The following is a 114,013-nucleotide window of genomic DNA, read 5'->3' on the forward strand; positions in this document are numbered from 1 at the left end:
TCCGGTCGGCGATGTCTCCGTCACCTGCCGGCCGCTGGTCGCCCCGGTCACGGCTGCGGAAGCCCGCTAGCGCCGGTTTCTTCCTCCAGGCCGGCCAGGAAGGCGTGCACGATCGCGATCCGACGTTCGCCCAGCGCCCGGCCGGCGGCAGTGTTCATGGTCGCCGGCAGCTTGACGATCTTCTCCATCAGATGGTCCGCCGACCACGTGACCTCGTCCACCGGGCGGCTTCGCGCGGCGGGGTCGGTCGGGTGGAACAGCGGCCGGCCGAGTTCGGCGCCGACCGCGATGGTCCGCGCGAGGCCGATGGCGCCGACCGCGTCGAGCCGGTCGGCATCCTGCAGGATCTTGGCCTCAAGCGTTTCCGTCGGAATCCGTGCCGAGTAGCTGTGGGCGGCGATGGCGTGCGCGACGGCTGGAATCTTTGATTCCGGGAAGCCGATGCTGTGCAACAGTCCGCTTGCCCGTTCGGCGGCCATCCGGGAGGCGCGCGGCCGGTCCGGTGAGCTCTTCGGCACCGCCACGCAGTCGTGCAGGTAGGCGGCGGCCAGCACCACCAGGGTGTCGACACGGTCCCGGTGTTCCGGAGCGGCCATGATCGTGCGCGCGTTGGCCCAGACCCGGTCCAGGTGATGAATGTCATGGGCGCTGTCGGCGCCCGGGTCTTCTGCCACCAGGTCACGCAGCCGAGCGGTCCATTCGGTCTCGATGTCGTCGTGCGGCTGCGAAAGCATCCGATTGGAACCCCTTGGCATGACAAACCCGTGGAAGGGTGTTTAGCATTCCGGCCCGCGCGGTCCAGTTCTAGGATCAGCCGCGTTCCCGCCACCGAGATCGAATAGAACCATGACCGTCCGATTGCTGTACTTCGTTCCCGCCCATGCCCCCCTGCGCGCCCTGATCGAGGCTGAGCGGCCCGAGGGCTATGAGATCGTCTACCTGGAGAGCGACGACGAGGCCGAGATCCGCGCCAAGCTGGCCGATGCCGAGGTGGTGATGGTCGGGGCCAAGGTTCTGTTGCCCTGGCATGTTGAGGCGGCGCCGAAGCTGCGGCTGGTGCTGCACCAGGGTGTCGGGTACCACGATACGGTCGCGACCACGGCGTTGCGCGATCGGCAGATCCCGTTGGCCATTACCCCTGGCGGTACGCCTGAAGGGGTGGCCGAGCACGCCATCATGATGATGCTGGCGACCGGCCGCCGGTTGGCCTGGCAGGACGCAGAGCTTCGCGCCGGCCGCTGGCATTCCAACACGGTACGGGCCGAGGCGCGTGGCCTTGGCGGAGCCCGCGTCGGAATCATCGGTCTCGGCCGGATCGGCAAGCAGGTGGCCAAGCGTCTGATCCCGTTCGAGTCGGTTCTGGCCTATCACGATATCCTGGAGATGGACCCGGCGGTCGAGCACGCGCTGCGGGTCGAGCGGTTGCCGTTCGACGAGTTGATCGCCACGTCGGATTTTATCACCCTGCACGTGCCGTTGACCGACTTGACCCATCACATGATCGGCGAGAAGGAAATCGCCGCGATGAAGGACGGGGCCATCCTGATCAACTGCGCACGGGGGCCGGTGGTCTCGGAGCCCGCGCTGCTGGAGGGACTGAAGTCCGGCAAACTCGGTGGTGCGGGTCTCGACGTATTCGAGATCGAGCCGGTGGTCGGCCCGTCGCCGTTTGCCGAGTTCCGTAACGTCGTGCTGACGCCGCACAACGCACCGGGCACCCGGGACATCATGCAGCAGAAGTTCCAGCAGATGTTCGCCAACGCAAAGCGCTTCTTCAGCGGCGAGTCACTGGCCGACAAGATCGACCTGTAACCGGAGGACGTCATGGCCACCTTCACCGAATACGCCGATCACGACGGACTCGGCCTTGCCGAGCTGATCACCCGGCGCGAGGTAAAACCGGAGGAGGTGCTGGAGGCGGCGATCGAGCGGGCCGACACGGTCAATCCGACGATCAACGCCATCGTGCACCGGATGGACGCGGTTGCCCGTGGCCGGGTGGCAGCCGATCTGCCGACCGGGCCGTTCGCCGGCGTGCCGTTCCTGCTTAAGGACCTCTATGTGGGCTACGAGGGCTCGCCCGTCAGCAACGGGTCGCGGCTCTGGAAGGACTACATCTCGCCGACCAACTTCACCTATACCGAACGCTGCCGCGACGCGGGATTGGTGGTCTTCGGCCGGACCAACAGCCCGGAGCTCGGGATCGCCTGGACCACCGAGCCGGTCGCCCATGGTCCGACGCGCAATCCGTGGGACCTGGAACGCTCGGCCGGCGGGTCGTCGGGCGGGGCGGCGGCGGCGGTGGCGGCGGGCATCGTGCCGATCGCTCATGCGACCGACGGCGGCGGCTCGATCCGCATTCCGGCTGCCCAGTGCGGCCTGTTCGGCTTGAAGCCGACGCGCGGCCGCAACCCGGCCGGCCCCTATATCGGCGAGGGCTGGTCGGGCCTTGCGACCGGTCACGTGGTCAGTCGCAGCGTGCGCGACAGTGCGGCGATGCTCGACGCCACCTCCGGACCGGCCCCAGGTGATCCATACGCGGCACCGCCCCCGGCGCGGCCGTTCCTGAACGAGGTCGGCGCCGATCCCGGGCGCTTGCGGGTGGCGCTGCACACCACCGGCCTCGACGGCCGACCGCTCGACCCGGAGAACGCCACGGCCGCGAACCAGGCGGCACACACGTTGCGCGAGCTTGGGCACGAGATCGACGAGGCAATGCCGGTGTTCGACCTGGCGGCGCTCAACAAGGCGTTCCGGGTGATCATCGCCGGCAATCTCTGGAACGCCGTGTCGATGCGCTACGCCGCCCTCGACCGTGATCCGGACGGCGAGGGGCTGGAGAAGGCGACGTGGGCGTGGGCGCAGGAGGGCCGGACCTTCACCGCTTCGGATTACGCCGCCTCCCTGACCGCCATCCACGTGGCCGGCCGGCAGTTGGCGGAGTTCTTCGAGAACTACGACGTTATGCTGTCCACCACCATGCGCGAGCCGCCGGTCAAGCTCGGCACGCTGCGCCAGAATGAACAGGGCCTTGACGACTACATTCAAGACCTGATGGGCGAAATGCCGGTGACGCCGCTGTTCAACTCCACCGGCTGCCCGGCCATGTCGGTGCCCCTGCATTGGACGGCCGGGGGCCTGCCGGTGGGCATTCACATCGGCGCGGCCTTTGGTCGCGAAGACCTGCTGATCCGCCTGGCATCGCAACTTGAGCAAGCCAAGCCCTGGTTCGACCGACGGCCTGACCTCTAGGGTTCGCGAACCAGGGTCATTGAGGGATTTCGAACGATGGGTGGCTTCGGCGACTACGGACGGTACGACGCGCTTGGTCTCGCCGAGTTGATCCGTTCCGGCACGGTCTCGGCGACGGAGGTGCTGGAGGCGGCGATCGCCCGTGCAGATGCCGTGAACCCGTCGGTCAACGCCATTGTCCGCCGCCTTGACGACCGCGCGCGCGCTGCGATTGCGAGTGGAATCGGAAGTGGCCCTTTCGCGGGCGTTCCGTTCCTGTTCAAGGATCTCTACGCCTGGGAGGCCGGTGTACCGACTGGCAACGGCTCGCACTTCTGGGACGGGTTCGTGGCACCGGTCGACTTCACCTATGTCGAGCGATGCCGGGCCGCCGGACTGGTGAGCTTCGGGCGGACCGCGACCTCGGAAGAGGGTGTCAGCATCTCCACCGAGTCGGTCGCGACCGGGGCCACCCGAAATCCCTGGAACCTGGAGCGCACGGCCGGCGGTTCGTCCGGCGGCGCGGCGGCGGCGGTCGCAGCCGGCATCGTGCCGATGGCGCATGGCTCCGACGGCGGCGGTTCGATCCGCATACCGGCGGCCCAGTGCGGCCTGTTCGGCCTGAAACCCAGCCGCGGCCGCATGCCGATGGGACCATTCGTCGGCGAGGGCTGGGGCGGCTTGGCCACCGGGCATGTGGTGAGCCGCAGTGTTCGGGACAGCGCCGCCATGCTGGACGCGACGGCCGGGCCTGCCCCGGGCGATCCCTACGCGGCACCGGCACCGTTGCGTCCGTATCTGCAGGAGGTCGGTGCCGATCCGGGCCGGTTGCGGGTGGCATTGCATCTGGATGGGCTGGACGGCCTGCCGCTCGATCCGGAAAACCGCCGGGCGGTGGAGGAGACGGGCCGGCTGCTTGAGAGCCTTGGCCACGTCGTCACCGAAGCCCGACCGGCGATCGACGCGGCCGCCCTGAACCGGGCGATCATGGTGATTGTCGCGACCAACTCATGGAACACGCTGGCATTCCGTAGCGCGGAACTGGGCCGGGCACCGGACGGTGCCGGCTACCAGCGCTCGACCCGGGAGATCGCCGAGGCGGGCCGCACTCTGACTGCGACCGAGTACGCGGCGTCGGTGACGACGTTCCACCGGGCCGGACGGGTGTTCGGGCAGTTCTTCGAGGCCTACGACGTGCTGGTATCAACCACCATGCGGCGCCCGCCGTTTGCACTCGGTACAATGCTGGCGGACGAGACCGGCGGCGAGGAGTTCGGCCATCGCTGCCAGGCCGAAATGCCGGTTACCCACCATTTCAACATGACCGGCTGCCCGGCGATGTCGGTGCCGTTGCATTGGACGTCCGACAACTTGCCGGTCGGCATCCACGTCGGTGCGGCGTATGGTCGGGAGGATCTGCTGCTGCGGCTCGCCGGACAGCTTGAACAGGCGCGTCCATGGTTCGACCGCCGCCCCGATTTGTGAGGTTGCCCATCCGATGACCGGTGTATCGCTGCTCACCGAAGATCAGAACTCTTTGGTCGAAGCTGTTGGAAAAATTGCTGATCGGTTCGACGACGACTACTGGCGCAAGGCCGACGAGACCGCGAGATTTCCGCACGAGTATACCCGGGCGATTGCCGAGGGCGGTTGGCTCGGCATCGCCATGCCGGAGAGCGTCGGCGGCGCCGGCCTCGGCCTGACCGAGGCCGCGCTGATGATGGAGCGGCTGGCGAACTCTGCCGGCGCGATGGCGGCGGCGTCATCGATCCACATCAACATCTTCGGCCTGCACCCGGTTGTGGTGTTCGGCACCGAGGACCAGCAGCAGCGTTTTCTGCCGCCGCTGATTGCCGGTACTGAGCGCGCCTGTTTCGGGGTGACCGAGCCGGATGCCGGGCTGGACACCGGGCGCCTGAAGACCACGGCGGTGCGCGACGGCGACATCTACCGGATCACCGGGCGCAAGATCTGGACGTCGACCGCCCAGGAAGCGGACCGGGTTCTGATCATTGCCCGGACATCGCCGCTCGAGGCGACGCCAAAGCCGACCGACGGGCTGACCCTGTTCTACGCGCCGCTCGATCGCTCCAAGGTCGAGGTCCGGGCGATCCACAAGATGGGCCGCCATGCGGTCGATTCCAACATGCTGTTCATCGACGGGCTGGAAGTGCCGGTCGCCGACCGGATCGGCGAAGAGGGGCAGGGTTTCCGCTGCCTGCTGCACGGACTGAACCCGGAGCGCATCCTGATCGCCGCCGAGGCCATCGGCGTCGGCCGCCAGGCGCTGGCGCGGGCCGTGACCTACGCCAAGGAACGGGTGGTATTCGGTCGGCCGATCGGCCAGAACCAGGGCATCCAGCATCCGTTGGCTGAGAACTGGATGGAACTGGAGGCTGCGTGGCTGATGGTGTTGCGGGCGGCCGCGCTGTACGACGCCGGCCAGCCGTGTGGGGCCGAGGCCAACTCAGCCAAGTACCTGGCCGCCGAGGCGGCGTTCCGGGCCTGTGAGCGGGCGGTCATGACCCTGGGCGGCATGGGCTACGCGGCGGAGTACGGGGTCGAGCGGCTGCTGCGCGAGGTCCTGATCACCCGGATCGCCCCGGTGTCGCCGGAACTGATCAAGTGCTTCATCGCCGAGCGCGTGCTCGGCCTGCCGAGGAGCTACTGATCGTCAGAACAGCCGAGAACCGGCGAGGTCCGCGCCCTCGCGCAGGCTGCGCAGCTTGGCCCAGACCACGTCTGAGGTGAGCCGGCCCATGCCGGCCGACGTGTCGAAGCCGCAGTCGGTGCTCGCCATGATGCGGGCCGGATCGCCGATCATCTCGGCGGCCCGTTCCAGCCGGTCGGCAACCACCTCCGGATGCTCGACGAATGACGAGGTGGTGTCGATGCATCCGACGATCAGGGATTGATGCTTTGCGAGAGGTATATCCCGGAATACCTTGATTTCATGTTGATGTCTGGCGTTTGCGAAAGGCATCATGATGGCGCTGACGTTGGCCTCCCGGATCGCCGGCAGGATGTCGCGCAACGCCACGTCCTGATCGTGCGGTGCCTCGTAGTTGCCCCAGCAGACGTGCAGGCGAACCCGCTCGCGCGGCAAACCGGCGATTGCCTTGTTGATGGTCGCGACCACCCGTTCGACGAACGCCACGAAATCCGAGACCGGTCGATCGGCGTAGGTCAGGTGCCGTTCCAGGGCGAGATCGGGTGCGTCGATCTGCAGGATCAGGCCGTGCCGGATCGCCGCTTCGTACTCGACCTTCAGCGCCTCGGCGACCGCGTCCAGATAGGCCTGATCGTCGGGGTAGTACTGGTTCTTCATGGCGGTGGCGACGATGCCGGGCGAGGGAGCGGTCATGAACGCGTCGGCGAAGCCACCGCCGACTTCGGCCAATGCACTCTTGAACCCGGTGATCTCCGCTTCGTTGGCGGCCCTGTCCTCGTAGACGATCGGGCCGATTGCCATCGGCGGGGTGAAGTTCGAGACGGCGGTCTTGGTCGCCAGGGTCTGGCGCCGGGCCTCGGCGAACTCCGGGTAGTTGTCGAACTCCCGGGATCCGGTGCGGGTCCACTTGCTGCCGAAACCCGACATCCGGCGCTGGACGTACAGGAAGAAAGCCTCGCGGACCTGTTCGCCGTCGCTCGGTATGTCGATGCCGGCCTCGTGTTGCCGGGCGACAACGTCACGCGTCGCCGCCTCGCCCTCGGCGGCGATCCGGGCCTCGTCGACCGGCTCGCCATTGACGCGGTGGGCGTACAACTGCACCAGCCGCTGCGGACGGGGTAGGCTGCCGGCGTGGGTCGTCAGGATCCGTCGGACCGGCGCCGTTACCATGTCGGGACCGCCGAGAAGGTCGCCGGTACCACGGCGGTCTTTTTGACGGCGGCGGCCGCCGAGCGCTGGCGGAGCTGGTCGTAGAACGCCCAGCCGTATTCGTTGGCAACGTACATGACGGTTTCACCCACTGCGCTGAAGATCGTGAAGCCGGCGGCCGCGATCGGGTCACCTGTAAAACCGTAACCGACGGCGAAGGCGCGTGTCGAGCTTGCCAGGCGAAATGTGGTGCCCTTCAGGATGTTGGTGCGGGCGTCATACTCTTCGGTTGGCGGTCCGAGGTAGCCCCAGACCACCTCATGCCCGTAGTACATGGCAGCCGCTGCAGTGGCATTCACGGCGAGGAATGTCGGGCCGACATACAGGTGACCGCCGAGCACGCTGGCGAACAGCGCCAGATCCAAGGCGTTCGTGCCGGCTTCGAACACCAGCATCTTGTAGAGCGAGCGTTCCAGCACGGCCGGTTCTTCCGCCCGGAGCGGGGCCGGTGCCGGATCCTGGGCCGATGCCGGGGCGGACAGGGCTGTGACGGCGACGGCAGCGACCCCGACGATCGTCGGACTGAGCCCATGACGCTTCGGTCGGTACCGCAAACCGGATCTCCTCAACCATGCGTGAAGCGGCTAAGCTTCGTCAGCCGATAGAGTGACACTCACAGCGCCGTTCGTCAGGCCCGTTTCTGGACGGGGGGCGGCAGGGGGCGGCCATGGGCATGACGGACGTGCTGATCGTGGGTGCCGGACCCGTCGGAATGGCGGGGGCGATCGAACTGCACCGCCGCGGCGCCTCAGTGCGGATCGTCGATCGCGAAGGGGCCCGCACCAAGCTGTCGAAGGCGGTCGGGATCAACAGCCAGACCCTGGAACTGCTGGAGCCCAGCGGCCTGACCGAGCGCCTGCTGGCCGCCGGGATCAGGATCGCCCGCGCGAACCTGCATTTCGACGGCAAGCCGCTGGTGACGCTCAACCTCGACCGGGCCGATCACCGATTCAACTTCATCCTGGCGCTGCCGCAGAGCGCGACCGAGGGCATTCTGGAAGCGGCCCTGGCCGAACGAGGGGTCACGGTCGAACGCGAGACCGAGATGGTCGCGTTCTCGCGGCACGCCGACTCCGTGACCGTCAGCCTGCGTGGTCCAAGCGGTGAGGGGGAAGCCATCGCCGGTCGGGTGCTGGGCGCCGACGGGCCGCGCAGCGCGATCCGACAGGGGTTGGGCATCCCGTTTACCGGCGCACGCTACGAAGAGACCTGGAGCCTGGCGGACGTCACCCTCGACTGGCCCTACGGCTACCGAGAGGTCAACCTGTTCCTGCATGCCAACGGCGCGCTGCTGTTCACCGTGCCGATCGCGCCCGACCGGATCCGCGCCATCTCGCAGACCGACAACGCTCTGGCGTTGCTGCCATCGGGTTCGGTCGTGCGCGAGACCCACTGGCAGTCGACTTTCCACGTGGCGCTGCGCCAGGCGGAACGGTATCAGGACGGCCGCTGCTTCCTGGCCGGCGATGCGGCGCATGTCCACTCGCCGGCCGGCGGACGCGGCATGAATCTCGGGATCTGGGACGCCTGCGCGTTCGCGTCGCGCCACGCGGCAGGCACGCTGGACGGCTACACGGCTGAACGGCACGCGATCGGTGCCCGCATCCTCGCCATCACAGACCGGATGTTCCGGGTGGCGCGCCTGAAGCCCGGCATCGCGCAGTCGGCACGCAATCTGGTGATGCGCCATGTGGTGCCGATACCGGCGATCCAGCGGAGAATTGCGCCGCAACTGCTGGGTATCGAACGGTAGCGGCCTCAGCCCGATTTGTTCTTGTCGCCCATCATCTCACGGCGGAGCGCATCGAACGGGTCTTCGTCGGCGGGCTTCTTGCGGCTTGACCGATTGACGGGGTCTTCGGGGATCTTCTGCCAGTCCCAACTCTTGTCGGTGGCCTTCGCCTTGCCGGCATAGGCCGTGCGCGCGCCGGATCCCGGCTTCTTGGACGGCGCCGGCGGCGGGGTGCCCGGTCCTGTCTTACCGGCCTTCGGCGGCGATGCTTCGGCTGGGCCCGCGGTGCCGCGCGGCTTGGGAACTGGTGGCACGGCGGCAGGATCGGTCGCCGGGCTGTGGTCGCGGATCAACGGCTGCCACTCCAGCGTGTCGTCGACCTTTGGCTTCGTCGGGGCGGTCGGCTCAGGCGGCGAGATGCTGCCCCTGAATCCGCTTGCCACGTGCTTCTCCGCCTGCTTTTCGGCATGGGTGCCGATACGGCGGCGCTCGATCGCCGGCAACGAGTCGAACGATCGTTCGGCCTGGCGGTAGTCGGACGGGTCGCCGGTTCCCGCGGCCTTTTCCAGGCGCTCGGCGATGCGGGCGTTGTTCGGGCCGGAAGCCTTGGTGCTGCTGGCCAGGATCTTCATGCTGCGCCGGTCGACCGAACTCAGCCGCTTGCTGTCGCCCGTCATGCTGGATTACTCGACATGCCGTCTCCCCTTGCCCCACAAGTCATGCCAAGCACACTCGATTCTACATCAAATATCCCCTAACTGCCGGTGCCGGTCCAGCGATCCGCGCGCTGTGTCGGGCGTTTGCCGAGTTATCCACAGCTAACCCACGCTGGCGAGCGGGGTATTTCCGATGCCGTTCGGCATGGTGCGCTACCGCGGGCGAGACGCTCGGCACGGTGGTGGCGGGTCGAATCGCCGGTGCCGAACACCGGGGTTCGCTCAGAACTCGATGCCGGCCTGGGCCTGGAATCCGCTGCGGAACGGGTGCTTGACCATGGTCATGTCGGTGACCAGGTCGGCGGCCTCGACCAACTCGTCCTTGGCGTTGCGGCCGGTGACGATGACATGCAGGTCGGGACGCTTGGCCTTCAGGGTCCCGACCACCTCGGCGATCGGCAAGTAGTCGTACCGCAGGACGATGTTCAACTCGTCCATCAGCACCATCTTGATCTCCGGGTCGGCCATCAACTGCTTGGCAGCCTCCCAGGCGGCGCGGGCGGCGGCGACGTCGCGCTCCAGGCTCTGCGTGTCCCAGGTAAAGCCTTCGCCCATGGTGCGGATCGACACCAGGTCCGGGAACGCGTCCAGCACCTTGCGCTCGCCGGTTTCCCACTTGCCCTTCACGAACTGGACGACGCCGACCTTCATGCCGTGACCGATGGCCCGGCAGACCATGCCGAAGGCGGCGGTCGACTTGCCCTTGCCCTTGCCGGTGTGGACGATCAGCAGGCCGCCGGTCTTGTCCTTGGTGGCCATGATCTTGTTCCGGGCGGCGCGCTTTTTCGCCATCTTCTCGGCGTGCCGGGCGGCGACCTCGGGGTCGATGTCGGAGCTTGTGTCGGTCATTGCGGGTGTCCCTTCGTGATGGCCGCCAACCTATCCTGCACTGCGTTGCGCCGGGGGTGCCAGAGGTCGCGGTCGATGGCCTCCTGGAACCGTTCGGCGATCTCCTTCAGCGCCGCCGGGTTCTTGTCCTCCAGGAACTCCCGAACCGCGTCGTTCTCCAGGTAGGCATCGAACAGCTGCTCGAAATGGTGGTCGTCGACGCAGCGCGCGGTGGCGGCGAAAGCGAACAGGTAGTCGACGGTGGCGGCGATCTCGAAGGCGCCCTTGTAGCCGTGGCGCATCACGCCGGCGATCCACTTCGGGTTGGCGGCGCGGCCGCGCACGATGCGGGCGATCTCCTCGGCCAGGGTGCGGACCTTCGGGCTCTCGGGTCGGCTCGAATCGGTGTGGAACACGGTCGGCTGGACGCCGGAGAGGTGACGGACGGCGGCGGTGATGCCGCCCTCGAACTGGTAGTAGTCGTCGCTGTCCAGAAGGTCGTGCTCGCGGTTGTCCTGGTTGTGTACCACCAGTTCGGCCCCGGCGAGCCGGGCGCGGAACAGGTCCGGTTCAGAGGCGCCCTCGGCACCCTTGCCATAGGCGTAGGCGCCCCATTCCAGGTAGGCCTCGGCGAGGTCGGCCTCGTCCTGCCAGATCCGTTCGTCGATCAGCGCCTGCAGACCCGCGCCGTAGGCGCCGGGCTTGGAACCGAACACCCGGAAGGCGGCGCGCGATCGGGCGACGGCCGGTTCGATGCCGGCGGCTTCCATGCGCTTGGCGTCGTCGGAGACCCGGGCGGCGATCGGGTTCAGCGCGGCCGGTTCGTCCAGTTCCGCAACGGCGCGCACCGCGCTGTCGATCAGGTCGACCTGGTGCGGGAACGCATCCCGGAAGAAGCCGGAGATCCGCACCGTCACGTCGACCCGCGGCCGGTCCAGCACGGAGAGCGGCAGGATCTCGAACCCGGTGACCCGGCCGGAGACCGCCTCCCATTGCGGCCGCACGCCGAGGAACGCCAGGATCTGCGCGATGTCGTCGCCGCCGGTCCGCATGTTGGCGGTGCCCCAGGCCGACACCGCCAGCCGCTTCGGCCATTCGCCGTTCTCCTGGCGGTAGCGGTCGAGCACCAGCCCAGCGGATTTCAGGCCCAGCGTCCAGGCCGCCGCCGTCGGCACCGCGCGGGTGTCGACCGAGTAGAAGTTGCGCCCCGTCGGCAGCACGTCCGGTCGGCCGCGGCTCGGTGCACCGGACGGCCCCGGCGGCACGAACCGGCCGTCGAGTCCGCGCAGCAGGTTGGCGATCTCGTCGGGCCCGGATTGCAGGACCGCCGGGCGCAACCGGGTTTCGACCTTGGCGAGCACGGCCGTGGTGCGCGGCCAATCGCCGGGGCAGGGGGTGTTGCCGGACACCAGCCGGCTGCTGAGGATCTCCAGCCGCTCCACCGTGTCACCTTCGGTGCGCCAGGGGGCAGCATCGATCCCGGCCAACGCCGCGGGGCGCGCACCGTTCCAGGCGTTCGCCGCGGCAGGATCGAGCGGGTCGAATCCGTCGAGGCCCAGGTCGGCGGCCAGCGCGCGCTGCAGCGAGGCGTCTGCGCCTTCGCCTCGGCCGCGTGGTACCCGGGCGAGCGCTACCAGCAGGTCGGTCATCAGGCGGCCCTCCGGCGCGGTGCCGAAGATGTGCAGGCCGTCGCGGATCTGCAGTTCCTTCAACTCGCACAGATGGTTGTCGAGCTTGCCAAGCGCGACCTCCTCTGCCTCGTCCGGGTCGATGCCGACGTCCTTGTCCAGGCCGGTGCGCCGGGCGGCGTCGAGAATCCGTTCCGACAGCAGTGGCAGGCGGCGCGGATCGACGCCCATGGCCTGGAAGTATTCGTCGACCAGCGCCTCCAACTCCTGCAGCGGGCCGTGCAGTTCGGCGCGGGTCAGCGGCGGGGTCAGATGGTCGATCACCGTGGCGGCGATCCGGCGCTTGGCCTGGCTGCCTTCTCCGGGATCGTTGACGATGAACGGATACAGGACGGGCAGGGGGCCGAGTGCGACCTCCGGGAAGCAACTCGCGGACAGCGCCAGCGCCTTGCCGGGCAGCCATTCCAGATTGCCGTGCTTGCCGACGAACACCACGGCGTGGGCGTCGAACGCGTTGCGCAGCCAGGCATGGAACGCCAGGTAGCCGTGCGGCGGCGGCAGGTCGGGGTCGTGGTAGCTGGCCTTCGGGTCGATGTGGTACCCGCGCGCCGGCTGGATCGCGACCGCGACGTTGCCGAGCCGGTGGACCGCGATGCGGAACCGGTCACCTTCGACGTAGGGGTCGGTCTCGGGTGCGCCCCAGCGGTCGATCACGATCGAGCGGGCCGCCTCCGGAACCGCATCAAGGAAGCGGGCGTAGTCGGCCAGCGGCAGGTCGACCCCGCCAACCTTGCCGGCACGGCCGACGAGCGCGTTGGTCGGACCAGCCGACAGTCGGTCCATCAGGGCATCGCCATCGGCCGGAACGCCGTCCACCGTGTACCCGGCTTCCTTGAGCGCCCGCAGGATCGCAACGGTTGCCGCCGGTGTGTCCAGGCCGACGCCGTTGCCGAGCCGGCCGTCCTTGGTCGGGTAGTTGGCCAGCACCAGGGCGATCCGCCGATCGGCCGGCGGGGTGGCGGCAAGGCGGGACCAGGCGGCGGCCAGATCGGCGACGTGGTCGACCCGGTCGGCCACCGGCTCGGGGGCGACGATCGGGCATTCGGTCGCCTCGTCCCACCGCCCGTCGCCCTTGAACGACACCGCACGGGTCAACAGGCGGCCGTCGATCTCCGGCAGGGCCACATGCATGGCGATGTCGCGCGGCCCGAGGCCGCGGGTTCCGTCGGCCCAGGCGTCGTGGGCGCCGCTGGAAAACACGACCTGCAGCACCGGCCGGTCGCTGGCGCTGAACGGCCCATCCACCGCCTTGCCGGGCTGCGAGACCGCGAAACTGGTGGCGTTCAGCACCACGGCGGGCGGGCAGTCGGCGAGAGTGTCGGCGACCAGGGCGGCGGAGGTCGGCTCCTTAAGGCTCTGGGCGTAGATCGGCACCGCACCCAGGCCGCGCGCCGCCAGTGCCTCGATCATGGCGTCGACCGGCGCAAGCTGTCCGGCCTGAACCAGGGCGCGATAGAACACCAACGGCACCGCCGGGGCGTTGGCCGACGGCCAGCGGGAACGGATTGCACCGAGGTCCGGCCGGTCCAGGTCTGGCCAATACAGCCCGGCCCGGGGGATCGGCGCCGGCTCGCGCCACTCCGCATCCCGGCCGATGCAGGTGTCGGCAAAGGCCAGCAACTGGCCGGCGTTCTCAGGCCCGCCCTCCTGCAGGTAGCGCCAGATCCGGTGCACCGCTTCGGCCGGCAGGGTCGAGCGACCCATAAGATCGGCGTCCGGGGTGTCGTCGCCGGGCACGCAGGCCAGGGCGACGCCGTTCTCGCGGCACGCCGCCGTGGTCTGCTCGATGCCGTAGGGCCAGTAGGCCACGCCGCCGATCAGCCGGACCACCACCAGCCGGGCCTGACCGACGATCTGTTCGGCGTACAGGTCGACCGACAGGTGGTGCTGCAACCGCATGATGTTGGCCAGCCGCAAGCTGGTTGCATCCGCCGGCCGTCGAGCACGCGCCGTCGCCAGTCCGGCGAGGTCGGTGTCGGCGGCCGATAGGACCACCACCTCGCCAGAGGTCTGGCCGAGGTCGACCGCCTCCGATCCGTCGTCGACGGCGCCCGACCGGGTGGCGAGCAGGTGCATCAGGCGCGCAGTTCGGCCGTCACCGCCTCGGCGTCGAAACCGGTCTGGCCGATCACCACCAGGCGCGAGGTCCGAGCCTCGCCCGCTTCCCACGGACGGTCGAAGTACCGCTGCACCCGGTCGCCCACACCCTGGACGATCAGACGCATCGCCTTGTCCGGAACCGCGACGAAGCCCTTGACCCGCAGGATGTCGTGGCGGGTCGCGACCTGCTTGATCCGAGCCTCCAGGGCCGCCGGGTCGGCAATCTCGCCAAGGTCGACAACGATGCTGGCGAAGTCGTCGTGGTCATGCTCGTGGCCGTCGTCGTGATGCGACGGCCGGGTGTCGAGATCGTCCTCGGCGGCGAGGTCGAGGCCGAGCAGCACCGCGGGGTCGAGCGCGCCGCTGACCGAGGTGACGATCCGCACCGCCGGGCGCAGATGCGGCGCCATCTCGGCCTTCACCCGCGCCAACGTGGATTCGTCGACCAGATCGGTCTTGTTCAGCACCACCACGTCGGCGCTGCCGAGCTGTTCCTCGAACAGCTCTTCCAGCGGACTCTCGTGGTCCAGATTCGGGTCGGCTGCACGCTGCGCGTCGACCGCGGCGGGGTCGGTGGCGAACAGCCCGGCAGCGACGGCCGCGACGTCGACCACCGCGATTACCCCATCGACCGTGGCGCGGGTGCGCACCTCCGGCCAGCCGAACGCCTTGATCAACGGTTTCGGCAGGGCGAGGCCCGAGGTCTCGATCACGATGTGGTCCGGCGGGTTCGCCCGGTCGAGCAGGGCGGCGATGGTCGGCAGGAAGTCGTCGGCGACGGTGCAGCAGATACAGCCGTTGGTCAGTTCGACGACGTCGTCGTCCTCGCAGCCCTCGATGCCGCATCCGGTGATCAGTTCGCGGTCAACGCCGAGGTCGCCGAATTCATTGATGATGAACGCCAGCCGACGGCCGTTGGCGTTCTCGATCATGTGGCGGATCAGGCTGGTCTTGCCGGCTCCCAAAAAGCCGGTAACGACGGTGGCGGGAATCTTCTGCGCCATGCTGGCCTCCATCGGGCGACTCGGGGGAGCGGCCCTTGTGCACGCGTGGCGTCGCCGGGGAAACCCCGCGCTCCGACCTCACCCCGGGTCGAAACGGGCGACGGTCGACGGCAGGTCTCCTGGCTCGCGGGTCTCGGCTCCGGGCTGCCTTCCCGTCCCGAATCCGATTCGGAACAGTGGCTTTGTCACCCGTCGCTCGCCGCTTACAGTTGCGGGGGCAGCCGTGGCTTCGCGCGCCTCTTCGGACGCGCGCTCCACGTTCCCTTTGAATCCCCTGATTGGGGAACCGTCGACCTGTCGCTTATCGGTTTCGTCAGCAGGCGTGTCAAGCTTGGCGGGCCGGCAACCGTGGGGCTTGCGCGCCGTTGCCTTGTGACGGTCACATATCGCGGGTATTTGGAACAGGTTGCAGGAAACCGAAACGGAGGACGGGCATGCGTCGTTTGGCGAGCGGGGTCGTCGCTGCAGGACTGGCGATGGGGCTTACGGCGGGAATGGCGTCTGGTGCAATCGCGCAGGACAAGCCGGCAATCTCGATCGAGTTGAACAAGCTCGAACCGCTCGAAGGCAGCTGCCGGGCGTATTTCGTGGTTCGTCCGGCCGGCGCAACCGAGTTCAAGGAATTCAAGATGGAACTGCTGGTGTTCGACACCGGCGGGGTCATCCAGAAATGGCTGGCGATCGACGCCGCCCCGCTGCGCGCCGGCAAGACCTCGGTCAAGCTGTTCGACGTCGCCGGCGTGAGCTGCGACAAGATCGGCTCGGTGCTGCTGAACGATGTGACGGCGTGTGCCGATACCACCGGCGACCTGACCGGCTGCGTCGACCGGGTGACGCCGTCGTCGAAGGCGAAGGCCACCTTCTACAAATAGCAGTCGGGTCGCATCGTGGCGGTACCACTCGATCTCCTCGTCGACCGTCTGGCAACGCCGATCGGCGAACTGGTGGTGGTCGCCGATGAAGCAGGGCATCTGCGCGCAGTCGATTGGAGTGACTACGAGGATCGAATGCGCCAGCTGCTGCGGCAACAGTATGCCGGGCATGAGGCCCGCTTCGCGCCAGTGAAGAACCCGGGCGGACTGACCAAGGCGTTCCAGGCCTACTTCGCCGGCGACCTCCGGGCGATCGATCCGTTACCTGTGACCACCGGCGGAACGGCGTTTCAACGCTCTGTGTGGGAGGAACTGCGGCGGGTTCCGTGCGGCGAGACGATCTCCTACCGGACCTTGGCAACCCGGATCGGCCGGCCGACGGCAGTTCGCGCCGCCGGTCACGCCAACGGCTCCAACCCGATCAGCGTCGCAATCCCCTGCCACCGGGTGATCGGTACCAACGGTTCGCTCACCGGCTACGGCGGTGGCATCGAGCGCAAGCGCTGGCTGCTGGCCCACGAGGGCTGCACGGTCTCCTGAGCGGCTCGACTGTCCTGGATGTGGGTTCAGTTGGCCGGATCGGCGATCGGAACCACGTCGACCGAGACCTTCACCTCATGCTCGCCGCCCCCAACGATCGCCCCCTTTACCGGACTGACATCGCCGTAGTCACGGCCCCAGGCCAGGGTCACGTGTTCGGTGGTGGTCATCTTGTCGTTGGTCGGGTCCAGGTCGACCCAGCCATGACCGGGCACCCGTACCGAGACCCAGGCGTGGCTGGCGTCCGAGCCCTGGAGCTTCGTGCCGCCGGGTGGCGGATAGGTCAGCAGGTAGCCGCTGACATAGCGCGCCGGCAAGCCGATGCCGCGCAGCCCGGCCAGCATCAGGTGCGCGAAGTCCTGACACACGCCGCGGCGGATGCGGAACACCTCTGCGACCGGCGTCGACACGGTGGTGGCGGCGGGATCGTACTCGAACCCGGTATGGATGCGATGGTTCAGTTCCAGCGCGGCTTCCAGGATCGGCCGGCCGGGCGCAAACGATTCCTGCGCCCAGGCCCAAACCGATTCGCCGGCTCGGGTCATCGGCGAGTCGTATGCGAAGGGCTGGGCCGCCAGGACCTCCGGATCCTTGGCGATCGAGCCGTTCACGCGGGCCTGCTCCCACGGCGGTGTCGCCGATGGAACGACCGCCGCCGGTTCCTCGACCACCAGGGTGCCGCGCGCCCGGATCACCAGCTTCGAATGCTCGTCCTGGAGCGTCAGATGCTCAACCGGATTCCCGAAGAAATCGACTTCGGTCCGTCGCACCGCCGGCGCCGGCGAGAGGGCGACCCGCCATACCTCAGTGCGCTGGTTCTCGGTCGGACGTGGCGTCAGGTGGAGCAGGTGGTGCGAGATCGAGACCGGCGTGGAATACAGGAAGTCCGTCCGGTGGCGGACGTCGTAGCGGATCACGGCTCGAAGAACCGCCGGAGCGAGGCAGCCTCCGTGTGTCGGCCAAGGTCGGCGTGGCTGAAATAATGCCGCCCGATGGTTTCCGACAGATCGTTAAGGGCGGACGTGACGCGGGCCAGCAGGGTGTCCAGTTCGGCGCGGCGACCTTTGGGATCGGCGTGCGCCAGCGCCCGGACGTTGGCCAGGCGGATTGCTGCCTGACAGGACAGAATCTGCCGCTGCTCCGGCGACCGGTCGAGCGCATCGTTGAACCGCGGCAGGCGCGCGGCGTGCTGTTCCAGCGCGTCGAGCTGGAAGGCGACCGAACGCGGGTTGCTTTCGTCGACCAGCAGAAGGTCAAGCACGGGAACCAGGCGCGGCGCGCTGACATAGCGCGCGCGGTAGGTCATGAAGCTGTCGGCCAGCTCCAGGAGCCGGTCGAGGAATCCCTGCCGTTCGGGGTCGCCGGTCGACAGCAGCCCACGGAGCAGGCCGGCCATGGTGGTCGCCCGCTCAATGCGCCGACCCATATCGAGGAACCGCCAGCCCTGGGTGCGGGTGGTGTTCTCCATGCCGAGGCCGGAGAAGGCCGACATGGTGCGCAGCATGTCGTTCAGTACCGCTGACGCGTCGCCGATGTCGAGCCAGACCCGCGGGCGCTGCCGCAGGGCGTCCTGGTGCAACTGGTCCAGGGTGCGCCAGGCGTCCAGGGACAGCCGGTCCCGGGTCAGGGCGGCTGCCCGGTTCACGGTGTGAATGAGCTGCGGAATGCCGTTCGGCTCGGCCGGATCGAACAGATAGGCCTGGATGCGCTGCTCGATCCGCGCGGCCGACAGGGTCCGGCCGCGCCGGCGCATCAGCCCGTACACGTCGCCGGGATGGGCAAGCATGTACAGCAGCTTCTGCACCGCGAGGTTGGCGTTGGCATCGTGGACGGGATCTTCGGCCAGGCGGGTCAGCAGACTGCGCAGCAGCCGCATGGCGTTCTCGGTACGCTCGGCATAGCGGCCGAGCCAGTACATGTTGTCGGCCGCCCGGCTCGGCAGGTCGTCGCCGGCGCGGCGGAGGACCGGCGACGATTCCTCGTGACGAAGCAGGCTGAAGCTGTCGACCGGAGCCGATGACAGCACCCAGGTGTCCTTGGAGCCGGAGCCGCGCTGCATCGACATGGCGCGCGTTGAGTTGTTCTCCGAGATCCGGGTCAGGCCGCCCGGCATGACCACGTAGTCGTCGGCGAGCGCGGTGGCGTACATCCGCAATGCCATCGGCCGGGCCACCAGACGGCCTTCGTCCCAGGCTGGCGCCGTGGAAAGCGTGATCGGCTCCTGGCCGACATACTCGTAGCCGCGCTGGCGAATCCGCGCGATCAAGACTTCCCGATCGACCGCCGACAACTCCGAGCCCAGCACTTGGCCGGCGTCGGCGGATACCAGGGTCGGGGTTCGGAAGGTCCGCGCCACCACCATGCTGTCCAGGTTGGCGATGACGTACTCCCGCGCGCTTTCCTGGCCGCACCACCAGGTGGCGATGTGCGGCAGGATCAGTTCCTCGCCCAGGAGGTGGGTGCACAGGCCGGGCAGGAAGCCCATGAGCGCAGTGCATTCCACCAGACCAGAACCCAGCGCGTTGGCGATCGTGACATTGCCGGCGCGCGCGGCTTCGACGAGCCCGGCGATCCCCAGCGCCGAGTCCGGCCGCAGCTCCAGCGGATCGCACCATTCGGTGTCAACCCGACGCAGGATGACGTCGACCGGCTGCAGACCGCCTACGGTCTTCAGGTAGACCCTATTGTCGCGCACCGTCAGGTCCGGCCCCTCGACCAGCGGGTATCCGAGATAGCGGGCGAGGAACGCGTGCTCGAAATAGGTTTCGTTCAGCGGGCCGGGGGTCAGCAGGACGATGCGCGGGTCGTCCTTGCCGGACAGGGCCCGAAGGTTCTCCCGCAGCGCCTGGAAAAAGTGGGCGAGCCGGTGCACCTGGCCGTCGCGGAACAGGTCGCTCAGGCACTGGGCCGTGATAACCCGGTTCTCCAGCGCATAGCCTGCGCCCGACGGTGCCTGGGTGCGGTCGTTGAACACCCACCATCGGCCGTCGGGCGCCCGCGCGAGGTCGGCGGCGTAGATCTGCAGGAAGGTCTCGTAGGGTGGGACGATGCCGTGGCAGGGCAGGTGAAAATTCGGGTTGGCGTAGACCAGCGCAGCCGGCAGGACGCCGTCCTTGATAAGCGTCTGCGGGCCGTAAATGTCGGCCAGGATCGCGTTCATCAGCGTCGCGCGCTGCTTAAGGCCGCGTTCCAGCAGCAACCACTCGTGCTCGGGGATGACCAGCGGCAGCGTGTCGAGCTCCCACGGACGCTGTTCGCCCTTGGGGTCGCCATAGACGTTGTAGGTGACCCCGTGCTGGCGGATCAGCCGCAGGGCGGTTTCCGAATGCTGAGCGACCTCGTCCGGGGGCAGGGCCTGCATGCCGTCGATGAAAGCCTGCCAGTAGCCCCGGTTCCGCCCATCGGCGCCCACGAGTTCGTCGTAGATTCCTTCGACCGTCCGGTACTCGGACAGGAGGCCGTCGGGATCGTCGAAGGGAATGGAGGCACTCAGCGACATTCTGTGTTCCGCGCTCAAAAGAGACGCGACGCTACCATGCAGCGGTCGCTTACGTCAGACGAAGGTCCAACGTATGCGGAAACTCCGGGTTATCAACCACTTGTCGACCCGATGACGTTCGGCCCGGCGTGTGCCCGATGGTTTCGAACCGCGCGAGTCGCCGGCCCTCGGCCTCGAAGGAATTGATCGGCGATGTCTCGTGCGCCCGCCCGCCGGGGTGGCCGACATGGTAGACGCATCCCGCAACCGCGCGGCCGGTCCAGTCGTCGATGACATCGAAGGTCAGTGGTGCGTGCACGCCGATGCTCGGATGCAGTGCCGAGGACGGGTGCCAGGCTCGGAATCGTACGCCGGCCACTGCTTCGCCGATCCGTCCGGTGCCGGTCAGCGGCAGATCGTAGCCGTTGCAGGTGACGCGGTAGCGGGACGCATCGAAGCCGGTGACCCGGGCCTGCAATCGTTCCAGTGAGGAGTCGACGTAGCGGACCGTGCCGCCGATCGCGCCTTCCTCTCCCATGACATGCCACGGCTCCAGGGCCGTCTGGATCTCCAGCGTCAGGTCCCGCCAGCCGACACGGCCCATGGTGGGGAACCGGAATTCCAGATGCGGGCGGTACCAGTCCGGCTGCATCGGGTAGCCGGCACCGCGCAGATCCTCCAGTACGTCCTCGAAATCCTGCCAGACGAAATGCGGCAGCATGAACCGGTCGTGCAGCGCGGTGCCCCAGCGTTTCAGGCGACCCTTGTACGGAGTCTTCCAGAACCAGGCGATCAGGGCGCGAAGAACCAATGCCTGGGCGAGGCTCATGTGCGGGTGCGGCGGCATCTCGAAACCGCGGAACTCCACCAGCCCGAGCCGTCCGGTCGGTCCGTCCGGCGAGTACAGCTTGTCGATGCAGATCTCGGTGCGGTGGGTATTGCCGGTGACATCGATCAGCAGGTTGCGGAAGATCCGGTCGACCAGCCACGGCGCGATCTTGCCGTCGCTCGGGTCCGGAACCTGCCGGAAGGCGATCTCCATTTCGTAGAGCTGGTCGTGGCGGGCTTCGTCGATCCGCGGCGCCTGGCTGGTCGGGCCGATGAACAGGCCGGAGAACAGGTAGCTGAGCGACGGATGATTCTGCCAGTAGGCAACCAGGCTGCGCAGCAGGTCGGGCCGGCGCAGGAACGGGCTGTCGGCCGGCCGGGCCGCGCCGATGACGACATGGTTGCCACCGCCCGAGCCGACCGCCTTGCCGTCGACCAGGAACTTCTCGGTGCCGAGGCGGGTCAGCCGGGCTTCCTCGTAGACGGCCTCGGTAATGGCAACCTGCTCGTCCCAGTTGTGGGCCGGGTGAATGTTCACCTCGATCACGCCGGGATCTGGGGTCACCTTGATGACGTTCATTCGGGCGTCGTTCGGTGGGGTGTATCCCTCCACGTGTACCGGCGTGCCGAGTTCGATGGCGGCACCCTCGACCGCACCAAGCAGATCGACGTAGTCGTCGACCGAGCGGGTCGGTGGCAGGAACACGCACAGGCGGCCGTCGCGTGGCTCAACCGCCAGCGCGGTGCGGACCGCCCGGTCGGAATCGCCGCCAGGCAGTTCCTGCGGCTGGGTCTCCTGGCGAACGTCGGCCTCGTCTGGCCGCTTGGCAAGCGACGCCTGCTCGGGGCGCGGTTGCGGCAACGCGCCGACCTCCTCGAACGGATCGGCCGGATTGAAGTACGGGTACTGCGCCGGCGAGACGTAAGGCAGTGTACCGAGCGGCAGGCGCAGGCCGACCGGAGAGTCTCCCGGTGCCAACAGGATGCGGCCGCGCCGGGACGTCCAGACCTCGGTCAGCCAGCGCCGTCCGCCATCCCGGGATTGCTGGGCCTGGATCGGCAGCACCGTGCCGACCGGCTGCCCAAGGCCGCGGTCGAACACCCGCACCAGGCGCGCTCGCTCTTCCGGGTCGTCGAGCTTGGAGTCGAGCGGGTCGACGTTGTCCGGCAGCTTGCTTTCCCGGTCGACAAACCGGATTGGGTCCTCATACGCCCAAAGCACGGCGTTTTCGTCGACGTCCAGGCGCCGGGCAATCGCGTGGGTCAGCGCCTCGGCCTGGGCGGCGGTTGGCTTGTAGTCCTTGCCTTCATGGGCGATCAGTTCATTGGTTCGCCACAGTGGCAGCCCGTCGCCGCGCCAGTACAGTGCGAACGACCAGCGCGGCAGGCTCTCTCCCGGGTACCACTTGCCCTGGCCGTAGTGCAGCAGGCCGTCCGGGGCAAAGCGGTCGCGCAGCCGACGGATCAGGGTATCGGCAAGCTTACGCTTGGTGGGGCCGACGGCGGCGGTATTCCACTCGGCTCCGTCCAAATCGTCGATCGAGATGAAGGTCGGCTCGCCGCCCATGGTCAGCCGAACGTCGCCGGCCTCCAGGTCGGCATCGACCTGCCGACCCAGCCGGTTGATGGCCTGCCATTGCCCTGCGTCGTACGGCTTGGTGACCCGAGGCGTTTCCAGTACCCGGGTGATCGACATGCGGTGCGAGAACTCGACCTTGGCCGGTTCCATCATGCCTTCGATCGGGGCGGCCGAACGCGGATCGGGCGTGCAGGCTACCGGTACATGACCTTCGCCGCACAGCAGGCCCGAGGTCGGATCCAGGCCGACCCATCCAGCGCCCGGGATATAGACTTCGGCCCAGGCGTGCAGGTCGGTGAAGTCGACCTCGGTGCCGGACGGGCCGTCGAGCGCCTTCACGTCCGGTTTCAACTGGATCAGGTAGCCGGACGCAAACCGGGCGGCGAGGCCGAGATGGCGCAGGATCTGCACCAGCAGCCAGCCGGTGTCGCGGCACGACCCCTTGGCGCTGCCAAGCGTCTCCTCGGTGGACTGGATACCCGGCTCCATCCGCACGATGTAGCCGATCATGCCCTGCAGGCGCTGGTTCAGCCCGACCAGGAAATCGACGATCTGTGCGTCGCCTCGCGAAACCTCGGCGAGCCACGCCTTCAACAGCGGTCCGGCTGGGTCAGCCTTCAGGTAGGGAGTGAGATCGTGCTTCAGTTCCGGCGCGTATTCAAAGGGATAGCGCTCGGCGTCGGGCTCGACGAAGAAGTCGAACGGGTTGATGGTCGCCATGTCGGCGACGAGATCGACCGTTACGCGGAAGCGGTCGGTCTTCTCGGGCACCACCACCCGGGCCAGGTAGTTGCCCTGCGGATCCTGCAGCCAGTTCAGGAAATGCTGTTCGGGCTCGATCTTCAGGCTGTAGCTGAGGATCCGGGTGCGGGAATGCGGTGCCGGGCGCAGCCGGATCACCTGCGGTCCGAGCGCGATCGGCCGTTCGTAGAGGTAGCTGGTTTCGTGCGTAAGCGCGACGTGGATAGCCATGCTGCCTCATGCTGCGGTTTGCTGCGGTGCAGGATGCCTGCAATCGATAGCGCGTGGGCGCCGACGGTACAACAGGCGGATGCCGGCAGTGCGTTTCAGGCGATAGTGACCTGATCGAGCGGGCAATTGATCCAACTGCCGGAACGATGCCACGGTTTGTGCGTCCCGACGGCGTTCCCGTCCGCTTCCAGTTGCTCTCCAGGAGACCCGGCCATGGCCGATCCCCACGACTTCGCCCGAGTTCCATTGCCCAAGCAATTCTGCAATCTCGACCGTCTGTGGCATGCGCTGGAGGCGCGCGGGATTGACGGGATCGTGGCAACGGTTCCGTACAACGTATTTTATCTCAGTGGATTCAATCCAATAGCTCACAAAGCAGATGAGCCGAGACCCTACGCTGTCCTGCTGTCCCGTCACGCGCCGGACCGCCCGGTCCTGGTGGTCGCCGACTATTATCTGGCGAGCTTCCTGGGCCAGCCAACCTGGATCGAGGATATCCGGCCGTTCCGGGCGGTGATGATGCCGTTGGACCTGCCGGCCAAGCGGGCGGATGTCGACCGTTTCATTCCGGAGTCCGGCAAGGGGGTTGCCTGGGTCGAGCGGGCACGCCTGCGCTACAGCTTCAGCATGGCGGCATCCTTGAAGCAGGCGGTGGCCGATCTCGGCCTGGAACAGGGGCGGGTCGCGTTCGACGACGTTGGCTTCGGTCTGCGGCTCGGGCTCGACGACGTCGAGGTGATGGACGGCTACAACCCGCTGATGTTCGCCCGGTCGGTCAAGACCGAGACCGAGATTGCGCTACTGGAGCGGGCCACGCGGCTGAACGAGGCGGCGATCGGGCGGACTGTCACGGCATGGCAGCCGGGGGCGACATGGCGGGACCTGAACCACGCCTATGCGATGGCAGTGACCGACCTGGGCGGCTTCGTCCATGACCCCGGCGGCATGGTGTGGGGGCATCCCCGCGGTGCCGATGCGACGCTGATGCTGCAGACCGGACTTGAGACCGACGAAGTCACCCCCGGCACCCACGTGATGTTCGACTGCCACGGCACCATCGACATGTACTGCTGGGACGGAGGCAAGACCTGGGTGGTCGGAGGCGAGCCCGACGGCAAGGCGCGAAAGTTCGCCGATGCCACGGCCGCGGTCGGCGCCGACCTGCTCGACGCCATGCGTCCGGGCGTCCGGGTTTCCGAACTGCAGGCGCGGGCGCGCTCGATCTATCGCAAGGCGGGAGCGCCCGATCCGGAGGCGGCCGTCGTGTTCTTCCACGGACTCGGCCTGTCGCACATGGACATCGAGCAGGCGACTGCCGACGGCCGGCCGAACACGGACTGGGCGTTGGAGGAGGGCATGGTCGTGCCGTTTCACCTGCTCTACCCCGGCGGCGAGCATGAACGGTCATGGCTGGAGGAGGTGGTGGTCATCGGCAAGGACGGCGGGCGGCCGCTGTTCTCGTGGGGATTCGATCCGCTGACCGGATGAGGTAACCGCCGATCCTTGGACTACCGCCGGTGTCGCGAATCACCGACACTGCGGGCATGGCTGCTGAACTGCCGCGCAATGGGTTGGTCTTTGCTCTCGGCCTCGACGGAGAGGGCGGCGCGAAGCCGGTCCAGACCGCCGAGCGCCTCGACGGCGGGCCGTTGTGGCTGCACCTCGACCGCTCCGATCCGGAAGTGCAGCGCTGGATCGCCGAGGATGGTGATGTCCCGCAGGCGGTCGCTCGCGCGTTGCTGGAAGAAGATACCCGGCCGCGCTGCGTTGTGCGGCCCGACGGCGTGTTGTTGATCCTGCGCGGGATCAACTTCGATCCGGCTGCCGAGCACGAAGAGACCATTGCCGTCCGCCTGTGGGTGACCGCCGAGCGCGTGCTGTCGCTGCGGCGCTATCGGATCATGGCGGTCACCGACCTGCGCGAGGCGCTGGAACGGGGCGAAGGGCCGCGCACCGTATCCGATCTGGTGCTGCGGATCGTCGAGCGGCTGACGGCGCGAATGGCGCCCGAGATCGACGAGATGGAGGAAACCCTCGACGAAATGGAAGTGGCGTCGCTGGGCGACAGCAGCGACGTCAACCGGGGCCAGTTGAGCGAAGTGCGTCGCCGGGCGTTGGTCCTGCACCGCTACCTGTTCCCGCAACGCGATGCCCTGATCGAGTTCCGCCGCAGTGCCGGCGCGCGCCTCGCCGATCTGGATCCGCTGGATTTCCAGGAGACCATCGACCGCGTGACGCGGCTGGTCGAGGACCTGGACGCGCTGCGGTCGCGTGCTGCGATCGTCGAGGACGGCATCGCCATCAAGGTGGCCGAGCGGATGAACCGCAACATGTACTGGCTGTCGATCGTGGCGACGATCTTCATGCCGATCGGCTTCATCACCGGTCTTCTGGGCGTCAACGTCGGTGGCATTCCAGGCTCGGAGGCACCGTGGGCGTTCGTTGGCCTGGTGGCGATCCTGGGTGTCCTGATCGGCATCGAAGTCTGGATCATGCGGCGGATGCGGCTGATCTGACGCTCCACCGGTCTACTCCGGCACCCCGGCCTTCCGCAGCCCGTCCACGAACACGTCGCAGTGCGCGAACCGGCCGAGGTTTTGACGTAATACACCGAGGGTCAGTGGTGGGCCGATCCGGTTGCGGATGGCGATGAACTCCTTGGCTTCGTCCAGCAAACCCAAGTGGCCACAGCAACTGATCAAGGTGTTGTAGTGGCCGGAATACTCGGCGAATGCGGCCACCGAAGCGCGCAGGAAAGGCAGCGCTTCCTCGAATCTCCGGCCTCCCAGCAGGGCGAGGCCATGGATCGAGGTGTAGAAGCCGGCGAAGCTGTTCACCGGGCTCATGCGAAGTGCGCGGCCGGTCTCCTCGACCGCATCATCAAATGATCCGGCGCGCAACAATCCCCAGCCGAGCGCCATTCGTCCGAGGCCGAAGCTCGGGTTGAGACCAAGGGCGGCCCGCAACTCACCGAGCGCCCGGTCGTGCTGCCCGGCGGTGCTGAAACACAGACCTGACACCATGCGGGCCCACGGGTCGGACGGATCGTAGGACAGGGCATCCTGGGCGTGCGCCGCTGCCGTCCGATAGCCCTGCCGGGTGTCCGCGATCCAGTAGCACAGCGCCGCCCACCAGGCCGCCCAGGCCAGCAGCGCATGCGCCCTTGCATAGCCCGGCTCAAGTTCGATCGCCCGAAACAGCAGGCCGCGCGCTTGCTCGTTCTGGGTGTGCTCGACCTTGTTGAGCAGCATCAGCGCACGGGCGACCAGGCCCCACGCATCGATGCTGTCCGGTTGCGTGCCCGATGCCCGGAAACCTTCCTCGGCGTACAGATGCGGTTCGACGGCCGCCACGACATGCTCGGTGATGTCGTCCTGGACGGCAAAGATGTCCTTCGAATCGCGGTCGTACTTCTCGGCCCAGATGTGGCTGCCGGTCTCGGCGTCGATCAGCTGCCCGGTGATGCGGATCCGGCGTCCCGAGGTCCGGACGCTGCCCTCCAGGATGTAGCGGACCCCCAGTTCACGAGCGACCTGCCGGATGTCCACTGCGCGGTCCTTGTAGACGAAGCTGGAATGTCGGGCGATGACGAACAACCAGCGCAGGCGCGCCAGTGCGGTGATCATGTCCTCGGTGATGCCGTCCGACAGGTAGTCCTGCTCGGGATCGCCGCTCATGTTGGTGAACGGCAGCACCGCGATCGACGGCTTGCCGACCGGCTGAGCGACCGGCTCCGGTGGCGGGTCGGGCGGCAATCGAAGCGATAGCTTGGTGTGGCCCTCGACAATCGCCAGTGTCCGATCCGAGAACAGGCCGGTCAGCAGCTTGTCGACGGTGGATTTGCCGAGCTTGGTTTTGAAGGCGAACTGCTCGCGCGACATCCGTTCACGGGCCAGATGGTCCTTGAGCGCCGTGGCTATCCGCTTCCTGTCGTCCATCGTGTTAGGGGCGTCGGGCAACACGGAGATCCTGCCGGAAAGGTTGTCGGAAAATACCGGCAAACTCCGGAAACGGCATCGGAAAAAAAGTAGGTGTAGAAGCCGCCGCTCGTCAGAACGCGAACGGCAGAGGCTGATTGCAATGCGTGTTTCGATTGTCGCCGGGGCCATGCTGGCCGCCGGTCTCCTGGGCAGCGTCGCCGTTGTCGCAGCGACCAAGCCGTCACCACGGGTGGAGCGGGGCGAGTACCTCGCCACCATCATGGACTGCACCGGTTGCCACACCACCGGCGCGCTGCTTGGCCAACCCGACCCGCAGCGTTTTCTGGCCGGGTCGACGGTCGGTTTCCAGATCCCTGAGCTTGGGATCGTCTATCCGGCGAATCTGACCCCGGACCACGACACCGGGCTGGGCTCCTGGAGCGAACGGGATATCGTCAACGCCGTCCGCACCGGCGTTCGCCCGGACGGTCGAGTGCTCGTTCCGGTGATGCCGTATCACAGTTACAGCCGACTGACCGACTCGGACGCGGGGGCTCTGGCGTCCTACCTGAAGAGCCTTCCGGCGATCCGCCATCAGGTCCCGGCGAACACCGGCGCGTCGGAGAAGCCGACCACGCCGTATCTCACAGTCGCGATGCCGGAGTAGGTTCGATGAACATTCAGTTGCAGTTGTCGCCGGTTGCCGGCGATGCGATGGCTCCATCAGCAGTGACCGTACGACCGACGCGTCCGGAGGATGCCGGGCGGATCGCCGCGATCTGCTACGAGGCCTTCAAGGTGATCGCCGAGTGGCACCGCTTCCCGCCGGACTTTCCGAACATGGAGGCTGCGCTCGGCTTTGCCGAACACGCGCTGTCGCGGCCCGATGTCTATGGCGTGGTGGCCGAGGTCGATGGCCGGGTTGTCGGCAGCAACTTCCTGTGGGAGGCGGACTATGCTGCCGGCGTGGGCCCCATCACCGTCGATCCGCAGACTCAGAACAGCGCCGTCGGCCGCCGGCTGATGACTGCGGTGCTGGATCGCGCGCAGGTTCGCGGCATCGACGCGGTGCGATTGGTGCAGGCGGCCTACCACACCCGGTCGCTGTCGCTGTACGCCAAGCTCGGCTTTGCGGTTCGCGAACCGCTGGCCCTGCTGCAGGGAACGCCGCCGAGGCTGGTCGTCGACGGGCGCCGGGTCCGGTCCGCGACGGAGGCGGATCTGCCGGAAGCCAATCACCTGTGCGTGCGGGTTCACGGTCATCACCGTGCCGGTGAACTGGCGGCCTCAGTTCGCCAGGGGACGGCCATGGTGGTTGAGCGGCGAGGGGCGATCACCGGTTACACCACCGGCATCGGCTTCTTCGGGCACGCGGTGGCGAACGGCGACGCCGATATCCGGGCGCTGATCGCGGCTGCACCGTCGTACGCCGGGCCGGGTTTCCTGGTACCGATGCGCGACAGCGACCTGCTGCACTGGTGCCTGGAGAATGGCTTGCGGGTGGTCCAGATGATGACGTTGATGACCCGCGGGTCCTACCGGGAGCCGGAGGGCGCCTACCTGCCGTCGATCCTGTACTGACCGCAAACGGTTCGTCAGGCTTGGCGGACCGCTTCCTGCCAGTAGCGATGCAGGGCCGGGATGTCGCCGCCACACAGCAGCGGCATGGCATCCCGGATGCGCTCCAGCGGCCAGTCCCACCACGCCATCTCCAGCAGCATCGCGATCGCATCGTCGGCGAAGCGCTTGCGGATCGGCTTGGCCGGGCTGCCACCGACGATGGTGTAGGGCTCGACATCCCGGGTCACCAGCGCCCGGCTGCCGATCATCGCCCCGTGCCCGACCCGGATGCCGGGCATGAACATCGCCTCGGAGCCGATCCAGACGTCGTTTCCGATCACCGTGTCGCCGGCCGGCTGGTAGGCGTCCAGAGCCTCGGCGAACGCCGGTTCCTCCTTCATGTAGAAGAACGGGAAGGTCGACACCCAGTCGTTCCGGTGACCCTGGTTGCCGGCCATCATGAAGCTGGCGCCGCTGGCGATCGAGCAGAAGCTGCCGACGATCAGCTTGTCGGCGGCGGCGTCCGCCGACAGGTAGCGGGCGCAGTCGTCGAATGAGTGGCCATGATAGTAGCCGGAATAGTAGCTGTACCGTCCGACGATGATGTTCGGGTTGGTCACCTGCTCGGACAGCAGTTTGCCCATGAACGGGCTGTCGAAATAGTTCGACATGGATGCCTCCATGCCCGACCGGAGCCTACCAGACCGGCTGGCCGTTGGTGGTGGAGACGTGGGCGGCGACGACTTTCCAACCGATTTCGGGGAAGTTTACCCAGGTCTGGCTCTGCCGGCCGATCAGGTCGCTGTCGCGGACGTGATACTCGTAGTTCACGGTCGCGAACCGATGGCCGAGTGTCAGGATTTCCACCCGCCGACGCTCACCCTTGTGCCGGGTGCCGGGCTTGCGGTTGACCCGGTGCTGGTGGATCGCCTCGAAGCCGTAGCCCATCTCGTTCATGGCGTAGCGGATCGTGTAGGGCGAGTTCCAGAACGTCGCGTCCAGCACGTCGACGTCCTTCTCGACCAGCGCCTTCTCGTACCGCTCGAACAGCACGCGGATTTCCTCCACGACCTCGGGGAGGTTCGGTGTCAGGTCGTCGGAACTCGGGTCTGTCATGTCTTGTCCTCAAGGGCTTGGGCGATGGCAACGAGCTGGGCGTCGGCGCCGCGGGCGGCCAGGATGGACAGGCCGACCGGCAGGCCGTCCACCTCCGCCCCGGGGATGCTGACCTGCGGAAACCCGGCCAGCCCGCCATGGGCGGCCAGGCACAGGATCCGCTCGCGGATCGGGTTCTGCTGCGACAGCGGCAGGCCCTTCAGCGGCGCCGGGAAGGGCGTGGTCGGCATGGCCAGGATGGTACCGGGCGGGAGGAGGTGGGTGAGGCGAGCCCGCGCTTCCTGGCGCATCAGCCGTGCCCAACCGAGATCGGATTCCGAAATCATCGAACCCATGACCAGCCCGCGCGCCACGTTGAACGCCATCCGCGGGTTGTCGCGGTCGAGCCAGTCCTTGAACGTGGCATAGGCCTCCGCCGGTTGCAGGGTACGCTGGGCGCGGCCCCACACCGACAGGCCAGGCGGTGCCAGCAGGTCCTCGCGGGTGTCGCCGATCAGGGCGGACAGCCGGTCGAGCAGCGGGAGCAGGGCCAAGGCCGTCTCCGGGTCGGCGAAGCCGAAGGCGTCGACCGCGATCACCAGCCGGCTCGGCAGGTCGCGCGGGATCGGCTCGCCGAGCATGGTCGCGGTGACCCGGGCGAAGGTCGCCGCGTCGCGGGCGAACCAGCCGGTGGTGTCGCTGGACGGTGCCTGCGGCATCATGCCGTCGAGCGGCAGGCGGCCATGGGTCGGCCGGATTCCATACAGCCCACAGAAACTGGCGGGGACCCGCACCGATCCGCCGGTGTCGGTGCCGATGGCGGTGTCGCACAACCCGGCAGCGACCGCCGCCGCCGAGCCGGAGGACGAGCCGCCCGGCACCCGGTCCGGTGCCCTGCTGTTCAATGGCGTGCCGTCGAACGCGCTCTCGCCGAGAATGCCCAGCGACACCTCGTCGGTGACGGTCTTGCCGACCAGATCGGCACCGGCATCAAGCAGGGTCTGCACGGCCCAGGCGTGACGGTCGGGCATCACCGGGTCGGAACGCCCCCAGTCCGGGCTGCCGGCGCCGGTGCGATGCCCTGCGACATCGAACAGGTCCTTGGCGGCGAAACTCAGCCCGGCAAGCGGACCGCCGGGCGTGCCTTTGGCGCGCGCGGCGGTGCCGGGAACGAAGGCATTGACGATGTCTGAGGTCATGGTCCGGGCAGGGCAGTCGGTGACGGTCCGGCAACGCTAAAGCGATGCGCGCCGGCCGTCGAGCCCCGCCGCCCGAATTGCGTGCGGCGACCGTCGCTCAGTCGTTCTTGCGCAGTTCCGCCTTGGCGATCGACTCCAGGTGCACTTCGTCCGGCCCGTCGGCCAGGCGCAGGGTGCGGCTGCTGCCGTAGGCATAGGCCAGCGAGAACGCCTGACTGACGCCGCCGCCGCCGTGCACCTGGATCGCCTTGTCGATCACGTCGCAGGCCATGCGCGGGGCCAGTACCTTGATCATGGCGATCTCCTTGCGGGCGGCCTTGTTGCCGACCGTGTCCATCTTGTGGGCGGCGTACAGCACCATCAGCCGCGCCTGGTCGATCGAGATCCGGCATTCGGCAATGGTGTGGCGCAGCGCGCCCTGCTCGGACAGCGGCTTGCCGAAGGCCACCCGTGAGCGGGCCCGCGACTTCATCATTTCCAAAGCCCGCTCCGCTTGGCCGATCGCCCGCATGCAGTGATGGATGCGTCCCGGTCCGAGGCGTCCCTGGGCAATCTCAAAGCCGCGGCCTTCGCCCAGCAGCATGTTGGAGGCCGGCACCCGCACATTCTCGAAGGTGACCTCGGCGTGGCCGTGCGGGGCGTGGTCGTAGCCGAACACGGTCAGCGCCCGCTTGATGGTGACCCCGGGAGTGTCGAGCGGCACCAGGATCATCGACTGCTGCTTGTGCTTCTCGGCATTCGGGTCGGTCTTGCCCATGAAGATCGAGATCTTGCAGCGCTCGTCCAGCGCGCCGGAGGTCCACCATTTATGGCCGTTGATCACATAGAAGTCGCCGTCGCGGCGGATGCTGGATTCGATGTTGGTGGCGTCGGAGGATGCGACCTTCGGCTCGGTCATGGCGAAGCAGGAGCGGATCTCGCCGGCCAGCAGCGGTTCCAGCCACTGCTTTTTGTGCTCCTCGGTGCCGTAGCGCTCGAGCACCTCCATGTTGCCGGTATCGGGGGCCGAGCAGTTGAACACTTCCGGCCCGATCGGCGACCGGCCCATCACTTCGCACAGCGGCGCGTAGTCGCGGTTGCTGAGCCCGGCGCCGCGATCGGACTCAGGCAGGAACATGTTCCACAGGCCCAGGGCCTTCGCCTTGGCCTTCAGCTCGTTCATGATCGGCGGAACCCGCCAGCGGTTGTCGGATGTATCCAACTGCTCGTGGTAAACCGCCTCGGCGGCGTAGACGTGCTCGTCCATGAAGGCCCGGATGCGGGCCTCGAGGTCGGCGGCTTTCGGGCTCATCTCGGGAATCATGGCGAGGCTCCTGTAGCGGGCGGATCATTCAGGACAGGCCGGCGAACCGGCGCAGGTGATAGGCAGCGTTGCCGAACTGCACGTCGATCATCGTCATGCGCTTGAAGTAGTGACCGACCGCCATATCGTCGGTCATGCCCATGCCGCCGTGCAACTGGATGGCGTCCTGGCCGATGCGCTTTCCGGCGCGCCCGGTCTCGGACTTCAACGCGGCGGCAGCGCGGGCGCGCTCGACGCCGGTGGTGTCGTCCATGGCTCCGGCGGCGCGGTAGCACAGCGCCCGCGCGAATTCCTTGGCGGCCAGCATCTCGACCATGCGGTGCTGCAGGACCTGGAACGCGGCCAGCGGCCGGCCGAACTGCTGGCGGGTCTTCAGGTACTCGCCGGTCAGGGCGATGGTCGCGTCCATGGCGCCGACCGCTTCCGCCGACAGCGCGACCAGCGCCCGGTCCACGACCTGTTCGATCACCGGCAGAGCGGCATCGACCTCGCCGAGCACGTCGCTGTCGGGCACGACCGCGCCGTCCAGGATCACGTCGGCGGCGCGCAGTCCGTCGATCGTGGGATAGGGCCGAAGCGCAACACCGGGCGCCTGCGGGTCGACCAGGAACAGGGTGATACCGTCGCGGTCGGCCGTCTGCCCGGACGTGCGGGCAGAGACGATCAGCCGGTCGGCGGTCTGGGCGTGGTGGACCACCGCCTTGTGGCCGGACAGGACCCAGCCGCCATCCTGGCGGGCCGCGGCGGCGGCGATCCTTGCCAGGTCGAACCGGCCAGCGGGTTCGCCGTGCGCGAAGGCCAAGGTCAGCTTGCCCTCGGCAACCTGCGGCAGGATTTCGGCTTTCTGGTCGTCCGACCCGGCTCGCGCGATGGTCTCGGCGCCGAGGACGACGGTGGCGAGATAGGGTTCGACCACGAGATGCCGTCCGAAATCCTCCATCAGGATGGCGAGGTCGACCGTCGATCCGCCGAGCCCTCCATAATTCTCGGGTAACGGCAGGGCGAGCCAGCCCATGTCGGCGAATGACCGCCACATCTCCCGGCTCCAGCCGTCTTCGGCCGTCATGACCGTGCGGCGTGCGTCAAAGCCGTACTTGTCGGTCAGGAAGCGGGCGGCGCTGTCGGCCAGCAATTGCTGGTCATCGGTGAAGGCGAAGCTCATCGGTGTTTCCCCCGCGTTCGGCTCACAGACCGAGCACGGTCTTGGCGATGATGTTCTTCTGGATCTCGTTCGACCCGCCGTAGATCGAGGCTTTGCGCCAGTTGAAGTAGAGCGGCGCCAGGGCGGGAGCGTAGTCGGGGCCGACCGGCTCCTCGTTCCAGTTGTCCTGGCGGAACGCCTCCGGCTGGAACGGCGCGGCATACGGGCCGACGGCTTCGACCAGCAGCTCGGTCAGGCCTTGCTGAACCTCGGTCCCCTTGATCTTCAGGAAGGAGGCCTCCGGTCCCGGCGGCTTGCCGGCGGTCTCGGCGTACAGCGCGCGCAGCACCAGGGATTCGAGCGCCAGCAGGTCGATCTCGATTTGGGCCAGGCGTAGGGCGAAATCGGGATCGTCGATCAGCGTGCCGTCACCGGACGCCTCGGCCCCGGCGATCGCCTTCAGCCGTCGCAATTGAGCCTTGGAGCGGCCGACGGCGGCGATGCTGGTCCGCTCGTGCCCGAGCAGGTACTTCGCATAGGTCCAGCCCTTGCCTTCCTCGCCGATCCGGTTGCCGACCGGCACCCGCACATCGTCCAGGAACACGTTGTTGATCTCGGCGCTGCCGTCGATGGTGGTGATCGGCTGCACCGTGATGCCGGGCGACTTCATGTCGATCAGTAGGAAGGTGATGCCCTCCTGCTGCTTGCCGGAGTCCGAGGTGCGGACCAGGGTGAACATCATGTCGGCATGCTGGGCGAGCGTGGTCCAGGTCTTCTGGCCGGTCACCACGTAATGGTCGCCGTCGCGCACCGCCTTGGTACGCAGCGAAGCGAGGTCGGAGCCGGAACCGGGCTCGGAGTAGCCCTGGCACCACCAGTCGTCGCTGCGCAGGATGCGTGGCAGGTAGCGGTCCTTCTGCGCCTGCGTGCCGAACGCCATGATCACCGGAGCCACCATGGTGACACCGAACGGGATCACCATCGGGGCGCCGGCCAGCGCGCACTCCTCGTCGAAGATGTGCTTCTGCATGGCGGTCCAGCCGGTGCCGCCCAACTCGATCGGCCAGCCAGGCGCCATCCAGCCCTTCTCGAACAGGATCTTCTGCCAGCGGACGTGGTCGTCCTTGGACAGCCGGAATCCGCTGCCGGCCTTGGCCGCGATCTCCTGCGGCAGCTTGTCCTTCAGGAAGGCGCGAACGTCGTCGCGGAACGCCGTGTCCTCGGCCGACAGCACCAGTTCCATCACACTACCTCCCGGTTCGCGGGCATTGCGTCGCCCGTCGAGTCGTCAGTCGATCACGCCACCTCGAACAGCCCGGCGACACCTTGGCCGCCACCAACGCACATGGTGGTGACGACGTACTTGGCGCCGCGGCGTTTGCCCTCGATCAGGGCGTGGCCGACCATCCGCGCTCCGCTCATCCCATAGGGATGGCCGATCGAGATCGAGCCGCCACTGACATTCAGCTTCTCATCGGGAATGCCGAGCCGGTCGCGGCAGTACAGCACCTGCACCGCGAAGGCTTCGTTCAGTTCCCACAGGTCGATGTCGTCGACCTTGAGGCCGTTGCGCTCCAGCAGGCGCGGAACCGCGAACACCGGGCCGATGCCCATCTCATCGGGTTCGCAGCCGGCGACCGCCAGGCCGCGGTAGATGCCGAGCGGGGCGATGCCGCGCTGCTCCGCCAGCTTGCGATCCATAACCACGCAGGCCGACGCGCCGTCCGAGAGCTGGCTGGCGTTGCCGGCGGTGATGAACTGATCGGCGCCGCGCACCGGTTCCAGCCCGTTCAGGCCGTCCAGTGTGGTCGACGGACGGTTGCCTTCGTCCTTCGACAGCGTGACCGTTTCCTCGCTGACCGCGCCGGTCGCCTTGTCCTGGACCAGCTTGGTCGCGCTCATCGGCACGATCTCGGCGTCGAACCGGCCGGCCTGCTGGGCGGCGGCGGTGCGCTGCTGGCTCTGCAGGGCGTAGGCGTCCTGGGCGTCGCGCGAGACGCCGTAGCGCTTGGCCACGATGTCGGCGGTCTCGATCATCGAGATCCACAAATCGGGCTTGTGCTCGGCCAGCCAGGGTTCCATCCGGTGGGTGCCGTTGAGGTTCGCCTGGGTCAGGCTGATCGACTCGACCCCGCCGGCGACCATCGCCGGCACGCCGTCGCTCACGATGCGCTGGGCCGCCATGCTGATCGCCTGCAGGCCGGACGAGCAGAACCGGTTCACGGTGGTACCGGCGGTTGTCACGGGCAGTCCCGCGCGCACCGCCGCGATTCGGGCGACGTTGTGGCCGGTAGCACCCTCGGGCAGGCCGCAGCCGACGATCACGTCCTCGATTTCCGACGGTTGCAGCCCGGAGCGGGCCACGGCGTGCTCGATGGCATGGCCGGCCAGTGTGGCGCCATGGGTGTTGTTGAAGGCGCCGCGAAACGCCTTTCCGATCGGCGTGCGCGCCGTCGAGACGATTACCGCTTCTCGCATTGTCGCGTTCCTCTCCTGAGGGGGTTGATCGTTTCTAGAGATCCTTGAAGCCCTTGCCTTCGGCTGCCAGCCGCTCCAGCAGCGGCGCCGGGGCCATCCATTCGCCGTGCTCGGCCTGGAATCGCCGCATTGCCGTGGCGATCACGTCCAACCCGATCGTGTCGGCCCAGAACATCGGTCCGCCACGGTACCGCGGGAAGCCGTAGCCCTGCATCCACACCACGTCGACGTCACCGGCGCGCAATGCAATGCCTTCGTCCAGGATCCTCGCGCCTTCGTTCACCAGCGGGTACAGACAGCGCTCCAGGATCTCCTGGTCGGAGATCGACCGGCGTGTCACGCCAAGTTCCTGCGATGTCGCGAGGATCAGCGCCTCCACCTCCGGATCGGGCAACGGCGTGCGGCCGTCCGCATAGCGATACCAGCCGGCACCGGTCTTTTGCCCGAACCGCTCGCGTTCACAGATTCGGTCGGAGACCGTGCCGGAGTAGCGCTGGTTGCTGGGCCGCTCGGTGGCTTGAGCTTTTCGGATCCGCCAGCCGACGTCATTGCCGGCGAGGTCGCTCATGGCGAACGGGCCCATCGGGAAGCCGAACTCGAAGATCACCCGGTCGACGTCCTGGGGCAGGGCACCTTCCTCGACCAAGAAGGCGGCCTCGCGTAGGTACTGGTGCAGCATGCGGTTGCCGACGAAGCCGTCGCACACCCCGACCAGCACCCCGACCTTGCCGAGGGTCTTGGACAGGGCCATCGCCGTGGCGATGGTCTGCGGCGACGACTTCGCCCCGCGCACGACCTCCAAAAGGCGCATCACATTGGCCGGGCTGAAGAAATGGGTGCCGATAACGCTTTCCGGCCTGCCGGTTGCGGCGGCGATCGCGTCGACGTCCAGGGTCGAGGTGTTGGTCGCCAGGATCGCATCGGGCTGGCAGATGCCGTCGAGCGTTCGGAAAACCTGCTGCTTCACCGCCATTTCCTCGAATACCGCCTCGACCACGATGTCGACGTCGGCGATGGCCGCGAAGTCGGTGGCGCCGGTGACGGAGGCCATGCGTTCGTCCATCGCCTGCTGGCTCATCCGGCCCTTGTCGACGGTCGCCTGGTAATTCGCGCGGATCTTGGCCAGACCGCTGTCGCGAGCGCCTTCGTCGGCCTCAACGATCGTCACCGGAATGCCGGCGTTGGCGAACACCATGGCGATGCCGCCCCCCATGGTGCCGCAGCCGATGACGCCAGCCGATTCAATCGGCCGGGTCGGCGTATTCTCCGGGACATCCGGGATCTTGGAGACCTCGCGCTCGGCGAAGAAGGCGTGGCGCATCGCCTGTGCTTCGACAGCGTTGACCAGCGCCTTGAACTCCTCGTGCTCGAATCGACGGCCTTCGGCAAAGGGCAGGCGGGTTGCTGCCTCAATGCAGCGAACACAGGCGTAGGGCGCGTTCATGCCGCGCGCCCGCTTGGCCATCCCCTTGCGGAAGGTGTCGAACAAGCCGGGATCGGCTTGCGCTTCTGCAAGCCCGTCGGTCAGGGCACTGGATCGACGTGGATTGGAGCCGTTCTTGACGAGCTCAATCGCCTTTGCAACCGCAGCGTCGATCAAGTCGCCGTCAGCGATCGCGTCGATCACGCCGAGGTTCAACGCCTCGCGCTCCGAGACCAGCCGGCCCGAAACGATCAGGTCTAGCGCGGCCGAGACATCGGCGACGCGCGGTAGTCGCTGGGTTCCACCGGCACCGGGCAGAATTCCCAATGTGACTTCGGGCAAGCCCACACGGGTCTTCGGTGCGGCAATCCGGAAGTGGCAGCCTAGTGCCAGTTCCAGCCCGCCACCGGCCGCGACGCCGTGAATGGCGGCGACCACCGGCTTGCTGGAAGTTTCCAGCCAGTCGATCAGTTCCGGCAGGTTCGGAACGTCGGCCGGGGGCACCTTGCCGAATTCCCGGATGTCGGCACCGGCGCTGAACATCCGGCCGGCGCCGGCGATCACGATCGCGGAGACGGAAGGGTCGGCCAGCAGCTCGTTGAACGCGGCTTCGAGTCCGTGGCGAACTGCGGCACCCAGGCCGTTCACCGGTGGGTTGTCGAGCCTGACGACCGCTATCGGTCCACGACGCTCGATCGGCGCGGCGCTCATGGTGCCTCCCTTGGCGTTGTCCAGGCGGCCTCTTGCCGAGCCGTCGGTCTTCGATAGCAGGACTCGGGCGAGGGAGCCAACGGGGTTTGTTCCTGTAGTCGGAACCTTGTTCCATTTTTATGAATGAATAGGCCGGGATGCTGGTCCGAGCTTTGGCGAACGGAACGCACAGGGTAAAGTTGGCTCGAGCGGAACGAGAGGACGACAGCTATGGGAGAGGGCCATAGCCACGGCGGTGGCGCCACCAGGAACGAGAGCCGGGTGGCGCTTGGCGCGTGCCTGACTGCGGGCTTCATGCTGGCTGAAGTGATCGGGGGCGCGATATCAGGGTCGCTGGCGCTGATCGCCGATGCCGCCCACATGCTGACCGACTCGATCGCCCTGATCTTTGCCTGGGCGGCGTTCCGGATCGCGCGTCGACCGGCCACGTGGCGCCACAGCTTCGGCCTCGAACGGGTGCAGGTTCTGGCGGCGCTGCTGAATGGCCTCAGCCTGTTCGGCATCGCCGGCTGGATCGTTTTTGAGGCGGTCGAACGCTACGGCCAGCCGGTACCGATCCTGGCCGGGCCGATGCTGGTGATCGCGATCCTCGGGCTGCTCGTCAACGTGACGGTGTTCTACATCCTGACGACGGCCGACCGGGACAATTTGAACATCCGCGGTGCCATCCTGCATGTGATGGGAGACCTGCTTGGCTCGGTCGCGGCGATCATCGCGGCCGTGGTCATCATGTGGACTGGCTGGCTGCCGATCGATCCGATCCTGTCGGTTCTGGTGTCGATCCTGGTTCTGCGCAGTGCCTGGGTGGTGGCGAAGGACGCGGTGCACATTCTGCTGGAGGGTGCGCCGGCCAAGCTGGAGGCCGGGATTGTCCGATCCGACCTGATCGAAACGGTCGACGGTGTCCGGGACGTGCATCACATTCACGCTTGGTCGATCAACCAGGAACGTCCCATGATCACGCTGAACGCCCGCCTGGCGGAGGGTGTCGTCATGACCGAGGTGGTCACGGCCATCAAGCGGCGGTTGCAGGAACGGTTCGGCGTGGGGCACGCTACCGTAGAGGTCGAGTTCGAGAAGACGCCGGCGGCTGACTGACGGCGGTGTTCGAATGCAAGGAGGTGAATAATGCGCGCATTGGCGATAGCGATCCTGGCCGTCGGTCTGCTGTTCGGCGCATCGCCGGCGACGGCTGGCAGTTCAATCACCGGTCCGCAGATCATTCTGGCCCAGCAGCAGGTGCCGATGCCGCCCGCGGACTGCAATTGCGAGCAACGACCGATCTCTTCGGCTGACCTCGCCATTCGGATGATCTACGCGGCGTTCGGCGCCGGCGCGGGTTACCTCTACGCAACCATGCCCGTGGTCACGACGGCCGTGGCGGCTGCATTCGCCGGAGGCGTGGTGACGATGTGGGTGTACAGCTCCTACTACACGAAACCGGAGCCGGTCATGACAAACTGACGACAAATGAAAAGGCCCGACGCGAGGTCGGGCCTTTGTCCAGTGTCGTTCGGTTCGGGCTTTACTGCTTGCTGTACCACTCATCGCCAAGCATGCCGCCGGCAATGGCGCCGAACACCGTGCCGGATGCGCTGATCAGTCGGGTTGCCATGCCGGCCGCGCCGCCATTCATGCCGCCACCGGCAATCACCGGCAGGATGAGGCCGTCGGTGACGATGGTCGCGACAACCGCGCCGCCAACGACACCGGCGGTGATCGCCATTGCCCGGTAGGCGTCGAAGCTGGAGGCGCTCGTTGACGAGGAGCCGAGGCTCTGCGCCTTGGCCGCTGCCGGAACAAGCGTCAGTGCCGCCACGATCACCAACGCCCGAGTTACTGCTACTAGTGCCTTCATTTTACCACCCTCCCGTAGGCAAGAAACGCGCTATCCCACGGTTACGCAGGATCGTGAAAGTAGAATGCGTGATCGGCCGATTGATGTCCATGAGATCACGATCAACCGGACAGAGTTCTTTACTCACCCATCATCCAGTAACCCAGGCCACCGCCGACGAGCCCGGTTGCGAACAGTGTGGTCGTTTGAAACAACGACTGTGCTGCCAACGGCATCATCGCAGCCGGTCCAATCCACGCACCACCCAGCAGACCGGACAGGGCGGGACCGACAGCGGGTGTCAGAAGCGCGCCACCGGTCCAGATGTTCACCCCCACCACTGCGACCGTGGTTCCGGCGACTGCCCCAATCCACGGGCTGTATGGATCCGCGATCTCGGGATCGTTCAGCGACTTTACGACAGGTGGCGGTATGTCGCTCTGAGCACGCGCCAGTGCGGGCACCGTCAACAGCAGCATGCCGACCAGAAGATAAACAGAACCTCGCACGATCCCCATCCCCGACTATCTCAATCCCAAGAAAAGCGTATCACGAGGCGGGCCGCAACCAAATGGAAGTTCCGTCAGTTCAGCGCCGCAATGTCCTGCTCGGCTGGTAGACGGCACAACCGTGCCAGATACGCTTCCTCGGATTCCGTGGCGGCGTTCGCCAGGGAGATCTCCGGGGCGGCTGGAACTATGTAGAAACCGGCTGCGTAGAGTTCTTCGAACTCGTGCGCGATGTTCTCCGCGATCAGGGCGCCGGCGAACTCACCCGCCAGAAATCCAGTGACTGCTGCAACCAGGAGCATGTTCATCGGGTCAACTGCACAGCCGGTTTCGGCGCCAACGGCAGCGCACAAAGCTCCTTGTAACCGTCTCCGTCCGGAACGCGCGCGATCAGTTCGGCGGCCAATCGTTGCGACTCGGTGCCGTTCTGGTCGGCCTGTACGTCCCAGAAGTAGTGGGACGCCCATTCACCGTTCCATCCGGCGCCGATTTCGGCGCCAATCTCCAGCACACCTTCAACCGCCACGGTTCCGATGAACGCGGCGGAGGCTACCAAAAAGAAACCCATCGTGTCCCTCCAACCCGGGCAAGTTATCGCCGTGCCGGCCATTCGGTCAAGGAAACCGATCCTTGCCGATCCGCGGTTTTCGTTCGCGGGTCCCATCAGTCCGTCGTAGGCTCCCGGGCGGTTCCTGGTCGTTCAAAACGCGAGGTAGTCGGCCCGTCATGACCGAACAGAACGATCCGGTGATCGCGCGAATGCGGGGTTTTGCGGGGCGGACCGAGTTGTATGAGGATCGGGTTCGCATGGTACGTGACGGGGTTGCTGCGGCGATGGCGGAAGTCCTGCACACGTTCCGGGCCGAGGCCGAAACCACGATCCGGATGGATCTGATCACCGGGTTTGAGGTGTTTCGCCCAATGGTCTTGCCCCCGCTGCTTGTTCTGCACTATGCCGGCAGCCGACCGCTGACGGGCCACTACTGGCGCGATGCGTTCGCGGAGAATGTGCATATGGCCGGTTTCCTCGATCAACGCGATCTCGAACAGTTTGTCGAGGAGTTGGAGACAACGCTTCGTCGCTGGACGGTCCGACCAGCCGCGCTCGCCCGAGCCGGGAGATAGCCGAGTTGCGCCGCGGAACCACGTTCACCTACCTGTTCGCCGTTTGCATTCTAGCGTTTGCGAGCCTCTTGGGCGTCTGGGGTTTCCGAGGCTCCCCATTCCTGGAAAGCGCGGACGCCAGACTCTTTGTGCGTCCGGACTGGACCGCCGGAATCGCCGCGCCGAGCACCTATCCAGCGTACAACCTGTCGGCGGACGGCACCGCCGTTCCGGTCGGGCGTGCGATCCTGCTCGATGACGGTCGAGTGGAGATGCGGCTGTTTCCCGACCTCAAGTCGGTGTCGTTTGATGGCGCCCGTGTGGTCTTCCTGGAGACCGACGTCAAGGCGTTGTGGTCTCTGGTTCCCCGCGCGTCCAAGGATGACATAGCCCTCGTCGGCGAGCGGCTGGTCAGCGTGCTGCGTGACCGGTTCGTGGCCATGATCGGGCAGCCGGCGTTCACGGAAGATTATCGCAAGCCGCTGCAGCGGATCGTCGAGGACGCCTACATCCAGATGTGGCGCGACCCGAAGATGCAGCTGATCAAGCGCACGGTTCGCGACATGTTCGACCAGAACGATGGAGAGCGCCTGGCGGCCGCGCTGCTTCCGATCGCCCTGCCGAAACTGCGTTCTGCCGTGTTCGAAATGATGTTGCCGAGCTGGCAGTCGATGCATGACCTCGTGGTGGACGGCAAGATGGACACCCGTCCATTGGAGCAAGCCGCCGCCCAGATCATGGTCGATCCGGAGGTGCAGCGCCTGATGGTTCGGCACCTGTTCGATATCGCAGAGGACGACCGGGCATGGCGGGTCGGCGCGCTGATGGCGGATGCCTTCCTGGATGCAATGACCGCCGACCCCAGGCTTCAGCCGCTGGTCGACAAGATGCTGCGCGATCCCCGGTTTGCCCGGGAACTGCGTATGCTGGAAACCGAGCTGTCGGCGATGTCGATGGAGGTGTTCTCACGGATCGTCGAGCGCTCGAACGGTCGCCCCGACACCTTGGCCGTGCGGGTGATCCGCTACATCCTGTTGAACCGTCGCCGCCTTGTGGCGCTGGTCGTTCCAGATGGCTCGCCAGCTGCTCTTGAGTTGACCCGATACGAGCCCCTGGTCGAGATCCGTTCATGAACCATGCAGCAACGGTCCATCCGCCGGCACCGGTCGTCGCCGTCGAGAAGCTGACGATCGCCCAGCCGCACGGGCGTGTGTTGTTGCACGAGGCCGACTTCGAACTTGCGGCCGGCGAGGTCGTGATCCTGGCCGGTCCGAGCGGTTCCGGGAAGTCGACATTGGTCAACCTGCTGTCCGGCGCGATCTCGTCTGCCGACGAGGGCTGGCGAATTTCCGGGCACGTCCGGTATGCGGGAAGCAGAGTCGATCTGGCGCGCGAACGCATCACCCTCGGAGGGGTGGTGTTTCAGAACTTCGCGCTGTTCGACGAACTGACGGTCGGCCAGAATCTGAGCATCGCGGGCGACCACAACGAGGCGGTCGGGACGGCGCTGGTGGCGGCGATCGACGGGCTTCTGAAGGACGTCGACCGGACCGCCGCGGTCAACGCGTGCAGCGGCGGCCAGCGCCAGCGGGTCGCCATTGCCCGAACCTTGCTTGGGAATCACCCCGTTCTGTTCCTGGACGAGCCGAACTCGGGCCTCGACGTCTCGGCGTCGAAGCGCCTGGCGGCCCTGATAAAGTCGTTGAGCAGCGACGTCGGTGTTCCGGTGGTGATCATCGCGCACCACTATCGCCACCTGATCGATGTTGCCGACCGGGTGCTGATGCTCGATCCGCGCCGCCATGCGCTGGTGGAGTTGCCGGCGAACGCCCGTCGTGTCGAACGTGAACTGGAGGCGATCGAGGCGGCCGCAGTGCCGTTCGATGAAGCGCGCGACCAGCCGCTGGCACCGGAAAAGGCAACCACGACCACCGCTGTGTCGGTCGGGCCGATGCGGGCATCCGCCACCTGGCGGCTCAGTTGGACGCTGCGGTTCCTGGCCGGCTACCTCTGGGAGCTGTGCTTCTCGCCGTCGGCGTTGCTGTTCGTCGGCCTTGGCAGCGTGATCGTCGGTTTCGTGACGACGTGGTTCATCTTCCAGTACCTGCCGTTCCGTGACCTGCTGATGCCGATCATCCATTCCGACGCCCTGGCGGGCCTTGCGTTCAGCGAGTTGCGTGTGCTGGCGCCCTTGACGACCGGAGTGCTGATCGCGACCCGAAACACCGCCCTGATCGGCGCGGACATCGGCCACAAGGTCTATTCCGACCAGATCAAGTCGATGCGGAACCTGAACATCCCGCACGATGTCTACCTGACGGGCACGGTACTCGTTGCCTCTGCGGTCGCCTCGGTTGTGTTGGTGATCATGTCGGAGTGCCTGACAGCCTGGGTCGCGATGGCGACCTGGTCGTACATCTTCCCGGACGAATCCACCTACATGTGGCGCGACCAGTACTTTCAGCGGCTCTGGCCGCCGGGCGAACTGATCATGGACGGCACCGGCTGGATCGCGGCCAAGGCAATACCATCGATTGTGGGAGCAGCCGGAATCGCGCTCTATTTCGGCTATCGTCCGAAGTCGACGGTGGTCGACATCAACCAGTCGATCGCCCAGGCTCTGATCTGGGGGCTGTCGTTTGTCCTGATCTGGCAGTCAATGCTGACGTTGATTGAGTTCAAGTACGTATCGGCGCGGCTGGAAACAACGTTCTAGCCCGGCGAGGGGGGAAGAGGCGCAGGATGGCGAGTTTCCGCGAACAGGTTCAGGCCCACGCTGGCACGGGCGGATTCGTCAGCCGGGAGCAGGAACGTGCCCTGATCAGTCTGGGTACCGCTGGGTATGGCCTTGATTTCGAGGATGCCCGGGGGGTCGTGCTTGATGCCGCCGCCGCTGACCGCCTGGTCCTGGAGAGCGCGATCGAAGCGAGTGTCGCCGACTACCTGACGGCCCGTGCCGGCCCCTCTGGCCGGGTATCGCGCGGCGCCTTCCTGTCGGCGGTCGATCTGTACAGATCGCGCGCGCGAAATCTCCTCGGCCAGCAAACGGCCGAGAGTCGCGTCAAGGATCTGATGATCCGGCGTGGCTTTGCGCCCCGGGCATCCGGAGTGCTGATTCGGAACCGCCGTTGGTTCAACCGGATTCCCCAGCCAGCCGATGCAACTGCCGACACGGTCGCGATCCAGTCGGTGGCCCCGCAAGTCCAAGCCCCGGTCCGCGCCACGCTGGAGGCGTGGGCTGCGGCGTTCACCGCACGCGACGTACCCGGGATCCTTGCGCTGTATGCGCCGGACGCATTGTTGCTTGCGACGGCCGCGGGTGAGCCGTTGCGCGGTCCCGAGGCGATGCGCGCGTACTTCGACAAATTGGTGATCGCGCAAGCCGGAACCGTTCAGTTCGCCGCCACCCTGGCGGTCGACGGCACCGATCCGGCGGTGGCCAGTGGACTGTACTCGTTCTCCTACACCGACCCCAACCGTGGCCGGATGACGATCCCTGCGCGCTTCACCTATGTGGTGACGAGGGGCGGGGCAGGTCCGGTCGGCCTGATCCGTCAGCATCATTCATCAGCCATCCCGGTCGACGGCGCCGGCGGCTGCCCGGTCTGATCGATCAGGTCCCGTTCACGTCCCGTTCACGTATCCTCCGGCGGCGTGGTGATCACCAGGAATACGAGGTCGACCAGCCCGGAATTGTAAATCGCGTGCTCGACCCCCGGCGGGATGAAGATGTGGTCGTGCCGGCGCACCACATGCCGTTCCCCGTCAATCTCCATCAGGCCTTCACCCTCCAGGATATAGTAGATCTGCTCCTGAACTTTGTGGCTGTGCAGCGCCACGTAGCCCTTGGGCTGATAGCTGGATATCCGGAAGTCGAAGTGTTTGGTCCTGCCGGTTTGCGGTGCGATCAGCAGTTTCGAGTGCGCGTCGTAGTGGGCCGGCATGGTTTGCCAGAGCGTCTCGACGATGTTGGCGATCGTGGCCCCGTTGCGTTCGATCATGGATGTCGCCTTTCGTGGTGATCAGCCGTACAGCACCCGTCGCAGATCGTGCTGGGCGCGGAAGCCGAGCCTGTCGGCTGCGGCCGACAGGTCGTAGAGCGGTGCGTGCAGGTTGTTCCGGTACAGCGCGGGATCGCGGATTTCGGCTTCCTGGCCGGTCTTGGCGGTCAGCCGATCGGTCGTAGGCTCCAGCGCCAGGGTGGTCGGTCCGCAGATGAAGTAGGGGCCGAAGCCCGGCTCTTCCGACTCCAGCGCACAGCGATAGGCCAGTGCCATGTCGCGCGGGTCGACGTAGTGCCACATGGGTCCGCCACCGGCCGGCTGCCGCCCGCCCGCAGCTGGTCCCTTGTATCCGGTCGGGTCGGCGGCGCGCGCCTTAACCTCGCATTCGAACTCCGGATACAGAACGTAGACCGGTCGCAGCACCACGACTTCCATCTTACCGCGGTCGGCGAAGCTGCGTGCCATCTCCTCGCACAGCTTCTTGCTCAGCGCATAGGGGTCGGTCGGCCGGCGCGGGTGATCGGCGTCGACCGGCAGATAGCTCGGAGGGATCATCTTGCCCTCGAACACCGTGAATCCGATCACCGAGTCGCTGGACGTCACGATCACCCGGCGCACGCCGGCCTGTTCGGCCGCTTCCAGCACGTTCCAGGTGCCGGTCACGTTGGTCTGAATGATCTCGCTGCCCGATCCGCTCCAGATGTTCGGCCGGGCCGCCACGTGGACGATGGCATCCTGGCCGTCGCAGGCGCGACGAACCGCGTCCAGGTTCTCGATGCTGTCCACGATATGCGGGATGCCGCCGTGCGCGGGAAGCAGGTCCAAACCGGACAACCGGCAATGCCCCTTCAACTTGTCGACCACATAGCCTCCGAGCAGCCCTCCGGCGCCGGTCACCAGTACATTCTCGAAGCGCATAGCATCCTCCGGTCAGCCCGTGCTTTGACGTATGTTTCGAAATGCGAAACATATTGTCAATTATTGAAACATAGTTTTAATTTCCTTGTTGGGCAAAATTGAGCCTGCTAGCGTTCAGTGAGATTGCCACTGCCGGAGGAGCCAGAGTGACCGAACCGGACCGTGATCCGTACCTGATCGGCTCGCTCCGCAAAGGACTCGAGGTAATCGACTGCTTTGCCGAGCGGGAGAGCTGGAGCCTGACCGAGCTGTCGGGACACCTCGGCCTCAACAAGGCTACGGCGTTTCGTATCCTGCACACGCTGCAGGGGTCGGGCTATCTGACGAAGGACGAGGAAAGCGGTCGGTACCGCCTGGGGATGCGCTTCTACTCGCTCGGCAAGACCGCGGTTCGGCACGAGCAGCTCAAGTGGCAGGCGCTGCCGCCGCTGATGACGCTGGCCGAGAGCACCGGTGAGACGGTCTATGTCGGCATTCTCTATGAAGGCGATGCGGTCTGCGTGCAGATCGTGGACGGTACCGAACTGGTCCGGATGCATTCCTTTGTCGGCAAGCGCAGTCCGGCACACGCCAGCGCGTTGGGCAAGGTGCTGCTCGCGTACATGCCGGATACCGAGGTGGACGATTACGTCGCGACCTACGGCCTGCACGGCTTGACCGACAACACGATCACCGATGCGTCTCGTTTCCACGAGGAACTGCGCGCAGTCCGGGCACAGGGATACGCGCTGGACAACGAGGAAATGGCCGTTGGATTGCGCTGCATTGGCGCTCCGGTCACCGATCACACCGGCCGTCCGTTCGCGACGGTCAGCCTGTCGGCACCGGCCGACCGCATGTCCGCAGAACGGATCGCGGCGCTGGTGCCGCAGGTCAAGGACGCGGCACTCGACATTTCGCGGATGCTCGGCAGCCCCCGACTGCTTCGTCGGTCTGCCGATTCCGCCGCCTGACGACACCCAGGGAGAAGGTTCATGGACGACAGCACGCGCGCCCTGCACAACGGCGCCGACATCATCGTCGATCAGTTGGTCAAGGAGGGCATGCCCTACCTGTTCGGCGTCTGCGGCCACGGCAACGTCGGTTTCCTCGACGGCGCCTACAAGGCCGGGAACCGGATCAAGACGATCTCCGTGCACCACGAGCAGTCGGCCGGCTACATGGCCGACGCCTACTACAAGGTGAAGCACGAGCCGGTGGCGACCTTCACCTCGTGCGGGCCGGGCTCGGCCAACCTCGTGGTCGCCCTGGCAGCCGCGATGATGGACTCCTCGGCGTTCCTTGCGATCACCGCCAATGTGCCGACCAGCCAGTTCAACCGGAATCCGTTCCAGGAAACCGGCCAGTTCTACCAGGGTGATTTTCCGTCGGTGATCCGCCCCTATGTGAAGCGCAGCTATCAGCCGACCCGCGCCGACATGGTGCCGCTGGCGGTGCGCCAGGCCTGCCAGCTGTTGCGCAGCGGCCGGCCGGGGCCGGTGAACCTGGACGTGCCGCTGAACGTGTTCGTCGAGGAAGCCGAGGTGGAGCTGCAGGAGGCATCGCCCCGGATGAAGCAGCGCTCGCCGGGCGCGCCGGGCGATCTCGCGACGGCGGTCGAGATGCTGCTGGGGGCCGAGCGTCCGGTGATCATTGCCGGGCAGGGCGTGCTGTTGAGCGAGGCGACCGATGCGCTGGTTGCGTTCGCCGAGACCGCGCGGATCCCGGTGGTGACCAGCCCGAACGGCAAGGGGGCGATAGACGATCGTCATGAACTGGCGTTCGGTTCGATCGGCCGCAACGGCACCTATGCCGGCAACGAGGCCAGCAAGAACGCCGACGTGATTCTGGCCCTTGGCTTCAGTTTCGACGACCGGGCGACCAGCGCGTGGCTGCAGGGCTACACCCTGTCGATCCCTCCGTCCCGGCTGATCCAGATCGACATCGACACCTTCGAGATCGGCAAGAACTATCCGGCGGAACTGGGAATCGTTGGAGACGCCCGGGCCAGCCTGGAGATCATGACCGAGCAGGCCAAGGCGCGGCTGACCGGCGCGCCCGCTCGCACGGCAGCCTGGCTGAAGACGCTGATGGGCAACCGGGAGACCTGGAAGAAGTATCAGGCCTCGTTCGCCGCGTCGGACCAGATGCCGATGCGCCCCGAGCGGTTGATGGACGCCATTACCAAGGCGATCCCCGATGACGCGATCGTCGCGTCCGACGTCGGTGTCCACCACAACTGGGTGATTCAACTGCTGGAAACCCGGCGGCCGCGCCAGCTGATCCACAGCTGGGGCTTTGCCGCCATGGGATTCGCCACGTCCGGCATCCTTGGCGCCAAGCTGGCCGCCCCGGACCGGCCGTGCGTCGCGATTGTCGGCGATGGATCGTTCCTGATGACGCCGCATGCCTTGCTGACCGCCGTCGAATACGACATCCCGGTGGTCTGGGTGGTGTGGAACAACAACGGCTATTGCTCGATCCGCGACCTGCAGGTCGGCCTGTTTGGTGGCCGCGAGTTGGCAACCGGCTTCATCCACGAGGCGTCGCAGGAACTGTTCAGCGCCGACTTCGCGATGATGGCGAAGTCGATGGGCGTGGAGTCCGCGCGGGTCGACCGCGCCGACGCCGTAGAGGACGCGTTGCGCCAGGCCATCAAGGCGAACAAACCGTACCTGCTGGAAGTCCCGGTGGATCGTGAGATCCGGCCGGTCGGGACCGGCAGCTGGGAGTTGCCGCCGCTGCCAAACCCCGAGCCGAACTTCCGCAAAGCCCTTGAGGCCGCAGGGATGAAACCGTAGCCGAGCCGGCAGGCCGAGGAGGCGAGCGATGGGCGGATGGCCGGTCGGAATCCATACCTACTCCTACATCTGGAAGATGTCGGCTCACGACACGCTGGTTCATCTGGCGGACCGTGGCTACCGGCGGTTCGAGTTGCTGATCAACTGCCCGCATGTCTGGCCGGAGGAACTGACGGGGGCAGAGCGGCGGGACACCGCCCGCCTGCTGGCCGAGCGGAACCTGACGATCGAGGTGCTGAACCCGCCGAGCCTGGATCTCAACCTGGTCAGCCCGTCACCGGAAATGCGTTCGATGACCCGGGCGCACTACCGCAAGGTGATTGAACTGGCGGCCGACTGGAACGTGCCGCAGGTCCTGGTGGTGCCGGGCAAGACTCACCCGTTGCTGCCGGCGCCGCCCGAACGGGTCTGGGGATGGTTCGCCGAGGCGGTGGCCGAACTCGACCGCTATGCCGAGGACCTGGGGCTGGGCATCGTGCTGGAGAACATTCCGATGGCGTTCCTGCCGACCGCCGAGTCGCTGATGGTTGCGATCGACCGATTGGGGAACGACCGGCTCGGCATCTGCTACGACGCTGCCAACGCGGTATTTGCGCGGGAATCTCCCGGCGACGGGCTGCGACGCGTGGCTCCACGGCTGAAGGTTCTGCACCTGTCCGATACCGGACTGCAGAAGTGGGACCACGCCACGATCGGTTCCGGCGTGGTGCCGTTCGCCGAGGTCGCCGATGCGATGCGCGAGATCGGTGTCGACGTGCCGACCATGCTGGAGATCATCTCGCCGGATGGCGACGCCGATATCAGCAAGAGCCATCGGGCGTTGGCAGGTCTCGGCTGGGAAGCGGTACCGGGCTGAAGGCTCGACCCATTTGTGGAGATGCAGCAATGACTGAGCAATTCGACGTCACCGGCCTCAGGGCGGTGGTAACCGGTGGCGCCGGCGACATCGGCCGGTGTCTGGTGGCCGGCCTGCTGGGCGGCGGGGCGAAGGTACTGGCCGTCGACCGCGATGCCGACGCGCTTCGCGACGCGATGGACGGGTGGGCCTGTGACCGGGTGGCCAGCGCACTCTGCGACATTACCGACGAGGCTGCGGTGGACAGGCTGTTCGCCGACGATGTGGCAGATGGCCTGGGCGGCATCGACCTGCTGGTGAACAATGCCGGCATCATGGTTCGCGCAGCGCCCGACGAGACCGAGTACGAGCGCTGGCGGTCGCTGATGAGCGTGAACGTGGACGCGGCGTTCCTGTGCGCGCGGGCTGCCGGACGGCTGATGAAGCCGCGTGGGCAGGGGGCCATCGTCAACATCTCCTCCATCGCGTCGGTCAAGGCGCTGGACGGCCGTGTCGCGTACTGCACCTCCAAGGCGGCAATCGCCCACATGACTCGCTCTCTGGCGCTGGAATGGGGGCCGTTCGGCATCCGCAGCAACGCCATCGCGCCGGGCTTCATCCGGACGCGCATGAACGCCGACCTGCGGCGCGATCCGGTGCGAACGGCGGCAATGACCGATCAGGTGCCGCTGAAGCGCTTCGCCGAACCGGAAGAACTGGTCGGGCCTCTGCTGTTCCTGGCGTCGTCGGCGGCGCGCTACGTGAACGGCCACATCCTGTTCGTCGACGGCGGCCTGCAGGTCACCTGAGGCCAGATTCCGTACGATGAAGGGAGGCGGGCCGGATCAGGTCTCCTCGACCTGCTTCACGCCGCCCAGGCGGTAGTGCAGGAACGAGAAGCTGACGCCGAAGGTCAGGATGCCGACAACCGTGAGCTGTCCCGCAGTGATCAAGTCGTCGGTCGTCCGCAACTCGACCCAATCAGCCTCGACAAGGTACCAGGCGACGGCGGCGAACATGATGGTGATCAACCCCACGCCGCCTTTCTGGAGTGAACGCCGGGTAATGTCGCCGATCGTGTAGAATCCGAAGCCGAGCGCACCGGCGATGGCGATTTGCAGCACATGTTCGCTCGGCGGCTGGATCGCGTCGGAGGTTACCCAGTGGTAGTAGGAATACCCGCTGGCGTTGTAGGCGCTGAACACGATGAAGATGCAGAACAGCACGCGTGCCAGCACGCCGCCTAGGTCAAGGGTGTGTACATATCCCATGGCCGCCCTCCGGCCTGTCCCGGATTCACAGCCGAACCGGTACGGCCCAACTGCGATTGCCGAAACTTATCGCGTGGCGCCGGGCGCTGCAACGGCGGATGGACTGGGGCATCCGGCGCCCAGCATTGCCGCACAGACAGCAGCGGCTGCTTCCTGACGGATGATCGAGGATGCGCGGGTGTGGGCGTCCCGAACGATCCGGCGCAACCCAGCTTCAAACGCGGGCCGGTTGGTGGCGCTGTCAATCCGGTTGACGGTGTAATCAAGACCCCAGATTCCCGCTGAGACTGCGGCTAGCGTCGCGATGGCCGCGCCGGTACCGGACACATTGGCGACTGGCGATGCAACAAGGCCGCCGACGAGTGGCGCCATCAGCAGGCGGGTGACCACGCTGATCGTACGGCTGGCCAGCGGCCGCAGCGACCGGACCAGCACTTCGTCGGTCGTGCCGCCGGCGTCTTCTTTGGCATTCAGCATGGCGCGTTGCAGCAGACCGGCCGGGGCAGGGGCACCAAGCAGCCCTGTCGACAGCAGTGGATCGCCATAACGCTGCAGAGCCGGCTGCGGATCAGTGCCAAGTTGCGTCGCCAGCCGCCGAATGCGAGCGCGCCGCGCTGTCGCCAGCTGGGTGTCCAGCGCTGCCAGCCTGACCATCGCCCTGTGCCAGGCTGCTTCAAGTGAGCGGGCGGTTTGGTCGGGCAGCACGACCGTGTCGTCGAACCGCTCAACCACCACGAGAGCCAGGCGGTCGTGCACGGACTTCGGGTCCGGCGTTCCGCCGTCGTAGATCTCGCGCGCCGCCTCGGTGGCGCCGACATAGGCGAGATCCCAGGCAGTGAACAGGCTCGACAGCCAGCCGAACACCCAGTCGGAATACGCGGTCACGCGGCGATCCATGGCGTCGAAAGGTGATGAGATCGCGCTGTCGGCCAGCCTCGGCCCAGCGCGATGCAGCGTCGCTGCGTCAATGGCAGTCCAGGAAGCGGACTGCGCGTCCAACCGGTCGGCGGCTGCGGGCAGTGGCGCCAAGACCATCCAAAGAAGCAGCAGCGCGATTGTTGGCGTCGACACCCAGGCCCGCGTGCGAGGCACCGCAATCATCCACGTTATCCTGATTAATGCGATCGAAGCACTATCAGGCTCTGGTGCGGCCAGCTACCCCGACGATCAAAGTTTATACTGCATCGCGAAGAAAGACGGTGGCGTGCCGATAACGCGAATGTCATCATAGCGCTGTAATTCCAGAACGGATGCAAGACGTCGGCATCAGCGTTGGCGTTGGAAACGGAATGACCTGAAGGAGAAGCAGATGCGCGCCTGGCAAATCGCCGTTTTCATGTTCGGAGCTTTGATGCTGCCGGCTTCCGGCGTTCAGGCCCAGACGGCCGGTTCGACTACGCCGCCGGCGGCGGCCGCTCCCTCTCAGGATTCGGCGAGCGCTGCTCAAAAGGTGCTGACGCCGGAGCAGATCGAGGAACTGCAGTCGATGGTGGGTCGCATGCAATCGGCCATGCAGGACATGGTGAACTCGGCGCGCAGCACGGCGGGCAGGTTGGCGAGCGGCAGTCAGACCGTCGTGCTCAGCACCAACGAGATTGCGGCGATCGCAATTGGTGCCGCGGGCGGGGCCATTCTGATTGATCTGCTTGGTGGTGGCGGCTTGGCGACGATCGCCGGTGCCGTCGTCGGCGGTGTGGCGGCGCATTGGTTCGTAACGGCCCCCCCAATGGGGCAGACGACGGGAACGATCTGAACTGCGTCGTTATCAATCGATGGCGCAGTTGGCATGAGTCGGCTGCTTCATCGTTAATAGCTTGAAACATCAGGCCCGATGCGGTTTGTACATGCATCCGGCCTGATGATTGGGCTGTGCAAGGACGGGCGACACTGAGATGGACCACACGATGCCGCAGGGGACGGATGGTCGGCGCCGGTTTGCGGACACGGTCCGCATCGAGGCGATGAACGGCGGCTTCATCCGGGCGGATGAGGAACGGCGGCTGCTGCAGGACGGCATGGCGCGCTACAATCTGTCATTGGAGGAAGCGCGGGGGGTGCTGCTCTCGACGGTCAATGACCAGGGCTTCTCGCTGCAGCGTGCGACCGAGGCCGAGATTCGAGACCTGATCCTGGTTCAGTCGGCGCGAAACCGAGGCCGCCGGTTGTCCAAGGCGGAATTCCAGCAAGCGGTCGAAATGTATCGGGCGAAGACCAAGGGGCGGGTGTCGGTCGACGAAGCCCGGCTGCGCGTCAAGGCGATTATGGAGGAGAACGACGTTCAGCCCAAAAGGGCTGGGTGGGTGATCCGGTCGCGGCGCTGGTACAATTCGATCAAGGCCACCTGAATCTAGAATGGAGCGATCCGGCTTGTCGCCGGTGGAGGGGGACTGCGGGTATGGCAAACCGACCGTTACCGAACGTGGATCCCGACGCGCTGTCGAAGCTTGCCAGCCAGTATCCGGGCAGCAGCGACGGGCGCGCGGAGCCTAAGCTAGGCGGTAGCGGAGGCGGCGGCGGGTCTACCGGCGGCGGCCCGGGCGATGGCGGCGGCGATCGTCCATCGGCCAAAGCCGGTGCCGTGACCAAGCCGGAAACCGCTGTGAAGCCGGCTGCAAGAAGCGGCGCTGTTTGGCCAGCGCTTTTTGCCGGCGTCGCCATCGTTGCTGCGTTTGCATCACTGGCGGCTCCCAGCCTGCGGAGTGAGGCACGGGCGCTTCTCCAGCGGTACATTCCGCAGATGGAAGCCAAGACCGTTGATCTCATTACCGGTCACGACACGCGCCGGCTGGAGGTTACCTACGATGGTCTGGATCAGCGGATCGCAACACTGACCGAAGCGCTCGGACGGATCGCGGCGGCCCCGGGGCTGGATCCCGCGGCGGCGCGCGAACTGCTGCTCAAGACCGAGCAGAACCAGCGACTGAGTGCCGTTGAAGCCGCAAACGCCGATCAAAAGTCAGCGCTGGACGGGATCACCGGTCGCCTTGACGGAGTCGATCAGCAGATAGCGGGACTCGACGAGGTTCGGCAGTCGGTCGATGCGCTTGGGGGACGGGCGGCGTCGGCGGAGCAAGCGCTGACCGCGCTGCAGGACACCCTCGGAGCGGTTCAGGCCAAACTTGCTTCCCTTGAGGAGGCGGATGCCCAGGCGATTGCGCTGATCGAAAGCATGTCCGGCCGGTTCGACGCCCTTTCGGCCGAGATCACCAAGGCTCACGAACGGTTGGTACCGGTCGCCGAGTTGACCAATCGGGTTGCCGAGCAACGCAAATCGATGGAACTCCCGCTGATCGGCATGACCCAGCTTCGGATCGCCCTCGACCGCGATACGCCGTTCAAGATGGAACTCGCACTGGCCAAGCAACTGGTCGGTGATGACAAGGAGGCATTGGCGGCTCTGGCGACGCTGGACTCACAGGCTGGTACTGGAGTGGCGAGCTTGCGTAGCCTGCGGCGCGACTTCGCGTTCGCGGCGACCCAGATGGGCGGCTCGTTAACGGTGATGCGCAGCTGGACGCAGCGACTGAGTTCCTGGGTCGAGGTTCTGGTCGGCACCCGTTCGGTACCTGAGGCCGACCCGATCGGACAGATTTCATCGGCGATCGCATCGATCGACGCGGTGCTTGAGGCCGGCCAGCTGGATCTGGCAATCAATGAGGCAGTCGCCTTGAACAACCGGCAGAGCGACGTGTTGCTCGACGGCTGGATTGTCGAGGCGCGCCGCCGCCTGGCAACCGAACGCGCATACGATCAGCTGTCGGCACGGATCTACGCCCGGATTGCAACCCCCGGGTAAGGCGCTGATCCAACTCGGTGGCCGGTAGTCATACCCGCTAAGGCGGCTGCGGAACTCACGATCGAGGACGTCGTGGTGGACGGTGAGTTCGAGAGACTGCTCGGCTGGGTTGGCGCGCTGGGACTGAAGGCAATTTCCGGGGGCTTTCTCATTGCGATGCCCATCGCGGCGTTGGCTCTGCTGGGACTGCTCCATCGCCTGCCGAACCTTCGCGGCTACTGGCACGTGCCAATCGTGACGAGGCCGGCCGTCGTTGCCGGGGTGTTGCTCGGATGGGCGGTGCTGTACGCCAACCCGCACAGCCCAAGTTTTCGGATCTCCGCCATCTTCGAGGTTGGGGGGATTTGGGATCTTCCGTGGACCTTCTTTCTAAGGTACCGGGCCGATCCCGCGCTGTACGGCTACGAAGCACTCATGCCCGTCGTTCAGAGCCCGGATACGGCTCCGGTCCTGGCACTGGTGGTGCTGCTCATCACCATCCTTCTGGCCGTGTCAGTTGTCGCGGCGTTGATCTATCTCAGAGGCATCGACCTCGCAGCCGGCCTTGTCGGGATCGCGTTCCTCTGCCTGTTCTCCCAAGCTCTCGCCGTCTACGTGATTACGTTGATTGCTTATACGTTCAACACTCTGAATTTTTGGGCGGCCGCGGTAGCGCTTGTGATACTTCAGTATTATCGCAGAGCGGCGGCTCATTGAGTGAGTTGGATTGGATTATGCTGCACGTGCGTCTTGACTCGTTTGGCCCGTGCCCCATGATCGAGCAACGCTTTTCTTGAACCAGCCACGATTGATCGGAGGCAAAATGGCCGACGAAACCAAGCGACCCGCGCGTTCACGGTCGACCAGAGCAGCGCCGAAAGCGCCGGCTCGGTCGAGCAAGGCAGCCGAGGCTCCCGTGGCATCTGAAACACCGGTGGAAACGATCGAGGCAGCGCCGAAGGTTGAAGCGGCGCCGGCTCCCGCTGCCCATGCGTCTCCGGCCCCGGATCGGGTGGCGAGCGCTGGTTCCGGAAACGGCGGGGTGGCGATGGCGGGTCTGTTTGCCGGTGTGATCGGCATCGTCCTGGCGCTGACCTATCCGCAATGGACACCGATCGTGTACGGATCGACGGGATCCAGCAATCGGGTCACGGCCGACCAGGTGCGCTCCGAGTTGAAGGGCGAGATCGCCGCTTTGAAGGCGACGGTCTCAGCCATGACCGAGCAGCAGGTCGCGCTGGAGCAAGCAATCCGCACCGCCAAGCTTCCGGGCATCCTGATGGTCGCGGAAGATCTGCGTGTGGCGTTGGCCGATTCCAAGCCCTATGCGGGACCGCTCAACCTGTTCCGCGCGTTGACGGGGGGTGACGAGGCCGCCGGTCGGATCATCGCGTCCATCGAGGCGCGGGCCGAGGTCGGTGTGCCGAGCATCAGCGACCTGCAGGATCGCTTTGACGACGCTGCCCACGCCATCCTGACCGCGGAGCAGCGACCGCAGGCGCAAGGCGATCTGGCATCTCAGGTTTCGGAGACCATGGCGAGCTTGACGGCCGCAACGATGCGGCTGCGTTGGCGACTTGACGGCGCGCCGACCGGAGACGGTGTCCCGGCGGTGGTGGCGCGTGCCGAGCAGTCGGTCGGGAAGGGCGAGTTCCAGACGGCGATCGATACACTCAGCGTATTGCCGGCGGATCGCGCGGCGCTGGCGGCTTCGTGGATTGAGCTTGTCCGGGCACGCCTTGCCGCGGAGACCGTTCGCGAGGAGCTGGATTCCTACATCATTGTGACGGCGTCGCGCATACAGTAGCGCGTCTGTCGATCACGTCCCGAGAAGCGCCGGCTCAAGTTCACGCGCGAGCCGGCGGATCTCCATCGATGCCGTGGCTTTGGGCGCCAGCTCCTGCGGCGACGACCCGTGATACGATGCCTCCTGGAACACGGCCCGGTCACCGATCCTGGCGTCGACCGGGTTGAGGCCGAGTGCTTCGAGCTGGCGCTCCGTGTGTCGGACGACCGTTGCCCGTTTCACACGGTTCAGGACGGTGCGGAACGCAATGTCCCGTCGTGTCAGGGCGCTGGCGCTCTGAATGACTTTCTTCATTTTGCTGGCTTCGAACAGGCTGGCTTCGTCCGCCATCACCGGTATGAGCACGAGATCGGCGATCCCGACGGCGTAGATCATCGACTGGTTTCCGAAGCCGGCGGTATCGACGATGACGATGTCGGCCCGTTCGCTCAGGTCCTGAACCGCTCCGATGATGGCATGCTCGTCGGAGGTCGCCTGAGCTTCGACGTTGTCGTAGCTGGAACCCTTGCGGAACCACCGCGTGGCAGCCTGGTTCGGATCGGTGTCGAGCATTGCGACGCGCTTGCCGTCGTTGCGCCAATACGCCGCAAGCGATGCGGCAATAGTGGTTTTGCCCGTTCCGCCCTTGCTGGTGGCGACGACAAGAACGCTAGCCATGTTATGTGTCGCTCCGTTGATCCACCCTTTGGTCATAATGGCCGATCGTCCTTTGAACGCAATGCCCGCGTTGCGTGGCGGGCGGGAATGGGGTTTCCTACGCCGTCGAGCCGAATCGGCTCTGGGGACCGGAAGCGGAAGAGTTCACGATGAAGGGAGTCCTGGTCGCGGTGATGCTGGTTGCTGCGACGGTTTCGGGTGGCGCGGCACCGGTGCGTGCGGGCGCCCTGGGCGATGCCGTCGTGTCGGTTGGCGGCTGGTTGAGCGAGCTTGAGGCCGCGCTTTCGGCTTGGATCGACAAGACCGTCGGCCAGATCACCGGAGCACAGGACGACACACGGTCGGCGGATGCGTTTCGACGGTTGGCGATCGAAGCGCCGGAGCAACTGGACGTTCTGGCTGCTCGGGCAGGGTACGCGCTTTCGAGCTACGCGGTTGCGCGGGCCGATCGGCAGGATCTGACACTCAACTTCCGCCATGACCGCGACCTCGCTACGGACGAACGACTGGCGCTGCTGCGAGAGTTGAACGACCGGGCGTCGATCGATGCCAGACCCGAGCTTGCGCTCGTTCGCATTCTCCTTGATGCCGCCGATTGGCGTGACGCGGGGCCAAGCGCGCGGTTTCGTTTGACGGGCGTCGAGGTACAGGTGGACGATTCCGTGTCGTCCCGGCTGATCTTCTCCGAACCTGCGGTGGTGCGATAATGCTGACGGCTGAACCGCTTTCCAGGGTGCTGGGCGCCGAGATCAGGGGACTAGACCTGTCCCGTCCGATTGCGGATGCGGATCGGGAACAGCTGCTCAGTCTGTTCTGGGAGCATAAGGTCATCGTCGTCCGCGGCCAGGAGGTGGCACCGGATGGCTTCATTCGGTTCGCCGAGGCGTTCGGGACGATCGAGCCGTTCTTCATCAGCGCCTACAATCTGCCGACGCACCCGCAGATCTACGTGCTCTCGAACGTGCGGCAGGACGGCAAGCCGATCGGGCGGGACGGGGCCGGTACGCACTGGCACAGCGACAGCACGTTCACCGAGAAGCCCAGCAGCGCCACTCTGCTGCACGGCGTCACCGTGCCGGACCGTGGCGGCGACACCCTTTTCGTCAATACGGTGGACGCGTATGAGCGGTTGGACGACGAGACCAAGGCCCGTATTCAGGGACGGCGCGCCATCCACCGCTACCAGCGCAAGGAGTTCGTCTACTCCGGCGACCGCACGATCGACGAATCCGAACGCAAGGAAATCGAACGGGTGAAGGCATTGCGCATGGCGGAGGCTGCCGCGGACGCTGCGTCGCCGACGGCACAGCGCAGCAACCGGGAGCCTGACCGCCTGCATCCGATTGTACGCACCCACCCGGTGACCGGGGCGAAGGGCCTCTACCTGAACGACGAGATGACGGTGGGCATCGAGGGGATTCCGGACGAGGAGGCGGTGCCGCTGCTGCGCCGACTCTGCGAGGTTGCGACCGCGCCGGAAACGGTGCTGCGCTTTAAGTGGCAGCAGGGCGATGTGGTTGTGTGGGACAATGCCGCGGTCATTCACAGCGCCACCTTCACGCCGCCGGACCTGCCGAGGGTCATGCACAGGCTCACGATCGCGGGCACCGTCCCGTTCTGAGGAGGCTGACGATGCTGGATTCAGCCCGGTGCTCGAGATTTCGGCGACTGTTGCTGGCTTTGGGCCTGGTGGTGACGTGTGCAGTTGGGGCGAATGTCCCACTGGCGGCACAGGCCCGGCCGGTGCTCGACTGGCTGCAGTACGACTCGACGGCGCTGAATGAATACGCCGTCAATCAGGACACTGGCGACAGTGCTCGTCACAGCATCGAGCCGGCCTGGGCTTCGGAATCCCAGCGTCGCTCGGCCAAGCTGGTGATGCTGTTGATTCCGAAGCGTTCGGAGATCGCGTACTCGACATCCGTCAACACCATCCTGCAAGTGTTTCGGCAGCACGGCGTGCCAACGCGCTTTTCGGTCTGGTTCTATGACGAGGACGACGCCGTGGCGCGCGAAGCCCTGGACTGGGCGTATGCGCAACCGGTCGACCTGATCATGTCGGTCGGATCGGTTGCCACAGCCTACCTGCACGAACACCATCGCGGGCACCGCATACCGGCGGTGACCAGTGCGTCCAAGGACCCGGTCGCGTCCGGGCAGGTCGCGGACGCCCAGACAGGAAGCGGGACCAACATCGCCTACACGTCAATCAACGTAGCAACCGACACTCTGGTTGCGTACCTGCGCAGGCTGGTTCCGGGCCTGACGACGATCGGCGTCATGTACTCGCGCGACAACACCAGCGCCTTGCGAACGCAGGTCCAGCCGCTGCATGACGCGGCCAGCGTTCTGGGCCTCACCGTCGTCGACATCTCGGTACAGGACGAGGCGACCGCGGCGGTCGAGCTGGATAGCGCGGTGCCGTCCGGGTTGGACGCCATGCGTCGCAGCGACGTCGATCTGAAGCGCAGTGTCCTGCTGGTCACCGGTTCGACACCGGTGTACGAGCGCATCGACCAGGTCAACCGCCATGCCGGTCGGGTTCCGGTGGTATCGATGCTGCCGGACGTCGTGCGACCCGGACTGGATTCCGCGCTGCTGTCGATTGGTGTCAACCTGTCCAGCGCGGTGGCCCTGGCGGCGGTCTATGCCAAGGACGTGCTGCTGGGGCAGGCGAATCCGGCATCCTTGCCGGTCGGAATGGTCACGCCGCCGGATCTTGCGATCAATTTTCAGGTCGCGGAGCGGATTGGAATTGCGATTCCCTTCTCGTTCTTCGAGTCGGCGACCTTTGTCTACGATCCCACCGGACGGGCCGTTATCGAGTTCGGGCAGCGCGTTGGCGGATAGTTCGCAGGATTCGCCGAACTGATGGTTTCATCGGCTTAAGTTCACCGACCTGATGGGGTAGTCTCAGGTGTCGATGGGTCATGGTCACCGGACCGCTACTGGCGGGCGACCGGATGGGCCGGGGGAGAGCGAGCATGTTTGACGGGTTTCTGTCGTTGCCGGTATTGGCTGTGGGAGCGTTCTTCGCGGTTTCGTACTTCGTGAATCCTGCGACGATCATTATCGAGGACATCTCGGTTCCCCACCATCTTTCGGACCTGGGAGTGACCCACGAGGTCGCCGCCGGAATGCTCACCGAGAAGATGGCCAAGATCGCCGACGCGGCAGGCAGCAGCCGCGGTACCCTGACCACCGAACTGACGGCTCAGGGGCGTTCGGTCGAGGCGCTGAGCGACTGGTTCGGGCTGGCGAGCCCGATACGATCGACACAGGTCGCTCTGGGTTTTCTACCCTACACCTTCGAGGGAGAGATCATCGAGAAGGGCGACGACCTGGTGCTGGCGATCAAGGGCAAGTCGCCGAAGTACTGGCACTTCTCGATCGAGGAGCACGGGCCCGCCGATGACGTCGAGGGGTTGATCCAGAAGGTTGCGCTCCGGCTGATGCAGGAGATCGATCCCTATCTGGTCGCCGTCTATCACTTCCGTGAAGAGTCGGCGAAGCGTGAGTTCCCGTTGACCAAGGAGGCGATCGACTTCGCGCTCGTCCATGCGGACCGGCGGCAGTTGCCGTGGACATATGCCTTGCTCGGCGATGCGCTGCGCCGCGAGGGGAACTATGAGCAAGCTATCGTCAAGTTCCGCCAGGCGATGATCCTGGACCCAAGCTTCCCGCGACCGATGATGCGCTGGGGCAACGCGTTGGCTGACCAGGGTCGGTATGACGAGGCCATCGGTCGGTACAAGAAGACCTTGGAGATCGCACCGCAGTACCCCGAAGCCCTGATCGCCTGGGGCGAGGCGCTGACCGCGCTTGGTCAGCACGACGAGGCTCGCCGCAAGTACGAGGAAGCGGTTGCGATGGATCCGCATTTCCCGCGAATCCTGTTTGCCTATGGCAAATACCTCGCGGACAATGGCGACAAGGCGGGAGGTGCCGAGTACCTGCGCCAAGCCCTCCGTCTCGAAGGCGGCCATAACCAGACCTACGTGGCGACGCTCCGCAAGGTGCAGCGCGAGGTAGATCCCGTTCTCGAAGAAGCGGTGCCGCTGGCCAAGGGCATGCGTTCCCGGTGATGACGGGCGGATGTACCTGGGGCGATTGCTCCAGGGATGATCCGGAATTGCGTCCACCAGAGTGGGTGCCGGCTTACTCGGGCGAAGCGGAAGTGACATGAAGGCGATTGCACGCGTTTTGCCGAGCGCGGCACTGACGGCCCTCAGCCTGCTGCTGTTCGCCTACGTCGGCTATGGCGAGGCGACCCGGGTCTACGTTCAGATCCGCCTGGAGCGCCTTGAGCAGCTGGGCGCGACGCTCCAGACCGTTGTCGATCAGTTTGCCAAGTCAGGCCTGCCGCTCGATCAGTTCGGAGGCTTCGATCGGCGCGGCGCCCAGCTTCGCGAGGTCGATCCGGCTATCCTGTCGACCGCCATTGTCGACGTGAACGGCAAGCCGATCGCCTGCGAAGCGGAGTTGGCGGTTCAGGACCGTCTTTGCCATCGCGAGGCGCTTGGCGAACAGACCCATGACGGTACCCCGAGTTCACCGTTCGGACGGTCTGCAACCGACGTCCGTTTGGAGCTGCCGGTACGCGACAAATTCGGCACGGTCGGTGCGGTGGTTCTCCACGTCGATCGAGACCGCATCGAGGCGGTGGTCGATGCCGCGTTCCGACCTGTCATCATGCTGTCCGCGGGTCTGTTCGTTCTGTTCACCATGATCCAGTTGGTTCTGGTGTCGCGGGGCGAGGACACGCTGCAGCGCTGGTTGACCCGCCTCTTCATGGGGGTCGTCGCGATCAATCTGGTGGTGCTGGTCGCCGTCATGTTCGATCTGTACCGCAAGGGGACCGAGGGCCAGGCCGAGGCGCTTGCCCGGTCGATGGCGATGCGACTGTCGGCCGCCACCGAACTCGGGATTCCGCTGTCCGCGTTCTCGGGCATCGCGGAGGCATTGGAGGAGTATCGCCGTATCAACCCGAACATCGCGGCGATCTCGCTGGTTCGGGAAGGCCAGGTTCTTTACAGCGTGGACAGCGAGCAGGGATCCGGCGCGTTGTCTGCGATCGACTTGCGACGGTTGACCTTCGACCTGCCGATTCGCAATGGCTCCGGGCAGGATCTGCTGCTGTCGGTCGAACTGCCGTTGTCGGTGGTTCTTGCGGCTTTGGGGGCCGGCGCCCGGAACTTTGTCGCACTGTTCTTCGGTTGCGCGGTGTTTGCATTGGTGTTCCTCAGGGCCGTGCGCGAAGGGCAGGGAGCTGGTACCGGCTCTGGCAGTGTGGCGGTGGCAGCCACCGCCGACAGCCGTCTGGCGCTGCTTCGGCCGGCATACTTCCTGGGCATTTTCGCCGACGCCCTGTCGTTGTCGCTGCTGCCGGAGATCGCCCATGAAACGGTGGTTGCCGAGGGATTGCCGTCGGGATGGGTGTCGCTGCCGTTCACGCTATTCTTCGTGGGCCTGACCGCCGCACTTCTACCGGCATCCTATGTAACCGGGCGGATGGAACTGCGCCGGCTGTTCATGATCGGCGCGGCGGCGGTGGGTGGCGGCTTGTTCCTGGTATCGCTGGTACCGGAGTTCTGGGCCTTGTGCGTCGGACGTGCGCTCGGTGGTGCCGGTCAGGGCACATTGCTGGTCGCCGTCCAGGCCTATGCGTTCGAAGTGGTGGGCCCGAGTCAGCGCACGCGCGCCGCTGCAGTCCAGGTTCTCGGCTACAACGGCGGGCTGATCGTCGGAACGGGACTCGGCGGGCTGCTGGCAGTCTTCAACCCGGACCACGACGTTCTGTTTGTTGGCGGAGTCGTCGCGGTGGCTGCTGCGATCTATATCCGTTTCGTTCTGCCTCCGCTGGTTCGCCGCGAGGAAGACTCGGTCGGGTTGCTGAGCGGTGTCGGACGGTTAGCCCGAGCGCCCGACTTTATGGCGGTGCTGGGGTTTGTCGGGATCACATCGAAGTTTGCATTGGCCGGAATCGCGATGTTCGCGGTGCCGTTGGTGCTGCACGGCAGCGGATACGACGATGACGAGGTTGGGCAGGCGATGATGGTGTTCGCGGTCGTCACCTATCTGGTGACGGTTGGAGCGCCTCGGCTGGTAGCGCGACTGCGGTCGATCGACGGGGTGTTGACCATCGGGATGCTGATGCTTGGCCTCGGAACGGTCCTGCTGGGGCTTCTGGTGGTACCGGGCGTCAATGCCACTGTTCCGACCTTCATCCCTGGATGGGCGGTGGGTGCCGCCGCCGCCGTTCAGTCGGTGGTCGCATCGAGTGCCGTCCCGGCTGCTGCCGGAATTGCAATCGCACTGTCGATTGCGGCGCTGGGTGTTGGGCAGGGGCTGATTGCGGCACCGGTGATAGCGCGGGTGGCGGACAGCCATGCCGCGCACAGTGTCGGCCGGGACCGAACCCTGGCGATTTATCGCTTGGCCGAGCGCTTCGGCCACATCCTGGGGCCGACACTGGTCGGTCCCCTGTTGTTGGCGGCCCACGGAAATGCATCGGCGCTGATCGTGTTCGGAGCGGTGTTCGCCGGGTTGGGAATTCTGTACGCCGGAAGCACGATGATCATGCGTACGCCGCCGCCACAATGATCGCCGTCAATGCGGCCGAGCGGTTGCCAAGGCGGCGACGTCGGTCAGAATCCGGTCGACATCGTCGAGCGACAGAGCGTTTTCGTCAGCGGCATTCTTAACCCGGGATGTGGCTTCCTTCAGGTCGGCCAATGCGAGCCGCAGGCCCAAGGCGTCGGCGCGCACCCGAACGGCGTTCCATCCGGTGAGGCGATGGCTGATCGAGATCTCGCGGGTCAGGCCGAAATCGGAGGGATCCATCGCCTCGTACGAGCGTGGGTCGTTGTGGACGGCCTTGGTATGCATCCCGGCCTTGTGGCTGAACGCCGTGTCACCGACCAGTACCTGATTGAAGGGGACAGCGACCCCGGCCAACTCCGCCACTCGCCGGCACAGAGCCGGGAGTTCGCTCAACCGGAATCGGGCTACCGTACTTACACGGTCGGCCGCGTACATCACGGCGATCAGGCCCTCGAGCGGGGTAATACCGTTGCGCTCACCCAGCCCAAGGACCGTGGTGTTGATGTGCGTCGCACCGTTCACCGCAGCCGCGTGAGCGTTAGCGATGGCACAGCCGATGTCATTGTGACCGTGAAACTCGATCGGTGTGGCCGTCAGGCGGCCGAGCAGATTCACAACCTCGGCCACTCGGTCGGGCGTGGCGGCGCCGGTCGTATCGGCCAGCCCGAACCGGTCGAACAGCCGAAGTTCCGACAAGGGCAGGTAGACGTTCATCAGATCGTTCAACGGGCATCGGAAGGCGTCCTCGCTGGAGAAGCGCAGCTCGATGTTCGGCGCGCGGCTCCGGACGAACTCGCCGACCTCGGCGGCGATCCTGACCACCTCGGCAATTGCTTTGCCGTGACTGGCCGCTCGCAGGATCGGTGACGTGGCCATGACCATGTGCAGGGCGCCGACCCCGGTGTCGATGGCAATCGCGGCATCGTCCTTGTGGCAACGGATGTGGGCCGCGACCGTCGCAGGCAATCCCGCGTTCGCGATGGTCGCCGCGTCGGTCCGGGACCGCCGGCTGGCGGCCGGCGAGGTGACTTCCAGATAAGCGACGCCGAAGGACGTCAGTGCCCGGGCGATCTCCAGTTTCGCATCGCTGGAAAAATCGGCGAGAACGAACTGCTCACCCTCCCGCAATGTGGAGTCGACGACGACTACGTCCGACAGCGGCACGACAACACCCCTCTATTGCGCAACCGCAAGAAACACGCTTGGACTGATCGCGGTCTCGCCGACGAACGGGTAGGCAAGATGCAGCACCACGATCAAATGCATCACCAGGAAGCTTATCAGAATTGCCGACATCAAGCCTTGAATTGCGACGTTGGCCGATCCCAGAAACCAGGGAAACACGATAGCCAGGACCGTACCCATGCCGAGCAGCACCCAGACCAGGGAAACCAGACTGCGCGACACGGTGGTCAGCCGGAAGCTCCGACTCTCGTTAACCTGGCGAACCCATTCCACCGTGTTCTGCTGAAGGGCCTGCTGGGCGTTCGTGATCGGTTCGACCTTCAGAAAGGCATCGGATAGCTGCCTGAACCGGTGGGTTACTTCGAAGCTCGGAATCCCGACGCTCATGGTACGCCATTCTTTCTCGACGACGGCGCGAGCGTATTCCCGTACGGCGGACGCCATGCGGATCCGGTCGTCAGTCTGATCGGGCAGATCGTAGACCTCCGCGGCGCGGTCCAGCATCACCAGAGCCGCCACTTCCTTCTGCACCGTGGTCTGGGCATCGGTGTAGCGGTCGAAGGCGCCGATCAGGGCGAGCGCCAGGGTTACGGCATAGACTTCGCCCAGAAAGCCGTACTTGATCCCGCCGATAGCGTTGTTCGGTTCCAACTGGAACGGGGTGTAGATCGTATTGACGATCCAGGTGCCCAGTACCGAGACCAGCACCGCGATGCCGATCAGCAGCGGCACCGCTATGTCGAGTGGTATGCGGGCAAGAAGGACGGCGAGTTCGTAGGTCATCGGCTAGCTATATCGCAATCCGTCCCTGCGCGAAGATCATTTCGGGTGAACATCGGCCTTGCCGGTATGGGTCTTGCCGGCGACCACGAGACGCAACACCAGATCCAAGTGATCGCTCGGTGACGTTGCAAAGCCTAAGGCGCCCTCCAGACGGTCGTCGACGAGCGATAGAGACACCTTCTTGCTGGCTCCCGAAACGACGAAGATGGCGTCGCCCTTGCTGGCCTTCTTGCTGATGTCTTTGCCATGCTCGTCGTAGACGTAAGCAACGATCTTGCCGTCGGCGATAACGATCTCGACATCGTACGATCCGACTTCAGCGACGGTGCCGCCGTGCTTCGCGACGGCCTCGTGATCGTGTTTGTGCTCGTGCTTCTTGTCCGATGCGGCAAAGCCGACACTCGCCGTACTGAATGGCATGGACACGACAGCCATGACGGCGGCGGCGCGAACGAAGGTTTTGATCATGAGGTAGTTCTCCGTTTAGTCGCTCGGAAAGGCGAGGGCATGTAAGGTTAGTAGGCTTCCTTCAGGCCGGCACGGCCGGCGTTGTCTTCGGTCAGGTTGATCAGCGCGCTCTTGCCGAACATCTTGAACAGCACTGGGGTCAGCAGCGTGTCCAGGGTCAGGGTGCTGATCAGGCCGCCGAAGATTACCACGGCGATCGGGTGGAGGATTTCCTTGCCGGGATCGTCACCACCGAACAGCAGCGGGATCAAGGCCAGACCGGCTGCCAGCGTGGTCATCAACACAGGAGCGAGCCGTTCCTCGCTGCCGCGCAGCAGTAGATGGTCGCCGAAGGTCTCGCCCTCGTGAAGCACCAGGTTGATATAATGGCTGACCTTCAGGATGCCGTTGCGGGCAGTGATACCGGCCAGCGTGACGAAGCCGAACAGGCTGGCGATCGACAGAGGAAGATTGGCAATCCACAGGGCGCCGACGCCGCCGATCATCGCCATCGGAACGATCGCCATGATCATCAGCGTCAAGGAAACGTGTCGGTAGCGGCTGTACAGCACCACGAAGATCATCGCCAGCGAGATGGCGGACAGCACCATGATCGATCGCGAGGCTTCCTCCTGGGCCCGGAACGTACCGTCCAGGTCGGTGAAGTAGCCGGGAGGCATCTCGGTCTCGGCCACGATACCGCGGATCTCTTCCACGACCCGGCTCATATCGCCACTGTCAGCGTTCGCCCGGACCACGATGCGCCGGCGCGTGTTCTCGCGTTGCACATTGTTCGGCCCGTCGGTCTCCCGGATCTCTGCGAAGGTCGACAGCGGGATGCGACCGCGTGGCGTTTCGACCAGTAGTCCAGCAAGCCCTTCGGTCGTCCGATCTGCATCGTGCATCCGGATGACGAGATCGAAACGCCGCTCGCCATCGAGGATCTCGGATACGGTTTCGCCCATGGTCAGGCTTTGCAGCGCCTCGGTGATCGTGCTCGGAGCCACGCCGTAGCTGGCTGCGCGGTCGTAGTCGACCGCAATCTCGATCTGTGGGATCCGTGCCTGGGTAGCGACAGCGACGTCGCCGATGCCGGAAACGACCTTCAGCTTCTGTTCAAACGTACCGGCGATCGACCGGAGTGTATCGAGATCATCGCCGTAGATCTTCAATGCGATCTTCGCCCGGACTCCGGAGATCATGTGATCAATGCGGTGCGACAGCGGTTCGTCCAGCAGGATGCGCACCGGCAGGGAGGAGAGGCGTTGACGGATGTCTTGTCGGATTTCCTCGTCGGTTCGATCGGCGCGCAGCAGTCTGACATTGACCTCGGAGACGTTGATGCCCTCCGCATGCTCGTCCAGTTCTGCGCGCCCGGTCCGCCGGCCCACCGTAATCACCTCCGGGACCTGCATGATGAGACGCTCGACCATACGCCCGATGCGGTTCGACGCTTCCAGGGAAATTCCAGGGCTCAATTCGGCCAGAACCACAATCGAACCTTCGTTCATGGTCGGCATGAAGACCCGCGGGATCCAGATCAGGCTCATCCCGACGACGACCACGGCAGACAACGCACCGATTGCCACGGTGCGCGTGCGGACAATGGCCCAGCCGACCACGCGTCGGTTGACGCGTTTCAGGAAGCGCAGGACCGCTCCATCCTCGTTCTCCAAAACCTTGGAGTTCGACAGCAGAAAGTAGCAGAGCACCGGCGTGACCGAGATCGCGGTCACCAGGCTCGCCAGGATCGCCATGACATAGGCGGTGGCGAACGGCGCGAACATCCGACCTTCAATCCCGGACAGCGCGTACAGCGGCAGCAACACCACGACGATGATGATGGTGGCGATCAGGATGCCGGATCGAACCTCCATCGACGCTTCGGCGACGACGCGTACCGCGGGGCGGGGATTCGGCAGCAACGCGTTCTGACGCAGCCGCCGGAACACGTTCTCGACGCCGACGACCGCATCGTCCACCAACTCACCGATCGCGATGGCAAGGCCGCCGAGCGTCATGGTGTTGATCGACTGGCCCATGAAACTGAGTACCAGAATCGCGGCGCACGCCGAGATCGGGATGGCGGTCAGTGAAATGATCGTGGTTCGGGCATTCATCAGGAAGATGAACAGGACGATCGTAACCACCACCGATGCTTCGACCAGAACGCGCTCGACGTTCTCGACCGAAGTCGTGATGAAGTCTCCCTGATCGTAAATGATGTCGCGGAACTTCACGTCGCGGGGGAAGTTCTGGCTGAGCCCGGCCATCGCCTGCTTCACGGACGCCACCAGCGACGTGCTGTCCGCCCCCGGTTGCTTCATGACCGATACGATGACGGCCGGCTCGGCCATGTAACCGGCGTCGCCGCGTTTGACGCGCGGCTCGAACTCAACGTCCGCAATCTGGCTCAAGGCGATGGAGATGCCGCTTCGCTCGGCGACGATCAGCTTGCGCAGGTCATCCAGCGCCCGAGTCCGACTGACGTTGCGGATCACGTATTCCCGGTCGTGCTGATTGACGAAGCCACCGCCGGTGTTGGCGCCAAACTTATGCAGTGCGTCGGACAAGTTCTCCAGGCTGACGTCCAGCGACATCATCTGACTGGGGTTCGGCTTGACCCGGTACTGACGTACTTCACCGCCAATCGGGATGACCTGGGCAACCCCTGGAATGGCAAGCAGTCGCGGACGAATCACCCAGTCGACCATCTCCCGCAGATTCATCGCGGAAGTCTCGGTGGAGGTGAACGCCATCAGCATGATCTCGCCCATCACCGATGACATCGGCGCCATGAACGGCACTAACCCGGGCGGCAGGCTGTTTGAGATCTGCCCCAGTCGCTCGACTACGAACTGCCGGTCAATGTAGACGTCGGTGTCCCAGTCAAACTCCAGATAGACCACTGACAGGCCGGCACCGGACGTGCTTCGGACTCGCTGCATGCCCGGCAGTCCGCTCATCGCGGCTTCGATCGGATAGGTGACGAGGGACTCGACCTCTTCCGGTGACAAGCCCTCAGCCTCGGTGATTAGCGTCACCATCGGCCGCGTCAGGTCCGGCAGCACGTCGATCGGCATCGCCCTGAGCGATATCAGCCCGTAAATCACCAGACCGAGCGCCACGATCAGGACGAACAGGCGATGGCGCAGGCTCTGCTCAACGGTGTAGGCAAACATAGGGCGGCTCTCCGCTCGGCTCGTTTCACTCGCCGACCGGCGAGCGCCGGATCAGACCAGACCAGTGGCCGCGATCATCGTGACGATGCCAACACCGGTGACCCCCAAACCAATCCACCGACGGCGACCGGTGCCGCGCAGGCCGGCCACCGCCCCGAACAGCGCGATAAGCCCGGCAGCAGCGGGAAGTACGAACGGTCGGACGCCATCCCAGAGCGCGACCCGCTCACCGGTCGGCTTGCCAGTGGTCGGGCCATGGTCGTGGCCCTCGTGGTCCCCCTCGGCGGTACCCGACATGCGGGCAAGCAGGACTTCCTCCCGGTCGCCGGACACCACCGTGGCGATAAGCTCGACGGATTCGGCGTCTTCAATCGACAGACCCTCGGGCGGCCACGGGGACACGACGTACAATCCGGGGGCCGTTTCCTCGGCGGTTACCAGTGCATCTCCGGCAAATATCTCGATACGCGCGTCTTTGGCGGGAGCATTGGTCTCGGTATTGTCGAGAAATATCACCAACTGGCCGGCCTTTGGCATCGCGACGAACTGGAAGTTTGCACCGACCGTCGACGCCCGAGCCGCAAGGTCCTCGAAGCTGACCGCCGGACCCTCCGGGGCACCGTGATTGTGGCCTTCACTCGCAAAAGCGTTGACAGGCAACGACAGGCCGAACGCGAGCAACAATGCGGCTTTCGTCAGATTGCGTAGCCCTGCCATCACCGAACCTCCGACAGCAAGGTGGCGCCGCTGACGACGACCCGCGCGCCTTCCGGCAACCCGGCCTCGATGGCGACAACCGACCCGTCAACCGGTTTCCATCGGACACGGAAGGTCTCGAAGCGTTCGGCCGAGGTCGCGGCCCACAAACCGGTCTCGCCGTTTCCGCCGCGCACCAGCGCGCTGCGCGGGACCAGTACACCCTCGGCGGAGACCGGTTCGTGTACCAAGACCGTCACGCGTTCACCTATTCTCAGCCCAGAGACGGGCTGCTGGATACGGAACTGCAGCGGCGCGGACTGCTGCGTCAACGTCCAACCAGCCCCCTCGTAGCTGAGCGCTAGGGATGCGCCGCTGGATCGTCGTGCCGTCGCTCCCTTGATCTGCGTTGGCGGTTCGCTGCCGAACCAGTCGGCCTCGACCCACAACCGCTGCTCGTCCACGATCTCCCAGAGCAGATGCTGGGCCTCCACCACTTGACCGACACGAGCGTCGGCGCGCGCAACCACACCGCTGGCCGAGGCGAGGATCGGTTCGCGACCCTCAAGTCCTTCGAGAAGCGCATCCCGGTGACGGCGCAACTTGTCCAGTTCCAGGCGGATCGAAAGAATACGCCCCTGCCGGAACGGGAGCAGCGGCAACTCACGGGAGCGCGCCAACTCCAGTTCCTTTTCGGCAACCTCGCCGCGCAACGTCGCGATCTCGGCTTCCATCGACGCCCGGTCGCGGTTCGACCAGATCGGTCGGAGATATCCGAGAACCTCGCCCTCCGTGACCCGCTGGCCGAGGCGCGGCAGGCCCCAGTCCACAGCCTCAATCCGTCCGTCCTGGCTCGCCTGGACGAGGCCCGATGCCGTCGGATCGGCGATCACATGGCCGATCAGTGTCCGGCTGGACGTAACGCCGCCTTTGCACGGGTATCCGGTTCGGATCTGCAGCAACCGTTGGGCGACCTTAGGCAGGAACACCGCGCCGTCGGGCAACCGAACGGCCGGCTCGGACATCAACCCCAACTCGGTGAGCTTGGCGAGTGTTGCGGACTCCGTCTCGCGAGCCTCTTTCAGCGCCAGAGCTGGCCAAGTGCACACGACATCGGTTTCCGTCCCCGCGACGTTGCTCTCACCTTGTCGCTGCACTGCCGCCGCACTGATGGAGGCGTTCTCGAGCCGAACGGCGGTCTCGGGTGTCTTGGTCGCCACTTTGGTGCCGGCAGAGGCGGGAACTCTCAATTGAGCGTCGGGCTTGCTGAAGCCGGTTTCGGCCATTGCCGTTGCTTTGGACGGACCATCGAGCGATGGCGTCAGGTTGGCTTGCCCGGTTCCGGTCCAGGCGCCGATCCTGGCGTTTTCCGCGGTGCTGGCTGCTTGCGCCGCCGCGGGTCCCTGGGGTGAGGCCGGCGTCGGTTCGGTTTGGACCGGCACGATACCGAGTGAGGTCACGATATGCGTTCCAACGATGCCGCTGGTCTGCAGCAACTCGCCGCCGAGATAGTATGCGCCAAGCGCAAGCTGCCAACTGGTGGCCGAAATGGTATCGGCAGCGGCGAGTGCTGTTGCGCCGGTGGACTCGACCAATGATAGAGGGTTTGATTCAGGCGTTTGGGTGGTTCTTGGCTCGGCGTCCGTCGGCACTGCGGCGACCGGCTCAGCGACCGCGGCTGGCATCGACGGATTGCCAAGGTTCGACCGGTCCAACGCGGATCCGACCGACACATAGACGCCCATGACAAAGATGGCTGCAGTAGCGGCCGCCGCCCCGATCGTTCCGCGTCGCATGGACGCCCCTCCCACTCCTGATGCCCGTTCTGGGTACCGAACCCCAACTTAACTCCACCCGAGATGCCTCTTCAATAACTTAGACGCGGATCTGGGGTGTTTCGGCAAGGCCAGCGATGCCACGGCCGTCCAATTGTCTGCAAGCCTCGATCGGTTGACCTGGTCTCTCGATATCTGGCAAGCATGATTCAGGCCAAAGTACGGGACCTCGGACATGCGACGGGTGACAGCCGACCAACTTGCAATTGCACGCGAGCCGTCATTGGGACTGCGCCTGTCGGACGTGACATTGCTGATCCTGGTTGGCCTGACCGGCGCGGGGAAGTCTACGGCCGTTGAGCGACTGGCCGCTGATCTGGCGTTTGCCGCGCTGCTACCCGACCGGCGGGCGCTTACAGACGCGCTGATTCTTCCCATGATGACCGGAGACCGGACACTCGTGTCGGATCGTGTCACCCGGTTCCGGTTGACGGCGGCGTTCAAGGACCAGCACCCCGGCGGCATGGGCGATGTCCTGCAGTGGTTGACGCTGCCCGGAGATCTGCCGGCGGGCGTCATCCTGTTCGACGGGTTGCGGGGCGAGGCGGAGGTTACGGCGGCTGCAAGGCTGCCGAACGCACGGTTCCTGGTGCTGGAATGTTCACCGCAGGAACGGCTGTGGCGCCTGTGCGGGCGGAACGATCCGTTCGATGGCACCCATGGTCGTGAATGTGCAGCGACCGGCGCGGGTAGAGAGATGATCCAGGCAAGGCTGACCGATCAGAAGTTCGATACCCTCGTGCCCGGAGACGTGCTCGACCGGCTCGCCCGGTCGTTGACCGATCTGGCCGTCGATCCGGATGCCGTGTCGCGCGGTGCCGCGATTATCGTGGAGGAGTCCCGGCATTACGATCCTGAGGCGGCGACCGCTGCGCTGCGACGTTCGGCCCCGAGCCGGACCCTGGTGGTCGACACGGCGACCACGCGGCCGGTTGACGTTGCGGCCGCGGTCGCGTCGAACTGGCCGGACATTGTGAGGGTTTAGTCGGCGCGTGCCTCGTCGGAGGTCGTTGCGGTATCCGCGGTGCATTCGACGATCAGTTCCAGGACTTCGCTCCCGGCCTGGTGTCGGAGCGGGACATGGTGCCGGGCGGGCGGAGTGGATCACCGCCGGAATGGTTTAACCTGCATTCGAAGCGGTGGACGTCGACGTTGCCGAACCGCCGGCCCGATCGGCCGCCACACGATGTTAGCCGACGAGCGGACAAGGAGGTCAACGATGGCGGATGGGGCGATTTATCCAAGCCTCCAGGATCGGGTCGTGCTGGTGACGGGCGGCGCGTCGGGGATCGGGGCCTCGATCGTCGAGCACTTCTGCCGGCAGCGGGCGCAGGTGGGCTTCGTTGACCGTGACATCGAAGCAGCCGATGGGCTGATCGCCCGGCTGTCGGGCGCCGGGCATTCCACACCCGTGTTCAAGGCATGCGACCTGTGCAACATCGATGAGCTGCGCGCCGCGATCGATGCGATCCGCATTGAGCTTGGACCGATCACCGTACTGATCAACAACGCCGCCCACGATGAGCGTCACACCATTGATTCCGTGACGCCGGAGTATTGGGACGACCGTATGGCGGTCAACCTGCGCCATCAGTTCTTCGCGGTGCAGGCGGTTTGGCACGGCATGGCCGAAGCCGGCGGCGGTGCCATCGTGAACCTTGGGTCGGTCAGCTGGATGATCGGACAGGGTGGGATGCCCGGCTACTCCGCGGCAAAGTCGGCGGTAGTCGGGTTGACGCGGTCCCTGGCCCGCGATCTCGGCGTCCACAACATCCGGGTCAACTCGGTGCTGCCGGGCTGGATCATGACCAAGCGGCAGATCGACAAGTGGCTGACACCGGAAGGCGAGGCCGATCTGATGAAGAACCAGTGCCTGAAGCGGAAGCTCGAGCCTGCCGATGTCGCCCGCGTGGTGGTGTTCTTTGCCTCCGACGAGGCCGCGGCCTGCACCAACCAGAACTACATCGTTGATGGCGGCTGGGTGTAGGTCGCCGGGCCGAGATCAGACCCGGGCGACCGCCTCGTCGCGGTTGGCGCAGACGGTCAGCACGTTGATGAAGCCGCTGATCTCGAACACTTCGCGGACGTGATCGGTAAGCGAGTGCAGCACCAGGCCGCCGCCGGCCGCCTTGACCCGCTTGGCAACCACCAGGAACACGCGCAGCCCGGCGCTCGACAGGTAGTCCAGCGCCGAGGCGTCCACCACGACCCGCTTTTGCCCGGCTTCGATCTGCACCACGATCTTGGCTTCAGTGTCCGCTGCGTTGGTGCTGTCCAGCCGTCCGGTCAGGACGACGATGGCCAGGCCGTCCTGGCTCTCGATGGTCATCGTCATGGCGCTGCTACCTCTGTCTGCATGCTTAAACGTTCTTCGTCAGGGTCAGGTGGTTGCCACCTTGGCGGCGAACGTAGCTCAGGCCGTCCAGTAGAGTCTTGGCGAAATGGACACCAAGACCGCCGATCGGCCGGTCTTCCAGCGGCGCGTCGAGCTCCGGCGCCTTGGCCTCGGCCGTCGGATCGAACGGCGTGCCCGGGTAACTGATCTCCATGATCATCTGCTGCGTTTCCAGCCGGAGCGACACGGTTATCTGAAGGTCAGGCGGTGGCGGGTTGTGCTCGATCGCGTTGGTAATCAATTCGTCGGCGGCCAGAGTTAGGTGATGAGCCGCGTTCCCCTGGACGCCGTGGCGCGCCGCGAACGCCTCGACCGCCAGCGCCAGTCGCCGAATCTCCGCAGTCTGGCCAGCAAGACGCAGGGTTTCTGTCGGTACCATCGCATCTGGAAGCAGAGGGCTGGACGCCGGCCCGCTTACCTTCGAGCCCAGCGACACGATCAATAGGATTGTATATAGATTCGATGGTCTCAACGCTAGGTGATCCAAGCGCCGGACCCGACACTGCAGCGACCGGGCAAAGACGTGAACAAGGCAGATCGGACACGGGCGTCCATGGACGCAATCGACCGACGGATCCTGTCGATCGGACAGGGTGCCGAAGCGTTGCCTACCGTGTCTCTGGGCCAGATGATCACGATGCTCGGCGCTCATGGGCGGGCCGTCAGAGACGCTCGTGCGGACCAACTGATGATCCGCGGTCCGGTCTGGCAGTCGGTCGAGACGATCTCCAGGCATTTGCAAACATGTTTCTGTCCTTTGGTGCTTGACCGATTCGACCGTCTGCTGCCGACGAGTGACTTGACCTTCGCGCGACGTGGCGCCGATGAGGCCTCGCTGATCGACTATGCGGAAGCCGTTGCGGCGGTCTCTGCATGGGAGATGGCGGTCGGAAAGCATGCGCTGCTGCGGGCCGAAATTCGCAAACGCTTGCTGTCGGTGTCGACCGCCTGCCTGGCCCGGATCGATGCGCACCTGTCGATCGCCGACGAAGCCGACATTCCGGACTTCCGACAACTCGCCCGGGAGATCCTGCGGGCTGAGGTGGCCGAGTGGGTGTTCAGTCTGGCGGGAGCGCCCGAGCACTCTACCAAGATCCTGCAGCGGGCGAGCCGGGCTGCGCGCCAGTCCGTCGCGTGGGCGGGACGGGTGTTCGAGCGCTTTCGGGCCGAGCCCGACGAGTTCAGCCATTTCGATGCAGTCGCGACCCTAGCGGCTGTCGATGAGCTGCTGGTCGTCATCCTGCGTGTTCACGACAGCGACCGGATGGAGCGCGCATCCGGCAGCCACCCGTTCGTGCTGACGATCGGCGAGCAGGCGCTCCAGGAGTTCGTGACCGGGCTGGAGCACATGACCGCACGATACCTGGAGATAGCGGAGGATCATCTTCTGGCCGGCGGTGCGGCGGGAGCGTTTGTTCTATCGGTGTTGCAGGTGCTGCAACGCATCGTGCGACTCGACCACGTCCTGCTCCCGGTCGTGAGCACGCTGGGGGTCAAATTGAGCCATCAGGCAACCGTCCTGCGCATGCAGGAGATGCAAGGCAGGCTCCAGGCTTCGCTCGGAACCCACAACGCGCCGCCGGACGCCATGAAGAGGCTGGGAATCCTGGACACTGCGCTCGCATCGTTCGAAAAGTAGGTTGACGATACCGTAGAGGCGACCTGAAGACCGCGAAGGGCGGCAGGCTCCAGAGGGGAGAGGTGTGACGGACGCAGATCGTCGTCGGACAACGTTGGAAGCGCTCGAGCGTCAGATCCTGTCGTTGAACCAGGACTTGCCCAGGATGTCCGGTAGTACCCTGGCTGGCTTTGCCGCCGCGCTGGAGGTACATGCTCGCGAAGTCCGGGCGGGCCTTTCGGGCTCGCTGGCGCTCCGCGGCGTGGCGTCCGGCTCGGTGGCCGCAGTCGCTCAGCACGCGGTGACGCAGACCTGCCCGCTCATCCTCGCGCGCTTCGCGGCCTTGCTGCCAATACCGGCCGGTGACCGTCCGGAAGCCCGCGACGCCGATGAGGGAACGGCGGCCGAGTATGCGCAGGCGATCGCAGCCATGGCGGCGTGGGAGACGGCCGTGGGCCCGGACACCCGGTTGCGGTCGGCGATCCACCGGTGCCTGTCGACGATCGTTCAAGCGTGCCGAAGCTGTATCGAAGGGCACCTGAACGCCCGCAGCGACTCAGACATCCCTGACGTCCGGCAGTTGGCGGGCGATATCCTGCGGGTCGAGGCGATCGAGTGGGTGATCGGGATTGCGGGAGGCTCCGGCCAGTCAGAGCAGGTCCGGGCGCTGGCGCATCGAGCCGCCCGACAATCGGTGGTCTGGGCGGGCATGGTGTTCGAGCAGTTCAAGTCCCGGCCGGACGAAATGAGCCATTTCGACGCGGTGGCAACACTGTCGGCCGTCGACGATCTCCTGGTGATCATCCTGCAGGTGCTGGAGAGCGATCGTGACGAACGGCGATCCGGCAGTCACCCCTTCGTTCTGACGATCGGCGAGCAGGCGATGCAGGATTTCGTGAACGGACTTCAGCACATGACCGACCGCTATCTTAGGATTGCCGAGAAGCATCTGCGGACCGTCGGCCCGGCGGGTGACTTCGCCCAGTCGGTTCTGTCGGTGTTGCACCGGATCCTCTTGCTCGGTCACGCGCTGCGGGCGTCAGTTGAACTCGTGGGCATCCGCTTGAATCATGAAACGGCATTGACGCGGATGGTGGCAATGCGCGCAAAGCTGCGGGCATCCGTCAACGTGCCGGGGGCGCCGGAGTGCCATTTCACGCGTCTACGAGCACTGGACATCGCCCTGACGGAGGTCGGAGCGTGACGTCCGGATTGACTTGCCAAGGCGATCAACGCTGGTCCGCGAGCGCCGATATGCACGGAAGTTGCAGCGGCGGAGGGCGACACCTGTTAACAACACAGGGACAGCCGGACAGGATTGGCCGCAAGACAAGACGAGATGCCGTCCCTGATGAGTGACTCTGATATCCTGGCGCTGACCCGTCTCAAACCAGTACGCTGTGACGTCGACCTGCACCATCTCACGCCGCGATCGTTTGATCGATTTGAGTTGATCGGTGGAGCACCGGGGATTCATCTTGGCCTGGATGCCAGCGGCTTTCCCGGCGTGCGGAAACTGTATGAACGCCACCACCGTTCGGTCTTCACGGAGTTGATCTGCCGCCTGGATGTCGACGGTCTCTTCGTCCCTGCGATTGATCTGCGGCACTGGTCATCCGCTGCGCTGTACCAGATCGCGTCGCGGGCTGGAGCGGTTTCTGACTCGGCTTGGCAATCCGTTGAAGCCGACATGGTATCCGCGCTCTGCGACAATCACTCTTGGAGCACGTTGCGCGACATTTTGGAACTCGACGGCGCTCCGGTCCGCGACGACGAACGCGACGCCGCCGAGGAACTCAAGGCCGACTGGAACGGTCGCGGCTGGCTGGATGCCCTGTATGACCGCGACAAGCCTGCATTGAGCGAGATGCTTCGCGGCCTGCGTGAGGCCTGTCCGCTGCTGTCGGCCCAGATGGATCTGTTCTTTCTGCCGCTCGAGTTTCTCGAGTCGGTTCGGCGTGACCTGAGCGAGCGACTGATGTCGGCGGGCCTTTCCGGTTTCGCCTTCAAAGACGCTTACGGGAATGGCGAGGCAATCCTGGTTGTCGACCCATCGGCGGTTCGTATCGTGTCGCGCCAGCCTCTGACCGACGCCGGCGCCGGTTCCTAGGCCTTCTACCCAATCCGGAGAATCCGCTTAAGATCGCCGTACCCATTTTTATCGCGCCCGCGCGTATGTTGCGGCGTGGATTTGGCCCTACCAGAGGAAACGACTATGAAGACGCATCGCATCGCAAGCATTCCCGGTGATGGCATCGGCCCCGAGGTGATATCGGCGGGAGTTGAGGTGCTCAAGGCGGTGGCGCAGCGCGACGGCGGCTTTGCGTTGGAGGTCGAGACCTTTCCATGGGGCGCCGACTACTACCGGGCACACGGCGTCATGATGCCGGAGGACGGGGTTGATACCCTCCGAGCTTTCGACGCGATCTATTTCGGCTCGGCCGGCGATCCACACCTGCCGGACCACATCACCTTGTGGGGCCTGCGGCTCAAGATCTGCCAGACCCTGGACCAGTACGCCAACGTGCGGCCGTCACGGCTGTTGCCGGGTATCGACGGGCCGCTGAAAGGTGTTGGTCCGGACCGGCTCGATTGGGTGATCGTGCGGGAGAACTCCGAAGGCGAGTACGCCGGAGCCGGCGGACGGGTCCATCAGGGGCTGCCCGAAGAGGTCGGGCTGGACGTATCGGTGTTCACCCGGGTCGGGGTCGAACGGATCCAGCGCTTCGCCTTCGAACTGGCCCGCAGCCGGCCGCGCAAGCTGCTGACCCTGGTGACCAAGTCGAATGCGCAACGCCACGGCATGGTGTTCTGGGACGCGGTGTTCGACGGCATCAAGGGCGACTATCCCGATGTCCGGACCGACAAGATGCTGGTCGACGCCATGACGACCCGAATGGTCCTGAAGCCGGAGAGTCTCGATACGGTGGTCGCCACCAATCTGCACGCCGACGTGCTGTCGGATCTGGCGGCGGCCCTCTCCGGTTCGCTCGGCATCGCTCCCACCGGGAACCTTCGGCCGGAGCGTGACGGTCCTTCGATGTTCGAGCCAATCCACGGCTCGGCGTTTGACATCATGGGCCAGGGCATCGCCAACCCGATCGGGTCGTTCTGGAGTGCCGCCATGATGCTGGAGCACATCGGAGAGCCGCAGGCGGCGGCCCGTTTGATGACCGCGGTTGAACGGGTCACCGCCGCCGGCAAGACAATGCCGCGTGATCTGGGCGGTACCGCAACGACCCGCCAGGTCACCGACGCCGTGCTTGAGGCGCTGCGCGGCGACAACGTCTGACCGCAGGCAGCCATACCGCGGAACCATCACGGCTCCTTGTGAGTTTGCCCGTCATGTCCATGGAGGATATGGAGGGATCGGGTGAATCGTCGGTGGTTGATCATCTGCACCGCTCTCGTTCTCGCAGTGGTGGCTGGCGGTGTGGCGGCAGGCGTTCCGTTGTGGCTGGCGAAGATGGAAGCGAGCCAACCGATGTATCGAGCGCCGTCGTCGGATCTGGAACAGTCGCGGCAGGCGGTTCTGGAGGCGATGGACCGGACGCTGTCGGACATTTCGCAGCGCGCTGAGTCACTCGATGCGCTCGGTGGCCTGCTGGTCGATGCGGGCCAACGACGGGAGCGCTCGCCGCTGGTTCCCGCGTCACAGAACAGTGGTCGAGCGCGATAAAATTGTGCACCGCCTACGTCGATGCCTAAATCAACGACATTGTGCATCGCAATATTATCAGCGCTCTATGAACACTGGTCCAATATAATAATAAATAATTTCAATGAGATAACGTGAAGTCACTTCCAAGGCACACCTCTTGCACCGCATCACTCATCGCGGGCGAGGGGGCTCCCCGTGAAACAACATGAGGAGGCGGGGAGTGAAAGCACACTTCCGGACAAATTTGGTAGCCGCGGCGGCGCTCGCAGCAGGAACCCTGTTCGGTGCCCATACCGCGTCGGCGGCAGAGGACACCATCAAGGTCGGTATCCTGCATTCACTGTCGGGCACCATGGCGATCAGCGAGACCACGCTGAAGGACGTCATGCTGATGCTGATCGAACAACAGAACGCCAAGGGCGGCCTGCTGGGCAAGAAGCTCGAGGCGGTGGTTGTCGATCCGGCGTCGAACTGGCCGCTGTTCGCCGAAAAAGCGCGCGAACTGATCGCCGGCCAGAAGGTGTCGGCGGTCTTCGGCTGCTGGACCAGCGTGTCGCGCAAGTCGGTTCTGCCGGTGTTCGAGGAACTGAACAGCGTGCTGTTCTATCCGGTGCAGTACGAGGGTGAGGAGAGCCAGCGCAACGTGTTCTACACGGGGGCGGCACCGAACCAGCAGGCTATTCCGGCGGTCGACTATCTGCGCGACGTCGAAGGCGTGAAGCGTTGGGTGCTCGCCGGCACCGACTATGTCTACCCGCGGACCACCAACAAGGTGCTTGAGACCTATCTCAAGGACAGCGGCGTTCCGGCCGAAGACATCATGATCAACTACACGCCGTTCGGTCATTCCGATTGGCAAACCATCGTCGCCGAGATCAAGAAGTTCGGCTCGGCGGGCAAGAAGACCGCGGTGGTGTCGACCATCAACGGCGACGCCAACGTGCCGTTCTACAAGGAACTGGCCAACCAGGGCATCAAGGCCCAGGACATTCCGGTCGTGGCCTTCTCGGTCGGTGAAGAGGAACTCGCCGGCATCGACACCGGCCCGCTGGTCGGACATCTGGCGGCGTGGAACTACTTCATGTCGGTCCCGGCACCGGAGAATGCCGAGTTCATCAAGTCCTGGCAGGCGTTCACCAAGAACGACAAGCGGGTCAGCAACGATCCCATGGAAGCCCACTACATCGGCTTCAACATGTGGGTGAAGGCGGTCGAGAAGGCCGGTACCGTGGCTCCCGATGCGGTCATCGACGCGCTCGTCGGTGTCGCCGTGCCGAACCTGACCGGCGGCTACTCGGCGATGATGCCGAACCACCACATCACCAAGCCGGTCCTGATCGGCGAGATCCAGGACAATGGCCAGTTCGACGTGGTGTGGAAGACCTCAGGTCTGGTTCCGGGTGACGCCTGGTCGGACTTCCTGCCGGACTCCAAGGACCTGATCGCGGATTGGCGGAAGCCGATGTCGTGCGGGAACTTCAACGTCGCGACCGGCAAGTGCGGCGGCAAGGGCAGCTGACGCCCGACACCGTGTGATCTGGACGTGCCCCGGGACGCAGAGAGCGCTGTCCCGGGGGCGGCCTGATCCCCCCATCTCCGAACGGGCTCAGCCCCGGGAGACCCAGTTCATGCCCTTCGGAACCATCGTCCGGCGGACCGTGCTTGCGGTCGCCCTGTTGATCGCCGGAGCGGCCGGCGTCAAGGCCGACTCCGACACGTTGCGGGGCCGGATCGGCGCGCTGGCGACCGCGGATTTCGCGGCCAAGGAAGCAATCATCAACGAACTGGCCGCGGCCGGTGATGCGTCGGCGGTTCCCGCCCTGACCGCGTTGGGCAATGGCGACCTGCAGCTTCGCAAGTCGGACGGCAAGGTCGTCATCGCCGTGCGCGACGGCAACTCCTACAGGGCGGTCGACCCGATCACGGCCGAAGACTTCGGCTCTGTTGAGCGGTCGACCCTCGACAGGATCCGGGTGAACAACAACCTGCGCCGGGTGATCAGCGCGGTGGTCGGGTCGCTTACCCTGCGCAGCAGGGATCCGTCGGTGCGCCGCGCGGCGGCCGATGCGGTGTTCAAGAGCCGTGACGCCAGCGCGCTGGACGTCCTGGATGAGGCGATCGCCGCGGAAACCGATGACGGCATCCGGCGTCGAATGGTCCTGGCGAGGGCCGCCGCGATCCTGCAGACCGGCCGGCCCGAAGCCGAAAAGCTGGCGGCGATCGCGGTGGTGGCCGAGCACGGCAACCAGGATGCCAAGGACCTGCTGTCGTCGGTTGCCGCTTCCGCCGACGGCGAGGTCAAGCGCAAGGCGGCGGCGGCCATTGCCCTGATCGAGCAGTCGCTGGCGATGTGGTCGGTTGGCCAGAACATCTGGTACGGCCTGTCGCTGGGATCGGTGCTGCTGCTCGCGGCCATCGGGCTTGCCATCACCTTCGGGGTGATGGGCGTGATCAACATGGCGCACGGCGAGATGGTCATGATCGGCGCCTATGTCACCTTCATGGTGCAGGAGGTGATCCGTACCTCGGCGCCGGCGCTGTTCGACGTGTCGCTGCTGATTGCGCTGCCATTGGCGTTCCTGACGGCGGGCGCGGTCGGCGTGGTGATCGAGCGTGGGATCATCCGTTGGCTCTATGGCCGGCCGCTTGAGACGTTGCTGGCGACCTGGGGATTGTCGCTGGTGCTGCAACAGGCCGTGCGATCGATCTTCGGCCCCACCAACCGTGAGGTCGGCGCACCGAGCTGGATGAGCGGGGCATTCGAGCTGGGCGGGCTGACCCTGACCTACGGGCGGGTGTGGATCATCGTGTTCGCGATCGCGGTGTTCATTCTCCTGCTGGTGGTACTGAAGCGGACCGCCTTCGGGTTGCAGATGCGCGCGGTTACACAGAACCGTCGGATGGCCAGTTCGATGGGCATCCGCACAACCTGGGTCGACGCGCTGACCTTCGGCCTCGGCTCCGGTGTCGCCGGCATTGCCGGGGTGGCGCTGTCGCAGATCGACAACGTCAGCCCGAATCTCGGGCAGTCCTACATTATCGATAGCTTCATGGTGGTGGTGTTCGGCGGGGTCGGGAACCTCTGGGGAACCCTGGTCGGCGCGTTCACCCTCGGGGTCGTCAACAAGTTCCTGGAGCCCTATGCCGGCGCGGTTCTCGGCAAGATCCTGGTGCTGGTCTTCATCATCCTGTTCATCCAGAAGCGGCCGCGCGGCATGTTCGCCCTGAAGGGCCGGGCGGTGGAATCATGAGAGCCGCGGCAATGCCCCTGGGCCTCAGCCGGGTCGGCGTTGCGTTCCTGGTGTCGCTTGGCGTGGCGGCGGTTCTGGTACCGGTTCTGAACCTGTCGGTCGCCTCGGACTCGGCATGGCACGTGTCGACCACCAACGTGGTGCTGTTCGGCAAATACCTCTGCTATGCCTTGCTGGCGCTGTCGATCGACCTGGTCTGGGGATACTGCGGCATCCTCAGCCTTGGGCATGGCGCCTTCTTCGCCCTCGGCGGGTACGCGATGGGCATGCACCTGATGCGCGAGATCGGCAGCCGTGGCGTCTACGGCAACCCGGTCCTGCCGGACTTCATGGTGTTTCTGAACTGGAAGGAGTTGCCCTGGTATTGGCACGGCTTCGACCAGTTCTGGTTCGCCGCCGTGATGGTGGTGGTGGCGCCCGGTGCGCTCGCCTTCGTCTTTGGGGCATTCGCCTTCCGCTCGCGGGTCACCGGGGTGTATCTCTCGATCATCACCCAGGCGATGACGTTCGCCCTGCTGCTGGCGTTCTTCCGCAACGACATGGGGTTCGGCGGCAACAACGGTCTGACCGACTTCAAGGACGTGCTGGGCTTCGATCTGCAGCAGAATACGACGCGCTGCGGTCTTTTCGCCCTGTCGGCGGTTGCGCTCGCCGGTGGCTTCCTGGTGTGCCGCGCCATCGTTTCCAGCAAGCTCGGCAAGGTGCTGGTGGCGGTCCGTGACGCCGAGAGCCGGACACGTTTCATCGGCTACCGGGTGGAGCACTACAAGCTGTTCGTTTTCACCGTGTCGGCAATGATGGCCGGTATCGCCGGGGCGCTCTACGTGCCGCAGGTCGGGATCATCAATCCCGGCGAATTCGCGCCTGCCAACTCGATCGAGGCGGTGATCTGGGTCGCGGTTGGCGGGCGGGGGACGCTGGTCGGTGCGGCACTCGGGGCGCTGGTCGTCAACGTCGGCAAGAGCTGGTTCACCGGTGCTCTGCCGGAACTGTGGCTGTTCGCGCTGGGCGGTCTGTTCATCGTCGTGACGCTGTTCCTGCCGAAGGGCCTGCTGGGCCTGGTCCGATCCCGGCGGCCGGTGCCTGCCGGACCGACAGAGGCGCCGGAGGCCAAGATGAATACCATCGACCGGCAGGCGGCGGAGTAGGGCGATGACCGAGCTTTCCAAATCCCTGCTGTACCTTGACGGTGTCACTGTGAGTTTCGATGGGTTCCGTGCGTTGAACAATCTGTCGCTGGTGGTTGGCCGCGGCGAGATGCGTGCGATCATCGGCCCGAACGGTGCCGGCAAGACCACGATGATGGACGTGATCACCGGCAAGACCCGTCCGGACAAGGGCGACGTGCTGTTCAACGGCGAGCGCGACCTGACCAAGCTGGACGAGGCGGCGATCGCCGAGTTGGGCATCGGCCGGAAGTTCCAGCGCCCGACGGTGTTCGAGAGCCATAGCGTGCTCGACAACATCGTGCTGGCCCTGGAGGGGCCGCGTGGCGTGTTCTCCAGTCTGTTCGCCCGCCTGACCGGACGGGAACGCGACCGTGTCGATGAGGTGCTGGCCACCATTCGTCTGACGGACCGCCGCGACGCGTTGGCGGGTAGCCTGTCGCACGGCCAGAAGCAATGGCTGGAGATCGGCATGCTGTTAGCCCAGGATCCGGCCCTGCTGCTGGTCGACGAGCCGGCCGCGGGCATGACCGATGCCGAAACGGCCGAGACCGCGGCGTTGCTGCGGCGGATCGCCGAAACCCATTCCGTGGTCGTGGTCGAGCACGACATGACATTCGTGCGCGACCTCGGCGTTCGGGTGACCGTGCTGCACGAAGGCTCGGTCCTGGCCGAGGGGTCGTTGGATCAGGTCAGCGCCGACGAGCGTGTCATCGAAGTTTACCTGGGGCGATAAGGCGATGCTGGAAGTCGAGCGGATCGACCTGCACTACGGTGCGGCCCAGGCGTTGTGGGACGTCAGCCTGACGGTCGAGACCGGCAAGGTTACCTGCGTGCTTGGCCGCAACGGTGTGGGCAAGAGCAGCCTGTTGCGCGGTATCGCCGGTCATCATCCGATCAGCCGCGGCACCCTGAAATGGGAGGGCGAGGTGCTGGGCAACCTGCCGCCGTTCGAGCGCGCCCGCCGCGGCATTGCGTATGTCCCGCAGGGCCGCGAGATCTTCCCGTTGCTGACCGTGCGCGAGAACCTGCAGAGCGGGTTTGCCACCCTGCCGCGCGCGCAGCGGACCTTGTCCGATACGCTGTTCGAGCTGTTTCCGGTGCTCGACGCCATGATGGACCGGCGTGGCGGCGACCTCTCAGGCGGGCAGCAGCAGCAGTTGGCGATCGCCCGGGCGCTGGTCACGCGGCCGCGCCTGCTGATTCTGGATGAGCCGACGGAAGGCATCCAGCCATCGATCATCAAGGACATCGGCAACGCCATCCGGTTTCTGCGCTCGACCGGCGAAATGGCAATCCTGCTGGTCGAGCAGTACCTGGAGTTCGCGCGGGAACTGGCCGACACGGTCTCGGTCCTCGACCGTGGCCGGGTGGTGGCATCGGGCGACCCGAAGGGCGCGCTGGGCGCCGAACTGGAACGCCACATGTCGGTGTGATGCCTACAGGCTGCGCCGCATGATCGGACGGGTGTCGGAGCGCCGAGCGACTTCCCGGAAACCGGCACGAAGGAACACCTTCTCATAGCCAGTCCAGGCATACGTGTCGGGGTACGACGCCTTCAATGGCGCCACCGGGTAGCCTTCCACCACGGTGGCGCCGTGCTGGCTGGCAAATCGGCAGGCCGCATCGAGCAGGTCGACCGCCAGCCTGCGCCCCCGGTGCGTCTTTGCAATCAGGAAGCACGACACCGACCACACCGGTTGGTCGTCAACCGGCTGCATCACCCTCGATGTTTCCAGTCTTGGGAACGCCGCGCGCGGGGCGATCGAGATCCAGCCGACCGCCCGGTCGCCGTCATAAGCCAGCAATCCCGGCGGCGGACCCGTATCAACGACTGCCCGGATCGCATCCCGGTTGGCTTCACCCTTCATGGCATCGAAGTCCCGCTTGCGCAGCCGCCACAGCATGCACCAGCACCCGCCGCAACCGCCCTTCGGTCCTATCAGCGTCTCGAAGTCGGGCCATCGCTCAGGTGATAGCGGATGGATGTCGGCTTCCGGCCAGGCAATCGACATGGAAAGTCCTTGAGAGGGTCGCGTGGGCTAAGCGGCTCACCGGCCCCGTACCTGATCGTATGTCGAGCCGGGACTCTACCGACCGGCTCTTGGCCTATCAACCACGGCGCACTATCGTCTCGTTGTGCTGTTCGTCCGCGCCCTCTGTGTTGTTCTGTTCGTCGTGATCTACAAGATCGGCGGATTCACGGTGTTGCTCGTTGCTTCCGTCTTGGCTGTCGGGTTGTACATGCTGCAGTTGCGCCGAGGCCGCCATCGGCACCGCGAGCCTTGGCAGGAAGCCGACCTGGCCGACGTGGTGCTTCGAGCGAGCCCGTCAGCATCGCCTTCTTCTCCAGAGCAGCCGCGGGATGACCGCCGATCTCCATGAAACGGCGAAACCGCAGACGCGGAGGCGCTGGTTGACAGGGCGTCACCGCACCGGATGATCGGGGCACGCCACCCGTCCGGAGACATGATGACCCCCACGGCAACGCCATCGGTAACGCTCTGGGCGATGCCCACGGTCGGACTTGCGGAAGTGGATGTTGCGCGCTGGACCGCGGTTCTGGACGACACCGAGCGGGCCCGTGTGGCCCGGCTGGCGATTCCGCGCACCAGGATCGAGTATGTCGCGGCACATGCTTTGACGCGATCGTTGCTAAGCGCAGCGACAGGAGAGAAGCCGACGGCGTTCCGGTACGAGGCCGGCTTCAAGGGCAAGCCCAGCGCGTTCATCGGCGACCGACCGTTGGATCTGCATTTCAATGTCTCGCACACCGACGGGTTGGTGGCGGTAGCCGCGTCGCATCACTTCGAACTCGGCATTGACGTCGAAGCGGTCGACCGCGGCGTCGATCTGGCGGTAGCCGACCGGTACTTCTTCGGTTCCGAGGCCGATTGGTTGGCCAGACAGCCCTCAGACCGGCAACTGGAATGCTTCCTGCGGCTGTGGACTTTGAAGGAGGCTTATATCAAGGCGACCGGTCGTGGCCTGTCGCAGCCGCTGAACGAGTTCTGGTTCGACGTTGACCCGCCGCGCATCCGGTTCACATCAGCGATCGATGACGACGAACAGGCTTGGCGGTTCCATCAGTGGGTGCTGGCCGATCGGTTCCTGGTGTCGGCCGGATGGCGAAACGCCGGTAACACGGATCCGGTACTGACGATCGAGATGAAACGGCCGGCTGAACTGCGGTTCTAACGGGCTCGCCCCGTTTGTTCTGGCCCTGTAGTGTCGCGCCGGATTCGAACGCCAAGGGAGGGTGCTCTGACCCCGGAAATTCTGGTCGCCGATGGCTGGGCCGACTATTCCCTGCTCGACAGCGGCGACGGCCGCAAGCTCGAGAGGTTCGGCCGGCACGTCCTGGACCGGCCCGATACCCAGGCGATCTGGCGCCCCAGCTTGTCATCGGTTCGGTGGTCGACCGCCGATGCCCGCTTTCTCGCGGGCCGCGAAGAGGAAGGGGCCGGCCGCTGGGAGGCAACGGGCAGGAAGGCGCCCGAGCCTTGGCCGATCGCCTATGGCCCGGTGCGGATCGAGGCGCAGCTTACGGCGTTCCGCCATCTCGGCCTGTTCCCGGAACATCAGGTCCACTGGGACCGGGTTGTGGAGATTGTGGGACGGCGTGCCGGAACCGGAAGCGAACCGCCGACGGTGCTGAACCTGTTCGGCTATACCGGCATGGCCTCGCTGCTGCCGGCTGCCGCCGGTGCGAAGGTCACCCATGTCGACGCGTCGAAGAAGGCCATCGCGTGGGCACGTGCCAACCAGGAAATGTCGGGGCTATCGGCGGCACCGATCCGTTGGATCTGCGACGATGCTGCGCGCTTCGCGGCCCGTGAGGTTCGCCGCGGCAGCCGGTACGACATCATCGTGCTCGATCCACCGAAGTACGGACGCGGCCCGAAGGGCGAGGTCTGGCGGCTGGAGGAGCAGCTGCCGCAGCTGCTGACTGATTGCCGCGCGCTGCTCGACCAGCGGTCGTCGATGTTGATCCTGACGGCCTATGCCACCCATCTGTCGATGCTGACGCTGTGGCGGCTGGTAGGAGACGCATTCGCTGATCTCGACGGCACGATCACTGCTGGTGAGATGGCGTTGCGCGAGGAGGCGACCGGGCGGCCGTTGCCGACGTCACTGTATGTCCGCTGGAGCCGTGATGCCTGACCAGAACCCCACCGTCATTCGCAGCGCCGCCAATCAGGAGATCAAGGCACTGCGGGCGCTTGAGACCAAGAAGGGTCGCAGCCAGCAGAACGCCTTCGTTTCCGAAGGCCTGCGTCACGTGGTCGAGGCGGTCCGACGGGGTTGGCGGGTCAACCGGCTGGTGCTGTCGGAGAGTGCGTCCCCCGGTGAGCTGCTGCGCGAGGCGATCCACGGCTGCGAAGCTGGTGGAGGTCGCGTCCTGACCGTGACCGACGAACTGATGACCCGCATCGCCCGACGCGACAATGCGCAGAGCGTGATCGCGGTGATCGAGCAGCGCTGGGGAAAGCTGGAGAGCGTGGTCGCGGCACCGGGGGGCACCTGGCTGGCGCTGGAGGGCATTCGCGATCCGGGAAATCTCGGATCGATCGTACGCAGCTCCGACGCCTTTGCGGTTGCAGGTGTCCTGCTGATCGGCAACACGGTGGATCCGTTCTCGACCGAGGCGGTTCGCGCGTCCATGGGGTCGATCGTGAACGTCCCGCTGATCCGTCTCGACGAAACAGCGTATCTCGATTGGCATCGCAGTTGGACGGGGCGCACGGTCGGGACCCATCTGAGGGCAAGCCTGCAACCCGAGTCGGTGGGCCGCGGACCGGCAACCCTGCTGGTAATGGGCAACGAACAGAGCGGCCTCCCGGCCCGGATCGCCGCTACCTGCACTCGACTGGTCCGGATCCCGATGCGGGACGGCGCCGACTCATTGAACCTTGCGGCGGCTACGGCCATCATGCTGTATGCGGTCACGGCCTCGGCCGGGGCGCAACGCTGATCCGGCCGTCGGTTGGATAATGGAGCGGCAGTCCGACAAGCCCCGCGGCCAAAGGGAGCATGTTGGCTGTTGCGGGCCGGTCCCGGTCATTCGCGACGGGAACGCCACGGTGCGCCACAGGAGGATGGCCGAGTGCCTTTGTCTGGTACTGACTTGGTCACGTCGGACCCTGGCGCAATCCTGTTGAGGCTCGTCAACCGCGCTCAGTCGATGGCTGTCGGACCCAGCATGGCCGCGGCAATTCGCGGCGCTGTCCTCGATCTGCCGTTCGTCGCGAATGCGGAAGTATTGCTCGCCGACACAGCCTTCGACCACGGCGCATTGGACAACTGGACACACGAATATGAGATCGGCTCCGGCGCGGATCGTCTGGGCAAAGTGCGCGTTGGCGCGAGCGATACAGCCGGCTTCAAGCCACTGGAACCGATGTTACGCGATGCCTGCAGTCTCCTTGGGCTGAGTATTGCGCATCGGCGGGCTCAGATGCGGTTCGAGACCCAGGCCCTGGCGCAGAGCGAGCAGCTGGAGGAGGGGCGCGAGGAGCTCGAACGGCACATTGCGGAGAATGCCCGGCTTGCCGAGGTGGTCCGGCACAGCGCCAATCCGACATATGTCATGGACCTGGAGTTCCGGTTGGTGTGGATGAACGCGGCGTTCCTCGACACCTTCGGTGTGCTCTGGACGGATGCGATCGGACGTCGACCCAGCGACGTGCTCTACGGTGATCAGGGGGAACCCGCACTGGTTGCCGAAGTGCGGTCGGCACTGACGGCAACTGGCCACTATGCCGGCGAGATCACGAACCGTGACCGGCTCGGTCAGGAACGGGTCTTCGCCTTGCAACTGGATCGGTTTCGCTCCGTCGACGGCCGGCATGAAGGCTATGTGGCCATCCGGGAGGACATTACCGAGCGTAAACGGGCGGAGCGCGCCCTGGCCGAAAGCGAAGCGCGGTTTCGCGACCTGACGGAAACGGCCTCCGACTGGTTTTGGGAGACCGATGCCAACCATTGTTTCCTGTCGCTGTCCGGTGCTTGGCCTCGGCCGCAAGGCACGGACAGTGATCTGGTCGGCACCAAGCGCTGGGACTTCGCAGCCGGGGATACGCTTTCGCAGCACTGGCGCCAGCATCTCGACGATTTGCAGAACCATCGTTCGTTCCGGGACTTCCGCTACATTCTTCACCGCTCCGGTAACGCGTTGGTCCACGTATCCATCAGCGGACGCCCGGTATTCAGCACACACGGCCGTTTTGTCGGGTACCGAGGAACGGGCCGGGACATCACCGAGGAGGTGACGGCGCGCGAAACCGTTGACCGTCTGGTCCGTGCGCTCGACTCGATCGAAGACGTGGTGGCGTTGTTCGACGCTGATGAGCGGCTGGTTTTCGCCAACCGGCCGTATCGCGCGCTTCATCCGCAGTTTGAAGGGATCCTGGTTCCCGGCAAGCGATTGGGGGAGATCCTCAATGATTTTGCGTTGTGGGGCATCATCGGCAACCCAGAAACCGAAGTTCCGAAACGTCTGCAGCAGTTCCGGAATCCATCCGGTCCGACAGACATCAATCGGTTCGGTCGGTGGTTCAGGGTCAAGGACCAGAAGCTCGAAGACGGTGGCACGCTGCTGATCGCCACCGACGTGACCCACAGCAAGGACGCCGAGCTGGAACTGCGCAAGGCCGTCGATACCGCCGAAGAGGCGAACGCTGCCAAGTCGGGCTTCCTGGCACGGATGAGCCATGAACTGCGCACACCGTTGAACGCCATACTCGGGCTGTCCGAGACCCTGATGCTCATGGAGGATCGGCTGTCACCGGGCAAACGGCGTGAGTATCTGGGCGACGTCATGCAGGCCGGACGCATCCTGCTGTCCCACATCGACGACATCCTGAACTTTACTCGGCTGGACGCGGACGGGTTTGCCGTTGCACCGCAGCCGACCGACCCGCGCCGATCAGTAGCCGAAGTTGTCCGGCTGATGCGCGCGGTGGCGCGGTCCCGCTCGGTTCGACTGGAAGCGGCATTGGCCAGGAATCTGCCGAACGTCCTGGCCGATCCGCGATCGGTTCGCCAGATCCTGATCAATCTCTTGAGCAACGCGGTCAAGTTTTCGCCCAAGCACGGGGTCGTCCAACTGATGGTCATTCAGGACGGCTCCCGGTTGCGGTTCTCAGTCAGCGATCACGGGATCGGTATTCCAGCCGATCAGATTGACCGGATTTTTGAACCGTTCCATCAGGTCGGCAATCCATCGCTGGCGGTGCCCGACAGTGGTACGGGGCTTGGCCTGTCGATTGTCAAATCACTGGTGGACCGGAATGCTGGGGCGGTAGCGGTCGACAGCAAGCCGGGTCGGGGAACCACGATCTCGGTATGGTTTCCACTCACGCTCGATCCGGCCGAGCAACCGTAACCCCACATCCAACGGGCGTGACGGGCACGCTCTCGGTCTGTATGACCGGCCGGTACTCTCGATGCCGTTGGAAACGAGCCTGCCATGTCCCGTCGCACACATCCTTCGGAGGCCCGTCGCCGAGACCGCTTCGTCGGGCGCGTGGCCGGGGTCTGGGGCGTGCGTCCCGAGGACGTTGTTCGACGTTTGAGTGGCGAGCGCCGCTCCAGCGTGCGGATCAATCCACTCGCAGGCCGGCCGGTCGAAGACATCCGACGCGACATCCAGGCGTTGACTGACCTGACGCCGATCGCATGGTGTCCGGATGCATTCCACATCACCGGAGACAAGCGGGCAATTACGGCCAGCGCGCCGCATGCGGCCGGCGAGGTCTACGTGATGAACGCCTCGTCGCTGGTGCCGGCGCTGGCCCTCGACCCGCATCCGGACCAGGACATTCTGGATGTGTGCTCGGCACCCGGTGGCAAGGCGGCCCATGTCGGGGCGCTGACCGCCAACCGGGCTCGGTTGTGGGTCAACGACGGCATCAAGTCTCGTCTCAGGAAGCTCAGGGAGGTTATCGAACTACTAAACGTAAAGATAACCGATATGACCGAGCATCCTGGCCAGTACCTGGACAAGTTCATCGGACACACCTTCGATCGGATCCTGCTGGATGCGCAGTGCTCAGGCGAGGGAATGGCCGATCTGTCGCGCTCCGATGCGTTGCGGTTCTGGACGCCGGAGCGGGTCGAGCAGATGAGCCGCCTGCAGCAGCGCATGCTGGTGGCGTCGTTCAAGCAGCTGCGGCCGGGTGGTATCCTGGTCTACTCGACCTGCACCATCTCGCCGGAAGAGAACGAGGCGCCGATCGATCATCTGATACGCCACAACCCTGACGCCGTGATCGAGCCGATAGACTTGGCAATCCCCGAGGCGGTTCCGGGTCTGACGCGGTGGGAAAAGCGCGACTACCATCCGAGCCTGGCGAACGCGCTGCGGGTCGTGGCCGGACCGTACATGGAGGCATTCTTCGTGTGCCGAATCCGCAAGGTCGAGCAGGAGGCAGCGGCGTGATCGAACTGGTGGCGACGCCGATCGGCAATCTTGAGGACCTCAGTCCTCGCGCCCGCGCGGCGTTCGAAGCGGCTGATGTGGTGGCCTGCGAGGACACCCGGCGGACCGGCCGGCTGCTGTCCGCCGCCGGCATCAAGACCCGGATGGTCGCCTATCACGAGCACAATGAGCGTCCGATGGCCGAGACGCTGGTGCGCTGGTCGATTGAGGGCAAGCGTATCGCAGTAGCGACCGACGGGGGCACGCCCGGGGTCAGCGACCCGGGCTTCTCGCTGGTTCGCGCAGCGGCCCGCGCCGGGGTGCCGGTGACCATGATGCCGGGGCCGGCGGCATTCGTGATGGCAGCGGTGCTGTCAGGCCTGCCGGTTCATGGGATCACGTTCCGGGGGTTTCCCCCAAAGAAGGGCGGGCCGCGCCGGCGCTTTATCGAGGTTGATGCCGCTTCCCCGCATACCCTGGTGTTCTATGAGAGTCCGTACCGGGTCGGCAAACTGATCGAAGACGCGATCGCGGTCCTGGGTGATCGCCCGGCGGCCTTTGCCCGTGAACTCACCAAGCTTCACGAAGAGGTGGTGAGGGGACGGCTATCGGAACTGGCGGCGGTGCTGGAAGCCCGAGGAGGCCAACTGATCGGGGAGTGCTGCGTCGTCGTCGCCGGCGCTGACGTGCCGGGGGATTGGTTCGAGGCGGAGGAATGACGGGCGCCTACTGATCAATTGGTCTTCTGAACGATCACCGCCCTGAGATCGACCACCTTGTGGTTCACGGTCTCAGATACCGCCAAGTCGTATGTGGAAATCGGCAGGGTCTCGATCACCTGATGGACGCCGTAGCGTCCGTTCCCCCATGAGTTGAGGAGTCTCACGAGATCGTCGATCGAGGCGCCGAACGGATCGACGGGGTTGACCGTGGACGGAAGATGTCTGGATGAGTGTTCCAGGATCATGAGTCCGCCGGGCTTCAGGCATTTTACCCATTGATCAAAACAATAACGTGGTTCGTAGGAATGATCCCACGAGTTGCTGTAGATAAAATCTGTTTCCGATATCCATTCGTCTTTTACATTATGGAAATCCCATTGGATGGTATTCGGGAATTGTACTGCTGTATCAGATATTTCAGTTCCAATAACGGTGCAGTTTAGAAATTCGCTGAACCATTGTTGTTCGAGTCCCCGTCGTGTTCCATGGCAGAGACCGAATGTGCAGGGCCCGCGGATCTCCAGCACGCGCTCTGCGAGGTAACCGATGTTGTCCTTGATCGCAAAGACCGCATCCAGCTTGGCCTTGTTCGCCGCTATCTGGGTGGCCCTATAGCGGTCGTAGTCAAACGATCCGTCGTCTCTACGGAATTTGTACAGCTTCGCCATTGGATCCTCGGCGCACACCGGTTGGGTGCATGGAATACATCCGAACCGGGCACGATGGTAGCCTGCCACTGGGAGCATGGCACGGTTCTCCGGACGCCACGTGGTGATGGATCGTGCAAGGCTCGATTCCTCGGTGACGCTGTCATGTTTGATTGCCATGGCAGCGTTGCCGGCTCGAGTGGTTTCGCCCCGCCTGCACCCGCCGTAGACTCAGATCATGTCCCGCTTCCAGCCCTCCGCGGGCGGACTCGCCGCCCTTGGTGTGCTCGCCTTTTGCTTCGTCCTGAACGCGCTCGCCCGCGGCGCTGGCGAGACGTACGCGGTTTTCCTGCTTCCGATAGGAGAGGAGACCGGCTGGCACCGCGGTGACCTGACGTCGGTGTACTCCCTATACATGGCGGCGAACGGCCTCGCATCGCCGTTCGTCGGGCTGGCTTTCGATCGTTTTGGGCCGCGGGTTCTCTATGTCTTCGGGCTCGTATCGCTCGGCGGGGGGTTCATGCTCGCCGGCTCCATGGCGAGCCTGTGGGAGATGTACCTGAGCGTCGGGCTCATGGGTGGGCTCGGCATTGCCTCGCTGGGCATGATCCCGGCATCGGCGCTCATCAGCCGGTGGTTCGACCGGCGTCTGGCCACTGCAATGGCGGTCGCTTCGACTGGTCTGGGGACCGGGACACTGGTGCTGGTGCCGCTTGCCCAGGTGCTGATTGACGCTGAAGGATGGCGCACAGCCTATCTCTGGATCGGCGCAGTCATCGCGGCGGTGGCCGTACCGATCGCGTTGTTGCCCTGGGGTAGGATCACAAGCGGCGCGGTGGCCGAACGGCCGGCGGCTGAAAAGGTGCCGGCCGCTCACCCCGGCGTGCTGCGGGCTGTGCGGGGGCGGCCGTTCTGGGCGCTGTTCTTCGTGTTCTTCCTGACGGCGGTCGCCATCTACTCAGTGAGCCTGCAGTCGGTGGCCTATCTGGTCGATCAGGGGTTCTCGCCGCTGGAAGCTGCCGGAGCGTTCGGCTTTACCGGGGTGCTGTCGATTGCGGGAATGCTGGTGACCGGGATTGCGGCCGACCGGTATGGAAATCGTGTCACGGCGACCGTCAGCTATGCCTGCAGTTTCGTCGGCGTCGTCGCACTGTTCGCAATGCAGGCCGTGCCGTCGTTCGCGCTGGTTGTGGTGTTCGTGATCTTCTTCGGGGTCAGCATGGGCGCGCGCGGGCCGATCGTATCGACCGTCGCGGCCACGCTGTTCGCTGGACGGGGGCTCGGGACGATCTATGGAACGATCACCACCGGTCAGGGGTTGGGAGCCGCAGTCGGGTCCTGGATCGCCGGCTTCCTGCATGACCTTACCGGCGGGTACGATGCCGGATTCCTGATGTCGTCGGTGTTCATTGGATTGGCGGTCGTCCTGTTCTGGACGGTGCCGGAACTTGTGGCCCGACGTTCAAGGCCCGCGTAGTGGAGTGCGACAGGTGCTACCGCAATGTCCCCATGGTTGTAGAAAATCATTTTTAGCGTTTATCGTGAGGCGATGACATGCTCGCATGTTGATCGCTCAGCAATCGCGAGGCGTGCTCTCGCGGAGCTTCAAGACGCGAGGAGTTCCATGCCCGACATCGCATTTCTCTCCGCGACGCAATTGGCGGCCCAGATCCGGGAACGGCAGATCGGTTGCCGGGAGTTGCTCGACCACATTCTGGACCGGGTCGAACGCTACAATCCGTCGATGAACGCCATTGTCGTGCTGGACGTGGAACGTGCCCGGACTCGAGCCGATGCCGCCGACGCGGCGCTTGCTCGCGGTGACGTTTGGGGACCGCTGCACGGCGTTCCGATGACGATCAAGGAAAGCTACGACGTAGAGGGCCTGCCGACGACCTGGGGCCTGCCGGCGCTGGCCGACAACCGGGCCGAGCGCGACTCAACGGTGGTCCGACGGATGCGCGACGCCGGGGTGGTCTTGTTTGGAAAAACGAACGTGCCGGTCCTGCTTGCCGACTGGCAAAGCTACAATCCGGTGTATGGCAGTACCGGAAACCCATGGGACCTTTCCCGGACGCCGGGCGGCTCGTCGGGCGGCAGCGCTGCCGCCTTGGCCGCCGGGCTGACGGGTATCGATGCGGGCTCGGACATCGGTGCGTCCATCCGGAATCCGGCGCATTACTGCGGTGTGTACGGTCACAAGCCGACCTACGGGATTGTGTCGCCTCGCGGGCACGCGACACCGGGCGTGCTTTCCCAGGCAGACATTTCGGTCGTCGGGCCACTGGCGCGGTCTGCCGAGGACCTTGAGACGGCACTGGATGTCATGGCCGGCGCCGATGGCCTGGACAGCGAGTGTTGGCGCCTGAGTCTTCCGAAAGAGACTCGCACGCAGCCTCGCGAATTCCGGGCAGCGGTCATGCTGACCGATCCGAACTGCGCCCAGGACGACGCTCTGACAACCAAGCTTCAGGAAACCGTTGACGCCCTGGCGCGGATCGGCGTCTCCGTTTCGGACACCGCCCTTCCGGCTATCGACACGATGGAATCGCACCGACTCTACATTCACCTGCTGCGGGCGGCGACTTCCGCCCGGATGCCCGATGCGGACTACGCAGAACAGCTGTCGTTTGCCGAGTCCGCCGAGGCCGATGACTTTGGCTACCTGCCGATGGTGGCGCGTGCGGTAACTCAGCCGCACCGCGATTGGCTGCGTGCCCACGAGCGTCGGACCCATCTTCGGGAGGCCTGGGCGCGGTATTTTCAGGAATGGGACGTTCTGCTCTGTCCGACGGCGGCGTCGACGGCGTTTCCCCATCAACAGGATGGCCAGCGGCACGAGCGGACGATTCTGATCAATGGCCGTCCCCAGCCGACGGTCGACCAGTTGTTCTGGGCCGGCCTGTCCTCGGTGGTCTATCTGCCGAGCACGGTCGCCCCGGTGGGTCTGGCCAAGGACGGCCTGCCGTGTGGACTCCAGATCATCGCGGGGCATGGGCGGGACAAGACCGCTTTGGCGTTTGCCAGAATGATCGAGCGGGAACTCGGCGGATTCGTTCCGCCGGCCGGATATGACTGACGATCGTCAATCCTCCCTTAACGAGTATCCTCTAAGGGTGGGCGTGGTGAAGTAGCAGGGTCTTTGTATGACGAGTGCGAGCGCGGCATCGCCCGATGGTCCAGCTGTTCCTGACAGCAAGGCCGTTGCGACGGCGATCAAGCTTCACGATCGATACGTCAAGCGCCTGCCGGGCGGCCGACGCGCCCAGCTTGCTCACTTGCGTCTGGACGGCATCAATCTGAGTGGACGAAGGCTGGACGAGATTGACTTCACCGGGTCGTCGCTGGTTGACGCCCGGCTTGAGAAGTCGGTCCTGTGCTTCGCGAACTTCTTCGGTGCCGACCTGACACGGGCGCGCCTCAACGGCGCCGATCTGACGAGGGCCGACCTTCGCGGAGCGTGCTTTCGCGGTGCCGACCTGTCGGGGGCGAACATGGCCCAGGCTGATATTCGCGAAGCGGTTCTGGTACGCGCGCGATCGGGCGGGGTTTCGGATTCCGAGTACTCCCAGGACGCTGCGAAGAACGGGTCGGACCTGTCGGGACTTCGAGCGCACGGCGCTGACATGACGGCTGCACGCATCGGAAACTCGTTTGCGGTTCGGGCGGACTTCACCGGTGCGCAGATGCGTAGCGTCTCGTTCCAGGGGGCCGACCTGCGGACCGCGGTGTTCCGGAACGCCAATCTTGAAGGCGCGCGGTTTGCCGGCTGCAAGGCGGCGAATGCCGACTTTCGAGGCGCCATCCTGACCGATGTCTATCTGGAGGACTCCGATTTTGCCGGTGCCGATCTGACCGGCGCCATCATCGACATTGCGCTTCTCGACCATCCGGCGCTGCACAACGCCACCAAGCCGATGACCGAGCAGGAAGCCGGACTGGATCTTCCGGCCCTCCTCGCCGAGCACAAGGTGTGGGTGGAGACCAACGCGGCAGGCGGTTCGCGTCTGGTGCTAACCGGAATGATGCTGCTCAGGCAGGATTGGGCCGGAAGCTCTCTGGCGGCGGCATCATTGCGGAACATGGTCCTGTTCTCATCGAACCTGGCCGGCGCGTCGATGGCACTGACCGACCTGACCGGAAGTGATCTGCGCCAGTCGAACCTGCGATCGGCCGATCTGCGCGGCGCGACGTTGAACGACGCGCACCTGAACGATGCCGACCTGCGTGGTGCCAATCTGGGGCCTTTGGCGGTCAGCGGACGTGGCCGGGAGATCGGGGCGAATGCGATTGCGGCCTCGCTGGTCGGCGCCCAGCTTGAAGGCGCGAAGCTCATGGGCATGAACTTCAGCAGTGCGGACTTGCGGCGGGTGGACCTGACGGACGCCGATCTGACCGGAGCGGTGTTGCGGGGCGCCATGCTGGAGGGGGCTCGCCTGCAAGGCGCGATCCTTGACGGCGTCGATCTCGACGGTGCCCGAGGACTCTGACGGTGGTCCAGGGAGCCAACATCGCGCCACCGCTGGATGACCGGACGACCGTTGCCGGCGGTGGGGTGTCGATCGAGGCGTTGCCGGCAGCGGTTGTCGTGTTGAGTGACGACCGTATCGTCGACGTCAACGCCAATGGGCTTTGTCTGGCTGGTGTCGTCGATCGGGCGGAGCTGGTGGGTCGGCCGTTCGCCGAGGTGGTGGTCGTCGGCGACCCGGTGTCCGCTGATCACGGGGGCGCCGGATCCTCGGACGGCGGCGGGATTCGGTGGAGACATGCGCTGATCCGGCCCGTTGCCGGAGCCGCTGCAGCTATCCTGGTATCGCAGGGCCCAGACTGGATCGTCGACGGCCAGACCACTCGTCTGGTTCTTCTTGTTCCGTCGGTGGCGAATGGCGACGAGGCATTGGATGCCGACGCCCGGCATGAGGCTCGCGGCAGGATCGCGGACGTCTTCGCCAACTTGGCACACGAGATGCGCACCCCGCTCAACGCGGTCATCGGGTTCGGGGAAATACTGGTCGGCGAGCACTTCGGCCCGCTGGCCGCGCGCTACAAGGACTATTCCCGCGACATCGTGGGGGCCGGCTACCATCTGCTTGCCCTGGTGAACGGTGCCCTGGACCTTGGCAGGGCGAGTGCCGGCCCGGACACCCTGGACGAACGTCCGGTGGAATTGCGTGCGGTCCTGACGTCGACCATTGCGATGCTGCAGCATTCGGCGACCCTCAAGTCGATTACAGTCGAGATCGTCGATCTGACCGGGTTGCCGTTGATCTACGCCGACGAAACCCGGATGCGGCAGCTCTTCGTCAACCTGATCAGCAATGCGATCAAGTACTCGCCCGTTGGACGGGGGGTGACGATCAAGCATTGGATCGAAGACGACGGGCGGGTGTGCATCGATGTCATTGATGGCGGCGTCGGCATGTCGCGGGAGGAGGTAGCAATCGCGCTGCTGCCGTTCGGCCGAACCGACTCCGCCATGCGAACCGGCGAGGCGGGGACCGGCCTTGGGTTGCCGATCTGCAAGGCGATCGTCGAGGCGCATGGCGGTCGTCTGACAATCGACAGCGCGCCGAGGCGTGGCACCACCATCTCGGTCATCCTCCCGGCGAACCGCCTGGTCGCGGCACCTGGGCACGGCGGCCTGCTGAACCTCCTTTAGAGTCGGAAGCCGACCCTCGGTCATTGTCGCTCCACCGGTCGGCGGGCATGATCGTGTCCGCGTGCCCCCTCGGAGGATGATATGACCCGGATCACTCGCGTTGAGGTTCACGAGTTCGGCTTTGATGCGGTGAACCTCGGCCGTGTCGCCGAAGGTGGCAGCATCGGCTCGCTGAGCTATCGCAAGGGTGCGACGTCACGGATCTCCAAGTATGCCGTTCGGATCCAGACCGAGGACGGGTGCCGTGGCGAGTACGTGACCCATTGGGTGGCTTCACCCTCGGCGTTGGGGCAGACCCTGATGCTGGCCCCGCTGCTGATCGGACGGCATGCCGAACAGCGCGAGGGAATATGGGACGATCTGAAGCGAGAGGCTCGGCAGTTCGATCATATGGGACATGGGCCGATCGACATTGCCTTGTGGGACTGGACCGGCAAGCACTTGGGATGCTCGATTTCGACGCTGCTGGGTGCGCATCGTCAACGCCTACCGGCGTACGCCTCGACCTATCATGGCGACCGCGACGGTGGCCTGGACAGCCCGGAGGCGTTCGGCGAGTTCGCGCTGCAGTGCCGGCAGATGGGCTACCGGGCGTTCAAGGTGCATGGCTGGCATGAAGGGGATCGTCGGGAGGAAGCGGCCAACGTGCTGAAGGTCCGGGAGATGGTCGGCGACACCATGACGCTGATGCTCGACCCCGCATGTGAACTGCGGACGTTTGCCGATGCCTTGTACGTCGGGCGCGCCTGCGACGACGCCGACTACTTCTGGTACGAGGACCCGTTTCGGGACTCCGGCGTTTCCGCCTTTGCGCATAAGCGGCTGCGCGAGATGATCAGGACTCCGATCCTGCAGACCGAGCACATCCGCGGCGTCGAGCCGAAGGCGGATTTCCTGATCGCCGGTGGAACGGACTTCCTGCGGTCCGACCCCGAGTATGACATGGGCATCACCGGGGCTATGAAGATCCACCACCTGGCCGAGGCGTTCGGCATCGATGTCGAGGTGCACGCCGCCGGACCAGCGCATCGCCACGTGATGGCGGCAACCCGGAACAGCAACTACTACGAAGTTGCCCTGGTCGGTCCCGACTGCCCGAATGCGGTACCGCCGGTCTACACCTGTGGCTATACCGACCAGCTCGATTGTGTCGATACCGATGGCTGCGTTCCGGTTCCGACCGGTCCGGGTCTGGGCGTGGTCTACGACTGGGATTTCATCGAGGCGAACCGCACTCGGTACGAAGTGTTCGAGAACCGGTGATTGCCGAGGCGTCCATCCGATGCATGGCAGCACCGCTGAGCCGTCCGATCTGACCGGAGTATCTGACACGATGACAAGAATCGAATCCGTCGACGCGCGTCTCTTCCGGGTTCCACTGGCCGAGGTCCTGAGCGATGCCAAGCATGGTGACCATTCGCACTTCGAACTGGTGACAGTCACGATCAGGTTCGAGGATGGAATAGAGGGTACCGGCTACACTTACACAGGCGGCCGGGGTGGGCAGGCCATCCTTGCCATGATCAACCACGACCTGACGCCCTTCCTGATCGGCCGGGATGCCGCCGCGGTGGAAACGCTCCATGACGACATGCAATGGCACGTGCACTACGTCGGACGCGGCGGCATCGCATCTTTTGCCATCTCGGCGGTCGACATCGCGCTGTGGGATGGGCGAGGCAAGCGGAGCGGAGAGCCGCTGTGGAAGATGGCTGGCGGGTCTGGACAGACCAGCAAGGCGTATTGCGGCGGCATCGATCTCAACTTCCCGCTCGAGAAGCTGCTGGTCACCGTGCAGGGCTATCTCGATCGAGGGTTCAACGGGGTGAAGATCAAGGTCGGCAAGGCGGATCTGGCCGAGGATGTGGCACGGGTGCGGGCGGTCCGCGAGTTGATCGGACCTGATGTCGCCTTCATGGTCGACGCCAACTATTCATTGAGCGTGGACGAGGCGATCCGCGCCGCCAGAGCGTTCAAGCCATACGATCTGGTGTGGTTCGAGGAGCCGATCATCCCGGACGACTATACCGGCTATGCCCGCGTTGCAGACGAGACCGGTGTGCCGATCGCGATGGGTGAGAACCTGCACACGATTCATGAGTTCGAGCATGCGTTCGCCCAATCGAAACTCGCGTATATTCAACCCGATGCGTCGAACTGCGGCGGAATCACCGGCTGGCTGCGCGTCGCGGGGTTGTCACGTCGGCACGGCCTGCCTGTGTGCAGCCACGGGATGCAGGAGCTGCACGTAAGCCTGATGGCCGGGCAGCCGAACGCGGGTTGGATGGAGGTTCACTCCTTCCCGATCGACGCCTACACGATGCTTCCACTCGTTGTGAAAAACCAGGTGGCAGTGGCGCCGGATACTCCCGGATCAGGGGTCGTTTTCGACTGGCACAAGCTCGAGTCGGCGCACGATGCACACGTGTAGGAGCAGGCTGCGGTTTACGGAGGCGGATACCATTGGGTGTTAAAAGTATTACCGACTTGTTCGGATAATCCGCACACTTTCGTTATACCGAACAGGGTAAATGCTCTGTTAAGGATCTATTTTCATTCATTATTTGCACAAATGAGGTATCCTCCGCGGGCGTTTGGAGCGGAGGGGCGAAAGATGGTTCGGCATTCCAGGGCCGTGGTTGTCGTAGTAGGAAGCATTGCGGCGTCGACCTCGGTTGGGCACGCGGCGCTGCCGGACTACGCGGACCTTTCCCTCGAGCAGTTGATGAAGATCGAGGTGACCTCGGCGGCCAAGCGACCGGAGTCGATCCTCAACACCCCTGCCGCGGTGTTCGTCCTGACCAACGAGGACATCCGGCGGATGGGAGCCCGGTCGGTGCCCGAGGCACTGCGGATGGTGCCGGGCCTGAATGTTGCCCAGATCACCGCCAGCACCTGGGCAATCTCGGCCCGCGGCTTCAACGGCAGGTTCGCGAACAAGCTGCTGGTGCTGGTCGATGGCCGGACGGTCTACACGCCCCTGTTCTCCGGGGTGTACTGGGACCGCCAGGACACCGTCCTGGAGGATATCGAGCGGATCGAGGTGATCCGTGGTCCGGGCGCGGCGCTGTGGGGCGCCAATGCCGTCAACGGCGTGATCAACATCATCACCAAGAATGCGCGAGACACCCAGGGTGGGTATGCGCAGGCCGGTGCCGGGTCCGACGATCAGGCGCGCGGCGAGGTCCGTTACGGTGGAACGCTGGGTGAATACGGTCATTACCGGGTCTTCGGGAAGACCTTTACCGAGGGCAACCGGCCCGAGGCGAGCGGTGCCGACGGCGCCGATGACTGGCGGTCGGGCAGGGCGGGCTTTCGCGCTGACCTGACCGACAAGTCGGGCGATACTTGGCACTTCCAGGGCGGTTCGTTCGCGAGCGTCGTCGGCGACGCGTACTCATCGCCGTCCCTGTCTGCGCCATACAACCAGCGTCTCGCCACCGATTCAGATGCATCCGGCAGCTATCTGCTGGGGAGCTGGGGCCGCGATCTGGCGGCCAGCAACCGGCTTGAGGTTCGCGCCTTCTATCAGCAGGAGTCGTTCAGCGACCCGCGGATCTCCGAGGATCGAAGCACCGTTGATGTGGAGGCATCGCACCGGTTTCTGATCGGCGACCGGCATAATTTCGTCTGGGGCGTGGGTGGGCGATACAGCCAGGACGACATTCAGGATGGCTTCCAGTTCGGGTTCGAGCCCGACAGCGACGAACAGTACCTGGTAAACGCATTCGCCCAGGATACGATCGCCCTGTGGGACGGTGCCGTTGAACTGACGCTCGGAACCAAGCTCGAATACAACAACTACACCGGCGTCGAAGTTCAGCCGAACGCGCGGGCGCTTTGGCATATCGATGAGCGCAACTCTGTTTGGACGGCGGCATCCCGCGCTGTTCGAACACCGTCGCGCGCGGAGAACGACATCACGGCGTCTCCGCTGGTGATTCCACCTTCAGCCGCAACCGGTGGGCTTCCGACGGTCGTCCAGTACAATGGTAGGCGCACCCTCGTATCGGAGGAACTGCTGGCCCTTGAGGCCGGGTACCGGTGGCAGACCAGCGACTATCTGTCGTTCGACCTTGCGACTTTCTACAATTTCTACGACCGCTTGGTCTCGGCATCCACGGGTACATCCTATGTCACAACGACGAACGGAACTCCGCACATCGTCGTGCCGCTCAACACCAATAACAACGGCGAAGCCGACGTGTATGGCTTCGAGCTGGTCGGCAACTGGCAGCCCAGGAACGATTTGAGGCTGCAGGGATGGTACGCGTTTGCCAAGAGCGACGATGATTCTCAGAATCAGGTCGGACTACGCTCACTCTACAACGTGACCCCTACCGTCACGCTGGACGCGACCGCGCGCTATGTCAGCGAGATCGAGAGTGCCGACATCGATGCCTATGCCGAGCTCGGCGTCCGATTGGCATGGCGCCCCGTACCGAACGTGGAACTGGCGATCGTCGGCCAGAACGTGCTGCACGACGAACGGCTGGAGTTCAACAGCGATCCGCTGGCCGGAAGCCAGGCGACAAAGGTTGAACGCTCGATCTTCGGGTCTGTGAGCCTGAAGTTCTGACAATGATGCGCTGTTCACCAGCCAAAGCCAGATCGATGGCCGGTACGCTGCTGCGGACCTGCCACGGCATTGCCGTGATGTGCTTGGTATTGCTGGTCGGCTTTGGCAGCGCAACGGCCCACAGTCGTTCGACCGACGATTTCAAGACGGCGGCGATCAAGGTGGCGTTCGTCTATAACTTCGCCAAGTTCACGACCTGGCCGCCGGACCGGTTTCGGTCACCGTCGGAGCCAATGCGGTTTTGCGTGCAACGCGGCGATCTTGACCCTGAAGCGTTGCGCGCCTTGGAGCAGAAGCAGGTCGGCGATCGGCTGGTTCGGATTGAGACAGTGGATCCCGGCGCGGCGATTGGCACCTGTCATATTTTGTTCGCCAGCGCCTTTCAGTCCGAGCCGTCGTTAAGAGCGCTGCTGGTCGCGGCGACCTTGAATGGAGTCCTTGTAGTCTCCGACATGCCGGGATTCGCCGTTCTCGGCGGACACATCGGCTTGGTCGAGGACAGCAATCGATTGCGGTTTCAGGTGAACCTGGAGGCTGCTCTTAAAACCGGGTTGAAGTTGAGTTCGAAGTTTCTGCAACTTGCGGAGATTGTCGGGCCGGTGACGCAATAATGCCCAACTGGTTCTCAAATCTGTCGCTTCGCGCCAAGTTCGTGGCCGTCACCATGCTGGTGGGCATGGTCGTGACGGCGTTCGCGACGGTCAGTTTTCTGATCTATGCCAACTCGGCGACACGCTCGAACCTTGTTCGAGAGATGACTGCGCTTGCCCAGGTCCTGGCCGAGAACAGCAGCGCGGCGCTGGTGTTCAACGATCCGGCCGCTGCAGCCCAGACGCTTACGGCGCTGCGGGTCAAGACCGATGTGATCGGCGCGCGCGTGGTCATGGCGTCCGGCGACGTGTTCGCACAGTTTGGACAGATGCTGCCGGATACCGGGCCGGTTGCGACGATCGGCAGCCTGGGAGCGCAGTTCGGCGAGAACCACCTGCTGGTCAAATGGCCAATCCTGCTGGACGGAGAGAGGCTTGGTGCGGTCGAACTTCTCGTTTCGCTGGATGTCCTGCGCAACGAGCGGAACGCGCTTATTCTGATCGCTGGCGCGATCGTCGTCTTCTCCACGCTGATCGCGTTCGCTCTGTCCACGACCCTTCAAAGGGCGTTGATCCGCCCGATCACGCACCTGGCCGGCGTGATGCATCAGGTCAGCTCGGAGAAGGCCTATTCCCACCGGGCTGAACGCGACACCAACGACGAACTCGGCGACTTGATCACCGGCTTCAACCACATGCTCGAGCAGATCGAGACCCAGCACCGGGAACTGACGGTCTATCGCGAACAGTTGGAACGTCTGGTCGATGACCGAACCATCCAGCTCCAGGATGCTAACGTCCGGTTGCATCAAACAGTGTCTGATCTTCAGGAATCGAAGTCCGAGCTCGAGACCGCCAACCGGTTCAAGTCCGAATTCCTCGCCAACATGAGCCACGAGCTTCGAACCCCGCTGAACGCGATCATCGGGTTCTCGGACATCATGGTGAACCGACTTTTCGGCAAGCTCGGTGATGCCCGATATGAAGATTACGCCAAGGACATCCACTACAGCGCCAATCACCTGATCGAGATCATCGGGGACATTCTGGACACGACCCGGATCGAGTTTGGAAAGCTCGAGCTCCAGGAGTCGACGGTTTCCATCGATGGGCTCCTTGAAGATGCCTTGCGAATCATCTCGCCGTCGATACACGCCAAGTGCATCAAGCTGGAGCGGCAAGCATTACCGATGCCGGCTCCCAAGCTGCGATGCGATCCGATACGGGTGCGCCAGATCCTGATCAACCTGCTATCGAACGCGGTCAAGTTTACGGACTCAGGCGGGGTCATTTCGATCGATGTCAGGATCCGGGAGGGCCTGGAAATCACGATCACTGACACGGGCATCGGAATTGACGAGGCGGACCTCGAGCGGGTGGTGACCCCATTCGCACAGGTCGAGCACGCATTTGCCCGCAAGTATCAAGGAACGGGGCTCGGCTTGTCGCTGAGCAAGACGCTCATGGAGTGCCATCAGGGCAGGTTGACACTCAGCAGCCGCCTGGGTGAAGGCACGGCGGTGACGATCCACTTCCCGGCGTTCCGGATGATGGCGCCGGACACGGACACGGTGCAGATCGACACGGCGATCGGCGAAACCGGTTAATCCGCAGGATCTGTGACCCCCATCTTTCCGACACCTCGGCCGGCTCAGCAGCGGCTGGGCTGGCTGTACTCGCGCGCTTCCAGGAAACGGGGATTGGATTGCTTGAGGCGCTCCTCGACGAGAACGCGGAGCACTTCGTAGACCGGACCGAGCAGGGCATCGTCGTAGTCCCCGTCGCGGAGTTCCCGGGCCAGATCTCCCATCAGGCTCTGCGCGCGCTGAACGGCGTCGCTGCCCGCGCGATGCACATTATCCTGACCGTAGAACTCGGCGAAGGCATCCAGGACCCGTCGGGCGGGTTCGTGGCCGGCTTCGATCTCGCGCCGTGCCATGGCGATGGCGCTGGCGACCATCAGGGCGGCGTACTTGGTCGTTCCGTCCAACGTCGGCAGAACTTCGGCGTTGAGCGTCGCTTCGGCGGCCTTCAGCAGGTCGAGACGATCCGGACGGTCGAGCATCAGATGGCCTCCTCGATGGTTCGTATCTGGGCGAGGAGGTCGTACTCCATCTCAGCCACCTTTCGGGCCGTCAGGGCGAGTTCCATCGAGAACTCGCGTCCGGACAGGTGGCGTTCACCCTGGTGCAGGGCAATGATGGCCCAGCGGACGGTAGCGAGCACCTCCCAGTACGGGAGTTCGGCCCAGTCAAGTGTCGGTCCCGCTCCCGCCTCGTAGCCGCGTCGGAAGTCCTCTAGCTCGCCGATGCCGCCGACAGTCCGAGCATCGGACCCGAAGCGCCAGCATCGCGCGCACAGCCAGCCGATGTCCTCAAGCGGATCCGACCAGCCGGCGAACTCCCAATCGAGCACGGCTGTCACCTGTGGTCCCTCCGTCGGATCGACCATCAGATTGCCGCAGCGAAAGTCGCCGTGCCCGAGGACCGACGCCGGCCGCTCTGGCGCGTTCCGCTGCAGCCACCGGATCGCCCACTCCAGAACCGGGTAGGGGTGAGGCAAGGCATCAAGCTGTTCGAGGAACTCCATGATGCGGCGACCGGCAGGTGGGCTCAGGTCGGCGCCGAGAAACTTCAGTTCGGCCCGTGGCGGCTGAATGGCGTGGATCCGCGCCAGTTCGCGTCCGAGCCGCTCGGTGATCGCCGGCCGATACGGATCGAGTGCTGGGTCACGGGCCAGAGTGCGGGGATTGGCGGTGCCGGGGGCACGCCGCATCAGGTAGCTGGGCTTGCCGATCACGCTTCCGTCCGGATCCACGGCCAACGGTTCGGGAACCGTCACGCCGGCCGAAAAAGCGACGCTCAGCAAGGCGTGCTCCTCGGCCCGGGTCCGGCTCAGGGAAACCCCAGACGGAGCGTCGGTGCGCAGCACCAGGCCGAGGCTCCCTGCATGCGGCCCGTCGATGACCAAGGCGTCGAACGTCCAGTTCTCCTGTATCGCACCGCCAGACATCTTGGCGGGCTCGCCCAGGCGTACCTCCGATGCTTTCAGCACGGAGGCAACCCAACGACCGAGTGCCTGAACATTTTCCGGCGTCATGCTCAGACACCCCAGGACCAGAAATCGTTGCGCTCCTGCTGGTAGAACCGCGAAAGCACCATCTTGTGTACCTCGGACGCGCCGTCGACCAGCCGGGCCTGACGCGCATAGCGATAGATCCACTCCAGCGGCGTGTCCTTGGAGTAGCCGCGTGCGCCGTTGATCTGGATCGCGGTGTCGACCGCTTCGTGCAGGGTGTCGGCGACGTGGATCTTCGCCATCGACACTTCCTTGCGGGCGAAGTCGCCGGCTGCGAGCTTCCAGGCGGCCTTCATGGTCAGCAGCCGGCCGATCTCGATCTTGTAGGCGAGGTCTCCGAGCATTGTCTGGATGGTCTCGCGGTCAGACAGCCGAACGCCGAATCCCTCGCGGCGTTCGGCGTATTCGATGGCAATCTCCATGGACCGCTTGGCCAGCCCCAGCCAGCGCATGCAGTGGGTGAGACGGGCGGTTCCGAGCCTGATCTGGGTGAGCTTCAGGCCGTCGCCGACCTCCATCAGCCGATCGCGGTCGTCGATCTCCAGGTTGTCGAACTCGATCTCGCAGTGACCGCCGTGTTCCTCGGGTCCCATGATCGGGATCCTCCGGACGATCCGCCAGCCCGGCTGGTCCTTGTGGAACATGAACGCAGTCAACCCTTTACGGGAATCGTCAGAGGTCTTGGCCATCAGGATGAAATGGGTCGCCTCCTCGGCGCCGGTGATGAACCACTTGCGGCCGTTCACCCGCCAGCGGGCGTTCCCGACCGGCTCGGCGCGGGTCAGCATCATGCTCGGGTCGGAGCCCGACCCCGGCGACGGCTCGGTCATCACGAAGGCCGAGCGAACGCTGCCGTCGACGATTGGCTGCAGCCAACGCTGCTTTTGGTCCGGTGTGCCGATCCGGTTCAGGATGTACATGTTGCCGTCATCGGGCGCAGCGCAGTTGAAGCACACCGGGCCGAAGATGGAACGGTTCATCTCCTCATAGGCCGGCGCGATGCCGACCTGATCGAAGCCTAGGCCGCCGAGTTCCTTGGGCATCTGCGGCGCCCACAAGCCTGCTGCCTTCACCTTGGCGCGCAATTCCGCCAAGCGATCGAGGCGGATGTTGTCGTGCTCGTCATAGGCGCTGCGGTCGGCCTCGATCGGAATGATGTGTTCGGCAACGAAGGCACGGACCGCGACCCGGTAGGCCTCGATGTCGGGGGCAAGATTGAAGTCCATCGGGGCTCGCTCGGCTGGTTTCGACCGGGCTAAGATACCCGCGCTGCGCTCTCGCGCAACGCATCGAACCCCCAATGCAACAGGGATATCTTCTCATGACCATCAAACGCTTCCAGACGGCGGCCCGGATGAGCCAGGCCGTGGTCCATGGCGGTACCGTCTATCTCGCCGGCCAGGTTGCCCAGGACGCTCCGGGCGCCAGCGTCGCCGAGCAGACCAAGAACATCCTGGCGCGCATCGACGCCCTGCTGGCAGAAGCCGGCAGCGACAAGTCCCAGGCGCTGTCCGCCACCATCTGGCTGAACTCGATGGACGACTTCGCCGAGATGAACGGTGTGTGGGACGCCTGGGTTTCGCCGGGCAACACCCCGGCCCGCGCCTGCGTGGAGTCGCCGAAGCTGGCGTCGCCGAAGTTCACTGTAGAGATCGGCATTATCGCGGCTGTGAAGTAAGCACCTCGACCGGGGCCGCCATCGGTGACGGCGGCGGTCCCGCTCGAAGCGCTGCCAGCGTTACCCGCTGACCGAGATCTGCCGCAACCAGGCTTCCTGATCGGCGGTCTCGATGGCGCCCGGGCGGGCCGATCGGACAGCGCCGATCGCGTCGTCCGGCGCAAGACCGCCGGCGATCAGCAGGGCGGCGACGATCGTACCGCTGCGCCCGCGGCCGGCCCGGCAATGCACCAGTACTTTTCCCCCGCCGTTGAGTCGACCGAGCAGGCAGTCCCGCAAGGCCGGCCACGCCTGGTTGAAGCGATCGTCCGGCGCGGCGAAATCGTCGATCGGAGCGTTGCGCCACGCCAATCCGGCCGTAGCAAGATGACCGGCCAGATCCGGCATGCCGAGGCTTGCTGGTTCGTCCGGCTTGGTGAGGCCTATGACTTTGTCCGCTCCCCACGCGGCGATCGCCGACGGGTCGCCCTCACCGATCGGGACGGGGCCGAGCGCCAGTCGCCCCGGCCACGGCCCGCCGTTGACGGCGGCGATTGGGTATCCGGTCAGGAGACATCCCGAATGAAGCGGCCGATGACGGGCGCGATGTTCTCGCGCCACTTGCGGCCATTGAAGATGCCGTAGTGGCCGACCGCTTTCTCCAGATGGTCACGGCGGCGGGCATCGGGAATGTTCGGCGTCAAACGATGCGCGCCGAGTGTCTGACCGGGGGCGGAGATGTCGTCGAGTTCACCTTCCACGGTAAGCAGGGCGGTTTTCCGGATTGCTTCCGGCCGCACCGGCATCCCACACCACTCCATCGTGCCGAGTGGCAGTTGGCGTTCCTTGAACACCCGCTGGACAGTCTCAAGGTAGTACTCGGCCGGGACGTCCATTACCGACAGATATTCGTTGTAGAACCGCTGCTTGCCTTCGGCCGATTCTCCGTCACCTTCCACCAGATGTCGGAACATCTCCATGTGAGCCGTCACATGCCGGTCGGGGTTCATCGCGATGAATGCGCCGATCTGCAGAAAGCCCGGATAGACCCGGCGATGCGCGCCTGGATAGTAAGCCGGCACCGTGGTGATGCACCGGGTCTCGAACCAACTCATGTCGCGGGCATCGGCGAGTTGGGTAACCACCGTCGGGGCGCCGTCCGGATCGATCGGGCCGCCCATCAAGGTCATCGACGCGGGTTGCGCCGGGTCGTCCTGGTCAGCGAGCAGGGCGACCGCCGCAAGCGTGATCGGCGCCGGCTGACAAACCGCGATGACGTGGAGATCGGGCGCCAGATGACGCATGAAGTCCATCAGCAAAGTCATGTAGTCGTCGAGGTGGAAGAACCCCTGGCTCAGCGGAATGCCACGCGCGTCGGTCCAGTCCGTGATGTACACGTCGTGATCGGCGATCAGGGCTTGTACTGTTCCGCGCAGCAGCGTTGCGTAGTGACCGGAGACCGGGGCGATCAACAGCACCTTCGGATCCTGGCGCGTGGTATCGCGCCGGACATGGACCAGATCGCAGAATGGCGTCGACAGAACCGAGTCGAATGACACGGCGACCGGTCCATCGGGGGTCTGGGCGGTGTCGATCTCCCAGTCGGGCTTGCCGCGGTACTTGATCACGCTGTCCAGCACCTCGACTCCGGCTTCGAGGGCCCGACCGAAGGCAACGTAGGACAACGGTGCCAGCGGGTGGCCATTCATCGCCATGGTCGTCTGGGTGAACAGCCGGACCGGCGCCATCAGGGCCCGCTGGGTCTCGTACAGGGAGTAGAGCAAGACGGGGTTCTCCGTTCCGGAATGGAACTGTTCGAACAAAAGTCCGCTATCAGACTCCCCGTATCATGAAAGATCAAGGTTGACGGTCCGTTAACGGACCCGGGAGCCGGAACACAGCAGGTCTCGCAGATGTCCGGGTGCCGTGGAGTTCTGCGGTGAACGGCCGCTGGCCGCCCCTTCTGCCTGCTCGAATGAGAGACGGCGCCACCCGGTCGGGGGCGGCGCCGTGTCGGGTTCTGATTAGGCCAGAATCAGTGCCTCGAGGTTTTCGATCAGGAATGCGACGCCGATTCCGGCGATCAGCGCACCGGCGAGTCGGGGTTGGATTGCCGCCGGACCGGCTGAGTTCCAGATCCTTAGAGTCACGTAGCCCGCGGCCAATGCCAGCGCGTACTGAACCGCGGCAAACCCGGCCAGATAGGCCAGAAGTGGCGCGGGTTCGGCACCCACGATGCTTTCCCCGTACGCCCAGCCATGGAACAGGCCGGCAACCGCGAACAGGCCGATCAGAATGAAGCTACCCCTCGCACGACCTGACAACACCAGCGTACCGAGCGCGACGATCGAGGCGGCGATGACCGTTTCTGCGATCGGCAACGCCGTTCCGGCAACTTGAACCAAACAGCCGGCGATTGTGGCTGCGATGAAGGCCAATGGTGTCAGGAAGCGTCTGCTGGTGAATGCGGCGGCGAGCCCGACAGCGATCACGAAAGCCAGATGATCGATCCCGATGATGGGATGGCCGAGTCCGGAGAGCAGGCCGGTCGCAACGGTTTGTGGCGTTGCGCCACCCATCGGGTGGTGAGCGAACGCCGGATTCGCCGAGATGGCGAGGAAAGTTGGAGCGAGCGCCGTCACGGCAGCCGCCCACAGATGTCGTGTCATCATGGAACATTCTCCCCGGTCGTCCACCCGACGACCGTCTCAGGTTTCAGGGTGGTGGCAGGTCTCCTGGCTCGCGCGTCACAGCGTCTCATCCAGCCTTCCCAGCAGTGCCAGTGGCCGTGTGGATGACGCTCAGCGCTCACAGTTGCGGGGGCAGCCACGGATTCGCTCCCTGATGGGTACGCTTCACCGTGTTCCCTATTATGCCGTCGTCGCGATCGCTCCGGCGGCACCACCGGTCGGGAGTGTTGCCGCCGGAGCGATCGGCATCAAGGGTCAAATTCCTCGGCCCCGTCGACGTCGGGTTCATGGCCGGTTGCGGCGCGTCCGTGGTAAGATTCGCACCCGTTGACCGGAATGGTTGCCCGAATCATGGATGCGTCATCCGTCTCCCGCGCCCCTCTCGATCCACCGTTGCTGTGCGATGACGCGGAGTCCGTGGTGGCCGCGCTCGACCGGCTGTACCGAACGCAGATCGAGTTCCTGCAAGCCGGCTTTCAGGCGTTCAGGGCCGGAGAACTGCAAGGACGGGTCCGGGCGGTCTATCCGATGGCGCGCCTGGTGGTTGACGAGGACCACGCGCCGATTCCGGCGGCCACGTTCGGCTTCGCCGATCAGCCGGGGGTCTACGAAGGCAGCTTTACCCGGATCGACCTGTTTCGAGGGCACCTGTCCAAGCAGTTCGCCCAGATCATCGAGAACCATGCCCAGCCGATCGAGGTCGGGTTGTCGGAAACGCCGATCCCGCTGCCGTTCGCGTTTCCCGACGGGATGAACGTGGGCGACGGCTTCGATGCGGCGGCGATGACCCGGCTGAAGCGGCATTTCGATATGCCGGCACTGGCGCTGATGGACGACCGGATCGTCAACGGCGACATCAGGTCCAACCCGGGCGATCCGCTGCCGCTTGGCCTGTTCACCGCGCCACGCGTCGACTACTCGCTGCACCGGCTGCGGCACTATTGCGGGACTGCACCGGAGTACTTCCAGAATTTCGTGCTGTTCACCAACTATCAGGTCTATGTCGACGGCTTCGTGCAGCGCGCCGAGGCGCTGGTCCGCGATCCCGGCAGCGGGTACACGGCGTTCGTTGAGCCGGGAGGCCGGATCCTGCGCAAGGATGGCACCGCGATCGGCGTGCCTGCCCAAAGATCACCGCAGATGCCGGCCTATCACCTGGTCCGCGAGGGCCACCAGGGCGTGACGATGATCAACATCGGGGTCGGGCCCTCCAACGCCAAGACCATCACCGATCATGTGGCGGTGCTGCGCCCGAACGCCTGGATCATGCTTGGACATTGTGCCGGTTTGCGGAACACCCAGCGGCTTGGCGATTACGTCCTGGCCCATGCCTATCACCGCGACGACCACGTGCTGGACGACGACCTGCCGG

General features: G+C 65.2%; 105 protein-coding genes and 2 riboswitches (2 of these 107 running past the window's edge). Of the genes, 61 read left to right on the top strand and 44 right to left on the bottom strand.

The genetic code is table 11. From position 1 onward, the window contains the following. Positions 1-70, top strand: the end of a protein-coding gene (locus tag RIC54_RS25495; protein WP_350093817.1) for a hypothetical protein. Its footprint begins 80 nt before the window's first position; the window shows 70 of its 150 coding nt (coding positions 81-150); its start codon lies beyond the left edge, outside the window; it ends in the stop codon at positions 68-70. On the opposite strand, the gene RIC54_RS25500 is transcribed toward RIC54_RS25495, so the two are convergent. After that, positions 48-734 carry an HD domain-containing protein gene (locus RIC54_RS25500; protein WP_350093820.1) on the bottom strand — a complete coding sequence of 229 codons (687 nt, stop codon included), beginning with the start codon at positions 732-734 and terminating at the stop codon, positions 48-50. The genes RIC54_RS25495 and RIC54_RS25500 overlap by 23 nt on opposite strands. A 112-nt stretch (positions 735-846) precedes the next feature. On the opposite strand from RIC54_RS25500, the gene RIC54_RS25505 reads away from it, so the two are divergent. Genes RIC54_RS25505 through RIC54_RS25520 form a run of 4 tightly spaced genes read left to right on the top strand, consistent with a single transcriptional unit; the run spans position 847 to position 5,902 of the window. Then, positions 847-1,812: a 2-hydroxyacid dehydrogenase gene (locus tag RIC54_RS25505; RefSeq protein WP_350093823.1), complete on the top strand. Its 966-nt coding sequence runs from the start codon at positions 847-849 to the stop codon at positions 1,810-1,812. A gap of 12 nt (positions 1,813-1,824) precedes the next feature. Beyond that, positions 1,825-3,252, top strand: coding sequence for an amidase (locus tag RIC54_RS25510; protein WP_350093826.1), 1,428 nt, complete (start codon positions 1,825-1,827; stop codon positions 3,250-3,252). 36 nt (positions 3,253-3,288) lie between these two features. After that, on the top strand, positions 3,289-4,716 hold the full coding sequence (locus RIC54_RS25515) for an amidase (RefSeq protein WP_350093829.1): 1,428 nt from the start codon (positions 3,289-3,291) through the stop codon (positions 4,714-4,716). 13 nt (positions 4,717-4,729) lie between these two features. Further along, positions 4,730-5,902 (top strand): acyl-CoA dehydrogenase family protein, encoded by a 1,173-nt coding sequence (locus tag RIC54_RS25520; RefSeq protein WP_350093832.1) that lies wholly within the window; start codon positions 4,730-4,732, stop codon positions 5,900-5,902. 3 nt (positions 5,903-5,905) lie between these two features. On the opposite strand, the gene RIC54_RS25525 is transcribed toward RIC54_RS25520, so the two are convergent. Next, complete coding sequence (locus RIC54_RS25525) at positions 5,906-7,072, bottom strand: cobalamin-independent methionine synthase II family protein (RefSeq protein ID WP_350093835.1); 1,167 nt, start codon at positions 7,070-7,072, stop codon at positions 5,906-5,908. Then, the gene (locus tag RIC54_RS25530) at positions 7,066-7,665 is read right to left on the bottom strand and encodes a DUF2061 domain-containing protein (RefSeq protein WP_350093838.1); all 600 of its coding nucleotides are present in this window, start codon (positions 7,663-7,665) and stop codon (positions 7,066-7,068) included. Before RIC54_RS25530 ends, RIC54_RS25525 begins: the two co-directional genes overlap by 7 nt. A 113-nt stretch (positions 7,666-7,778) precedes the next feature. On the opposite strand from RIC54_RS25530, the gene RIC54_RS25535 reads away from it, so the two are divergent. Then, the gene (locus tag RIC54_RS25535) at positions 7,779-8,864 is read left to right on the top strand and encodes an FAD-dependent oxidoreductase (RefSeq protein ID WP_350093841.1); all 1,086 of its coding nucleotides are present in this window, start codon (positions 7,779-7,781) and stop codon (positions 8,862-8,864) included. A 5-nt stretch (positions 8,865-8,869) separates the two neighbouring features. Here the strand turns inward: RIC54_RS25535 and RIC54_RS25540 are convergent, their stop codons facing one another. From RIC54_RS25540 to cobW, 4 genes are all read right to left on the bottom strand, one after another. Beyond that, positions 8,870-9,520, bottom strand: a complete 651-nt coding sequence (locus tag RIC54_RS25540; RefSeq protein WP_350093844.1) for a hypothetical protein — start codon at positions 9,518-9,520, stop codon at positions 8,870-8,872. Between the two features lie 261 nt (positions 9,521-9,781). Then, a complete protein-coding gene (gene cobO / locus RIC54_RS25545) occupies positions 9,782-10,408 on the bottom strand; it encodes a cob(I)yrinic acid a,c-diamide adenosyltransferase (protein ID WP_350093847.1) in 627 nt (208 codons plus the stop codon). Next, entirely contained in the window at positions 10,405-14,151 is a 3,747-nt protein-coding gene (gene cobN, locus RIC54_RS25550) for a cobaltochelatase subunit CobN (RefSeq protein WP_350093850.1), read from the bottom strand. The genes cobO and cobN overlap by 4 nt, the downstream gene beginning before the upstream one ends. Then, positions 14,151-15,179, bottom strand: a complete 1,029-nt coding sequence (gene cobW, locus RIC54_RS25555) for a cobalamin biosynthesis protein CobW (protein WP_350093853.1) — start codon at positions 15,177-15,179, stop codon at positions 14,151-14,153. Before cobW ends, cobN begins: the two co-directional genes overlap by 1 nt. 92 nt (positions 15,180-15,271) lie before the next feature. Further along, a riboswitch (cobalamin riboswitch) is annotated at positions 15,272-15,485 on the bottom strand. Between the two features lie 128 nt (positions 15,486-15,613). Here cobW and RIC54_RS25560 point away from each other — a divergent pair. Together RIC54_RS25560 and ogt are read left to right on the top strand one after the other, a co-directional pair. Continuing rightward, on the top strand, positions 15,614-16,051 hold the full coding sequence (locus RIC54_RS25560; RefSeq protein ID WP_350093856.1) for a Tat pathway signal sequence domain protein: 438 nt from the start codon (positions 15,614-15,616) through the stop codon (positions 16,049-16,051). A 15-nt stretch (positions 16,052-16,066) separates the two neighbouring features. Further along, on the top strand, positions 16,067-16,591 hold the full coding sequence (gene ogt, locus RIC54_RS25565; RefSeq protein WP_350093859.1) for a methylated-DNA--[protein]-cysteine S-methyltransferase: 525 nt from the start codon (positions 16,067-16,069) through the stop codon (positions 16,589-16,591). A 26-nt stretch (positions 16,592-16,617) separates the two neighbouring features. On the opposite strand, the gene RIC54_RS25570 is transcribed toward ogt, so the two are convergent. From RIC54_RS25570 to RIC54_RS25580, 3 genes are read right to left on the bottom strand one after another with little or no spacing between them, the layout of a single operon-like run. Next, a complete protein-coding gene (locus tag RIC54_RS25570) occupies positions 16,618-17,508 on the bottom strand; it encodes a transglutaminase family protein (RefSeq protein ID WP_350093862.1) in 891 nt (296 codons plus the stop codon). Further along, entirely contained in the window at positions 17,505-20,090 is a 2,586-nt protein-coding gene (locus RIC54_RS25575) for a circularly permuted type 2 ATP-grasp protein (protein WP_350093865.1), read from the bottom strand. The genes RIC54_RS25570 and RIC54_RS25575 overlap by 4 nt, the downstream gene beginning before the upstream one ends. Before the next feature lie 49 nt (positions 20,091-20,139). Further along, positions 20,140-23,448, bottom strand: a complete 3,309-nt coding sequence (locus RIC54_RS25580) for a transglutaminase family protein (RefSeq protein ID WP_350093868.1) — start codon at positions 23,446-23,448, stop codon at positions 20,140-20,142. A gap of 213 nt (positions 23,449-23,661) precedes the next feature. Here RIC54_RS25580 and RIC54_RS25585 point away from each other — a divergent pair, with 213 nt between their 5' ends. Continuing rightward, the gene (locus RIC54_RS25585; RefSeq protein WP_350093871.1) at positions 23,662-24,936 is read left to right on the top strand and encodes a M24 family metallopeptidase; all 1,275 of its coding nucleotides are present in this window, start codon (positions 23,662-23,664) and stop codon (positions 24,934-24,936) included. A 29-nt stretch (positions 24,937-24,965) separates the two neighbouring features. Next, entirely contained in the window at positions 24,966-25,964 is a 999-nt protein-coding gene (locus tag RIC54_RS25590; protein WP_350093874.1) for a zinc transporter ZntB, read from the top strand. A gap of 12 nt (positions 25,965-25,976) precedes the next feature. On the opposite strand, the gene RIC54_RS25595 is transcribed toward RIC54_RS25590, so the two are convergent. Then, a complete protein-coding gene (locus RIC54_RS25595) occupies positions 25,977-27,407 on the bottom strand; it encodes a tetratricopeptide repeat protein (protein WP_350093877.1) in 1,431 nt (476 codons plus the stop codon). Positions 27,408-27,528: 121 nt separating this feature from the next. Here RIC54_RS25595 and RIC54_RS25600 point away from each other — a divergent pair, with 121 nt between their 5' ends. Together RIC54_RS25600 and RIC54_RS25605 are read left to right on the top strand one after the other, a co-directional pair. Continuing rightward, positions 27,529-28,035 carry a c-type cytochrome gene (locus RIC54_RS25600; protein ID WP_350093880.1) on the top strand — a complete coding sequence of 169 codons (507 nt, stop codon included), beginning with the start codon at positions 27,529-27,531 and terminating at the stop codon, positions 28,033-28,035. 5 nt (positions 28,036-28,040) lie between these two features. Continuing rightward, positions 28,041-28,949, top strand: a complete 909-nt coding sequence (locus RIC54_RS25605; RefSeq protein ID WP_350093883.1) for a GNAT family N-acetyltransferase — start codon at positions 28,041-28,043, stop codon at positions 28,947-28,949. 14 nt (positions 28,950-28,963) lie between these two features. Here the strand turns inward: RIC54_RS25605 and catB are convergent, their stop codons facing one another. The 8 genes from catB to RIC54_RS25645 form a co-directional block, all read right to left on the bottom strand. Then, complete coding sequence (catB, locus tag RIC54_RS25610) at positions 28,964-29,599, bottom strand: type B chloramphenicol O-acetyltransferase (RefSeq protein WP_350093886.1); 636 nt, start codon at positions 29,597-29,599, stop codon at positions 28,964-28,966. Positions 29,600-29,624: 25 nt separating this feature from the next. After that, a complete protein-coding gene (locus RIC54_RS25615; protein ID WP_350093889.1) occupies positions 29,625-30,044 on the bottom strand; it encodes an AtzH-like domain-containing protein in 420 nt (139 codons plus the stop codon). Further along, positions 30,041-31,222 (bottom strand): amidase, encoded by a 1,182-nt coding sequence (locus RIC54_RS25620; RefSeq protein ID WP_350093892.1) that lies wholly within the window; start codon positions 31,220-31,222, stop codon positions 30,041-30,043. Before RIC54_RS25620 ends, RIC54_RS25615 begins: the two co-directional genes overlap by 4 nt. Before the next feature lie 97 nt (positions 31,223-31,319). Next, complete coding sequence (locus RIC54_RS25625) at positions 31,320-32,525, bottom strand: acyl-CoA dehydrogenase family protein (RefSeq protein WP_350093895.1); 1,206 nt, start codon at positions 32,523-32,525, stop codon at positions 31,320-31,322. Between the two features lie 28 nt (positions 32,526-32,553). Beyond that, complete coding sequence (locus tag RIC54_RS25630) at positions 32,554-33,687, bottom strand: acyl-CoA dehydrogenase family protein (protein WP_350093898.1); 1,134 nt, start codon at positions 33,685-33,687, stop codon at positions 32,554-32,556. Positions 33,688-33,709: 22 nt separating this feature from the next. Continuing rightward, complete coding sequence (locus RIC54_RS25635) at positions 33,710-34,909, bottom strand: acyl-CoA dehydrogenase family protein (protein WP_350093901.1); 1,200 nt, start codon at positions 34,907-34,909, stop codon at positions 33,710-33,712. A gap of 53 nt (positions 34,910-34,962) precedes the next feature. Next, positions 34,963-36,144, bottom strand: a complete 1,182-nt coding sequence (locus RIC54_RS25640; RefSeq protein WP_350093904.1) for an acetyl-CoA C-acyltransferase — start codon at positions 36,142-36,144, stop codon at positions 34,963-34,965. Between the two features lie 34 nt (positions 36,145-36,178). Further along, on the bottom strand, positions 36,179-38,278 hold the full coding sequence (locus RIC54_RS25645; protein ID WP_350093907.1) for a 3-hydroxyacyl-CoA dehydrogenase NAD-binding domain-containing protein: 2,100 nt from the start codon (positions 38,276-38,278) through the stop codon (positions 36,179-36,181). A gap of 210 nt (positions 38,279-38,488) precedes the next feature. Between RIC54_RS25645 and RIC54_RS25650 the strand changes: the two genes are divergently transcribed. Together RIC54_RS25650 and RIC54_RS25655 are read left to right on the top strand one after the other, a co-directional pair. Continuing rightward, entirely contained in the window at positions 38,489-39,376 is an 888-nt protein-coding gene (locus RIC54_RS25650; protein ID WP_350093911.1) for a cation diffusion facilitator family transporter, read from the top strand. A 30-nt stretch (positions 39,377-39,406) separates the two neighbouring features. Further along, positions 39,407-39,742: a hypothetical protein gene (locus RIC54_RS25655; RefSeq protein WP_350093914.1), complete on the top strand. Its 336-nt coding sequence runs from the start codon at positions 39,407-39,409 to the stop codon at positions 39,740-39,742. A 61-nt stretch (positions 39,743-39,803) separates the two neighbouring features. On the opposite strand, the gene RIC54_RS25660 is transcribed toward RIC54_RS25655, so the two are convergent. From RIC54_RS25660 to RIC54_RS25675, 4 genes are all read right to left on the bottom strand, one after another. Then, on the bottom strand, positions 39,804-40,136 hold the full coding sequence (locus RIC54_RS25660) for a hypothetical protein (RefSeq protein WP_350093917.1): 333 nt from the start codon (positions 40,134-40,136) through the stop codon (positions 39,804-39,806). Between the two features lie 119 nt (positions 40,137-40,255). Further along, positions 40,256-40,624, bottom strand: a complete 369-nt coding sequence (locus RIC54_RS25665; protein WP_350093920.1) for a hypothetical protein — start codon at positions 40,622-40,624, stop codon at positions 40,256-40,258. A gap of 74 nt (positions 40,625-40,698) precedes the next feature. Continuing rightward, positions 40,699-40,932 carry a hypothetical protein gene (locus RIC54_RS25670; RefSeq protein WP_350093923.1) on the bottom strand — a complete coding sequence of 78 codons (234 nt, stop codon included), beginning with the start codon at positions 40,930-40,932 and terminating at the stop codon, positions 40,699-40,701. After that, on the bottom strand, positions 40,929-41,192 hold the full coding sequence (locus RIC54_RS25675) for a hypothetical protein (RefSeq protein WP_350093926.1): 264 nt from the start codon (positions 41,190-41,192) through the stop codon (positions 40,929-40,931). Before RIC54_RS25675 ends, RIC54_RS25670 begins: the two co-directional genes overlap by 4 nt. A 158-nt stretch (positions 41,193-41,350) precedes the next feature. On the opposite strand from RIC54_RS25675, the gene RIC54_RS25680 reads away from it, so the two are divergent. From RIC54_RS25680 to RIC54_RS25695, 4 genes are all read left to right on the top strand, one after another. Then, positions 41,351-41,749, top strand: a complete 399-nt coding sequence (locus RIC54_RS25680) for a hypothetical protein (RefSeq protein WP_350093929.1) — start codon at positions 41,351-41,353, stop codon at positions 41,747-41,749. A 128-nt stretch (positions 41,750-41,877) separates the two neighbouring features. After that, complete coding sequence (locus tag RIC54_RS25685) at positions 41,878-42,861, top strand: hypothetical protein (RefSeq protein ID WP_350151573.1); 984 nt, start codon at positions 41,878-41,880, stop codon at positions 42,859-42,861. Then, positions 42,858-44,444 (top strand): ATP-binding cassette domain-containing protein, encoded by a 1,587-nt coding sequence (locus tag RIC54_RS25690; protein ID WP_350093935.1) that lies wholly within the window; start codon positions 42,858-42,860, stop codon positions 44,442-44,444. The genes RIC54_RS25685 and RIC54_RS25690 overlap by 4 nt, the downstream gene beginning before the upstream one ends. Positions 44,445-44,470: 26 nt before the next feature. Beyond that, entirely contained in the window at positions 44,471-45,337 is an 867-nt protein-coding gene (locus RIC54_RS25695) for a nuclear transport factor 2 family protein (RefSeq protein WP_350093938.1), read from the top strand. Positions 45,338-45,363: 26 nt separating this feature from the next. Here RIC54_RS25695 and RIC54_RS25700 read toward each other — a convergent pair whose 3' ends face one another. Together RIC54_RS25700 and RIC54_RS25705 are read right to left on the bottom strand one after the other, a co-directional pair. Continuing rightward, the gene (locus RIC54_RS25700; protein WP_350093941.1) at positions 45,364-45,729 is read right to left on the bottom strand and encodes a cupin domain-containing protein; all 366 of its coding nucleotides are present in this window, start codon (positions 45,727-45,729) and stop codon (positions 45,364-45,366) included. A 21-nt stretch (positions 45,730-45,750) separates the two neighbouring features. Next, positions 45,751-46,650, bottom strand: a complete 900-nt coding sequence (locus tag RIC54_RS25705; protein WP_350093944.1) for an NAD-dependent epimerase/dehydratase family protein — start codon at positions 46,648-46,650, stop codon at positions 45,751-45,753. A gap of 146 nt (positions 46,651-46,796) precedes the next feature. Here RIC54_RS25705 and RIC54_RS25710 point away from each other — a divergent pair, with 146 nt between their 5' ends. The 4 genes from RIC54_RS25710 to RIC54_RS25725 are packed head-to-tail and all read left to right on the top strand — an operon-like array spanning position 46,797 to position 51,074. Further along, positions 46,797-47,603: an IclR family transcriptional regulator gene (locus RIC54_RS25710; protein ID WP_350093947.1), complete on the top strand. Its 807-nt coding sequence runs from the start codon at positions 46,797-46,799 to the stop codon at positions 47,601-47,603. A 21-nt stretch (positions 47,604-47,624) separates the two neighbouring features. Further along, on the top strand, positions 47,625-49,430 hold the full coding sequence (locus RIC54_RS25715; RefSeq protein ID WP_350093950.1) for a thiamine pyrophosphate-binding protein: 1,806 nt from the start codon (positions 47,625-47,627) through the stop codon (positions 49,428-49,430). A gap of 28 nt (positions 49,431-49,458) precedes the next feature. Further along, positions 49,459-50,286, top strand: coding sequence for a sugar phosphate isomerase/epimerase family protein (locus tag RIC54_RS25720; RefSeq protein WP_350151575.1), 828 nt, complete (start codon positions 49,459-49,461; stop codon positions 50,284-50,286). Positions 50,287-50,315: 29 nt separating this feature from the next. Beyond that, positions 50,316-51,074 carry an SDR family NAD(P)-dependent oxidoreductase gene (locus RIC54_RS25725; RefSeq protein ID WP_350093956.1) on the top strand — a complete coding sequence of 253 codons (759 nt, stop codon included), beginning with the start codon at positions 50,316-50,318 and terminating at the stop codon, positions 51,072-51,074. Between the two features lie 36 nt (positions 51,075-51,110). On the opposite strand, the gene RIC54_RS25730 is transcribed toward RIC54_RS25725, so the two are convergent. Together RIC54_RS25730 and RIC54_RS25735 are read right to left on the bottom strand one after the other, a co-directional pair. After that, positions 51,111-51,536, bottom strand: a complete 426-nt coding sequence (locus RIC54_RS25730; protein ID WP_350093959.1) for a DUF6524 family protein — start codon at positions 51,534-51,536, stop codon at positions 51,111-51,113. A 66-nt stretch (positions 51,537-51,602) separates the two neighbouring features. Then, positions 51,603-52,637, bottom strand: coding sequence for a hypothetical protein (locus tag RIC54_RS25735; RefSeq protein WP_350093962.1), 1,035 nt, complete (start codon positions 52,635-52,637; stop codon positions 51,603-51,605). A gap of 208 nt (positions 52,638-52,845) precedes the next feature. Here RIC54_RS25735 and RIC54_RS25740 point away from each other — a divergent pair, with 208 nt between their 5' ends. From RIC54_RS25740 to RIC54_RS25760, 5 genes are all read left to right on the top strand, one after another. After that, on the top strand, positions 52,846-53,289 hold the full coding sequence (locus RIC54_RS25740) for a hypothetical protein (RefSeq protein ID WP_350093965.1): 444 nt from the start codon (positions 52,846-52,848) through the stop codon (positions 53,287-53,289). 139 nt (positions 53,290-53,428) lie between these two features. Continuing rightward, the gene (locus tag RIC54_RS25745) at positions 53,429-53,881 is read left to right on the top strand and encodes a hypothetical protein (protein WP_350151577.1); all 453 of its coding nucleotides are present in this window, start codon (positions 53,429-53,431) and stop codon (positions 53,879-53,881) included. Between the two features lie 50 nt (positions 53,882-53,931). Continuing rightward, the gene (locus RIC54_RS25750) at positions 53,932-55,332 is read left to right on the top strand and encodes a hypothetical protein (RefSeq protein ID WP_350093971.1); all 1,401 of its coding nucleotides are present in this window, start codon (positions 53,932-53,934) and stop codon (positions 55,330-55,332) included. A gap of 75 nt (positions 55,333-55,407) precedes the next feature. Continuing rightward, positions 55,408-56,028: a hypothetical protein gene (locus RIC54_RS25755; RefSeq protein ID WP_350093974.1), complete on the top strand. Its 621-nt coding sequence runs from the start codon at positions 55,408-55,410 to the stop codon at positions 56,026-56,028. A 199-nt stretch (positions 56,029-56,227) separates the two neighbouring features. Beyond that, positions 56,228-57,118 (top strand): COG4223 family protein, encoded by an 891-nt coding sequence (locus tag RIC54_RS25760; RefSeq protein ID WP_350093977.1) that lies wholly within the window; start codon positions 56,228-56,230, stop codon positions 57,116-57,118. 12 nt (positions 57,119-57,130) lie between these two features. Here the strand turns inward: RIC54_RS25760 and RIC54_RS25765 are convergent, their stop codons facing one another. Next, complete coding sequence (locus tag RIC54_RS25765) at positions 57,131-57,775, bottom strand: nucleotide-binding protein (protein ID WP_350093980.1); 645 nt, start codon at positions 57,773-57,775, stop codon at positions 57,131-57,133. 149 nt (positions 57,776-57,924) lie between these two features. Here RIC54_RS25765 and RIC54_RS25770 point away from each other — a divergent pair, with 149 nt between their 5' ends. From RIC54_RS25770 to RIC54_RS25790, 5 genes are all read left to right on the top strand, one after another. Next, on the top strand, positions 57,925-58,482 hold the full coding sequence (locus tag RIC54_RS25770; RefSeq protein WP_350093983.1) for a hypothetical protein: 558 nt from the start codon (positions 57,925-57,927) through the stop codon (positions 58,480-58,482). Further along, the gene (locus RIC54_RS25775) at positions 58,482-59,396 is read left to right on the top strand and encodes a TauD/TfdA dioxygenase family protein (RefSeq protein ID WP_350093986.1); all 915 of its coding nucleotides are present in this window, start codon (positions 58,482-58,484) and stop codon (positions 59,394-59,396) included. The genes RIC54_RS25770 and RIC54_RS25775 overlap by 1 nt, the downstream gene beginning before the upstream one ends. Positions 59,397-59,407: 11 nt before the next feature. Next, positions 59,408-60,625 carry an ABC transporter substrate binding protein gene (locus tag RIC54_RS25780; RefSeq protein WP_350093989.1) on the top strand — a complete coding sequence of 406 codons (1,218 nt, stop codon included), beginning with the start codon at positions 59,408-59,410 and terminating at the stop codon, positions 60,623-60,625. Between the two features lie 134 nt (positions 60,626-60,759). Continuing rightward, entirely contained in the window at positions 60,760-61,860 is a 1,101-nt protein-coding gene (locus RIC54_RS25785; RefSeq protein ID WP_350093992.1) for a tetratricopeptide repeat protein, read from the top strand. Positions 61,861-61,957: 97 nt separating this feature from the next. Continuing rightward, positions 61,958-64,378 carry an MFS transporter gene (locus RIC54_RS25790; protein ID WP_350093995.1) on the top strand — a complete coding sequence of 807 codons (2,421 nt, stop codon included), beginning with the start codon at positions 61,958-61,960 and terminating at the stop codon, positions 64,376-64,378. Between the two features lie 6 nt (positions 64,379-64,384). Here RIC54_RS25790 and RIC54_RS25795 read toward each other — a convergent pair whose 3' ends face one another. Genes RIC54_RS25795 through RIC54_RS25820 form a run of 6 tightly spaced genes read right to left on the bottom strand, consistent with a single transcriptional unit; the run spans position 64,385 to position 72,467 of the window. Beyond that, the gene (locus tag RIC54_RS25795; RefSeq protein WP_350093998.1) at positions 64,385-65,542 is read right to left on the bottom strand and encodes a homocitrate synthase; all 1,158 of its coding nucleotides are present in this window, start codon (positions 65,540-65,542) and stop codon (positions 64,385-64,387) included. Between the two features lie 12 nt (positions 65,543-65,554). Beyond that, positions 65,555-66,346: a bestrophin-like domain gene (locus tag RIC54_RS25800; protein ID WP_350094001.1), complete on the bottom strand. Its 792-nt coding sequence runs from the start codon at positions 66,344-66,346 to the stop codon at positions 65,555-65,557. 36 nt (positions 66,347-66,382) lie between these two features. Continuing rightward, positions 66,383-66,814 carry a hypothetical protein gene (locus RIC54_RS25805; protein ID WP_350094004.1) on the bottom strand — a complete coding sequence of 144 codons (432 nt, stop codon included), beginning with the start codon at positions 66,812-66,814 and terminating at the stop codon, positions 66,383-66,385. Between the two features lie 47 nt (positions 66,815-66,861). Then, a complete protein-coding gene (locus tag RIC54_RS25810) occupies positions 66,862-69,975 on the bottom strand; it encodes an efflux RND transporter permease subunit (RefSeq protein ID WP_350094007.1) in 3,114 nt (1,037 codons plus the stop codon). 51 nt (positions 69,976-70,026) lie between these two features. After that, positions 70,027-70,692 carry a hypothetical protein gene (locus RIC54_RS25815; RefSeq protein ID WP_350151579.1) on the bottom strand — a complete coding sequence of 222 codons (666 nt, stop codon included), beginning with the start codon at positions 70,690-70,692 and terminating at the stop codon, positions 70,027-70,029. Continuing rightward, entirely contained in the window at positions 70,692-72,467 is a 1,776-nt protein-coding gene (locus RIC54_RS25820) for an efflux RND transporter periplasmic adaptor subunit (RefSeq protein ID WP_350094013.1), read from the bottom strand. Before RIC54_RS25820 ends, RIC54_RS25815 begins: the two co-directional genes overlap by 1 nt. Before the next feature lie 214 nt (positions 72,468-72,681). Between RIC54_RS25820 and RIC54_RS25825 the strand changes: the two genes are divergently transcribed. Further along, complete coding sequence (locus RIC54_RS25825; RefSeq protein ID WP_350094016.1) at positions 72,682-73,491, top strand: hypothetical protein; 810 nt, start codon at positions 72,682-72,684, stop codon at positions 73,489-73,491. A 234-nt stretch (positions 73,492-73,725) separates the two neighbouring features. Further along, complete coding sequence (locus RIC54_RS25830) at positions 73,726-74,493, top strand: SDR family NAD(P)-dependent oxidoreductase (RefSeq protein WP_350094019.1); 768 nt, start codon at positions 73,726-73,728, stop codon at positions 74,491-74,493. A 15-nt stretch (positions 74,494-74,508) separates the two neighbouring features. Here the strand turns inward: RIC54_RS25830 and RIC54_RS25835 are convergent, their stop codons facing one another. Together RIC54_RS25835 and RIC54_RS25840 are read right to left on the bottom strand one after the other, a co-directional pair. After that, on the bottom strand, positions 74,509-74,841 hold the full coding sequence (locus RIC54_RS25835) for an STAS domain-containing protein (protein WP_350094022.1): 333 nt from the start codon (positions 74,839-74,841) through the stop codon (positions 74,509-74,511). 25 nt (positions 74,842-74,866) lie between these two features. Further along, positions 74,867-75,280 carry an ATP-binding protein gene (locus tag RIC54_RS25840; RefSeq protein WP_350094025.1) on the bottom strand — a complete coding sequence of 138 codons (414 nt, stop codon included), beginning with the start codon at positions 75,278-75,280 and terminating at the stop codon, positions 74,867-74,869. Positions 75,281-75,454: 174 nt separating this feature from the next. Here RIC54_RS25840 and RIC54_RS25845 point away from each other — a divergent pair, with 174 nt between their 5' ends. The 10 genes from RIC54_RS25845 to urtE all read left to right on the top strand — a co-directional run bounded on the left by RIC54_RS25845 (position 75,455) and on the right by urtE (position 86,033). Beyond that, positions 75,455-76,540, top strand: a complete 1,086-nt coding sequence (locus RIC54_RS25845) for a hypothetical protein (protein ID WP_350094028.1) — start codon at positions 75,455-75,457, stop codon at positions 76,538-76,540. A gap of 145 nt (positions 76,541-76,685) precedes the next feature. Then, positions 76,686-77,723 carry a hypothetical protein gene (locus RIC54_RS25850; RefSeq protein ID WP_350094031.1) on the top strand — a complete coding sequence of 346 codons (1,038 nt, stop codon included), beginning with the start codon at positions 76,686-76,688 and terminating at the stop codon, positions 77,721-77,723. A 147-nt stretch (positions 77,724-77,870) separates the two neighbouring features. Continuing rightward, complete coding sequence (locus RIC54_RS25855; protein ID WP_350094034.1) at positions 77,871-78,629, top strand: hypothetical protein; 759 nt, start codon at positions 77,871-77,873, stop codon at positions 78,627-78,629. A 105-nt stretch (positions 78,630-78,734) separates the two neighbouring features. After that, on the top strand, positions 78,735-79,811 hold the full coding sequence (locus RIC54_RS25860) for a tartrate dehydrogenase (RefSeq protein WP_350094037.1): 1,077 nt from the start codon (positions 78,735-78,737) through the stop codon (positions 79,809-79,811). A gap of 81 nt (positions 79,812-79,892) precedes the next feature. Then, on the top strand, positions 79,893-80,198 hold the full coding sequence (locus RIC54_RS25865) for a hypothetical protein (RefSeq protein WP_350094040.1): 306 nt from the start codon (positions 79,893-79,895) through the stop codon (positions 80,196-80,198). Between the two features lie 202 nt (positions 80,199-80,400). After that, complete coding sequence (urtA, locus tag RIC54_RS25870) at positions 80,401-81,699, top strand: urea ABC transporter substrate-binding protein (RefSeq protein WP_502989688.1); 1,299 nt, start codon at positions 80,401-80,403, stop codon at positions 81,697-81,699. Positions 81,700-81,808: 109 nt separating this feature from the next. Next, positions 81,809-83,431: an urea ABC transporter permease subunit UrtB gene (gene urtB, locus RIC54_RS25875; protein WP_350094046.1), complete on the top strand. Its 1,623-nt coding sequence runs from the start codon at positions 81,809-81,811 to the stop codon at positions 83,429-83,431. Then, positions 83,428-84,579, top strand: coding sequence for an urea ABC transporter permease subunit UrtC (urtC, locus tag RIC54_RS25880; RefSeq protein WP_350094049.1), 1,152 nt, complete (start codon positions 83,428-83,430; stop codon positions 84,577-84,579). Before urtB ends, urtC begins: the two co-directional genes overlap by 4 nt. A gap of 4 nt (positions 84,580-84,583) precedes the next feature. Next, on the top strand, positions 84,584-85,333 hold the full coding sequence (urtD, locus tag RIC54_RS25885) for an urea ABC transporter ATP-binding protein UrtD (RefSeq protein ID WP_350094052.1): 750 nt from the start codon (positions 84,584-84,586) through the stop codon (positions 85,331-85,333). Positions 85,334-85,337: 4 nt separating this feature from the next. After that, the gene (gene urtE / locus RIC54_RS25890; protein ID WP_350094055.1) at positions 85,338-86,033 is read left to right on the top strand and encodes an urea ABC transporter ATP-binding subunit UrtE; all 696 of its coding nucleotides are present in this window, start codon (positions 85,338-85,340) and stop codon (positions 86,031-86,033) included. A 3-nt stretch (positions 86,034-86,036) separates the two neighbouring features. On the opposite strand, the gene RIC54_RS25895 is transcribed toward urtE, so the two are convergent. Further along, positions 86,037-86,612 (bottom strand): GNAT family N-acetyltransferase, encoded by a 576-nt coding sequence (locus RIC54_RS25895; protein WP_350094058.1) that lies wholly within the window; start codon positions 86,610-86,612, stop codon positions 86,037-86,039. Positions 86,613-87,069: 457 nt separating this feature from the next. Between RIC54_RS25895 and RIC54_RS25900 the strand changes: the two genes are divergently transcribed. From RIC54_RS25900 to rsmI, 6 genes are all read left to right on the top strand, one after another. Continuing rightward, a complete protein-coding gene (locus RIC54_RS25900) occupies positions 87,070-87,795 on the top strand; it encodes a 4'-phosphopantetheinyl transferase family protein (RefSeq protein WP_350094061.1) in 726 nt (241 codons plus the stop codon). A gap of 30 nt (positions 87,796-87,825) precedes the next feature. Then, positions 87,826-88,761, top strand: coding sequence for a class I SAM-dependent rRNA methyltransferase (locus RIC54_RS25905; protein ID WP_350094064.1), 936 nt, complete (start codon positions 87,826-87,828; stop codon positions 88,759-88,761). After that, the gene (locus RIC54_RS25910; protein ID WP_350094067.1) at positions 88,754-89,572 is read left to right on the top strand and encodes a TrmH family RNA methyltransferase; all 819 of its coding nucleotides are present in this window, start codon (positions 88,754-88,756) and stop codon (positions 89,570-89,572) included. Before RIC54_RS25905 ends, RIC54_RS25910 begins: the two co-directional genes overlap by 8 nt. Positions 89,573-90,055: 483 nt before the next feature. Continuing rightward, a complete protein-coding gene (locus RIC54_RS25915; RefSeq protein ID WP_350151582.1) occupies positions 90,056-91,984 on the top strand; it encodes a sensor histidine kinase in 1,929 nt (642 codons plus the stop codon). 84 nt (positions 91,985-92,068) lie between these two features. Then, complete coding sequence (locus tag RIC54_RS25920) at positions 92,069-93,040, top strand: RsmB/NOP family class I SAM-dependent RNA methyltransferase (RefSeq protein WP_350094073.1); 972 nt, start codon at positions 92,069-92,071, stop codon at positions 93,038-93,040. Continuing rightward, positions 93,037-93,738, top strand: a complete 702-nt coding sequence (gene rsmI / locus RIC54_RS25925; protein WP_350094075.1) for a 16S rRNA (cytidine(1402)-2'-O)-methyltransferase — start codon at positions 93,037-93,039, stop codon at positions 93,736-93,738. Before RIC54_RS25920 ends, rsmI begins: the two co-directional genes overlap by 4 nt. A 14-nt stretch (positions 93,739-93,752) precedes the next feature. Here rsmI and RIC54_RS25930 read toward each other — a convergent pair whose 3' ends face one another. Beyond that, positions 93,753-94,568, bottom strand: a complete 816-nt coding sequence (locus RIC54_RS25930) for a class I SAM-dependent methyltransferase (RefSeq protein WP_350094077.1) — start codon at positions 94,566-94,568, stop codon at positions 93,753-93,755. Positions 94,569-94,626: 58 nt separating this feature from the next. Here RIC54_RS25930 and RIC54_RS25935 point away from each other — a divergent pair, with 58 nt between their 5' ends. The 9 genes from RIC54_RS25935 to RIC54_RS25975 all read left to right on the top strand — a co-directional run bounded on the left by RIC54_RS25935 (position 94,627) and on the right by RIC54_RS25975 (position 106,823). Further along, entirely contained in the window at positions 94,627-95,865 is a 1,239-nt protein-coding gene (locus RIC54_RS25935) for an MFS transporter (protein ID WP_350094080.1), read from the top strand. A gap of 147 nt (positions 95,866-96,012) precedes the next feature. After that, entirely contained in the window at positions 96,013-97,467 is a 1,455-nt protein-coding gene (locus RIC54_RS25940; RefSeq protein WP_350094083.1) for an amidase, read from the top strand. A 67-nt stretch (positions 97,468-97,534) separates the two neighbouring features. After that, positions 97,535-98,878 (top strand): pentapeptide repeat-containing protein, encoded by a 1,344-nt coding sequence (locus RIC54_RS25945; protein ID WP_350094086.1) that lies wholly within the window; start codon positions 97,535-97,537, stop codon positions 98,876-98,878. Positions 98,879-98,880: 2 nt separating this feature from the next. After that, positions 98,881-100,047, top strand: coding sequence for a sensor histidine kinase (locus RIC54_RS25950; protein ID WP_350094089.1), 1,167 nt, complete (start codon positions 98,881-98,883; stop codon positions 100,045-100,047). 81 nt (positions 100,048-100,128) lie between these two features. Next, positions 100,129-101,310 (top strand): enolase C-terminal domain-like protein, encoded by a 1,182-nt coding sequence (locus RIC54_RS25955; protein ID WP_350094092.1) that lies wholly within the window; start codon positions 100,129-100,131, stop codon positions 101,308-101,310. A 70-nt stretch (positions 101,311-101,380) separates the two neighbouring features. After that, entirely contained in the window at positions 101,381-102,478 is a 1,098-nt protein-coding gene (locus RIC54_RS25960) for a mandelate racemase/muconate lactonizing enzyme family protein (protein ID WP_350151584.1), read from the top strand. A gap of 183 nt (positions 102,479-102,661) precedes the next feature. Further along, positions 102,662-104,626: a TonB-dependent receptor plug domain-containing protein gene (locus tag RIC54_RS25965; protein WP_350094098.1), complete on the top strand. Its 1,965-nt coding sequence runs from the start codon at positions 102,662-102,664 to the stop codon at positions 104,624-104,626. A gap of 35 nt (positions 104,627-104,661) precedes the next feature. Further along, complete coding sequence (locus tag RIC54_RS25970) at positions 104,662-105,237, top strand: YfiR family protein (protein WP_350094101.1); 576 nt, start codon at positions 104,662-104,664, stop codon at positions 105,235-105,237. Beyond that, positions 105,237-106,823 (top strand): ATP-binding protein, encoded by a 1,587-nt coding sequence (locus RIC54_RS25975; protein ID WP_350094104.1) that lies wholly within the window; start codon positions 105,237-105,239, stop codon positions 106,821-106,823. Before RIC54_RS25970 ends, RIC54_RS25975 begins: the two co-directional genes overlap by 1 nt. A 44-nt stretch (positions 106,824-106,867) precedes the next feature. On the opposite strand, the gene RIC54_RS25980 is transcribed toward RIC54_RS25975, so the two are convergent. From RIC54_RS25980 to RIC54_RS25990, 3 genes are read right to left on the bottom strand one after another with little or no spacing between them, the layout of a single operon-like run. Further along, the gene (locus RIC54_RS25980) at positions 106,868-107,281 is read right to left on the bottom strand and encodes a DUF6285 domain-containing protein (RefSeq protein WP_350094107.1); all 414 of its coding nucleotides are present in this window, start codon (positions 107,279-107,281) and stop codon (positions 106,868-106,870) included. Further along, the gene (locus RIC54_RS25985) at positions 107,281-108,270 is read right to left on the bottom strand and encodes a phosphotransferase family protein (RefSeq protein ID WP_350094110.1); all 990 of its coding nucleotides are present in this window, start codon (positions 108,268-108,270) and stop codon (positions 107,281-107,283) included. The genes RIC54_RS25980 and RIC54_RS25985 overlap by 1 nt, the downstream gene beginning before the upstream one ends. 47 nt (positions 108,271-108,317) lie before the next feature. Further along, the gene (locus RIC54_RS25990; RefSeq protein WP_350094113.1) at positions 108,318-109,520 is read right to left on the bottom strand and encodes an acyl-CoA dehydrogenase family protein; all 1,203 of its coding nucleotides are present in this window, start codon (positions 109,518-109,520) and stop codon (positions 108,318-108,320) included. A gap of 95 nt (positions 109,521-109,615) precedes the next feature. On the opposite strand from RIC54_RS25990, the gene RIC54_RS25995 reads away from it, so the two are divergent. Then, complete coding sequence (locus tag RIC54_RS25995; protein WP_007669733.1) at positions 109,616-109,972, top strand: RidA family protein; 357 nt, start codon at positions 109,616-109,618, stop codon at positions 109,970-109,972. A 60-nt stretch (positions 109,973-110,032) separates the two neighbouring features. Here RIC54_RS25995 and RIC54_RS27090 read toward each other — a convergent pair whose 3' ends face one another. From RIC54_RS27090 to RIC54_RS26010, 3 genes are all read right to left on the bottom strand, one after another. Continuing rightward, on the bottom strand, positions 110,033-110,572 hold the full coding sequence (locus tag RIC54_RS27090) for a protein-tyrosine phosphatase family protein (RefSeq protein ID WP_502989689.1): 540 nt from the start codon (positions 110,570-110,572) through the stop codon (positions 110,033-110,035). Next, positions 110,518-111,735: a polyhydroxyalkanoate depolymerase gene (locus RIC54_RS26005; protein ID WP_350094120.1), complete on the bottom strand. Its 1,218-nt coding sequence runs from the start codon at positions 111,733-111,735 to the stop codon at positions 110,518-110,520. Before RIC54_RS26005 ends, RIC54_RS27090 begins: the two co-directional genes overlap by 55 nt. Positions 111,736-111,975: 240 nt before the next feature. After that, a complete protein-coding gene (locus RIC54_RS26010) occupies positions 111,976-112,623 on the bottom strand; it encodes a HupE/UreJ family protein (RefSeq protein ID WP_350094123.1) in 648 nt (215 codons plus the stop codon). A 36-nt stretch (positions 112,624-112,659) separates the two neighbouring features. Beyond that, positions 112,660-112,872, bottom strand: a riboswitch (cobalamin riboswitch). Between the two features lie 120 nt (positions 112,873-112,992). Here RIC54_RS26010 and RIC54_RS26015 point away from each other — a divergent pair. Continuing rightward, positions 112,993-114,013, top strand: partial view of an AMP nucleosidase gene (locus RIC54_RS26015; protein WP_350094126.1) — the 5' portion only. The gene runs 452 nt beyond the window's last position; the window shows 1,021 of its 1,473 coding nt (coding positions 1-1,021); its start codon is at positions 112,993-112,995; its stop codon lies beyond the right edge, outside the window.

Source organism: Thalassobaculum sp., from assembly GCF_040219215.1.
Taxonomy (GTDB): Bacteria; Pseudomonadota; Alphaproteobacteria; order Thalassobaculales; family Thalassobaculaceae; genus Thalassobaculum_A.

Bases quoted from the DNA above. Each gene is read 5' to 3' on its own strand.
- RIC54_RS25510 (WP_350093826.1), top strand. From the start codon at position 1,825: ATGGCCACCTTCACCGAATACGCCGATCACGACGGACTCGGCCTTGCC.
- RIC54_RS25700 (WP_350093941.1), bottom strand. From the start codon at position 45,729: ATGATCGAACGCAACGGGGCCACGATCGCCAACATCGTCGAGACGCTC.
- urtB (WP_350094046.1), top strand. From the start codon at position 81,809: ATGCCCTTCGGAACCATCGTCCGGCGGACCGTGCTTGCGGTCGCCCTG.
- urtE (WP_350094055.1), top strand. From the start codon at position 85,338: ATGCTGGAAGTCGAGCGGATCGACCTGCACTACGGTGCGGCCCAGGCG.
- urtD (WP_350094052.1), top strand. From the start codon at position 84,584: ATGACCGAGCTTTCCAAATCCCTGCTGTACCTTGACGGTGTCACTGTG.
- RIC54_RS25520 (WP_350093832.1), top strand. From the start codon at position 4,730: ATGACCGGTGTATCGCTGCTCACCGAAGATCAGAACTCTTTGGTCGAA.
- cobN (WP_350093850.1), bottom strand. From the start codon at position 14,151: ATGCACCTGCTCGCCACCCGGTCGGGCGCCGTCGACGACGGATCGGAG.
- RIC54_RS25750 (WP_350093971.1), top strand. From the start codon at position 53,932: ATGGCAAACCGACCGTTACCGAACGTGGATCCCGACGCGCTGTCGAAG.
- cobO (WP_350093847.1), bottom strand. From the start codon at position 10,408: ATGACCGACACAAGCTCCGACATCGACCCCGAGGTCGCCGCCCGGCAC.
- RIC54_RS26010 (WP_350094123.1), bottom strand. From the start codon at position 112,623: ATGATGACACGACATCTGTGGGCGGCTGCCGTGACGGCGCTCGCTCCA.
- RIC54_RS25745 (WP_350151577.1), top strand. From the start codon at position 53,429: ATGGACCACACGATGCCGCAGGGGACGGATGGTCGGCGCCGGTTTGCG.
- RIC54_RS25970 (WP_350094101.1), top strand. From the start codon at position 104,662: ATGGCCGGTACGCTGCTGCGGACCTGCCACGGCATTGCCGTGATGTGC.
- RIC54_RS25705 (WP_350093944.1), bottom strand. From the start codon at position 46,650: ATGCGCTTCGAGAATGTACTGGTGACCGGCGCCGGAGGGCTGCTCGGA.
- RIC54_RS25615 (WP_350093889.1), bottom strand. From the start codon at position 30,044: ATGACAGACCCGAGTTCCGACGACCTGACACCGAACCTCCCCGAGGTC.
- RIC54_RS25975 (WP_350094104.1), top strand. From the start codon at position 105,237: ATGCCCAACTGGTTCTCAAATCTGTCGCTTCGCGCCAAGTTCGTGGCC.
- RIC54_RS25990 (WP_350094113.1), bottom strand. From the start codon at position 109,520: ATGGACTTCAATCTTGCCCCCGACATCGAGGCCTACCGGGTCGCGGTC.
- RIC54_RS25780 (WP_350093989.1), top strand. From the start codon at position 59,408: ATGCTGGATTCAGCCCGGTGCTCGAGATTTCGGCGACTGTTGCTGGCT.
- RIC54_RS25945 (WP_350094086.1), top strand. From the start codon at position 97,535: ATGACGAGTGCGAGCGCGGCATCGCCCGATGGTCCAGCTGTTCCTGAC.
- RIC54_RS25540 (WP_350093844.1), bottom strand. From the start codon at position 9,520: ATGACGGGCGACAGCAAGCGGCTGAGTTCGGTCGACCGGCGCAGCATG.
- RIC54_RS25580 (WP_350093868.1), bottom strand. From the start codon at position 23,448: ATGGCTATCCACGTCGCGCTTACGCACGAAACCAGCTACCTCTACGAA.
- RIC54_RS25900 (WP_350094061.1), top strand. From the start codon at position 87,070: ATGACCCCCACGGCAACGCCATCGGTAACGCTCTGGGCGATGCCCACG.
- RIC54_RS25815 (WP_350151579.1), bottom strand. From the start codon at position 70,692: ATGGCAGGGCTACGCAATCTGACGAAAGCCGCATTGTTGCTCGCGTTC.
- catB (WP_350093886.1), bottom strand. From the start codon at position 29,599: ATGTCGAACTATTTCGACAGCCCGTTCATGGGCAAACTGCTGTCCGAG.
- RIC54_RS25650 (WP_350093911.1), top strand. From the start codon at position 38,489: ATGGGAGAGGGCCATAGCCACGGCGGTGGCGCCACCAGGAACGAGAGC.
- RIC54_RS25775 (WP_350093986.1), top strand. From the start codon at position 58,482: ATGCTGACGGCTGAACCGCTTTCCAGGGTGCTGGGCGCCGAGATCAGG.
- RIC54_RS25810 (WP_350094007.1), bottom strand. From the start codon at position 69,975: ATGTTTGCCTACACCGTTGAGCAGAGCCTGCGCCATCGCCTGTTCGTC.
- RIC54_RS25830 (WP_350094019.1), top strand. From the start codon at position 73,726: ATGGCGGATGGGGCGATTTATCCAAGCCTCCAGGATCGGGTCGTGCTG.
- RIC54_RS25920 (WP_350094073.1), top strand. From the start codon at position 92,069: ATGTCCCGTCGCACACATCCTTCGGAGGCCCGTCGCCGAGACCGCTTC.
- RIC54_RS25955 (WP_350094092.1), top strand. From the start codon at position 100,129: ATGACCCGGATCACTCGCGTTGAGGTTCACGAGTTCGGCTTTGATGCG.
- RIC54_RS25965 (WP_350094098.1), top strand. From the start codon at position 102,662: ATGGTTCGGCATTCCAGGGCCGTGGTTGTCGTAGTAGGAAGCATTGCG.
- urtC (WP_350094049.1), top strand. From the start codon at position 83,428: ATGAGAGCCGCGGCAATGCCCCTGGGCCTCAGCCGGGTCGGCGTTGCG.
- RIC54_RS25680 (WP_350093929.1), top strand. From the start codon at position 41,351: ATGACCGAACAGAACGATCCGGTGATCGCGCGAATGCGGGGTTTTGCG.
- RIC54_RS25805 (WP_350094004.1), bottom strand. From the start codon at position 66,814: ATGATCAAAACCTTCGTTCGCGCCGCCGCCGTCATGGCTGTCGTGTCC.
- RIC54_RS25635 (WP_350093901.1), bottom strand. From the start codon at position 34,909: ATGGAACTGGTGCTGTCGGCCGAGGACACGGCGTTCCGCGACGACGTT.
- RIC54_RS25525 (WP_350093835.1), bottom strand. From the start codon at position 7,072: ATGGTAACGGCGCCGGTCCGACGGATCCTGACGACCCACGCCGGCAGC.
- RIC54_RS25855 (WP_350094034.1), top strand. From the start codon at position 77,871: ATGAGTGACTCTGATATCCTGGCGCTGACCCGTCTCAAACCAGTACGC.
- RIC54_RS25960 (WP_350151584.1), top strand. From the start codon at position 101,381: ATGACAAGAATCGAATCCGTCGACGCGCGTCTCTTCCGGGTTCCACTG.
- RIC54_RS25910 (WP_350094067.1), top strand. From the start codon at position 88,754: ATGCCTGACCAGAACCCCACCGTCATTCGCAGCGCCGCCAATCAGGAG.
- RIC54_RS25630 (WP_350093898.1), bottom strand. From the start codon at position 33,687: ATGAGCTTCGCCTTCACCGATGACCAGCAATTGCTGGCCGACAGCGCC.
- RIC54_RS25730 (WP_350093959.1), bottom strand. From the start codon at position 51,536: ATGGGATATGTACACACCCTTGACCTAGGCGGCGTGCTGGCACGCGTG.
- RIC54_RS25785 (WP_350093992.1), top strand. From the start codon at position 60,760: ATGTTTGACGGGTTTCTGTCGTTGCCGGTATTGGCTGTGGGAGCGTTC.
- RIC54_RS25850 (WP_350094031.1), top strand. From the start codon at position 76,686: ATGTCCGGTAGTACCCTGGCTGGCTTTGCCGCCGCGCTGGAGGTACAT.
- cobW (WP_350093853.1), bottom strand. From the start codon at position 15,179: ATGGCGCAGAAGATTCCCGCCACCGTCGTTACCGGCTTTTTGGGAGCC.
- RIC54_RS25735 (WP_350093962.1), bottom strand. From the start codon at position 52,637: ATGATTGCGGTGCCTCGCACGCGGGCCTGGGTGTCGACGCCAACAATC.
- RIC54_RS25740 (WP_350093965.1), top strand. From the start codon at position 52,846: ATGCGCGCCTGGCAAATCGCCGTTTTCATGTTCGGAGCTTTGATGCTG.
- RIC54_RS25620 (WP_350093892.1), bottom strand. From the start codon at position 31,222: ATGACCTCAGACATCGTCAATGCCTTCGTTCCCGGCACCGCCGCGCGC.
- RIC54_RS25940 (WP_350094083.1), top strand. From the start codon at position 96,013: ATGCCCGACATCGCATTTCTCTCCGCGACGCAATTGGCGGCCCAGATC.
- RIC54_RS25860 (WP_350094037.1), top strand. From the start codon at position 78,735: ATGAAGACGCATCGCATCGCAAGCATTCCCGGTGATGGCATCGGCCCC.
- RIC54_RS25845 (WP_350094028.1), top strand. From the start codon at position 75,455: ATGGACGCAATCGACCGACGGATCCTGTCGATCGGACAGGGTGCCGAA.
- RIC54_RS25980 (WP_350094107.1), bottom strand. From the start codon at position 107,281: ATGCTCGACCGTCCGGATCGTCTCGACCTGCTGAAGGCCGCCGAAGCG.
- RIC54_RS25675 (WP_350093926.1), bottom strand. From the start codon at position 41,192: ATGGGTTTCTTTTTGGTAGCCTCCGCCGCGTTCATCGGAACCGTGGCG.
- RIC54_RS25515 (WP_350093829.1), top strand. From the start codon at position 3,289: ATGGGTGGCTTCGGCGACTACGGACGGTACGACGCGCTTGGTCTCGCC.
- RIC54_RS25825 (WP_350094016.1), top strand. From the start codon at position 72,682: ATGCGACGGGTGACAGCCGACCAACTTGCAATTGCACGCGAGCCGTCA.
- RIC54_RS25995 (WP_007669733.1), top strand. From the start codon at position 109,616: ATGACCATCAAACGCTTCCAGACGGCGGCCCGGATGAGCCAGGCCGTG.
- RIC54_RS25535 (WP_350093841.1), top strand. From the start codon at position 7,779: ATGGGCATGACGGACGTGCTGATCGTGGGTGCCGGACCCGTCGGAATG.
- RIC54_RS25690 (WP_350093935.1), top strand. From the start codon at position 42,858: ATGAACCATGCAGCAACGGTCCATCCGCCGGCACCGGTCGTCGCCGTC.
- RIC54_RS25820 (WP_350094013.1), bottom strand. From the start codon at position 72,467: ATGCGACGCGGAACGATCGGGGCGGCGGCCGCTACTGCAGCCATCTTT.
- RIC54_RS25505 (WP_350093823.1), top strand. From the start codon at position 847: ATGACCGTCCGATTGCTGTACTTCGTTCCCGCCCATGCCCCCCTGCGC.
- RIC54_RS25695 (WP_350093938.1), top strand. From the start codon at position 44,471: ATGGCGAGTTTCCGCGAACAGGTTCAGGCCCACGCTGGCACGGGCGGA.
- RIC54_RS25585 (WP_350093871.1), top strand. From the start codon at position 23,662: ATGGCCGATCCCCACGACTTCGCCCGAGTTCCATTGCCCAAGCAATTC.
- RIC54_RS25915 (WP_350151582.1), top strand. From the start codon at position 90,056: ATGCGGTTCGAGACCCAGGCCCTGGCGCAGAGCGAGCAGCTGGAGGAG.
- RIC54_RS25645 (WP_350093907.1), bottom strand. From the start codon at position 38,278: ATGAGCGCCGCGCCGATCGAGCGTCGTGGACCGATAGCGGTCGTCAGG.
- RIC54_RS25575 (WP_350093865.1), bottom strand. From the start codon at position 20,090: ATGTCGCTGAGTGCCTCCATTCCCTTCGACGATCCCGACGGCCTCCTG.
- RIC54_RS25935 (WP_350094080.1), top strand. From the start codon at position 94,627: ATGTCCCGCTTCCAGCCCTCCGCGGGCGGACTCGCCGCCCTTGGTGTG.
- RIC54_RS25600 (WP_350093880.1), top strand. From the start codon at position 27,529: ATGCGTGTTTCGATTGTCGCCGGGGCCATGCTGGCCGCCGGTCTCCTG.
- RIC54_RS25625 (WP_350093895.1), bottom strand. From the start codon at position 32,525: ATGATTCCCGAGATGAGCCCGAAAGCCGCCGACCTCGAGGCCCGCATC.
- RIC54_RS25835 (WP_350094022.1), bottom strand. From the start codon at position 74,841: ATGACGATGACCATCGAGAGCCAGGACGGCCTGGCCATCGTCGTCCTG.
- RIC54_RS25840 (WP_350094025.1), bottom strand. From the start codon at position 75,280: ATGGTACCGACAGAAACCCTGCGTCTTGCTGGCCAGACTGCGGAGATT.
- RIC54_RS25765 (WP_350093980.1), bottom strand. From the start codon at position 57,775: ATGGCTAGCGTTCTTGTCGTCGCCACCAGCAAGGGCGGAACGGGCAAA.
- RIC54_RS25800 (WP_350094001.1), bottom strand. From the start codon at position 66,346: ATGACCTACGAACTCGCCGTCCTTCTTGCCCGCATACCACTCGACATA.
- RIC54_RS25720 (WP_350151575.1), top strand. From the start codon at position 49,459: ATGGGCGGATGGCCGGTCGGAATCCATACCTACTCCTACATCTGGAAG.
- RIC54_RS25790 (WP_350093995.1), top strand. From the start codon at position 61,958: ATGAAGGCGATTGCACGCGTTTTGCCGAGCGCGGCACTGACGGCCCTC.
- RIC54_RS25725 (WP_350093956.1), top strand. From the start codon at position 50,316: ATGACTGAGCAATTCGACGTCACCGGCCTCAGGGCGGTGGTAACCGGT.
- RIC54_RS25605 (WP_350093883.1), top strand. From the start codon at position 28,041: ATGAACATTCAGTTGCAGTTGTCGCCGGTTGCCGGCGATGCGATGGCT.
- RIC54_RS25670 (WP_350093923.1), bottom strand. From the start codon at position 40,932: ATGAACATGCTCCTGGTTGCAGCAGTCACTGGATTTCTGGCGGGTGAG.
- RIC54_RS25895 (WP_350094058.1), bottom strand. From the start codon at position 86,612: ATGTCGATTGCCTGGCCGGAAGCCGACATCCATCCGCTATCACCTGAG.
- RIC54_RS25770 (WP_350093983.1), top strand. From the start codon at position 57,925: ATGAAGGGAGTCCTGGTCGCGGTGATGCTGGTTGCTGCGACGGTTTCG.
- RIC54_RS25500 (WP_350093820.1), bottom strand. From the start codon at position 734: ATGCTTTCGCAGCCGCACGACGACATCGAGACCGAATGGACCGCTCGG.
- RIC54_RS25655 (WP_350093914.1), top strand. From the start codon at position 39,407: ATGCGCGCATTGGCGATAGCGATCCTGGCCGTCGGTCTGCTGTTCGGC.
- RIC54_RS25560 (WP_350093856.1), top strand. From the start codon at position 15,614: ATGCGTCGTTTGGCGAGCGGGGTCGTCGCTGCAGGACTGGCGATGGGG.
- RIC54_RS25660 (WP_350093917.1), bottom strand. From the start codon at position 40,136: ATGAAGGCACTAGTAGCAGTAACTCGGGCGTTGGTGATCGTGGCGGCA.
- RIC54_RS25715 (WP_350093950.1), top strand. From the start codon at position 47,625: ATGGACGACAGCACGCGCGCCCTGCACAACGGCGCCGACATCATCGTC.
- RIC54_RS25930 (WP_350094077.1), bottom strand. From the start codon at position 94,568: ATGGCAATCAAACATGACAGCGTCACCGAGGAATCGAGCCTTGCACGA.
- RIC54_RS25640 (WP_350093904.1), bottom strand. From the start codon at position 36,144: ATGCGAGAAGCGGTAATCGTCTCGACGGCGCGCACGCCGATCGGAAAG.